The organism is Jutongia huaianensis (assembly GCF_014384985.1).
GTDB lineage: Bacteria > Bacillota > Clostridia > Lachnospirales > Lachnospiraceae > Jutongia > Jutongia huaianensis.
On sequence record NZ_JACRSX010000002.1, the window covers coordinates 57,672 to 173,014 of the forward strand.

Annotated in this window: 88 protein-coding genes, 2 tRNA genes and 6 pseudogenes (1 of these 96 only partly in view); 87 read left to right on the top strand and 9 right to left on the bottom strand. The window is 44.1% G+C overall.

Annotation, left to right across the window (positions count from 1 at the left end; translation table 11 throughout):
• The 21 genes from secA to H8704_RS02440 all read left to right on the top strand — a co-directional run.
• Nucleotides 1–208 carry the 3' portion of a preprotein translocase subunit SecA gene (gene secA / locus H8704_RS02340; RefSeq protein ID WP_118689627.1) on the top strand. 2,357 nt of this gene lie to the left of the window's left edge, so only the last 208 of its 2,565 coding nucleotides appear in the window; the start codon falls outside the window, past its left edge; the stop codon is at nucleotides 206–208.
• A gap of 36 nt (nucleotides 209–244) precedes the next feature.
• Nucleotides 245–1,358, top strand: a protein-coding gene (gene prfB, locus H8704_RS02345; RefSeq protein ID WP_178659351.1) for a peptide chain release factor 2 whose coding sequence is annotated in 2 segments (ribosomal slippage) — nucleotides 245–319 and nucleotides 321–1,358 — 1,113 coding nt in all. Because the reading frame shifts where the segments join, the coding sequence is not laid out codon by codon here.
• Between the two features lie 23 nt (nucleotides 1,359–1,381).
• Nucleotides 1,382–2,608, top strand: a complete 1,227-nt coding sequence (locus tag H8704_RS02350) for a homoserine dehydrogenase (RefSeq protein WP_022465237.1) — start codon at nucleotides 1,382–1,384, stop codon at nucleotides 2,606–2,608.
• 143 nt (nucleotides 2,609–2,751) lie between these two features.
• The gene (locus H8704_RS02355) at nucleotides 2,752–5,076 is read left to right on the top strand and encodes a Tex family protein (RefSeq protein WP_249297151.1); all 2,325 of its coding nucleotides are present in this window, start codon (nucleotides 2,752–2,754) and stop codon (nucleotides 5,074–5,076) included.
• Between the two features lie 132 nt (nucleotides 5,077–5,208).
• The gene (locus tag H8704_RS02360) at nucleotides 5,209–7,128 is read left to right on the top strand and encodes an aryl-sulfate sulfotransferase (protein WP_249297153.1); all 1,920 of its coding nucleotides are present in this window, start codon (nucleotides 5,209–5,211) and stop codon (nucleotides 7,126–7,128) included.
• A 13-nt stretch (nucleotides 7,129–7,141) separates the two neighbouring features.
• A complete protein-coding gene (gene cysD, locus H8704_RS02365) occupies nucleotides 7,142–8,041 on the top strand; it encodes a sulfate adenylyltransferase subunit CysD (protein ID WP_249297156.1) in 900 nt (299 codons plus the stop codon).
• A gap of 1 nt (nucleotide 8,042) precedes the next feature.
• Nucleotides 8,043–9,869, top strand: coding sequence for an adenylyl-sulfate kinase (gene cysC / locus H8704_RS02370; protein ID WP_249297158.1), 1,827 nt, complete (start codon nucleotides 8,043–8,045; stop codon nucleotides 9,867–9,869).
• Between the two features lie 219 nt (nucleotides 9,870–10,088).
• On the top strand, nucleotides 10,089–10,880 hold the full coding sequence (gene cysQ / locus H8704_RS02375) for a 3'(2'),5'-bisphosphate nucleotidase CysQ (protein WP_249297159.1): 792 nt from the start codon (nucleotides 10,089–10,091) through the stop codon (nucleotides 10,878–10,880).
• A gap of 25 nt (nucleotides 10,881–10,905) precedes the next feature.
• Nucleotides 10,906–12,384 (top strand): chromate transporter, encoded by a 1,479-nt coding sequence (locus H8704_RS02380; protein ID WP_249297160.1) that lies wholly within the window; start codon nucleotides 10,906–10,908, stop codon nucleotides 12,382–12,384.
• A 114-nt stretch (nucleotides 12,385–12,498) separates the two neighbouring features.
• Nucleotides 12,499–12,572 (top strand) — tRNA-Arg (locus tag H8704_RS02385).
• Between the two features lie 93 nt (nucleotides 12,573–12,665).
• Complete coding sequence (gene murB, locus H8704_RS02390) at nucleotides 12,666–13,583, top strand: UDP-N-acetylmuramate dehydrogenase (protein WP_249297162.1); 918 nt, start codon at nucleotides 12,666–12,668, stop codon at nucleotides 13,581–13,583.
• Nucleotides 13,584–13,650: 67 nt separating this feature from the next.
• Nucleotides 13,651–14,520 (top strand): RNase adapter RapZ, encoded by an 870-nt coding sequence (gene rapZ / locus H8704_RS02395; RefSeq protein WP_022465229.1) that lies wholly within the window; start codon nucleotides 13,651–13,653, stop codon nucleotides 14,518–14,520.
• Between the two features lie 27 nt (nucleotides 14,521–14,547).
• Nucleotides 14,548–15,528, top strand: a complete 981-nt coding sequence (gene whiA, locus H8704_RS02400) for a DNA-binding protein WhiA (protein ID WP_022465228.1) — start codon at nucleotides 14,548–14,550, stop codon at nucleotides 15,526–15,528.
• 2 nt (nucleotides 15,529–15,530) lie between these two features.
• Nucleotides 15,531–15,791 carry an HPr family phosphocarrier protein gene (locus tag H8704_RS02405; RefSeq protein ID WP_022465227.1) on the top strand — a complete coding sequence of 87 codons (261 nt, stop codon included), beginning with the start codon at nucleotides 15,531–15,533 and terminating at the stop codon, nucleotides 15,789–15,791.
• Between the two features lie 63 nt (nucleotides 15,792–15,854).
• Nucleotides 15,855–19,313 (top strand): DNA polymerase III subunit alpha, encoded by a 3,459-nt coding sequence (locus tag H8704_RS02410; RefSeq protein WP_249297164.1) that lies wholly within the window; start codon nucleotides 15,855–15,857, stop codon nucleotides 19,311–19,313.
• Between the two features lie 188 nt (nucleotides 19,314–19,501).
• Nucleotides 19,502–20,479 (top strand): 6-phosphofructokinase, encoded by a 978-nt coding sequence (gene pfkA, locus H8704_RS02415; protein WP_022465225.1) that lies wholly within the window; start codon nucleotides 19,502–19,504, stop codon nucleotides 20,477–20,479.
• Between the two features lie 24 nt (nucleotides 20,480–20,503).
• The gene (locus H8704_RS02420) at nucleotides 20,504–20,752 is read left to right on the top strand and encodes a hypothetical protein (RefSeq protein WP_022465224.1); all 249 of its coding nucleotides are present in this window, start codon (nucleotides 20,504–20,506) and stop codon (nucleotides 20,750–20,752) included.
• A 105-nt stretch (nucleotides 20,753–20,857) separates the two neighbouring features.
• Nucleotides 20,858–21,502, top strand: a complete 645-nt coding sequence (locus tag H8704_RS02425) for a nucleoside recognition domain-containing protein (protein ID WP_249297166.1) — start codon at nucleotides 20,858–20,860, stop codon at nucleotides 21,500–21,502.
• Nucleotides 21,499–22,464: a nucleoside recognition domain-containing protein gene (locus H8704_RS02430; RefSeq protein ID WP_118678932.1), complete on the top strand. Its 966-nt coding sequence runs from the start codon at nucleotides 21,499–21,501 to the stop codon at nucleotides 22,462–22,464. The genes H8704_RS02425 and H8704_RS02430 overlap by 4 nt, the downstream gene beginning before the upstream one ends.
• Before the next feature lie 61 nt (nucleotides 22,465–22,525).
• A complete protein-coding gene (locus H8704_RS02435; protein ID WP_249297167.1) occupies nucleotides 22,526–23,533 on the top strand; it encodes a zinc dependent phospholipase C family protein in 1,008 nt (335 codons plus the stop codon).
• 17 nt (nucleotides 23,534–23,550) lie between these two features.
• Nucleotides 23,551–24,930 carry an aminopeptidase gene (locus H8704_RS02440; protein ID WP_249297169.1) on the top strand — a complete coding sequence of 460 codons (1,380 nt, stop codon included), beginning with the start codon at nucleotides 23,551–23,553 and terminating at the stop codon, nucleotides 24,928–24,930.
• A gap of 78 nt (nucleotides 24,931–25,008) precedes the next feature.
• Here H8704_RS02440 and H8704_RS02445 read toward each other — a convergent pair whose 3' ends face one another.
• Complete coding sequence (locus H8704_RS02445; RefSeq protein WP_178659371.1) at nucleotides 25,009–25,149, bottom strand: hypothetical protein; 141 nt, start codon at nucleotides 25,147–25,149, stop codon at nucleotides 25,009–25,011.
• A gap of 166 nt (nucleotides 25,150–25,315) precedes the next feature.
• On the opposite strand from H8704_RS02445, the gene H8704_RS02450 reads away from it, so the two are divergent.
• From H8704_RS02450 to H8704_RS02500, 11 genes and pseudogenes are all read left to right on the top strand, one after another.
• Nucleotides 25,316–25,675, top strand: a complete 360-nt coding sequence (locus H8704_RS02450) for an Asp23/Gls24 family envelope stress response protein (protein ID WP_022465219.1) — start codon at nucleotides 25,316–25,318, stop codon at nucleotides 25,673–25,675.
• A 45-nt stretch (nucleotides 25,676–25,720) separates the two neighbouring features.
• Entirely contained in the window at nucleotides 25,721–27,403 is a 1,683-nt protein-coding gene (locus tag H8704_RS02455; RefSeq protein WP_249297171.1) for a DAK2 domain-containing protein, read from the top strand.
• Nucleotides 27,336–29,474, top strand: coding sequence for an ATP-dependent DNA helicase RecG (gene recG, locus H8704_RS02460; protein ID WP_249297173.1), 2,139 nt, complete (start codon nucleotides 27,336–27,338; stop codon nucleotides 29,472–29,474). Before H8704_RS02455 ends, recG begins: the two co-directional genes overlap by 68 nt.
• 130 nt (nucleotides 29,475–29,604) lie before the next feature.
• A complete protein-coding gene (gene pheA / locus H8704_RS02465) occupies nucleotides 29,605–30,741 on the top strand; it encodes a prephenate dehydratase (protein WP_249297174.1) in 1,137 nt (378 codons plus the stop codon).
• 19 nt (nucleotides 30,742–30,760) lie between these two features.
• Nucleotides 30,761–32,624 (top strand): annotated as a pseudogene (locus tag H8704_RS14185) (class I SAM-dependent RNA methyltransferase).
• Nucleotides 32,625–32,659: 35 nt separating this feature from the next.
• Nucleotides 32,660–33,553 (top strand): NUDIX domain-containing protein, encoded by an 894-nt coding sequence (locus H8704_RS02475; RefSeq protein WP_249297176.1) that lies wholly within the window; start codon nucleotides 32,660–32,662, stop codon nucleotides 33,551–33,553.
• A 21-nt stretch (nucleotides 33,554–33,574) separates the two neighbouring features.
• Complete coding sequence (locus H8704_RS02480; RefSeq protein ID WP_249297178.1) at nucleotides 33,575–34,270, top strand: class I SAM-dependent methyltransferase; 696 nt, start codon at nucleotides 33,575–33,577, stop codon at nucleotides 34,268–34,270.
• Nucleotides 34,271–34,812: 542 nt separating this feature from the next.
• A pseudogene (locus H8704_RS14500) lies at nucleotides 34,813–34,923 on the top strand (recombinase family protein); the annotation flags it as partial.
• Nucleotides 34,897–35,082 carry a hypothetical protein gene (locus H8704_RS02490; RefSeq protein ID WP_249297180.1) on the top strand — a complete coding sequence of 62 codons (186 nt, stop codon included), beginning with the start codon at nucleotides 34,897–34,899 and terminating at the stop codon, nucleotides 35,080–35,082. The pseudogene H8704_RS14500 and the gene H8704_RS02490, both read left to right, overlap by 27 nt.
• 449 nt (nucleotides 35,083–35,531) lie before the next feature.
• Nucleotides 35,532–36,116: pseudogene (gene rhuM, locus H8704_RS14350) on the top strand (RhuM family protein); the annotation flags it as partial.
• Between the two features lie 62 nt (nucleotides 36,117–36,178).
• On the top strand, nucleotides 36,179–37,045 hold the full coding sequence (locus tag H8704_RS02500; RefSeq protein ID WP_249297182.1) for an EamA family transporter: 867 nt from the start codon (nucleotides 36,179–36,181) through the stop codon (nucleotides 37,043–37,045).
• A 176-nt stretch (nucleotides 37,046–37,221) separates the two neighbouring features.
• Here H8704_RS02500 and H8704_RS02505 read toward each other — a convergent pair whose 3' ends face one another.
• Nucleotides 37,222–38,079 (bottom strand): helix-turn-helix transcriptional regulator, encoded by an 858-nt coding sequence (locus H8704_RS02505; protein ID WP_249297183.1) that lies wholly within the window; start codon nucleotides 38,077–38,079, stop codon nucleotides 37,222–37,224.
• Between the two features lie 363 nt (nucleotides 38,080–38,442).
• On the opposite strand from H8704_RS02505, the gene H8704_RS02510 reads away from it, so the two are divergent.
• The 8 genes and pseudogenes from H8704_RS02510 to tnpA form a co-directional block, all read left to right on the top strand.
• Nucleotides 38,443–41,481, top strand: coding sequence for a glycoside hydrolase family 2 TIM barrel-domain containing protein (locus tag H8704_RS02510; protein WP_249297185.1), 3,039 nt, complete (start codon nucleotides 38,443–38,445; stop codon nucleotides 41,479–41,481).
• Nucleotides 41,482–41,545: 64 nt separating this feature from the next.
• Nucleotides 41,546–42,928, top strand: a complete 1,383-nt coding sequence (locus H8704_RS02515) for an MFS transporter (RefSeq protein ID WP_249297187.1) — start codon at nucleotides 41,546–41,548, stop codon at nucleotides 42,926–42,928.
• A 223-nt stretch (nucleotides 42,929–43,151) separates the two neighbouring features.
• Nucleotides 43,152–44,042, top strand: a pseudogene (locus H8704_RS14355) (UDP-glucose--hexose-1-phosphate uridylyltransferase); the annotation flags it as partial.
• 357 nt (nucleotides 44,043–44,399) lie between these two features.
• A complete protein-coding gene (locus tag H8704_RS02525) occupies nucleotides 44,400–45,185 on the top strand; it encodes a helix-turn-helix domain-containing protein (protein WP_249297189.1) in 786 nt (261 codons plus the stop codon).
• Between the two features lie 242 nt (nucleotides 45,186–45,427).
• Nucleotides 45,428–45,673, top strand: a pseudogene (locus H8704_RS02530) (type I restriction enzyme endonuclease domain-containing protein); the annotation flags it as partial.
• A gap of 12 nt (nucleotides 45,674–45,685) precedes the next feature.
• The gene (locus H8704_RS02535; protein ID WP_249297193.1) at nucleotides 45,686–47,752 is read left to right on the top strand and encodes a DUF262 and DUF1524 domain-containing protein; all 2,067 of its coding nucleotides are present in this window, start codon (nucleotides 45,686–45,688) and stop codon (nucleotides 47,750–47,752) included.
• Nucleotides 47,753–47,785: 33 nt separating this feature from the next.
• Nucleotides 47,786–48,832: a virulence RhuM family protein gene (locus tag H8704_RS02540; protein WP_249297195.1), complete on the top strand. Its 1,047-nt coding sequence runs from the start codon at nucleotides 47,786–47,788 to the stop codon at nucleotides 48,830–48,832.
• A gap of 767 nt (nucleotides 48,833–49,599) precedes the next feature.
• Nucleotides 49,600–49,870, top strand: a pseudogene (gene tnpA, locus H8704_RS02545) (IS200/IS605 family transposase); the annotation flags it as partial.
• Between the two features lie 130 nt (nucleotides 49,871–50,000).
• On the opposite strand, the gene H8704_RS02550 reads toward tnpA, so the two are convergent.
• Nucleotides 50,001–51,731 carry a helix-turn-helix domain-containing protein gene (locus H8704_RS02550; RefSeq protein ID WP_249297196.1) on the bottom strand — a complete coding sequence of 577 codons (1,731 nt, stop codon included), beginning with the start codon at nucleotides 51,729–51,731 and terminating at the stop codon, nucleotides 50,001–50,003.
• 328 nt (nucleotides 51,732–52,059) lie between these two features.
• Here H8704_RS02550 and H8704_RS02555 point away from each other — a divergent pair, with 328 nt between their 5' ends.
• Nucleotides 52,060–53,976, top strand: a complete 1,917-nt coding sequence (locus H8704_RS02555) for a fibronectin type III domain-containing protein (RefSeq protein ID WP_249297198.1) — start codon at nucleotides 52,060–52,062, stop codon at nucleotides 53,974–53,976.
• A 149-nt stretch (nucleotides 53,977–54,125) separates the two neighbouring features.
• On the opposite strand, the gene bioB is transcribed toward H8704_RS02555, so the two are convergent.
• Nucleotides 54,126–55,097: a biotin synthase BioB gene (gene bioB, locus H8704_RS02560; protein ID WP_249297200.1), complete on the bottom strand. Its 972-nt coding sequence runs from the start codon at nucleotides 55,095–55,097 to the stop codon at nucleotides 54,126–54,128.
• A 236-nt stretch (nucleotides 55,098–55,333) separates the two neighbouring features.
• Between bioB and H8704_RS02565 the strand changes: the two genes are divergently transcribed.
• From H8704_RS02565 to H8704_RS02630, 14 genes are all read left to right on the top strand, one after another.
• Entirely contained in the window at nucleotides 55,334–55,534 is a 201-nt protein-coding gene (locus H8704_RS02565; RefSeq protein WP_118676650.1) for a helix-turn-helix domain-containing protein, read from the top strand.
• A gap of 1 nt (nucleotide 55,535) precedes the next feature.
• Complete coding sequence (locus H8704_RS02570; RefSeq protein ID WP_118676652.1) at nucleotides 55,536–55,886, top strand: arsenate reductase family protein; 351 nt, start codon at nucleotides 55,536–55,538, stop codon at nucleotides 55,884–55,886.
• 67 nt (nucleotides 55,887–55,953) lie between these two features.
• Nucleotides 55,954–57,165, top strand: coding sequence for a 6-phosphofructokinase (locus tag H8704_RS02575; RefSeq protein WP_249297202.1), 1,212 nt, complete (start codon nucleotides 55,954–55,956; stop codon nucleotides 57,163–57,165).
• A 121-nt stretch (nucleotides 57,166–57,286) separates the two neighbouring features.
• Nucleotides 57,287–57,973, top strand: a complete 687-nt coding sequence (locus H8704_RS02580; protein ID WP_022464619.1) for a class II aldolase/adducin family protein — start codon at nucleotides 57,287–57,289, stop codon at nucleotides 57,971–57,973.
• 88 nt (nucleotides 57,974–58,061) lie between these two features.
• The gene (locus H8704_RS02585; protein ID WP_249297204.1) at nucleotides 58,062–58,454 is read left to right on the top strand and encodes a bacteriohemerythrin; all 393 of its coding nucleotides are present in this window, start codon (nucleotides 58,062–58,064) and stop codon (nucleotides 58,452–58,454) included.
• Nucleotides 58,455–58,640: 186 nt separating this feature from the next.
• Nucleotides 58,641–59,108: an Hsp20/alpha crystallin family protein gene (locus H8704_RS02590; protein WP_022464617.1), complete on the top strand. Its 468-nt coding sequence runs from the start codon at nucleotides 58,641–58,643 to the stop codon at nucleotides 59,106–59,108.
• A 249-nt stretch (nucleotides 59,109–59,357) separates the two neighbouring features.
• Nucleotides 59,358–59,912: a hypothetical protein gene (locus H8704_RS02595; RefSeq protein WP_118676656.1), complete on the top strand. Its 555-nt coding sequence runs from the start codon at nucleotides 59,358–59,360 to the stop codon at nucleotides 59,910–59,912.
• A 163-nt stretch (nucleotides 59,913–60,075) separates the two neighbouring features.
• Nucleotides 60,076–62,448, top strand: coding sequence for a cell division FtsA domain-containing protein (locus tag H8704_RS02600; RefSeq protein ID WP_249297206.1), 2,373 nt, complete (start codon nucleotides 60,076–60,078; stop codon nucleotides 62,446–62,448).
• A gap of 22 nt (nucleotides 62,449–62,470) precedes the next feature.
• Complete coding sequence (locus tag H8704_RS02605) at nucleotides 62,471–63,328, top strand: MBL fold metallo-hydrolase (protein WP_022464614.1); 858 nt, start codon at nucleotides 62,471–62,473, stop codon at nucleotides 63,326–63,328.
• Between the two features lie 104 nt (nucleotides 63,329–63,432).
• Entirely contained in the window at nucleotides 63,433–63,705 is a 273-nt protein-coding gene (locus H8704_RS02610; RefSeq protein WP_022464613.1) for an ACT domain-containing protein, read from the top strand.
• Between the two features lie 107 nt (nucleotides 63,706–63,812).
• Nucleotides 63,813–65,177 carry a PFL family protein gene (locus H8704_RS02615; protein WP_022464612.1) on the top strand — a complete coding sequence of 455 codons (1,365 nt, stop codon included), beginning with the start codon at nucleotides 63,813–63,815 and terminating at the stop codon, nucleotides 65,175–65,177.
• Nucleotides 65,178–65,241: 64 nt separating this feature from the next.
• Entirely contained in the window at nucleotides 65,242–66,366 is a 1,125-nt protein-coding gene (locus H8704_RS02620; RefSeq protein WP_182439498.1) for an LCP family protein, read from the top strand.
• Between the two features lie 143 nt (nucleotides 66,367–66,509).
• Nucleotides 66,510–67,709, top strand: a complete 1,200-nt coding sequence (locus H8704_RS02625) for a pyridoxal phosphate-dependent aminotransferase (RefSeq protein ID WP_118676662.1) — start codon at nucleotides 66,510–66,512, stop codon at nucleotides 67,707–67,709.
• Nucleotides 67,710–67,712: 3 nt separating this feature from the next.
• Nucleotides 67,713–68,966, top strand: coding sequence for a CPBP family intramembrane glutamic endopeptidase (locus tag H8704_RS02630; protein ID WP_249297208.1), 1,254 nt, complete (start codon nucleotides 67,713–67,715; stop codon nucleotides 68,964–68,966).
• A 411-nt stretch (nucleotides 68,967–69,377) separates the two neighbouring features.
• On the opposite strand, the gene H8704_RS02635 is transcribed toward H8704_RS02630, so the two are convergent.
• The gene (locus H8704_RS02635; protein ID WP_249297210.1) at nucleotides 69,378–73,628 is read right to left on the bottom strand and encodes a 2-hydroxyacyl-CoA dehydratase; all 4,251 of its coding nucleotides are present in this window, start codon (nucleotides 73,626–73,628) and stop codon (nucleotides 69,378–69,380) included.
• Between the two features lie 175 nt (nucleotides 73,629–73,803).
• Between H8704_RS02635 and H8704_RS02640 the strand changes: the two genes are divergently transcribed.
• The 22 genes from H8704_RS02640 (at nucleotide 73,804) to coaE (ending at nucleotide 97,417) form a co-directional block, all read left to right on the top strand.
• Nucleotides 73,804–74,310 carry a LysM peptidoglycan-binding domain-containing protein gene (locus tag H8704_RS02640; protein ID WP_182439499.1) on the top strand — a complete coding sequence of 169 codons (507 nt, stop codon included), beginning with the start codon at nucleotides 73,804–73,806 and terminating at the stop codon, nucleotides 74,308–74,310.
• Nucleotides 74,311–74,456: 146 nt separating this feature from the next.
• A complete protein-coding gene (locus H8704_RS02645) occupies nucleotides 74,457–75,371 on the top strand; it encodes a derlin (protein WP_249297212.1) in 915 nt (304 codons plus the stop codon).
• 28 nt (nucleotides 75,372–75,399) lie between these two features.
• Nucleotides 75,400–78,651: a glycosyltransferase family 39 protein gene (locus H8704_RS02650; RefSeq protein WP_249297213.1), complete on the top strand. Its 3,252-nt coding sequence runs from the start codon at nucleotides 75,400–75,402 to the stop codon at nucleotides 78,649–78,651.
• Between the two features lie 69 nt (nucleotides 78,652–78,720).
• Nucleotides 78,721–80,160: a hypothetical protein gene (locus H8704_RS02655; protein ID WP_249297214.1), complete on the top strand. Its 1,440-nt coding sequence runs from the start codon at nucleotides 78,721–78,723 to the stop codon at nucleotides 80,158–80,160.
• Between the two features lie 23 nt (nucleotides 80,161–80,183).
• Complete coding sequence (locus tag H8704_RS02660; RefSeq protein WP_022464603.1) at nucleotides 80,184–80,513, top strand: hypothetical protein; 330 nt, start codon at nucleotides 80,184–80,186, stop codon at nucleotides 80,511–80,513.
• A 29-nt stretch (nucleotides 80,514–80,542) separates the two neighbouring features.
• Entirely contained in the window at nucleotides 80,543–81,382 is an 840-nt protein-coding gene (locus tag H8704_RS02665; protein WP_249297216.1) for a DUF2953 domain-containing protein, read from the top strand.
• 47 nt (nucleotides 81,383–81,429) lie between these two features.
• Nucleotides 81,430–81,798 (top strand): GerW family sporulation protein, encoded by a 369-nt coding sequence (locus H8704_RS02670; protein WP_022464601.1) that lies wholly within the window; start codon nucleotides 81,430–81,432, stop codon nucleotides 81,796–81,798.
• A 124-nt stretch (nucleotides 81,799–81,922) separates the two neighbouring features.
• Nucleotides 81,923–82,108, top strand: coding sequence for a 50S ribosomal protein L28 (gene rpmB, locus H8704_RS02675; RefSeq protein ID WP_022305764.1), 186 nt, complete (start codon nucleotides 81,923–81,925; stop codon nucleotides 82,106–82,108).
• Between the two features lie 171 nt (nucleotides 82,109–82,279).
• Complete coding sequence (locus H8704_RS02680; protein WP_022464600.1) at nucleotides 82,280–83,935, top strand: AAA family ATPase; 1,656 nt, start codon at nucleotides 82,280–82,282, stop codon at nucleotides 83,933–83,935.
• Between the two features lie 85 nt (nucleotides 83,936–84,020).
• A complete protein-coding gene (rsmD, locus tag H8704_RS02685) occupies nucleotides 84,021–84,599 on the top strand; it encodes a 16S rRNA (guanine(966)-N(2))-methyltransferase RsmD (protein ID WP_249297218.1) in 579 nt (192 codons plus the stop codon).
• 2 nt (nucleotides 84,600–84,601) lie between these two features.
• A complete protein-coding gene (gene coaD / locus H8704_RS02690) occupies nucleotides 84,602–85,087 on the top strand; it encodes a pantetheine-phosphate adenylyltransferase (protein WP_022464598.1) in 486 nt (161 codons plus the stop codon).
• A 41-nt stretch (nucleotides 85,088–85,128) separates the two neighbouring features.
• Entirely contained in the window at nucleotides 85,129–85,743 is a 615-nt protein-coding gene (locus tag H8704_RS02695) for a hypothetical protein (RefSeq protein ID WP_022464597.1), read from the top strand.
• A 39-nt stretch (nucleotides 85,744–85,782) separates the two neighbouring features.
• Nucleotides 85,783–86,763 carry a cell division protein ZapA gene (gene zapA / locus H8704_RS02700; protein WP_249297220.1) on the top strand — a complete coding sequence of 327 codons (981 nt, stop codon included), beginning with the start codon at nucleotides 85,783–85,785 and terminating at the stop codon, nucleotides 86,761–86,763.
• Nucleotides 86,764–86,836: 73 nt separating this feature from the next.
• Nucleotides 86,837–89,305 carry a U32 family peptidase gene (locus H8704_RS02705; RefSeq protein WP_249297222.1) on the top strand — a complete coding sequence of 823 codons (2,469 nt, stop codon included), beginning with the start codon at nucleotides 86,837–86,839 and terminating at the stop codon, nucleotides 89,303–89,305.
• A 29-nt stretch (nucleotides 89,306–89,334) separates the two neighbouring features.
• Nucleotides 89,335–90,834, top strand: coding sequence for an FtsW/RodA/SpoVE family cell cycle protein (locus tag H8704_RS02710; RefSeq protein WP_022464594.1), 1,500 nt, complete (start codon nucleotides 89,335–89,337; stop codon nucleotides 90,832–90,834).
• Nucleotides 90,835–90,919: 85 nt separating this feature from the next.
• Entirely contained in the window at nucleotides 90,920–92,239 is a 1,320-nt protein-coding gene (locus tag H8704_RS02715) for a peptidoglycan D,D-transpeptidase FtsI family protein (protein ID WP_243101740.1), read from the top strand.
• A gap of 88 nt (nucleotides 92,240–92,327) precedes the next feature.
• On the top strand, nucleotides 92,328–92,780 hold the full coding sequence (locus tag H8704_RS02720; RefSeq protein WP_022464592.1) for an NUDIX hydrolase: 453 nt from the start codon (nucleotides 92,328–92,330) through the stop codon (nucleotides 92,778–92,780).
• Between the two features lie 112 nt (nucleotides 92,781–92,892).
• Complete coding sequence (locus tag H8704_RS02725; protein WP_022464591.1) at nucleotides 92,893–93,255, top strand: response regulator; 363 nt, start codon at nucleotides 92,893–92,895, stop codon at nucleotides 93,253–93,255.
• A gap of 120 nt (nucleotides 93,256–93,375) precedes the next feature.
• Nucleotides 93,376–93,457 (top strand) — tRNA-Leu (locus tag H8704_RS02730).
• Between the two features lie 102 nt (nucleotides 93,458–93,559).
• A complete protein-coding gene (locus H8704_RS02735) occupies nucleotides 93,560–93,871 on the top strand; it encodes an anti-sigma factor family protein (protein WP_022464589.1) in 312 nt (103 codons plus the stop codon).
• A gap of 12 nt (nucleotides 93,872–93,883) precedes the next feature.
• Nucleotides 93,884–96,739 carry a DNA polymerase I gene (gene polA / locus H8704_RS02740; RefSeq protein ID WP_249297224.1) on the top strand — a complete coding sequence of 952 codons (2,856 nt, stop codon included), beginning with the start codon at nucleotides 93,884–93,886 and terminating at the stop codon, nucleotides 96,737–96,739.
• Nucleotides 96,740–96,829: 90 nt separating this feature from the next.
• Nucleotides 96,830–97,417, top strand: coding sequence for a dephospho-CoA kinase (coaE, locus tag H8704_RS02745; protein ID WP_182439502.1), 588 nt, complete (start codon nucleotides 96,830–96,832; stop codon nucleotides 97,415–97,417).
• Here coaE and H8704_RS02750 read toward each other — a convergent pair.
• A complete protein-coding gene (locus tag H8704_RS02750) occupies nucleotides 97,394–97,981 on the bottom strand; it encodes a hypothetical protein (RefSeq protein ID WP_249297225.1) in 588 nt (195 codons plus the stop codon). The two genes, coaE and H8704_RS02750, sit on opposite strands and share 24 nt — an antisense overlap.
• A 183-nt stretch (nucleotides 97,982–98,164) precedes the next feature.
• Between H8704_RS02750 and H8704_RS02755 the strand changes: the two genes are divergently transcribed.
• The 6 genes from H8704_RS02755 (at nucleotide 98,165) to H8704_RS02780 (ending at nucleotide 105,233) form a co-directional block, all read left to right on the top strand.
• The gene (locus H8704_RS02755; protein WP_249297226.1) at nucleotides 98,165–99,595 is read left to right on the top strand and encodes a periplasmic substrate-binding domain-containing protein; all 1,431 of its coding nucleotides are present in this window, start codon (nucleotides 98,165–98,167) and stop codon (nucleotides 99,593–99,595) included.
• 131 nt (nucleotides 99,596–99,726) lie between these two features.
• A complete protein-coding gene (locus H8704_RS02760) occupies nucleotides 99,727–100,245 on the top strand; it encodes a peptidylprolyl isomerase (protein WP_249297351.1) in 519 nt (172 codons plus the stop codon).
• A gap of 226 nt (nucleotides 100,246–100,471) precedes the next feature.
• Nucleotides 100,472–101,473, top strand: a complete 1,002-nt coding sequence (locus H8704_RS02765) for an ABC transporter ATP-binding protein (protein ID WP_118676702.1) — start codon at nucleotides 100,472–100,474, stop codon at nucleotides 101,471–101,473.
• Nucleotides 101,473–102,342 carry an ABC transporter permease subunit gene (locus H8704_RS02770; RefSeq protein WP_118676704.1) on the top strand — a complete coding sequence of 290 codons (870 nt, stop codon included), beginning with the start codon at nucleotides 101,473–101,475 and terminating at the stop codon, nucleotides 102,340–102,342. The genes H8704_RS02765 and H8704_RS02770 overlap by 1 nt, the downstream gene beginning before the upstream one ends.
• Before the next feature lie 41 nt (nucleotides 102,343–102,383).
• On the top strand, nucleotides 102,384–103,826 hold the full coding sequence (locus H8704_RS02775) for a GldG family protein (RefSeq protein WP_249297228.1): 1,443 nt from the start codon (nucleotides 102,384–102,386) through the stop codon (nucleotides 103,824–103,826).
• A gap of 3 nt (nucleotides 103,827–103,829) precedes the next feature.
• Nucleotides 103,830–105,233, top strand: coding sequence for a DUF4340 domain-containing protein (locus H8704_RS02780; RefSeq protein WP_249297230.1), 1,404 nt, complete (start codon nucleotides 103,830–103,832; stop codon nucleotides 105,231–105,233).
• Nucleotides 105,234–105,279: 46 nt separating this feature from the next.
• Here H8704_RS02780 and mutY read toward each other — a convergent pair whose 3' ends face one another.
• Together mutY and H8704_RS02790 are read right to left on the bottom strand one after the other, a co-directional pair.
• Entirely contained in the window at nucleotides 105,280–106,377 is a 1,098-nt protein-coding gene (gene mutY / locus H8704_RS02785) for an A/G-specific adenine glycosylase (protein WP_249297232.1), read from the bottom strand.
• A 14-nt stretch (nucleotides 106,378–106,391) separates the two neighbouring features.
• Nucleotides 106,392–107,285: an RNA polymerase sigma factor region1.1 domain-containing protein gene (locus H8704_RS02790; RefSeq protein WP_249297234.1), complete on the bottom strand. Its 894-nt coding sequence runs from the start codon at nucleotides 107,283–107,285 to the stop codon at nucleotides 106,392–106,394.
• Nucleotides 107,286–107,540: 255 nt separating this feature from the next.
• Here H8704_RS02790 and H8704_RS02795 point away from each other — a divergent pair, with 255 nt between their 5' ends.
• Nucleotides 107,541–110,123 carry a leucine-rich repeat domain-containing protein gene (locus tag H8704_RS02795; protein WP_249297236.1) on the top strand — a complete coding sequence of 861 codons (2,583 nt, stop codon included), beginning with the start codon at nucleotides 107,541–107,543 and terminating at the stop codon, nucleotides 110,121–110,123.
• 358 nt (nucleotides 110,124–110,481) lie between these two features.
• Complete coding sequence (gene nrdD, locus H8704_RS02800) at nucleotides 110,482–112,608, top strand: anaerobic ribonucleoside-triphosphate reductase (protein WP_022464576.1); 2,127 nt, start codon at nucleotides 110,482–110,484, stop codon at nucleotides 112,606–112,608.
• Here the strand turns inward: nrdD and H8704_RS02805 are convergent.
• The gene (locus tag H8704_RS02805; protein ID WP_118676718.1) at nucleotides 112,599–113,432 is read right to left on the bottom strand and encodes a hypothetical protein; all 834 of its coding nucleotides are present in this window, start codon (nucleotides 113,430–113,432) and stop codon (nucleotides 112,599–112,601) included. The two genes, nrdD and H8704_RS02805, sit on opposite strands and share 10 nt — an antisense overlap.
• 152 nt (nucleotides 113,433–113,584) lie before the next feature.
• On the opposite strand from H8704_RS02805, the gene nrdG reads away from it, so the two are divergent.
• Nucleotides 113,585–114,115, top strand: coding sequence for an anaerobic ribonucleoside-triphosphate reductase activating protein (nrdG, locus tag H8704_RS02810; RefSeq protein WP_249297237.1), 531 nt, complete (start codon nucleotides 113,585–113,587; stop codon nucleotides 114,113–114,115).
• A 188-nt stretch (nucleotides 114,116–114,303) separates the two neighbouring features.
• The gene (gap, locus tag H8704_RS02815) at nucleotides 114,304–115,320 is read left to right on the top strand and encodes a type I glyceraldehyde-3-phosphate dehydrogenase (RefSeq protein WP_118689262.1); all 1,017 of its coding nucleotides are present in this window, start codon (nucleotides 114,304–114,306) and stop codon (nucleotides 115,318–115,320) included.
• The last annotated feature ends 23 nt before the right edge of the window (nucleotides 115,321–115,343 follow it).

Here is a 115,343-nt window from a genome sequence, read left to right on the forward strand (position 1 = left end):
TGCGGAGGAGACCATTAAGGTTCTGACACATATTAAGATTGAGCAGAAGGTTGAGAGGGAGCAGGTGGCTCAGGCAACAGGTACCAATAAGGATGATTCTGCCGTTAAGGCTCCGAAGAAGAGAAAGACCAAAAAGATACAGCCAAATGATCCGTGCCCTTGTGGAAGCGGAAAGAAGTATAAACAGTGCTGTGGAAGGAAATATTAAGACACAGATTTAAGGGAAAAGAAAGAGGTGAAAAAGATGGTTGAGTTTGATGCGATCAAACAGTCCCTGGCAAATTATGCCCAGCCATTGTTGGAGATGGGGGATTCACTTTGACCTGGCTAACAAAAAAGACCGGGTTGAAGAGCTGGATAAGACAATGGAGGAACCGGGATTCTGGGATAATCCTGAAAAGTCTACAGCGATAGTACAGGAAAGTAAGCATTTGAAAGATGTGATCGAACGATACGAAAAGCTCTGTGCAGACAGAGAGGATATGTTGATGCTTATCGAGATCGCAGAGGAGGAAAACGATACGGATATGGTTCCGGAGGTGCAGGAAAGCTATGATGAATTCTGCAGCGAGTATGAGGCGATCCGGATCGAGACACTTCTTTGCGGAGAGTATGATAAGGATAATGCAATCCTTACGCTCCATGCAGGTGCCGGTGGTACCGAGAGCTGTGACTGGGCAAGCATGCTGTGCCGTATGTATCAGCGATGGGCTGAGAAAAGAGGATTTCAGGTAGAAATGCTTGATTTTCTGGATGGCGATGAAGCCGGCTATAAGTCTGTTACGCTGCAGATCAACGGAGAGAATGCTTATGGTTATTTGAAATCAGAGCATGGTGTTCACCGTCTGGTGCGTATTTCGCCGTTTAATGCAGCGGGAAAAAGACAGACTTCTTTTGTATCCTGCGATGTGATGCCGGATATTGAGGAGGATTTGGATATTGAGATTGCAGATGACGATATCCGTATTGATACCTACCGGTCCAGTGGCGCTGGCGGGCAGCATATCAACAAGACCTCATCGGCAATCCGCATTACCCATTATCCTACAGGAATTGTGGTACAGTGCCAGAATGAGCGGTCCCAGCATATGAATAAGGACAAGGCAATGCAGATGCTGAAGGCGAAGCTGTTTATCTTAAAGCAGCAGGAGCAGCAGGAAAAGGCGAATGGCATTCGCGGGGAGTCGAAGGAGATCGGATGGGGAAGTCAGATCCGTTCCTATGTTATGCAGCCATATACAATGGTGAAGGATCACAGAACGAACGAAGAAATTTCAAATGTGCAGGGAGTGATGGATGGAAATATTGATCCGTTTATCAACGCATATCTTGCATGGATTACGAAAACGAATCATTAAGACAAAATGGATGGAGGACAATCATGGTAAAAGTAGGTGTATTAGGTTATGGAACAGTAGGATCCGGAGTAGTAGAGATTCTTGAAAAGAATAAGGACATCATTGCAAAGAGGGTGGGACAGGAGATTTCTGTGAAAGCAGTATTGGATCTCCGGGATTTTCCGGGAGACCCGGTGGAAAAGGTACTGGTACACGATTTTGACATCGTTGCAAATGATCCGGAGATTTCTATTGTTGTAGAAACCATGGGAGGAGTTCATCCTGCCTATGAATTTGTAAAAACATGTCTGGAGAATGGGAAGAGCGTATGTACTTCCAATAAAGCACTTGTTGCAGCATATGGTCCGGAGCTTTTGGCACTGGCTGAGGAGAAGAACATTAACTTCCTGTTTGAGGCAAGTGTCGGCGGTGGCATTCCGATCATCCGTCCATTGAAGACATCTCTGGCACCGGATGAGATTCTGGAGATTTCCGGTATTTTAAATGGTACTACCAACTATATTCTTACAGAAATGACAGAGAAGGGATCAGACTTTGATTCCGTATTAAAGGATGCACAAGACAAGGGATATGCAGAGAAGGATCCGACTGCAGATGTAGAGGGTTATGATGCATGTCGTAAGATTGCGATCCTGACTTCCCTGGCTTATGGAAAACAGCTTGATTTTGAGGATATCTACACAGAGGGTATCACCAGGATTACAGACAGAGATATTGCATATGCAAAGAAGATGGGAGCAAAGGTAAAGATCTTTGGTTCCAGCAAAAAGGTTGGTGACAAGGTGAGCGCTATGGTAGCTCCGCAGCTGATCTATCCGGAACATCCTCTTTACAGTGTAGATGGTGTATTTAATGCGATCCTCGTAAAGGGTAATATGGTTGGAGACGTTATGTTCTATGGTCAGGGAGCCGGTAAGCTTGCTACTGCAAGTGCCGTTGTTTCTGATGTGATGGATGCGGCAAAACATGCGGGTGTCAACATTATCACACTTTGGGATGCGGAAAAGCTTGATCTGGTGGCCGCAGAGGATGCAAGAAATGTATTCTTTGTACGTGTCAGTGGTATTAAGGCTCAGAAGTCCGAAAAGGTGAAGGAATTGTTTGGCAATGTGAAGATGGTAGATGCCGGATATGATGATGAGTTTGCTTTTGTAACGGAAGAGATGAGTGAGGGAGATTATGAGAAGGCTGCCGCACAACTTGACGGTGTGATCAATAAGATCCGTGTAGACCAGACAGGCCTTGCGTAAGCATTACATAAGAGGTGTCTGTGGATTCCTGTGATATTTGGGAAGCAGATTCTCTCCGGAATATATTAAGTTGTCGCGTAAAAATTGATAAAGAATGAGAGAAGCGACTGGTTACAGTCGCTTTCTTTTTTTGGAGTAATGTTATGAATATTCAGAAAAAAATAGCAGAGGAATTAAATATCAAGGAGTGGCAGGTTGAGGCAGTCATTAAGCTGATCGATGAGGGAAATACCATTCCGTTTATTGCCCGTTATCGTAAAGAGGCTCATGGTTCTCTGGATGATGAGCAGCTTCGTAACCTGTCAGAGAGACTGGCTTATCTGCGCAATCTTGAGGAGAAAAAGCAGCAGGTACTGGCAAGCATTGAGGAGCAGGGAAAGCTTACAGAGGAGCTCAAAAAGCAGATCTTAGAGGCACAGACACAGGTAGTAGTCGATGATCTGTACCGTCCGTACCGCCCGAAGAGAAGAACGAGGGCTACCATTGCAAAAGAGAAGGGGCTGGATGGTCTGGCGCAGATCATTCTTGTGCAGGAAACCACAAAAAGTCTGGAGGAAGAAGCGCAGAGCTATCTTTCGGAGGAAAAGGGCGTGGAAACAGTAAAGGACGCCATTGATGGGGCCAGAGATATTATTGCAGAGCAGATTTCCGATGAGGCGGATTACAGAATGTATATCCGTAAGCTCACCATGGAGGAGGGAGTGATCACCTCTACTGCCAAGGATGAGAAGGAGCAGTCTGTTTATGAAATGTATTATGAATTTCAGGAGCAGGTCAACAAGATTGCCGGTCACCGTGTGCTGGCACTGAACCGTGGTGAAAAAGAAAAAATGCTGGTGATCAGGCTGATCGCGCCGGAGGAACGCATATTACAGTATCTTCGCACAAAAGTGATAACAGCAGAGAATGCCAATACAGAGCCGGTTCTGGCAGAAGCTGTGGAGGACAGCTATAAACGTCTGATCGCCCCGGCCATTGAGAGAGAGGTAAGAAATGAACTGACCGAGAAAGCAGAGGATGGAGCCATCCGTGTCTTTGGAAAGAATCTGGAACAGCTTTTGATGGCACCTCCGATCGCAGGCAAAACCGTATTGGGATGGGATCCGGCATTTCGTACCGGTTGTAAGCTGGCGGTGGTAGACCCTACGGGAAAGGTGTTGGACACAACAGTCATTTATCCGACGGCGCCACAAAATAAGGTGGACGAGGCAAAGAGAGTTGTCAAAAAGCTGATTGACCAGTATGACATTACCCTGATCTCCGTGGGAAATGGAACGGCATCCAGAGAATCTGAGCAGATCATTGCTGAAATGTTAAAGGAGATCAAAAAGCCGGTACAGTATGTGATCGTAAATGAAGCAGGAGCTTCCGTATATTCTGCCAGCAAGCTTGCCACCGAGGAGTTCCCGAACTTTGATGTGGGTCAGAGAAGTGCCACATCTATTGCAAGACGTATTCAGGATCCTCTGGCAGAGTTAGTTAAGATTGATCCACAGTCCATTGGCGTGGGACAGTATCAGCATGATATGAACCAGAAAAAGCTGTCGGAGACACTGACAGGCGTGGTAGAGGATTGTGTAAATAAAGTTGGTGTTGATCTCAATACCGCATCGGCCTCTCTTCTGGAATACATTTCAGGAATTTCTAAAACGATTGCGAAAAATATCGTTACTTATCGTGAAGAGAACGGCAGATTTACCAGCAGAAAACAGCTTTTAAAAGTTGCAAAGCTTGGTCCGAAAGCCTTTGAACAGTGTGCAGGTTTTATGAGAATTCAGGGGGGAGATAATCCGCTGGATGCCACAAGTGTTCATCCGGAGTCCTATGAGGCAGCAGGACAGCTTTTAGAGAAGCTGGATATGACTATGGAAGAGGTGAAAAAACTCCAGGGAGATCTTGCAAAGGCGAATACGGAAAAGCGCGGCGTTGCACCAAAGCCAAAGAAAGAGAAAGAATTTGTGGTTCGTAATACCAATTCTGCATTTGGCGCAGCTTTCGCCAAAGCATTTGGAGACAGTCAGGTGGAGCTTGCGGAGGATACGCCGGCATCAAAGGAAAAGAAAGCCGGTGTGAAAGGTATTGCCGGCCGGATCCGGGACAAAAAGAAAATGGCCCAGGAGCTTGGAATCGGTGAGATTACTCTGGAGGATATTGTGAAGGAGTTAGAGAAACCGGCGAGAGATCCGAGAGATGAAATGCCAAAACCGATCCTTCGTACCGATGTGCTGGATATGAAAGACCTCAAGGAGGGAATGATCCTGAAGGGAACGGTGCGTAATGTCATTGACTTCGGAGCGTTTGTGGATATCGGCGTGCATCAGGACGGTCTTGTGCATATCTCCCAGTTGTCCAATAAGGGGTTTGTTAAGCATCCGCTGGACGTAGTCAGTGTTGGAGATATTGTGGATGTAAAGGTTATGAGCGTAGATCTCAAAAAGCAGAGGATACAGCTTACAATGAAGCTGTAAATGATACAAAATAACTATTTTTTTGCTTTTTTGCAGGAATATGTTATAATCATCTGGAAGGAGGAGTGCGTTGTGCTTTGAAAAATCAGAGGAGGTTTTTCATAAAGCTGACACAATTGCACGATAATATTAGTGGGAATATTTGGAAGACGCATTGATATAAAAGATGCCACAAAGACGACCTACAGCGATGAAGACCTGAGAAAACTGGATCTGAATTACCGTAACGAGTTTCAGATTGACCGGGAGAAGCGGATATATACACCATTTCGAAAGGAAATGCCGAGAGCCTGGCAGAGCCAGATCCGGGATATGGCATTCGAAAAGATTCTGGATGACCATATTTTCAGCTTTCGTCATCTGCTGGTGATTCCCAACCCGTATGGTGCTTCGGTGCAGACAGCGATGTTGCTTTTTAATACTCCGAAGGAATACCGGGTCCGGTATCGTATTTTGGGAAAGTCGGAAGGAACAGATTTTGTGGGGGAGACCTGTATGACCACCAGACACCGTGTGCCGGTTCTGGGATTATATAAGGGATATACCAACAGGCTGATTCTGGAATTGATCGACGGTGATGGAGAGGTATACCAGAGAAGAGATTTAAGGATCTATACCAGGGATATTCCGCTGGGGCAGCAGAATATCGTAACAAAGGTAGAACATTCAGACGCCTCATGCTTTCCGTTTATTCTGGTCAACGGACTCCGGTTTAAGCCGGTGGTATTTGACCAAAACGGAGAAGTACGTTATTCTTTACAGATCAAGACAGATCAGACAGGTATGATTCCACTGGAAAATGGCAGATTTCTTTATGTGGATGCTACAGTAAACCGTGTTGGCTCCAATAGACAGAAACGGGCCTGCCAGTATCACGAAATGGACTATATGGGCAGGGTATACCAGACATATCTGCTGGATTATCCCATTGGACGTTATGCGGCGCAGAAGGAGGATTCCCTGTTTCTGCTGACGTCATCGGCGGAAGGATATGCGGATGATTGTATTATAGAACTGGATCGGAGCAGCGGAGAGATTCGAAAGAAATGTATGCTGGAGGCTTTGATCGGCGACAAATATAAGACAAACGGAAACTGGATCGTTGCAAGTGGAATGCGGTATGTACAGGGGCAGCTTATATTGACTATGAGGCGGTATCATACCGTAATCTCCATTGACTGGGAGAAGCAGTCGGTGAACTGGGTGCTGGCACCGGAGTCGATCTGGCGGGAAACCGTGCTTGAGGACAAGCTGCTGGTATCAGACAGCCAGGACTGTATGGACGGTTATATGCCGGAAAGTCCGGATATTTATGTACAGGAGGATGGCCATCTCCGGATCAGGTTGTACTGTATCCAAAATAAAGGAAATGTACCGGCGGAGGGAGCCGTATCCGATGATGATTCACGGATTGATTTTTATGAGATCGATCCGGAGAAGCATACATTTCATAAGCGGAGAAGTGTTGCAGTGGTGAAATCCCAGAGAGATGCCGGATGTGTTTACCGGGATCAGGAGGACAGAATTTTATCATTGTCCGGTATGCTTATGAGGCGCACGGAAAATCTCCGGGCGTGTATTGAGGAGCTGGACGGACAGACCGGCCGGATGATCAATCGTCTGCGTTTGTGTAAGAGATATCGAAGTGCATGGATATTTACGCCGGATATTGAGGCGTATTCTATTCCATTGAAGCATGATCTGAATGCCATAAAGGGCAGTCTGGAGCCGCCGGAGAGATATACCGGACAGCTGCCGGAGCCGGTACCGGAGAAGCTGAAAAAGAAAATTTTTGGCAATATCCGGGTGAGCGATACACTCTTTTTGTTTGCTTTCGCAGCAGGAAGTGTCAGCAGGGTATATCTTATCGGTGAAAAGCATTCTTATGTGCAGGAGTTTTCAAATCTTGCATCCAAAAGACGAAAAGAAAGCTTTTGTATGACACTGGATCAATTGGAACTTGATGAGTATCAGGTTTATGTAGAAGTTGATAATCAGATCTACCATCTGAAAAATGAGATCAGAGTGGAGAGATCCCAAAAAGAAAAATAAATGGAGGAAAACAATGAATCAATTATCACATTTGGAGGAGCTGGAGGCTGAGGCGATTTACATTATGCGTGAAGTTGTAGCTGAGTGTGAAAAGCCGGTTATGTTGTATTCAATCGGAAAGGATAGTTCTGTAATGCTTCATCTTGCATTGAAAGCATTTTATCCGGAGAAGCCGCCTTTCCCATTTCTTCATGTGGATACCACATGGAAATTTCACGAAATGATAGAATTCCGTGATAAAATGGCAAAGAAATACGACCTGGATATGCTTGTTTATACCAATCAGGAGGGTGTAAAGCAGGGAATCAATCCGTTTGATCATGGTTCTGCTTATACAGATATTATGAAAACCCAGGCGTTGAAACAGGCACTGGATAAATACGAGTTCACAGCGGCATTTGGTGGTGGACGTCGTGACGAGGAGAAATCCCGTGCAAAGGAGCGTATCTTCTCCTTCCGTAATTCAGCACATGCATGGGATCCAAAGAATCAGCGTCCGGAAATGTGGAAGTTATACAATACAAAGCTGTTTAAGGGTGAAGAGGTACGTGTATTCCCTCTTTCTAACTGGACAGAGAAGGATATCTGGCAGTATATCCGTCAGGAGAATATCGAGATTCCATCCCTTTATTTTGCAAAAGAGCGTCCGGTAGTTTACCGTGATGGCAACATTATTATGGTGGATGATGACAGAATGCGTCTGAAACCGGGCGAAAAAGTGGAAATGAAGAAGGTTCGTTTCCGTACATTAGGATGTTATCCACTGACCGGTGGTGTAGAGTCTGATGCAGAGACACTGGATGAGATCATTGAGGAGACATTGAGTGCAGTATCTTCCGAGAGAACCAGCCGTGTAATTGATAACGAGGCGGCAGGCAGCATGGAAAGAAGAAAGAGAGAGGGGTATTTCTAAGATGCAGAGTTTATTGAAATTTATTACTTGCGGTAGTGTAGATGATGGAAAGTCCACACTGATCGGACATATGCTTTATGATGCCAAGCTGATCTTTGCAGATCAGGAGAAGGCACTGGAGCTTGATAGTAAAGTGGGAAGTACCGGTGGTGCAATCGATTATTCTTTGCTGCTGGATGGTCTTATGGCAGAGCGTGAGCAGGGAATCACGATTGATGTGGCATATCGTTATTTCACCACAGAAAAGAGAAGCTTTATCGTGGCAGATACTCCGGGTCATGAGGAGTATACCCGTAATATGGCCGTTGGAGCTTCATTTGCAGATTTGGCTGTTATCCTTGTGGATGCATCCAAAGGTGTACTGGTACAGACAAGACGTCATACCCGTATCTGTGCATTAATGGGTATTAAGCATGTGGTATATGCTGTCAATAAAATGGATCTTATTGACTATGATGAAAATGAGTTTAAGAATATTGCCAAGCAGATCAAGATCATGACAGGAGAGTATGATTTTGAGACTATGCATATTATCCCGGTATCTGCAACAGTTGGTGACAATATTACCACAGAGTCTTCAAAGACACCTTGGTACAAGGGGGGTACTCTTCAGAATTATCTGGAGACCATCGATGTGACAGATCACTCCGATGAGAGCGGATTTGTTATGCCGGTACAGCGTGTCAGCCGTCCGGATCGTACCTTCCGTGGTTTCCAGGGAGAGGTTGAGGTTGGAGAGATCCATGTCGGAGATGAGATCACTTCCCTGCCAAGTGGCGAGACTGCTAAGGTCAAGAGCATTCTCAATACCAATAAGGAGGTTGACAATGCTTCCAAGGGACAGGCTGTGACCATTCAGCTTGACACAGAGATCGATGTATCCAGAGGATGTATGCTTTGCAAGGATGTAAACCTTCATACCAATAAAATGTTTACATCAACACTTCTCTGGATGGATGATAACAAGCTGGTAGCAGGAAAGAACTATTTCCTCAAGCTTGGCACCAAGATGGTTCCGGCTGTTGTTATGAACATCAAGTATAAGGTTGATGTCAATGAGGGTACTCATGTACAGACAGATAAGCTTTACAAGAATGAGATCGCATGCTGTGATATTGCATGCTCTGATACGATCGTTTTTGATGAGTTCAAGCATCATAAGGAGCTTGGTGGTTTCGTATTGATCGATCGTATTACCAATATGACTTCTGCCTGTGGTGTAGTAGAGCATCCGCTTCGCCGTGACGATAACCTGACATGGCACAATATGGATGTTACAAGAGAGCTTCGTGCACAGCAGAAGGGACAGGAGCCTAAGACAATCTGGATGACTGGTCTGTCAGGAGCCGGTAAGTCCACACTGATCAATGAAGTAGAAAAGAGACTTTTTGCAGAGGGCAAGCATACCATGCTTCTGGATGGAGATAATGTGCGTATGGGTCTGAATAAGAACCTTGGTTTCAAGGAGCAGGATCGTATCGAGAATATCCGTCGTGTGGCCGAGGTTGCAAAGCTTATGAATGATGCAGGTCTGATCACGCTGACCTCCTTCATTTCTCCATTTGCAAGTGACCGCCGTAGTGCAAGAGATATCATCGGGAATGACAATTTCATCGAGATCTATATCAGTACCCCTCTGGAGGAGTGTGAGAGAAGAGATGTCAAGGGTCTTTACAAGAGAGCCCGCAGTGGTGAGATTCCAAACTTCTCCGGCATTTCCAGCCCTTATGAGGCACCGGAGAATCCGGAAATTACCATTGATACCACAGGTATGACCGTAGAAGAGTCTGTGGATTATCTGATGGAAGAATTAAAGAAATATATTTAATTGAAAAAATAGGTTGCAATATTCATAGTAACGTAGTATGATTAGTATGAAATCAATAAACAGAGGGTTTGGCTATTCGTATAGCCAAACCCCTTTGTAGTTAAAAATGTATATGATAAATAATATAATTCATAATGAATCATATAAAAAAATGTATAAATACGAAATAAATGAGAATTTTCCTGCGACCGATTGGTTGCAGAAGAATGGAGGATTTTTATGAACCTGGAAAAAGAACTCGCAGTAGCAAAAGAGGCAGCAGTAAAGGCCGGATATGCGATCATGGATGTTTACGAAAATGCAGAGGATATGCAGATCAGCTATAAGGATGGAGATATGCCGCTGACGGTAGCAGATAAAGCCTCAAACCGTATTATTGTGGATGCACTTAAGGAGGCATTTCCTGAGTATGCGATCCTGTCAGAGGAGGAAAAGGATGATCTTTCCCGTCTGGACAATGATTATTGTTTTGTGGTGGATCCGTTGGATGGAACGAAGGAGTTTATTAAAAGAAACGGTCAGTTTACAGTAAATATTGCATTATCTTATCAGCATAAATCAGTAATGGGTGTGATCTATGTACCGGTGACCGGAGAGCTTTATTATGCAGCACAGGGACAAGGAGCTTATCTGGATACGAAGGATGAGACAGGAAAGAAGCTTCAGGTTTCCGGCTGTACAGATATTCACGAGCTTCGTATGGTGATGAGCAGTTCCCATGGCTGTGAGCAGATGGACAAGCTGTTAGAAAAGTACAAGATCAGCAATTTTGTCAAAATGGGAAGCTCCCTGAAGGGATGTGTTGTAGCGAAGGGCGAGGCTGAGGTATATTACCGGTTTAACCCTACAATGGAGTGGGATACTGCAGCGATGCAGTGTATCGTGGAGGAGGCCGGTGCGATCTTCCGGCAGATGGATGATACTCCGATGCTTTATAACCGGGAAGACAGCCTAAATGCAAAGGGATTTTATATTATTAATTCTCAGGACAATAAATTAGTACTGGATTAAGAAAAAGAAAGGGAGGCATACAACCATGAAAGAAAAAGAAAATAAAAAAAGTTTTAAGAGTGAGTTTGGTATGATGCTGGCCCTTTTAAAAATCGGTTTTATCGGTTTCGGCGGTGGAAGTGCCCTGATTCCGGTCATTGAGAAGGAAGTGGTCGAGGAACGTAGTCTTGTTACCGAGGAGGAGTTCGATAAGGATGTTCTGGTGGCAAGTATCACACCGGGGGCTCTTCCGATGGAGATATCTACAGGTCTCGGAAAACGGGCATATGGTGTGGGTGGCATGATCGCCTCCGCACTGATGCTGGCGTTCCCGGGAGCTTTGATCACGGTGGCAATGCTTGTGGCAATGTCGCGTCTTCATTCGGGGATTTTGACACAGATTGAGATTTTGTCCATTGGTATTTCTGCTTTTATCGCATGCCTTCTGACAGAATATTCCAGAAAGACATTGGCAGAGGCAAGAGCAGAGAGTAAGGGACGATGGAAAAGAGCAGTTGTGATCCTGGCAGGTGTTTTTCTGCTGACCTGCGGTAAAGCAATCTATGGTATATTAGGGCTTGAAGGGACGCCGTTAGTTCATTTGTCGACACTGCAGGTGCTGGGTGTGTCTATGTTTGGTATTTTATATACCCACTGTAAATTCAATCCGAAGAATTTAGCGATATCCGGTGGATTGATCCTGGGATATATTGCATGCCTGAGTTTTGATTTTCCTTACGAGCAGTACATCTGCAATGGGTTGAAGTTTGCCATGATTATTTTGGCAGTCTGGGGGCTTGTGCGCAGTATTCTGGAGGACGGGCAGAAGAAAAAGGTATCTCCGAAGAAAATGCTTCAGGAAGAGGCTGCGTGGATCCTGTTTTTTGTGGTACTTTCCGTTCCGGCAATCCTTTATGGCGGCAACGTTCCGGAATTTCTGGGACAGGGATTTCTTTCTTCGATCTTATCTTTTGGTGGAGGAGATGCGTATCTGTCTGTAGCAGACGGTATGTTTGTCAACTCCGGGATTATCGAGAAGGCAGATTTTTATGGCCATCTGGTTCCATTGGTCAATCTTCTTCCTGGCTCTATTCTCTGCAAAACTTTGTCCGGAATCGGTTATCTGCTGGGCTTTGAGATGAGCAGCGGCAATATTCTGACAGGCTGTCTGGTGGCTCTGGCAGGTTTTGCATGTAGTGTTATGGCATCCGGAGGTGTTTTCTGTCTGGTGGCATATATTTATGAATGCTTTGAGTCTCTTCGGGTATTTCGCCTGTTGAGTCGATGGATCCGTCCGATCATCGCAGGTACGCTTCTTACGGTTATGCTTTCATTGTTTGCACAGAATATCAGCACGGGGACAAAGCTTGGCCTCCAGGTTTTTGTTTCTCTGGGAATCACAGCCGTGATCTATGGAATGAATCTCGTGCTGCTTTATGTACTGAAAAAGAAAAATGGAATGCTGATCTTTTGTTCGATTGCTGTAACTTTGATTCTTGGAAATGTAGCATTAATGCTGGTTTGAGCATTTTTTTGTAAATTAAAATAAAAAAAATCAAAAAAAGGCTTGCATTTTTGGAAAAGCTAATATATAATATCTCAAGTACGGAACAGAGATGTGAAGTACGAGAGATAATTTGTGCGCGTAGCTCAGCTGGATAGAGCGTCTGACTACGGATCAGAAGGCCGGGAGTTCGAATCTTCTCGCGCACGCTATGAGTCCTTGCAGCGGGTATTCGCAGCAAGGATTTTTTGTTATATATCATAAAGATGCAACGCAGGTGAAAAGTATGGAAGGAAGGAAATATGGTTCAGTTAGCAGATTTACAGAGGATAGCGGGAGAGCAGGCAGTACGTCTGCAGGAGCCTATGTCGGCGCATACGACATTTCGCATTGGCGGACCGGCAGATTATTTTGTGGAGCCAGGCAGTGAGTCTGTGCTAAAGGAACTGCTTCTTCTTTGCCGGGAGACAGAAACACCATTTTTTATCCTTGGTAATGGAAGTAATCTTCTGGTATCTGATGAAGGATACCGGGGAGTGATGATCTCTCTGAGGGGATTTGATGAAATTTCCTTTCGGGAAGGAGAAAGTACAGAAGCCGGCAAAACGATCATGACAGCGGGATGCGGAGTTCTTTTATCCAAGGCAGCAATGCAGGCGGCCGAGCGGGGACTGACAGGCTTTGAATTTGCCGGAGGAATTCCCGGTACGCTGGGAGGAGCAGTTACTATGAATGCCGGGGCTTATGGCGGAGAGATCAGGGATGTGATCTTTTCTGCACGGGTGATGACAAAGGCGGGAGACGTCAGAGAGCTTTCGGCAGAGGAGCTGGACCTGTCATACCGGCACAGCATCATTCAGGAAAAGGATCTGATCGTTTTGTCGGCGGACTTTGCGTTTGCTCATGGGGACGAGGAGCAGATCAAGGAGCAGATGCGTCAGTTAAATACCCAGAGAAGAGAAAAACAGCCGTTGGAATATGGTAGTGCGGGAAGTACTTTTAAGAGACCGGAGGGATATTTCGCCGGAAAGCTGATTCAGGATGCAGGGCTGAAGGGATACCGGTCAGGTGATGTAATGGTATCCGAGAAGCACAGTGGTTTTGTGGTAAATGTAGGAAAAGGAACATGTGGGGATGCCATGCGTGTGATCGAGCATGTACAGAGAACCGTCTATGAACAGTTTGGCGTAGAGCTGGAGCTGGAGGTAAAAAGGGTCTGAGAGAATTTATGGGGGACGCCGTTTGTGGCATAAAAAACTATCTTAGATAACAGGAATGAGGATTCGTATGCGATTTGTAATTGTAACAGGAATGTCCGGGGCAGGCAGAAATTCTGTCATGAAAATGCTGGAGGATATGGGATATTTTTGCGTGGATAATCTGCCGGTACCTCTGATACCGAGAATGTCCAAGATGATGCTGGAGGAAAACAGTTTGGAAAAGGTTGCTGTTGGAATCGATATCCGTAACCAGCAGGGGCTTCTGGAGCTGGATGATATTCTGGATGAAATGCTGGCAGCCGGGGTGCGGTATGAGATTCTGTTTCTGGAGGCAGACAGCTCGGTACTTATCAAGAGATATAAGGAAACGAGACGAAATCATCCTCTTGCCCTGCAGGGAAGAGTAGATAAGGCTATTGAAGCGGAGCGGGAGGAGCTTGCCTTTATAAAAAAGCGGGCGGATTATATTCTCGATACCAGCCACATGCTTGTGCGGGACCTGAAGCAGGAAATTGATAAGATCTTTCTGGGAAAAGACGAATACGAGAACTTTTTCGTGACGATTCTTTCCTTTGGTTTTAAATATGGAATTCCGGAGGACTCGGATCTTGTCTTTGATGTGCGATTCCTGCCAAATCCATATTATATTCCGGATCTGAAGCCGCAGACCGGCAACGACAGGGCGGTTTATGATTATGTCATGTCCTCCCCGCAGGCGGTCACTTTTGAGAAGCAGTTGTTTGAGATGGTAGAGTTTCTGATCCCGAATTATATTCTGGAGGGAAAGAACCAGCTGGTGATCAGTATTGGCTGTACCGGAGGAAAACACCGGTCCGTTACCATTGTCAATGCACTGGCAAAGCATATGAAACAGCTTCCCTACAGTATTAAGGTGGAACACCGGGACATTGAGAAGGACCGGAAGCAGGGAAAATAGGAACAGCACACAGCAAGGAGGGAAAATATGTCATTTTCCGGTAGTGTGAAACAGGAGCTTGTGCGGCAGCTTCCATCGGCAAGACACTGTCAGATCGCAGAGCTGGCAGCGTTATTTGATCTGAATGGAAGGATACGCCGCAGCAGGGATGGTAACGAATATTTGGAAATACGCACAGAAAACTTGACAGTCGCCCGAAAATCTTATATGTTATTAAATAGTGTATTTCATAATCCGGTGGAGGTTCGTGTCCGTTGTCATAATATTCATAGAAATATCCGGGAGTATTATATTGAAGTAATCGGACGGCATGCGATTATATCTATACTAAAAGCATTAAAAATGATGGATGAACAAGGTGGGATTACAGGTGATTGTCTGGGGCATCAGCATCGTCTCATACAAAATACCTGTTGTAAGCGTGCCTTTTTGCGGGGTGCATTTTTGGCAGCAGGTTCCCTGTCGGATCCGGAGAAGGCCTACCATCTGGAGTTCGCTGTTCTTTCGGAGGGGTTTGCTTCTTTCATCAGAGAGATGTTGGCGTTTTTTGAATTGGAGGCAAAAATCGTCAGGAGAAAAAGGTATTTTGTGGTGTACATAAAAGAGGGATCACAGATCGTTGATTTTTTAAATGTAGTAGAGGCACATGTGGCCTTGATGGAATTTGAAAATATACGGATTGTGAAGGAGGTCCGCAATTCTGTTAATCGTCAGGTGAACTGCGAAACGGCAAATATTGGGAAAACCGTGGCGGCAGCGGCGAAGCAGATTGAGGATATCAAATATATAGAATGTAATATGGGGTTACGGGGGCTGGCGAAGGGATTGCGCGAGACAGCAGAGCTGCGGCTGGAATATCCGGATGCATCACTGCAGGAATTGGGGCAGATGCTCAATCCGCCCATTGGCAAATCAGGGGTTAATCACCGGCTGCGGAAATTGGGAAATATTGCAAATGAATTGAAAGAGAAGAGAGGAGTCTCTGATTCAAAAAGGAGGAAAATGTAACCATGATTACAAAGAAAATTAAAATTCAGATACAGAATGGTCTGGAGGCAAGACCGGTGGCTGTTCTTGTACAGGTGGCAAGCCAGTATTCCAGCAGCATTTATGTTGAGGTGGAGGACAAGAAGGTCAATGCCAAAAGTATCATGGGAATGATGACCCTTGGACTGGCGGCCGGAGAGGAAGTTGTTGTTTCTGCGAACGGAGATGACGAACAGAATGCTATGGATGATATTGTAAAATATCTGAGTACATCACAGGCATAATGGTAGAAAATGACGAGCCGTTTGATCTTGTATCAGACGGCTTTTTCGTTTAATGGAGGACATATGGGATTTACGCATTTGCATTTACATACAGAGTATTCTCTTCTGGATGGTTCTTGTAAGATCGGAGAGCTGATGACAAGAGCCAGGGAGCTTGGTATGGAGCATATTGCCATTACAGATCATGGAAATATGTACGGTGTGATTGATTTTTACCGGGCGGCATTAAAGGAGGGAATCAATCCTGTGATCGGCTGCGAGGTCTATGTGGCACCGGGTTCCCGGTTTGACAGGGAAAATGTCAGGGGAGATGACCGTTATAATCATCTGGTGCTTCTGGCAGAGAATAATACAGGCTATGCCAATCTGATGAAGATTGTTTCCATTGGATTTACGGAGGGCTTTTATTATAAGCCCCGCGTGGATATGGAGGTTCTGGAAAAGTACCATGAAGGGATTATTGCTCTGAGTGCATGCCTGGCAGGAATCGTGGCGACAAATCTCAGACAGGGATTTTATGAGGAGGCAAAAAAAGAAGCTCTTCGTCTGTCTGATATTTTTGGGCCGGATCATTTTTATCTGGAACTGCAGGATCATGGCATTGATGCCCAGAAAACGGTAAACCAGGGACTTCTCCGTATGAGCCAGGAGACAGGGCTGGAGCTGGTTGCCACTAATGATGTGCATTATATCCGGGCAGAGGATGCCGAGCCCCATGATATTTTATTGTGTATCCAGACGCAGCATAAGGTGCAGGACGAGGATCGTATGCGGTATGAGGGTGGTCAGTTTTATCTGAAATCCGAGGAGGAGATGCTGACACTTTTCCCTTATGCCAGAGAAGCGGTGGAAAATACTTCCAAAATAGCACAGAGATGTCATGTGGATATTGAGTTTGGAAAATATAAGCTGCCAAAGTTTGATGTGCCGGAGGGCTTTACTTCATGGGAGTATCTGAAGCATTTGTGTTATGAAGGAATTCACCGGCGTTATGCGGATGTGACGCCGGAGATTCAGGAGCGGCTGGATTATGAGTTAAATACCATCAAAAATATGGGATTTGTAGATTATTTCCTGATCGTGTGGGATTTCATTCATTATTCCAGAGAGCATGGGATCATCGTGGGACCGGGACGTGGTTCTGCGGCCGGAAGTATTGTCGCATACAGTCTGGAGATCACCAATATTGATCCTCTGGCGTTTGACCTGCTGTTTGAGCGTTTCCTGAATCCGGAGCGTGTGACCATGCCCGATATTGACGTGGACTTCTGCTATGAGAGACGGCAGGAGGTGATCGACTATGTCACCGGGAAATATGGACGGGATCATGTGGCGCAGATCGTTACCTTCGGTACCATGGCAGCCCGTGGTGTGATCCGTGATGTGGGGCGTGTGCTTGATATGCCGTATGCCTATGTGGATACCATTGCAAAGTCCGTGCCCATGGAGAAGGATATTACCATTGCCAAAGCAATCGAGCAGAATCCGGATCTGCGTCAGCTTTATGAGACGGATGAGCAGACAAAATATCTGTTAGATATGGCGCAGAAGCTGGAGGGACTGCCTCGTCATACTTCCATTCATGCGGCGGGTGTTGTGATCGCACCGGAGCCGGTGGATCATTTTGTACCTCTTTCGAAGGGATCTGAGGGAAATGTAACCACGCAGTATACTATGACCACATTGGAGGAGCTGGGGCTTCTGAAAATGGACTTTCTGGGGCTTCGTACATTGACGGTTGTACAAAATGCAGCCAAAATGTGTGGTATGAGTGATCAGGATATGCTCCGCCTGGATCTGGAGGATGAAAATGTATGGAAACTCATATCCAGTGGGCGGACCGAGGGAATATTCCAGTTGGAGAGTGCCGGGATGAAGCAGTTTATGAAAGAGCTGCAGCCGGAGAGCATGGCAGAGATTGTAGCCGGTATTTCTCTGTATCGTCCGGGCCCGATGGACTTTATTCCGCAATATATTGAGGGAAGAAGCAACAGAGATTCCATTACATATGACTGTCCACAGCTTGAACCGATTCTTGCAACTACCTATGGCTGTATTGTTTACCAGGAGCAGGTTATGGAGATCGTCCGGAGTCTGGCAGGCTACAGTTATGGACGAAGTGATCTGGTGCGCCGTGCCATGTCCAAAAAGAAGGCAAAGGTGATGGAAGCGGAGCGGAAGAACTTTGTCTACGGAAACGAGGAAGAAGGAGTAAAGGGCTGCATTGCCAATGGTATCTCCGAGGAGGTTGCCAATAAGATCTATGATGAGATGATCAGCTTCGCTGCCTATGCCTTTAATAAATCCCATGCAGCAGCGTATGGTATGGTGACATTCCAGACAGCCTGGTTAAAGTGCTATCATCCGGTGGAGTTTATGGCTTCTCTGCTGACGTCCGTCAAAGAAAATACAAATAAGATCGTCGAGTATGTTATGGAGTGCCGGCGAATGGATATTGAGATCCTGCCGCCGGATGTAAATGAAGGTTATAGTTATTTTTCCGTGTCTGACGGCAGGATACGTTATGCTCTTTCTGCGATTAAAGGCATTGGTTCCGGTGTGATCAATAATATTGTGGAGGAACGGGAACGAGGAGGCCGTTTCACATCCATGCAGGATTTTATGCGCCGTCTCACCAGCAAAGAGGTCAACAAAAGTTCCATTGAGAATTTCATTAAGGCAGGAGCCTTTGACGGACTGGAGGGAAACCGGCGGCAGAAGCTTCAGGTATATCAAAGCATGCTGGACAGTGTAAACCGGGAAAAAAAGGATTCCATGTCCGGTCAGATGTCTCTGTTTGATATGGGGGATGAGGAGCTGGAGCATGCAAATGATGTGTCTTATCCGGCATTGGAGGAGTTTGAAAAGGAAGAGCTTCTCGCTTATGAAAAGGAAGTCCTTGGCATCTACATCAGCGGTCATCCGCTGGAGGAATATCTGGAGCTGATCCGGAAAAATTCTACCTGCAGCTCTCAGGATTTTGTCAGGGAGCCGGAAGAAGAGGGCGGCACGGAAATGTTACAGGTGCATGACAAGGAAAATGTGATCATTGGCGGAATGATCACGGCAAAGACGGTTAAGACCACAAAGACAAATAAACTTATGGCATATCTTACGCTGGAGGATGTATATGGTGCTGTAGAGATCCTTGTCTTTCCGAATGTTTATGAAAAGAAAAAAGAACAGTGCAGAGAGGATGCCAAGGTATTTATCCGCGGCCGGGCTGATATGGGTGGTGATAGAGACGGAAAGGTGATCTGTCAGGATATTATTCCGTTTGATATGCTTCCATGTGAGCTGTGGCTCCGCTTTAAAAATTTAGCAGATTTTCAGGAAAGAGAACAGCAGATATATGAGAAATTATCTCCATATGACGGGACAGATCAGGTGATCGTTTATCTGGAGGAGGAAAGACAGATGAAAAAGCTTCCGCCGGGACGCAATGTAAACGCAAGACAGGTGATCCGGGAAAATATTCTGGAAGGGATCATAGAAGCGGCATTGAAGGAGAGAAAGCTATAGTGACGCTGATTTCAAATTTTAAATGGTAGTATCTGTTGTTTGGGTTGAAAAAAACAATGGAATGACGTACAATAGAGGGTACGATGAATAGTATGTAAATGATTCGTTAAAGATAAAATAAGAGGAAGTAAGACCGGACTCTGAATTTTGCAGCCCCTTATTTCCGATTAGTTGAAACGGAGGACAAAATGAACAGTGCAGTAAAAACAATTGGTGTATTGACAAGTGGTGGGGATGCGCCGGGAATGAATGCAGCCATTCGTGCTGTCGTTCGTACCGCAATCGCAAATGGTGTCAGAGTTATGGGTATCAAGAGAGGATATGCCGGACTTCTGGAGGAGGATATTGAGGAGATGGATACTTTATCGGTTTCCAATATCATCCAGCTTGGAGGAACGATTCTTTATACCGCACGCTGCAAAGAATTCCGCGAGAAGGAATATCAGGAGAAAGCAGCCGAGATCTGCCGGAAGCATGGAATTGACGGCATTGTTGTTATCGGCGGTGACGGTTCCTTCCAGGGAGCCAGCAAGCTTGCAGCACTTGGTATCAACACGGTAGGTGTACCGGGAACCATCGATCTGGATATTGCGTGTACTGAGTATACAATCGGTTTTGATACGGCCATCAATACGGCTATGGAGGCCATGGACAAGCTCCGTGATACTTCAGAGTCCCATGAGCGGTGCAGTATCGTAGAGGTTATGGGACGTACCGCAGGTCATATTGCATTATGGACAGGTATTGCCAGTGGCGCGGAGTATATTCTTACCACAGAGGAATATGATGGAAATATACAGAAGATCATCGAGAAGATACAGCAGCGTCATAAGATTGGCAAAAAGAACCATGTGATCGTCAATGCAGAGGGCGTTGGTAATTCCTTTGAAATGGCAAAAATGATTGAAGAGGCTACAGGCGTAGAAACCCGTGCAACTGTACTGGGTCATATCCAGCGTGGAGGAAATCCGACCTGTAAGGATCGTGTGTACGCTTCCGCTATGGGAGCAAAGGCAGTAGAACTCCTTTGTGATGGAAAGACAAACCGTGTCGTTGGTTATACGAACGGTGAGTTTGTAGATTATGATATTCAGGCAGCCTTAGATATGGAAAAGGGATTGGATCCTTATCTGTTCCATATCACCAAGAAGCTGACCACATATTAATGATAGGAAAGGAAGGTAGCAGACATGAAAAAATTACTCAAAGGTGTTATGGGAATTACGTCCATCGCCGTGATGACAGCAGGTGCTTATTATCTGACCAAAAAGCTTTTGGGAGAGCCGGATGAGGAATTAGATGATGAGTATGAGGATTTTGACTTTGATGACGAAGAGGAAGATGCTGAAGATAAGTCCAGAGAGTATGTGACATTGGATTTCGAAGAGGATGAGCAGGAAGCTTCCGATGAGGAAGAATCAGAGGATGATGAAGAATAATTCTTCTGTCCACGGCATTTCCTTTGATCATTTAGGAGATCATAAATACTAAAAGTGATATTGTAAGCATAGACTACCTACAGAGAGTTTGACAGGAGGCAGTCTATGCTTAATTATTTATGGGGATTTATGATCCTTCTGGGACTTGGAGCCGGTATTGTGACAGGGCAGGTGGAGGCAGTCAGTAATGCGTCGATAGACAGTGCCGGGGAAGCGGTCACTATGGCAATCACGATGCTTGGGATTATGTCTATGTGGACGGGGCTCATCGAGGTGGCGAGACAGGCAGGTCTCATGGATCGGATGACAAGAGGACTGCGGCCGGTGCTTGCGTTTCTGTTTCCAAGGATACCCAGGCATCATCCGGTGCAGGAATACCTGACGGCAAATATTCTTGCTAATATTCTGGGACTCGGCTGGGCGGCCACTCCTATGGGACTGAAGGCGATGATGGAGCTGGCACCGCTGGAACGGGAGAGACTTGCGTCAGAAATGTCCCGCAGGGAGGGGCGGCAGATGGATCCGGATGAGATAAGGCTCACAAAGGCAAGTGATGAGATGTGCACTTTTCTGGTCTTAAATATTTCTTCCCTGCAGGTAATCCCGGTCAGTGTGATCGCATACCGGGCACAGTATGGTGCAGTCAACCCTGCAGCCATCGTGGTGCCGGGACTGATCGCAACCACGGTCAGTACGGCAGTGGCAGTGATATTCTGCCGGATCTTGTGCCGGAGGGGGGAGCGGGAATGAAGCCTCCGGTGAAAAAGAAGCTTTTGTGGATCAATATCTGTCTGGTTCTGGCGGTACTGCTGCTTTGCCCCGCTGTGGTCAATAAGGGCTCCGGGGATGGTCTTTTGCTGTGGTTTACCGTGGTTTTGCCGGCACTTTTTCCGTTTATGGTATTTTCCGGTGTCATGATGAAGATTGGTGCCACGCAGACCATTGGACATTATCTTTATCCGGTTTTTCACCGCCTGCTGGGGCTGTCGGAAAACGGCTGTTATGCTATGGCGGTGGGTTTTCTGTCCGGGTATCCTCTGGGAGGAAAAACAGCAGCGGATCTTCTGCGGCAGAATGCGGTAACGCCTGCGGAGGCACAGTACATACTGTGCTTTTGCAACAATGCCAGTCCTATGTTTTTGCTGGAATATATCGGGGTATATTGTCTTGGAATGAGAAAGCCGTGGCTGGTCCTGATGGTAGTATATGGAACAGCCGTATGGAATGCGGTTCTTTTTTTGCAGAAAAATACAAAGGACAGTTATCAAATAAGGCAAAATGTGGTAGAATGCAGTTATGACAAGGGAAAACATCCGGCTGTCATGAATGCACTGGATGAAGCAATCATGGATTCTTTTGTGACGGTAACCAAGGTTGGTGGCTATATTATATTATTCTCCATTCTGGCAGAGTTTGTAGAGAAGATCGTGCCGTGTCATGCTTTTGCAAAAATGATCGGTCTGGGCATCATCGAAATTACTACCGGTGGAGAATATTTAAAGACATATCCCATGATGGCAGATTTCAAATGGATCTTTGCGTGTGGGTTTTCTGCCTTTGGCGGCTTTTCCAGTGTGGCACAGACCTACAGTGTGTTACAGGGCACAGAGCTTTCGGTTGCAGGATATCTGAAAGCGAAGCTGACGCATGTTTTTCTGGCGGTATTGACAGCTGTTTTTCTGATTTTGATCAGGAATTATTTTGGAATGTAGTGGGGAATACTAAAGGATGTCATGACGGCTTTGGGGCTGTCAGACAGGAATGGAGGAGCGTATGCCTGCATTTGCAACACATGAAATATTTGGCGAGGAAGCACTGGAGGAAACCGGAGGCAGATTATCTGAGCTTGTGCATAAGCATAAGGAGGTGTTCCGGCTGGGATGTCAGGGACCGGATCTGTTTTTCTTTAATCCCTTTATGAAACATGTCCATCACAAGGTAAATCTGGGAAGCCGTCTGCATACATCAGAGGTGAACCGGTTTTTTGAGGTTTATATGGAGGAGCTGTTAGCTCTTTCCAGCAAACAGGGACTGGAGATCGGTATTAGTTATTTTCTGGGATTTATATCTCATTATACATTGGACACTCAGATGCATCCCTATATTTTTGCAAAGTCGGGATATCGTCCGGAGGAGCCGGATGCGGCAAGAAAAGCCTTCCCGGCACATCAGCGGCTGGAGGCGGTGATCGACCGGAAGATGCTGATGGCCAAAAAGGGAATCATGCCTTCCAGTTATTATCCGGAGAAGAGGGTCAAGCTTTCGGAGGCAGAGCTTTGTGTGGTGGCACGCCTTATGAGCCGGACATTGCAGCGAATTTACCATATCATGATCTTTGATGAGAACATTAAAGCATCATACCGTTGTATGCGGGGTGTGATCCGGCAGGTGTATGACCATACCGGCAGGAAACGGCAGCAGATCCGGAAATTTGAATCCCAAGTGCTGGGACGGCCGGTGATCGCCAACATGGCAGTGGCCGATCAGATGCCGGATCCGAGAGATGCTATGAATGACAGGGGCAGACAATGGACAAGTCCCTGGAATCCGGAGGAGACATATCACAGCAGTGTCTGGGAAATGTATGATGTTGCACTGGAACGGTACCAGGAGTATTATGGACAGGTGGAGTCCCTGCTGTGTGGTCTGCTGCAGCGGATGAAATTTGTGGAACAGCACAAGAGCCGTGCCGGCAATGCAAAGCAGTTTCTGGAGGAGAGGATTTCAAAGGTAGTAACCGGTTTGGAAAACAGAAATTATCATACCGGAAAAAATAAATAGAAGGGCTGGTGAATTTCATGGAACGTGAAAACGCATGGAAAACCTACAAAGAAAAGGACAAAAAAGAACTGGAGCAGCTAAACGGAGATTATATTGAATTTCTTTCTGTGGGAAAGACCGAGAGAGAATGTGTCAGAGAGACGATCCGGCAGGCGGAGGAGAAAGGATATCAGTCTCTGGAGTTTGTCCTGAAAAAGGGACAGAAGCTTCAGAAGGGCGATAAAGTTTATGCCGCATATATGAATAAGACCATCGCATTATTCCAGATTGGCGAGAAGCCATTGGAGGAGGGCATGAATATTCTGGGAGCTCATATTGATTCTCCGCGAATGGATGTGAAGCAGAATCCATTATATGAGACAGAGGATATGGCATATCTGGATACACATTATTATGGCGGCATTAAGAAATATCAGTGGGTAACACTGCCATTGGCAATCCATGGCGTTGTCGTGAAAAAGGATGGTACTTCTGTGGATGTCTGCATCGGAGAGAAGCCGGAGGATCCGGTATTCTGTGTGACCGATCTGTTAATTCATCTGGCGGGAGCCCAGATGGAGAAAAAGGCAGCCAAGGTTATTGAAGGAGAGAAGCTGGATGTACTGGTAGGAAGCATGCCTTTGAAGGATGAGGAGAAGGATGCGGTTAAGAAGGGTGTTCTGGAAATCTTAAAGGAAACCTACGGCATGGAGGAAGAGGATTTCATGTCGGCAGAGCTGGAGGTTGTTCCGGCAGGCAGAGCCAGAGAGATGGGCTTTGACCGCAGTATGATCATGTCCTATGGACAGGATGACCGTGTCTGCGCATTTACTTCCCTGGCTGCTATGCTGGAGACGGAGTCTGTCGATAAAACGGCATGCTGTCTGCTGGTGGATAAGGAAGAGATCGGAAGTGTGGGTGCCACAGGAATGCAGTCTCATTTCTTTGAAAATGTAGTAGCGGAGCTGTTAAATCTTCAGGGAGATTATAACGAACTGAAGCTCAGACGTTGTATGGCACACAGCCGTATGCTTTCCTCTGATGTGAATGCGGCTTACGATCCTTTGTTTGCGGATGCATTTGAAAAGAGAAGTGCTTCCTTTATGGGCAGAGGTGTTGTTTTCAGTAAATTTACGGGATCCCGTGGAAAGTCCGGCTCCAATGATGCTAATGCAGAATATCTTGCAGCACTTCGTAAGATCATGGATGACAATCAGGTCAATTACCAGATGGCAGAACTTGGAAAGGTCGATATCGGCGGTGGCGGAACAATTGCGTATATTCTGTCCCTGTATGGTATGGAAGTGATCGACAGCGGTGTGGCTGTTTTGAACATGCACGCTCCTTGGGAGGTTACCAGCAAGGCGGATGTATATGAGGCATATAAATGTTATATGGCATTTTTAAAGGATGCCTGATAGAGAAAATTCCGGGAGTCAGAACAGGACTCACAAAATATACAGCAATGACAGGGCAAAACATCGGTTTTGCCTTTTTTAACACCCACAGAACAGATTATAGCCCAGGATCAGACAGAGCACGATAATGCAAAAAGCAAGAAAGTCATTACTTAAAAATGCCATGATCGTCATACCAATGGCGATCCAGAACAATATAAAACCGAGCATTCGTTTCACAGGCAGCCTCCTTTTGAAAGATTCCTCACAAGAAAAAGGTTTCTTTTTTGAATAGAATAGGGTATACTATAGAATATGTTATTATGCTATGATTTTGAACATTTTTCTGGAATCATTGAAAAGATGACCGGATGAGATAGACTTTATAAAGAATGGAGGATGGACTATGAAAGGTAAAATGAGTAATGAAATGGGAGATATCACCATTGACCGCGAGGTTCTTGCCAAATATGCAGGATCTGCCGCTACCGAGTGCTTTGGTATTGTCGGTATGGCATCCGTCAATGTGAAGGATGGTATGGCAAAGCTTTTAAAGAGAGAGAATGTCAGCCGTGGAGTAAATGTCACGGTGATCGACAATAAGATCCATATTGAGCTTCATGTGATCGTAGCGTATGGTGTGAGTATTCGTGCCGTGGCACAGAATATTCTGGAAAATGTTCGCTGCCGCGTAGAGACATACACGGGAATGGAAGTAGAAAGTATCAGTGTTGCAGTAGAAGGTGTAAGGATTGTGGATGACTGATAAGATTCCCTGTCTGATGGAAATAATCTCTAGGAGGAAGAAAAAGTGAGTGTTGAGAGAATAGATGCGTTAATGATGAAAAAATGCTTTTTGGCAGGAGCAAAGGCATTAGAGGCCAGAAAGGATTACATTAATGAATTAAATGTCTTTCCGGTACCGGATGGAGATACCGGCACCAATATGACTATGACCATTATGGCGGCTGTTCGTGAGATCAATAAGATCACAGACGTGACGGTTGACAATCTGTGTAAGGCAATGTCCAGTGGTTCCCTGCGTGGAGCCAGAGGTAACTCCGGTGTTATCTTATCCCAGATCTTCCGTGGTTTTACTAAGGAGTTAAAGGGATTGGAGTATCTGGAGGTCACCGATCTTGGTAACAGTATCCAGCATGCGGCAGATACGGCGTACAAGGCTGTTATGAAGCCGAAGGAGGGTACGATCCTGACAGTGATCAAGGCAGGAGCAGAGAAATCCGTAGAGCTTCTGATGGAGGGCGAATCCCAGGATATGGTTGCCTTCGCAGAGGAAGTGGTAGCCTATATGGAGGATACCCTCAAGCGTACACCGGATATGCTTCCTGTACTGAAGCAGGCGGGTGTAGTTGATTCCGGCGGAGAGGGACTGATGACCTTTGTATGCGGTGCACTTGCTGCGCTGCAGGGCAAGGAAGTGGATCTGGACATTTCCGGTGTAGATGCGAAGGCATCTCCGGCTATCACTACCGGCAGTTCTGAGGATGCGGCAGATATTAAGTTTGGTTATTGCACAGAATTTATCATTATGCTGGAGCGGGATCAGGATAAGGTAGAGAAAGAGCTGAAGGCATATCTTCAGGATATCGGTGACTGCGTTGTAGTTGTAGCCGATGATGAGATCGTGAAGGTTCATGTGCATACCAATCATCCGGGTCTGGCATTTGAAAAGGCACTCACATACGGTTCTCTGACCAGCATGAAGATTGATAACATGCGCGAGGAGCATCAGGAAAAGCTGATCCGTGATGCAGAGACTGTGGCAAAGCAGCAGGCAGAGGAGGATCAGAGAGAAGACGAGCCGAAGGAGCATAAAGCAGATGGATTTGTGGTAGTTTCTGCCGGAGACGGTCTCAGTGATATCTTTAAGGATCTCGGCGCTGATGAGGTGATTGAGGGTGGCCAGACTATGAACCCGAGTACGGAGGATATTCTGCAGGCAGTAGAGAAGGTGCCGGCCGATACGGTATATATCCTGCCAAATAATGGCAACATTATTCTGGCAGCAGAGCAGGCAAGAAATCTTACCGAGGACAAAAAGGTTGTTGTGATCCCTTCCACCAATATCCCACAGGGAATTGCTGCAATGATCAATTTTATGCCGGGACAGCCGGCAGAGGAAAATACACAGCAGATGACAGAGGAGATGGGCAACGTAAAGTCCGGCCAGGTCACATATGCGGTTCGTGATACCCGGATGGATGGTCAGGAGATCAAGCAGGGCGATTACATGGGTATTGCAGACAAAAAGATCGTTGCTGTGGAAAAGAGCCTGCCGGAAGTAACCGTAGAGCTTGTGGAAGGTATGATCGATGAGGAGAGCGAGCTGGTCAGCCTTTATTATGGTGCAGATGTGACAGAGAAGGATGCAGAGGCAGTCGCTGATCTGATCTTAAAGGATCATGATGATCTGGAGGTTGAAGTTCAGTATGGTGGACAGCCGGTATATTCTTACTTTGTATCCGTTGAATAATAAAGTGAAAGAAAAGGTATGTGTGAAGAATATGCAGTTATCTGACAGTATTCGTGAAATTAAAGGAATTGGGGAGAAGAGCGAGAAGCTTTTTGCCAAGCTGGGTATCAGTACGGTAGAAGAGCTTCTCTTCTTTTACCCAAGAGAATACGAAATCGTAGAAAATATACGTCCCATCAATGAGGTGAAGGAGGGACATATTGTGGTGGTCAGCGGGACTCTTGGAAGTAAGCCGAGACTGCAGTATGTCCGCAATTTAAAGATTGTCAGCACCTTTCTGCGGGATGCCAGCGGACAGCTTGAAGTGACGTGGTTTAATATGCCGTTTATCATGAAGACTCTTCGTATGGGAACCAGATATATTATGCGGGGGCGTGTGATCAACAAAAACGGCAGATACCGCCTGCAGCAGCCGAAGCTTCTTTCGGAGGAGGAGTATCATAAGCTTTTAAAAAAGCTTCAGCCGGTATATCCGCTGACGGCGGGGCTGACAAATCACGCCGTCAGCAAGGCTGTGGGCAGTGCATTGAAGGAGGTAGATCTGACCGGGGATTATCTGCCTCTGGAAATGCGTAAAAAATATAATCTGATCCTGCGCAAGCAGGCGGTTCATGCGATTCATTTTCCAAAGGACAAGGAAGAATATATGCAGGCGCGCCGGCGGCTGGTATTTGAAGAATTCTTCTTTTTTGCGCTGGCACTCCACCAGATGAAGCAGGGAAAGCATCAGAAGCCGTCGCCTTATGAGATGAATACGTTTGAGCTGCCGGAAAAGCTCATGGACAGGCTGCCGTTTGATCTGACCGATGGGCAGAAGAGAGCATGGGGGGATATCCGGCAGGATCTGACTTCCAGTGTGGTAATGAATCGTCTGATCCAGGGAGACGTGGGTTCCGGTAAGACCATCGTGGCAGTGCTGGCTCTTCTTGCTTGTGTGGAAAATGGCCATCAGGGTGCGATCATGGTGCCCACTGAGGTTTTGGCAGAGCAGCATTTAAAGACTTTTCAGGAATATCTGGGGCCTTTTGATATCCGGGTTGATCTGCTGGTGGGCTCCATGACCGCTTCTCAGAAGCGCCGTGTTTATGAAGCTCTGGAGATGGGGATGACAGATATTGTCATCGGAACCCACGCGCTGATCCAGGAGAAGGTTCACTATAAGGATCTGGCATTGGTGGTGACCGATGAGCAGCACCGGTTTGGTGTGCGGCAGAGAGAGGAGTTTTCCCAGAAGGGTCTGGAGCCTCATATGCTGGTTATGAGTGCGACGCCGATACCGAGGACATTAGCCATTATCCTGTATGGCGATCTGGATATTTCTGTGATCGACGTGATGCCGTCAGATCGTCTGCCCATCAAAAACTGTGTGGTGGGAACCTCTTACCGTCCGAAGGCATATGAGTTTATTGAGGCACAGGTGCGGCAGGGACACCAGGTGTATATTATCTGCCCGATGGTCGAAGAAAGCGAAAATATGGAGGCAGAAAATGTCACCGATTATACGGATACCATAAAAGGAATATTGTCTCCTTCTATTCGTGTAGAATGTCTCCACGGCAAAATGAAAGCAGGAGCAAAAAATGATATTATGGAGCGTTTTGCTGCCGGAGAGATTGATGTGCTGGTATCCACCACGGTCATTGAGGTGGGCATCAATGTCCCGAATGCTACGGTGATGATGGTGGAAAATGCCGAGCGGTTTGGTCTGGCACAGCTTCATCAGCTCCGGGGACGCGTGGGAAGAGGAAGTGCACAGTCCTATTGCATCTTTATGGCGGGGAACAGCTCCCGGGAAACCATGGAACGGTTAAATATTCTTGGGGGATCCAATGATGGTTTTTATGTGGCGGAGCAGGATCTCAAGCTCCGTGGTCCGGGTGATCTGTTTGGAATCCGCCAGAGCGGGGAACTTAATTTTGCGTTGGCAGATATTTATCAGGACGCAGGAATCCTGAAGGACGCCAATGAAGCGGCAGCGATGTATACGAAGGACGATATTTTGAATCTGTGCAAGAAATATGAAGGGCTTCGGAAACGGATCATGGCCTATACCGATGATATATTTCTGTAGGAAATTTACGTCAACTGAGAGCTTTCATTTTTGCAGAGGGTGCATTGCGGAAATGGTATTGATATGGTAACATTAAACAGAGTAAATCGTGTGTTTGGCAGAAATACAGATAGAAAATGAGGATAAAGAGATGGTAGTAGATTTAAAAGAGAGCAGAGAAAAAATTGACAAGATCGACAGAGAGATCACCAGACTGTTTGAGGAACGTATGGAGGTGGCAAATGATGTGGCTGCCTACAAGCGCAGTACCGGTAAAAAGGTCTATGATCCAGAGCGGGAGCAGCAGAAGCTGGACACGCTGCGCGGTTATGCCAGTACAGAATTTAATGAGACAGCTGTAGAAGATCTTTTTCGTCAGATCATGTCTATCAGCCGCAAATACCAGTATCAGAAACTGGGACCGGGAGCGGCAACCATTCCATTTCAGCAGGTGGATGCGCTAGATGTGGATGAAGATACCAGAGTGGTATATTTCGGAGAGCGTGGAGCCTTTTCTGAGCAGGCAATGTTAGAATATTTTGGGGACAGGATCACAGCCTTTAACAAGACAACGTTTCGTGATGTTATCGAGACTGTAGCAAACGGTGAGGCGAAATATGGTGTTGTACCCATTGAAAATACATCTACCGGAAGCATTACGGACATTTATGATCTGCTGGTAGAGCACGATATTACCATTGTGGCAGAGCATGTGGTTAAAGTGGAGCAGGCTCTTCTGGGAGTACCGGGAGCAAAGACGGAGGATATCAAAGAGGTATATTCTCATCCACAGGGACTGCTGCAGTGCGCACCGTTTCTGGAGGAACACGGGATCCAGGGGATTGAGTATGCCAGCACGGCGGGGGCAGCGAAAAAGGTTGCGGAGGAGAAGGAAAAGACGCATGGGGCGATCGCCAGTACCAGGGCAGCAGAGGTGTTTGGTCTGGATGTGCTGCAGGAGCGGATCAATTACCAGAGCACGAATTTTACCAGATTTATTATCATTTCCAATCAGAAGGTGTTCTTAAAGGATGCCAATAAGATCAGCGTGGCATTTGAGGTAAAGCATGTGCCGGGAGCACTCTATAATATGCTGGCAAACTTTTATTATAACGAAATGAATCTCACCAAGATCGAATCGAGACCACTTCACGGAAAGAAATGGGAGTATCGTTTCTTTGTGGATCTGGAGGGAAATCTGAATGAATCGGCGGTAGAAAATGCGCTGGCAACTATGCATGAATGTGCAAGTAATTTGAAAGTGCTGGGAAACTTTGAGACGAAATAAACAGGAAAATGGTGTAGAGATGAAAAAGGGACAGATTGTAGAAGGAATCGTAGAGCGTGTAGACTTTCCCAATAAAGGGACAGTGATCGTAGAGGAGAAAGCGGAGAACGGAGAAATCACAAAGCACCGTGTCGAGGTAAAGGGCGTGATTCCGGGCCAGAAGGTGCGTTTATCCATCAAAAAAGCAAGAAAAGGCAAAGCAAAGGGAATGCTGCGGGAGATTCTGGAAAAATCTTCTATAGAAACGGCACAGCCGGAGTGTCCGCATTTTGGGACATGTGGCGGCTGCAGCTATCAGACGATTCCCTATGAAAAGCAGTTAGAATTAAAGAAAAATCAGGTGCTGGATCTGCTGCATCCGGTATGTGATGGAATTTCTGATTTTGTCTTTGATGGGATTTTGCCAAGTCCGAAACAGTGGGAGTACCGCAACAAAATGGAGTTTTCTTTTGGGGATGAGATTAAAGATGGTCCGTTAACTTTGGGACTGCATAAAAAAGGAAGCTTTTATGACATTCTTCATGTGAGCGGTTGTCGGATTGTCCATCCGGATTTTACAAAAATTCTCGATGGAGTCCGCGATTATTGTGCGGAGAACAATCTGCCGTATTATCACAAAAACAGTCATGAAGGAATTCTTCGTCATCTGCTGGTGCGTCGTGCAGAGTCGACCGGAGAACTCCTGGCAGCGCTGGTCACCTCATCCCAGTATGATGACGCCGCAATGGAACAGCATCTGCGGAATCTGTCTGATATACTGTTAAAGCTACCGTTAGAGGGGACAATTGCGGGCTTTCTGCATATCGTCAATGACAGCCTGGGTGACGTGGTAAAAAGCGACGAGACCCATATCATTTATGGAAAAGACTGGTTTATGGAAAATGTGCTGGGACTGCAGTTCCGGATCACACCATTTTCCTTCTTTCAGACCAATACAAAAGGAGCAGAGGTGCTTTATCAGCGGGCGAGAGATTATGTGTTGAGCGGGGCAGCGGGCCAGTCGTCCGGTGATGTTGCACAAAGCATAGAGACAGGAGAGTTAGCTGATAATTCCGGACAGAGTGGGGAGACAGGAGAGTCATCGGAAGATTCTGTACTAAAAAGCGGTCTGTCCGGAAAAACGGTCTTTGATCTTTACAGCGGTACCGGAACCATTGCCCAGATCCTTGCCCCGGTGGCCGGTCATGTGATCGGTGTCGAGATCGTGGAAGAGGCAGTAGAAGCCGCCAAAGAAAATGCAGCACTCAATGGCCTGACAAACTGTGACTTTATTGCCGGGGATGTACTCAAGGTGATCGATGAAATCGAAGAAAAACCGGATTATATTGTATTAGATCCGCCCCGGGACGGAATCCATCCAAAGGCTTTGCAGAAGATCATAGATTACGGCGTACCGGAAATCGTGTATATATCGTGTAAGCCGACGAGTCTGGCGAGGGATCTGGTGGCGCTGCAGGAGAGTGGGTACCGGGTGAAGCGGGTGAGCTGCGTGGATATGTTTTGTTCGACGGTACATTGTGAGACGGTATGCCTTTTGTCCAAACTCCATGAAGCGAAACATCATGTGAATGTGACACTTGATATGGATGAGATGGATTTGACAGCTGCGGAGAGGCGCTAAAGGTCCGGGGGACCTTTGCCCAGCGCGGACCGAAGCGGAGCGTAGACAGGCGACTTATGAGGAGATAAAGAAATATGTTGCTGAACATAATGATGGAATGAAAGTAAGTAATTTATACATTGCGCAGGTGAAGAGAAAGTGTGGAATTGAAGTTGGAGAGACCTTTAATCTACCTAAGTCGGAGGATTCCAGACAACCACAGTGTCCAAAGGAAAAAGAGGATGCGATTGTAGAGGTGTTAAAAGCATTTAGGATGATTTAACTATTATAAATGATAGATGGGGAGCGGTGTGACGTATGAGAGAAGTATGGGATGTATACACAAAAGATAGAAGACGGACTGGGAAAACTTGCCTTCGAGGAGAACAGGGAACCCTGGAGGAAGATGAATTTCACATGTGGGTCATGGTCTGGATTAAGAATGCCAGGACTGGAAAATACTTGGTATCGCAGCGTTCGGCTGACAAAGACACGGATCCTTTAAAATGGGAAACTGTGGCAGGACATGCGATATCCGGTGACACAAGCTTAGATGCTGCACTTAGAGAAGTTTATGAAGAAGTAGGCATTTCCTTAAAAGCGCAGGATGCCTGTATATTAGCTACGAAGGTTGCGACTGCTTATGATGGTAAGCGTCATAATTGGATAAGAGATTCCTTTTACTTTGAAACAATTGAAGAACCAGATTTAATAAGAGCAACAACCAAGGAAGTTGTACAGACAAAGTGGCTTACTATTGATGAGATTAAGGAAATGTATGATAAAGGCGATTGTTGCCTAAATATGGGAGATTTGTTTGGATTTGAAGCAAATCCTATACCTGCTGATAGATATAGGAGTATTATTGGTCAGGTTGTAAAAGGAAAAATTGACCGCCCTATGGGTAGTTTCCATCCACGCCATAAGGATTTGTATTATCCGGTCAATTATGGGTATGTTTCCGGATTATTAGGAGGAGATGGGGCTGAACAGGACATTTATCTTTTGGGGGTAAAATCTGCTGAACAGGAATTTACGGGTAAAGTTATTGCTGTTTATCATCGATACGATGATAATGAAACAAAATGGATTGTAGTTCCATGTGATGATGAAGGCATAGTTCTTGAAGATGTAGAGATTCCTACGGATAATGAAATTTATGCGCAGATTGCATTTCAGGAGCAGTTCTTCAGTGGAGTTTTGGTAAAATGAAGAGAAAAAGGATAGAGAAAGATGCATGATATTACAGATCTTCCCGCATGGGAGAGACTATTTAAGAAAATTGTATGGAAGCAACTTGGAGACATGGAAGGAAAGAAGATTCTTGATTTTGGTAGTGGGGAAGGGATTACGGCGAATCATTTCGCTGAAAAAAATGATGTTACTGCTATAGAGCCATCCAAGGAAATGCTTTCTAATGCATGGAAAGATTATGAGTACACTCAGATTGTCGGTGATGTTAATGCTTTGTCTGCATTTAAGAATGAGACTTTTGACATGATTATTTGTCACAATGTGCTGGAATATATTGATGATAAAGCGGCTGTGGTAAAAGCTTTAGCAAGAGTTTTAAAGAAGGATGGCATTATATCCATTGTAAAGCATAACAGAGCCGGCCGAGTAATGCAGATGGCAGTTCTTCTTGATGATTTTGAAAAGGCAAATGAGATTCTTGATGGAAAAGACAGCACGGCTTCTAAGTTTGGAACTATCAGATATTATGAAGATAATGATATTACTAAATGGGAGCCACAAATAACCGTCTCAGATATTTTGGGAATAAGAACTTTTTGGGATTTGCAACAGAATCAGCAAAAGCATGGAGATGAAGCGTGGCAGGAGAAAATGTTGCAGCTTGAGTTGAGAGTATCACAGATGCAGGAATACAAAAATATTGCATTCTTTCATCATCTTCTGTTGAAAAAATGAGACTGTGTTAAATGAAATATAGGGTTGCTTAATGAGAAAATGTCACCTGATGTGCTGACAAATCTAATAGATAGGTGACTGCTTTGTTGCAAGTAAGACTTGACAAAGCGAACAAATATTCTATATTTGACAACAGAGATTCTATACCAAAAACAGAAAATGTGAATGCACAAATGAAGTTCAAACCCTTGTGGTTTGGGCTTTTTCTAATTTTAATAGAAACTTGAGAACAATAATTTTCAAAAAGTCAATTATCAATTTGTAATGTTTTTTGAAGGAAAAAGTTCACAAAAGCATTTAGGCAATATTTACAAATTTTTTGAAAAAGGAATAGTTTCGCAGGAGTAACTACGTGGCAATCGAGTAATATCGGTTGCTTTTTTATGTTTGCGCGCCATGGGCGCGCTCTAACGGGTGCAAGTCCCGAATACGCCCAGATAGCGGGAAGTGTATAGCCGAACAGCCAGGGTGTCTATTGTGAGGTAGAACCTGAAGGAAGCTGTAAGCAAATCTCTGGTCCGACGAACAGAAATCACATATCTTATGTTCTTGTATTTAAACTTTCCAGATTTGGAAGAAATGCGGCAGATGTACTTGCAACATTACAAGTAATGCAGGATTTTGGAGTGAATCTGATTTGTGTGGAGGACGGAAGTAACTATAAGGACTTTTATTATTATGGCTGCAAGCACAGAAACATGAGCAGAGGTCGTAAATGTGATTACAAAAAGCAGGTGCATGAAGAAATGCTGGATGTTTCTGTTACAGAGGTGATAGTAAACTGGTTAGTAATCCTAAATTTTCGGATTTAATCCGCAGCAAAATAAATATGGAAGTAGATACTGGTGCATTAGATTAGAAAATAGAAAATTATAAAATACAATAAAGAAAACTATATTATAATAAAGATACTATTTTAACAGATATTTATTCTCTTGATTATGAGGATAAGCATTATCAGCGAAGAAAAACAGATTTAGAGAACCATTTGCACAAGACTTATGATAAAATAGATGAAGCAGAGGAATTGCTGGTATCTGCAAAGGCTAAGAAACGCTCTCTGCTGGCAGATAAGATTACAGGGGATACATTACAAGGCACTCATTTTTTTTGATAAATTGTATGCTCAAATGAACGAAGCAGAGAAACGGGAGTTCCTGTCGCAGTTAGTGGATAATGTACAGATTTACGAATAACGCAAAGAGAATGGTCAGTGGCTGAAATTCATAGAATTTAAGTTGCCGATTATGGAAAAAGGAGAATCCTATTTGAAACAGAAAAAGATGAAGTGACAATCGGTTCCAGCGCAGCAGAATATCTGACTTAGGTTGCTTCTGTCGGTGACCAGCAGGACAGCTTTGAAATGCGCTATGAGGATGAGAATATATGGCTTACACAGAAGATGATGACCACATTATATGATGTGGATGTTCGTACGATCAATGAGCATATTAAGAAGATTTATTCCGACTCGGAACTTGAGGAAGATTGAACTATTCGGAATTTCCAAATAGTTCAAACCGAAGGTTCACGTCAGGTTACACGCGATACCAAGCATTATAACCTTCAAATGATTATCGCGGTCGAATTCAAGGTAAATAATGAGCGTGCAGCAAAAACAACCAAGCAGTTCTTTGCAAAGGTGCAGAACAAGATGCATTATGCAGTTCACGGACATACAGCAGCGGAGTTGATTTATGAGCGAGCCGATGCAGATAAGCCACATATGGGGTTAACTACATGGGCAGCAGCTCCTGAAGGCAAGATTGTAAAAAGTGATGTCAGCATTGCGAAGAATTATCTTTCAGAGAAGGAAATGCGTTCATTGGAACGTATTGTATCCGCTTAAGATTCTGGAATCGGTGTGGGGAGCGGGATACCGCCTGAATAAGTAGGGAGATGTACAGTATGTGGATATTTTATGCGATAGGTTCTTCTTTTTTTGCGGGAATCACAGCGATTCTGGCAAAATGCGGAATTAAGAAAACGGATTCGGATGTGGCAACAGCCATCCGAACCGTGGTGGTATTGTTGTTTTCCTGGCTCATGGTACTGATTACCGGAACATGGGGCGGGATGACTCAGATTCATGGTCGGACGCTTTTGTTTCTTGTTTTGTCAGGATTGGCGACAGGCGCATCGTGGCTGTGCTATTTCCATGCCCTTCAGAAAGGGGACATCAATAAGGTTGTACCCATTGATAAATCCAGTACCGTACTTTCTATTCTTTTGGCGCTCATTTTCCTTTGCGAAGGGATTACAGGAGCAAAAATAGTATCTGTATTGTTGATTGGAATCGGAACCATGATGATGATAACGAAAAAGGACATAGAAACAGATTCCGGGAAAAAGAGCGGCGGATGGCTGATCTATGCGGTGTTGTCAGCGGTATTTGCCAGTCTGACTTCTATTTTGGGGAAGCTTGGAATCGAAGAAATTGATTCCAACCTCGGTACGGCAATACGTACCACAGTAGTGTTACTTATGGCATGGTTCATGGTATTTGTTACCGGAAAACAGAAAGAGATAAAGGCGATAGAGAAGAAGGAATTATGTTTTATTTGCCTGTCGGGACTGGCAACGGGAACGTCATGGCTCTGTTATTATCGGGCATTACAAGAGGGACCGGCAAGCGTGGTAGTCCCGATTGATAAGCTCAGTATGCTGGTGACGATTGCCTTTTCATGGATTGTATTTCACGAGAGGCTGACAAAAAAAGCGGCAGTTGGCGTTTTGCTTATTACAGCTGGAACGGTTTTACTGGCGATTATTTAAAAAGCGTTTAGGAATTATTTAGAAATTTACCTCCTGTTTAGTAAGATAGTTCTTTGTTAGTTCTTCGTAAATTGAATCCTCTAATCTGATACTGATGGTTTTCATTTTAAGCATCTCCTTTCTTTGTTTGAAAAAATATACGCAAATTTGAATCACATAGCAAGCAATAGCTTTCTTTATTTTAAAAGTTTCCGATATCCGGATGGCGAACAGCCTTTTTGTTTATGAAACAGCCGACTGAAATACAGTGGGTTATCGTAACCGACAATGCGTGCAATTTCATTTACGGCGTAATTTGTGGTTTCTAATAACATCTGAGCATTAGTGATCCGGATGGAGGTGATGAACTGCATAGGTGTTGTACCGGTGAATTTTTTGAAATTCCGAATAAACCAACTGACACTCATTCCTCTGGAAGCAGCATATTCTTCAATGTTGATATCACGGTTATAGTTTTCGTTAAAATAGGACGCTGCAGTGTCCATTTCATGATCGAGGTATTCGTTTTTTATTACACGTTTGCGAGTAAGCTCCCGGTGAAAAATAATCAGTAAATGACGCAATAGTAGTGTCAGCATTTCTTCGTAGTCCTCCTGGCATCTTTGTAATTCTAAAATAATTCGTTTAAAAATACGTTCATATTCCAAAGAAGTTCCCACATGGAAGATACGCTGGTCATCGGAAAAACCGTAGTTTCTTAAAATGTTCTTTACATCGCTTCCGGTAAAATGTACCCAGTAAACTTCTGTTTTATCAATGCCATAGTATTCATATTTCTGAAATTCTTTTGGGCGGTAAAGTACTATGTTTCCTGCTGTAACGACAGTATCGTCATCTGTGTTGTCAAAATGAAAATGAGCCCGTCCGGCTGCTATATAGATGATTTGAAAGTCAAGTCTTCCTTTGGGACGATAAGTTGGAAGCTTTGGGTGTGAGGATAGGCGATAGGTGCCACAGCTTCCTACAATAAGTGGTCGGCTTTTGTCTTTGAAGTCGATAAGGGAGTGGTTGTGATAACCGGAATTTATATACATTTTGAATCCTCCTTTGGAAAGTGAAATATTTGACTGCACGCAGTTCATGATGAGCTGGAGATATAAAGTGAATGTCACCTCAAAACCTGCGGTTTTTCGGTGAGAGCTGCGCTCATATAGTTTTAGCTGTATATCAATATTTGACTGCAAGCAGTCAATATTGGTATACAGCTAAAACTGCATTCACTTTAGTGTATCATTTTGTGCATATTTTGTCCATTTCTGTTTATAGACATTTTTTTGGCAAAAATGTATGATGGTTTCAAGGTAATACAGGGACGGAAGAGGATGGGACACAGGCTGTATTTTATTGATTGCCTAATGCGGTGGACAAAAAAATATATATTAAAGGAGGATTACACAATGGTCGTACCACGCTTTTATGAAGATTTGAATGTTATGCACCACAAGACAATGCCGGCGAGGACATATTACATTCCGGCATCAGTTCGTATGAATGATCTGGTGGAGCATCGGGAAAGATCGGATCGTTTTCAGTTGTTAAACGGAGAGTGGAAGTTTCAGTATTATAACAGTATTTATGATGTTACGGAATCATTTTACGAGAAAGGCTATGATGTTTCCGGGTTTGATCAGGTAACTGTTCCGGGTGTATGGCAGATGGATGGTTATGACACGCATCAGTACACGAATATTCGTTATCCGTTTCCATTCGACCCGCCATATGTGCCACAGGATATTCCATGTGGAGCATATGTTCATAACTTTGAATATCACAGAGAAAAAAAGGCATCAAAAGCATTTCTGAATTTTGAAGGCGTCGATAGCTGTTTTTATGTATGGGTAAATGGTACTTATGCCGGATACAGTCAGGTACCTCACGCTACCAGTGAATTTGATGTAACAGATTTGTTGAATGAGGGGGAAAATACATTAGCAGTTCTGGTGCTCAAATGGTGTGATGGATCGTATTTGGAGGATCAGGATAAGTTTCGGATGAGTGGCATTTTCAGAGATGTTTATTTGCTGAAAAGACCGGAAAAGACAATCAGAGATTATCACATTACGACAGATGTAGAAAAAGACAGCGTTGTTGTGAAATTGGATATGCATTTTGCAGAACCAGTGGAAACGAAAGTTACTATAGAAGATAAATATGGAGCAGTCGTAGCAAGAGGGGAAACAGCAGAGAATGGTGTGTTAGAACTGACCGTGTTAAATCCGGTTTTATGGAATGCGGAGAATCCTTATTTGTATCAGGTTATTTTGACAATGCCGGATGAAGTGATCGTGGATCGGATTGGTTTCCGGACGATTGAAATTAAGGACAAGGTTGTTTATTTTAACGGAGAAAAGATTAAATTCCGTGGAGTCAACCGCCATGATTCTGATCCGGAGACAGGATTTGTGATCGATGTCCGGCAGATCAAAAAGGATTTAATGTTGATGAAGCAGCATAACTTTAACGCTATTCGTTCCAGTCATTATCCAAACGCACCACAGTTTTATCAGATGTGCGATGAATATGGATTTATGGTGATTGACGAGGCGGATATTGAGGCGCATGGACCATTTATGCTGTACTGGAAAGAGGACACAGACCAGAACCGTTTTCACCGTTGGAATGAAAAGATTGCAGATGATCCGGCATGGGAAAAGGCGATTGTGGACCGCGTCCAGCTTATGGTACAGAGAGATAAAAACCGTTCTTGCATTGTAATGTGGTCTATGGGAAATGAAAGTGCGTATGGATGCAATTTTGAAAAGGCGCTTGCATGGACAAAGAAGTTTGATCCGGACAGGATCACACAGTACGAAAGTGCAAGATACCGTAATTATGATATTACCTATAATTATGACGATCTGGATCTTTACAGCCGGATGTATCCGTCACTGCAGGAGATAGAGGATTATCTGAAAAATGACGGAAGCAAACCGTTTCTGCTGGTAGAATACTGCCACAGCATGGGAAACGGACCGGGAGATTTTGAAGATTATTTTCAGATGATTCATAAGGATGACCGGATGTGTGGCGGGTTTGTCTGGGAGTGGTGTGATCATGCGATCGCACATGGAACGGCAGAAAATGGAAAGACCAGATATTATTATGGAGGGGATCATGGAGAAACCATTCATGATGGCAATTTCTGTATGGACGGGCTGGTCTATCCGGATCGTACACCGCATACGGGACTGCTGGAATATAAAAATGTCTATCGTCCGGTGAGAGTCGTGTCTTATGTCCAGGAAAACGGACAGATGGTTCTTCACAATTATATGGATTTTGATGATTTGAAGGATTATGTGGATATTTTCTATGAAATGACACAGGATGGCTTGACGGTGGAAAAAGGAAAGCTGGCAAATGTTATTGCAGCACCTCATAGCGATGCGGAAGTGGAGTTGAAGCTGCAGGTTCCAAATACCGGTAAGGTTTATCTGAAGCTTATTTACCGGTTGAAAAAGGAAATGCCGTTGCTTGAACAGGGGTATGAATTAGGTTTTGATGAAATAAAGCTTGCAAATGAGGATGATAGAAACCGACAGGCTGTAAAGTGGATGGAGCAGGAAAAACCAGGCGAAACCATTGATGTCAAGGAAAACGATAAGCAGATCGTGTTACAGGCAAAGGATTTTACTTACGTTTTAGATAAGCGTACCGGATTGTTTGAGAACCTGCAGTTTGCCGGAAGAAGTTATATTAACCATCCAATGGAATTGAATATTTGGCGGGCTCCGACAGATAACGATATGTATATAAAGCAGGAATGGAAAAAGGCACATTATGATGCTGCTTATACCAGAGCATACCGCATAGAAGTGCTTCAGAACAAGCATGGGGTATTGATCATGGAGCATGTGGCAGTAGTAGCTGATACCGTACAAAAGATTTTGGATGTGGAAATGACATGGAAGATCAATGAGGACGGGAAAATAGAGGCGGTTATGGAGGCAGTAAAAGATAAAGAATTCCCAGATCTGCCAAGGTTTGGAATTCGGATGTTTTTGAATAAGAAAATGGATGAGATTACTTATTTTGGAATGGGACCACAGGAAAGCTACCGGGATAAACATCAGGCTTCCTGGCATGGATTATTCCGTTCGAAGGTGGCTCAGATGCATGAAGACTATATTCGTCCACAGGAGAATGGAAGTCATTATGACTGCGATTATGTAGAGCTTACAAACGGTCAATGTGGAATTGCAGCAGTTTCAAAGAATCCATTTTCGTTTAACGCTTCTGTTTATACACAGGAGGAGTTGGAACGGGCAACACACAATTACGAATTGAAAGAATCGGATAGCACCGTATTCTGTATGGATTATGCAATGAATGGAATTGGTTCAAATAGCTGCGGACCGGATGTTTTGAATAAATATCGGTTTGCTGAGGAAGCATTTCAGTTTCAGTTTGAATTCATTCCGTTTGTAAAAGGATAATACAAGACACTTGATAACCAAAGCAAATTGTTTCTAAATAACAAATAGTGAAGGAGCGATTCTTATGGAGGAAAAGAAATACTTAAAATGGTACAACAAGATAGGATACGGATCCGGTGATATTGCGGGAAATGTAGTGTATGCATTCCTGACATCATTTGTGATGGTATATCTGACAGATACGATTGGATTGGCATCCGGTATAGTGGGAACACTGATTGCCGTTTCCAAATTACTCGATGGATTTACAGACATCTTTTTTGGATCAATGATTGATAAGACGCATAGTAAGATGGGAAAGGCAAGACCATGGATGCTATATGGTTACATTGGTTGTGCAATTACATTGGTAGCCTGTTTTGCAGTGCCAACAAGTCTTGGCAGGACGGCACAGTATGCGTGGTTCTTTATTGCGTATACGCTGTTGAATGGAGTGTTTTATACGGCAAATAACATTGCTTATTCTGCTCTGACATCACTTGTTACCAAGAACAGTAAAGAGCGTGTGCAGATGGGTTCTTACCGTTTCATTTTTGCTTTTTCAACCAGTCTTCTGATTCAAGCAGTTACTGTTGGATTTGTTGCAAAATGTGGTGGAGATGCAGCCGCATGGCGTATGGTTGCAATTATTTATGCAGTGATCGGATTAGTTGTGAATACTATTTCCGCATTATCTGTTAAAGAACTTCCGGAAGAGGAATTAAATGAAGGAGCCACAACAGGCGAAGAGGAAAAATATGGGCTGGTTCAGGCATTCAAGCTGCTGGTAAAGAATAAATTTTATCTGATGATCTGTGGTACTTATATTTTGCAACAGTTATACAGTGCAATGATCGGTGCCGGTATTTATTATATGACCTGGGTTTTGAAAAACAAAAATCTGTTTGGACAATTTGCCTGGGCGGTAAACATTCCTCTTATCATTGCATTAATCTTTACACCAACACTGGTTGGAAAGTGGAATGGTATGTATAAGTTGAACTTGAGAGGTTACATCCTTGCTGTGATTGGCAGAGCTCTTGTTGTTGTTGCCGGATATATGGGAAGTATTCCTTTGATGATGGCATTTACAGCATTAGCAGCATTAGGACAGGGACCTTGGCAGGGAGACAGGAATGCAGTGATCGCATCTTGTTCCGAGTATACATACCTGACACAGGGAAAGCGTGTGGATGGTACGATGTATTCCTGTACTTCACTTGGCGTTAAGATTGGCGGAGGTATTGGAACGGCGGTCGTAGGATGGCTCTTAGAACTTAGTGGTTATGTGGGAACACATGCTGTTCAGCCACAGTCCGCGTTGAATATGATGCAGTTTATGTATCTTTGGCTGCCACTGATCTTTGATGTACTTATTATGTTTATCCTTTCCAGAATGAATGTGGAGGAGACAAATGTAAAGCTCAAAAAAGAAAAGGGAATTACAGTAGAAACCGCTCAGCAGTAATGAGCAGAAACTGGTAACAGGAAAGCATTGTCTTAATTGAATAAACAATTACAGGCAATGCTTTTTGTTCCGTAAAGAAAAGGAGATGGGTTTGTGGTGACACATGATTTGATAAAAAAAAAAAATGGAATGTATGATGAAACATTGAAAGATATTTATGTGGATGGAAATGGCATAAAAGTCATCCAAATGGATATCAGAATGTGTGAAGGGGGGAGGTGTCATGATTAATGAGTATATCAATGAACTTGTGGCGTATGGATTGAACCAGGGATTGGTTGATCCGGAAGATGAAGTATATGTGACGAATCGCCTTCTGGAATTATTTCAATTGACAGGGCATGAAGGAACAGCGAAAGAGGTTAGATCAGAAAGAGAATTGTCACAGATTTTTATTATCAGTTTAGCCAGGCAACAAATTATATTAGAAAAGATCGAATTGCAAAGGATGAGAAATGGACAGCAAATACAGAATTTGGTGCAATGGATATAACCATCAATTTATCAAAACCGGAAAAAGATCCTCGTGATATTGCAAAGGCAGGAAAAGCAAAAAAATCGGGGTATCCGAGTTGTTTGCTGTGCAAAGAAAATGAAGGTTACGCCGGACATATTTCTCATCCGGCAAGACAAAATCACAGAATTATTCCGATTACATTGTGTGGAGAACAGTACAATTTACAGTATTCGCCGTATGTGTACTATAACGAACAATGTATTGTCTTCAATGATCGACATATTCCAATGAAAATTAATAAGGCAGTTTTTGCCAAATTGTTGGATTTTGTAAAACAGTTTCCACATTATACAGTAGGATCAAATGCAGATTTGCCAATTGTAGGTGGATCCATATTAAGCCATGATCATTTTCAAGGGGGAGAATATGAGTTCGCAATGGCTAAAACACCTTATGAGACAGAAATTTCATTAAAATAATTTCCAGATATTCATGCAGGAACTGTGAAATGGCCTATGTCTGTTATTCGTCTACAAAGGGAATAACACAGAGTCGTTGGTAGGGGCTGCTGACCGTGTCCTGTCTTGTTGGCGTGGATATACAGATGAAAAAGCATTTATTTTCAGCGAAACGCAAGGAATATCTCATAACACGATGCGCAGGTGTTTACAAAAGAACACCGGAAGGACAAGCTGCCTTCAAAAAATTTTTGGAGTGCATATAAAAAAAGGACCATTTCACATTTGTGAAGTGGTCTGCTTTTTCAGTATTCAGTTTTCACAAATAGTCCTTTTAGCCAGATTATGCATGATATACATGCTCAAAGTATCCTTCATAGAAAGCTAAAAGGTTGTTCATATAATTTTTGAATTTGTTCATTTTGTATTCCTCCTTTCCTTATTTGCAAGTTCATTATAGGACAGGCTGGATAAGAATGCTTGCCAAATTAAAAGAAAATGTAGACAAATGTTGCAGAGAAAATCAAAAATTAAGTAATAAAGGGGAGACGTATCAATGCATTTTACATTTAAGGAAACAAAGGAAGAGGTATATGCGGCGCAAAGAGTGTCAAAACATGTATCTCCACATTTACATAATGCATTGGAAATTGTGTGCGTAACGGAAGGAACACTTGAGATGGGAGTGGGGCAGGAACTATATCATATGGAAAAGGGTGATGTCGGATTCGTCTTTTCCGATATTATTCATCATTATCAAGTGTTTTCAGAGAAAACGAGCCGGGCGGATTATATCTTGGTTCCGTCTTCTTTTGCAGGAGTATTTGAAGATAAAATACAAGGATATGCTCCTGAATATCCGGTTATTCGTGCGGGGCAGATCGAACCGGATGTTTATAATGCAATTCAGGCAATTATCCAAATGCAGAAAAAAGACCCCATGATTGTTCAAGCTTATGTTCAAATTGTGCTGGCAAGATGTATAGGAAAAATGGAATTGGTGGAAAAAAGTTGTGTGGGAAGCGATGATTTGATATACCGAACGGTATCATATATATCAGGAAATTTTAGAAAAAAATTTTCTCTAGAGGAGATGGCGCATGATCTTGGAGTAAGTAAGTATGTCTTGTCACGAGTATTTTCTAAAACATTTCATCGCAATTTCAATCAGTATCTTAATGATGCCAGATTGGGCTATGCATGTACAAGGTTAGTGAATTCCAGCGATACAATCCTTGACATCTGTTTGGATAGTGGTTTTGACAGCCAGAGAACATTTAATAGAGTGTTTAAGGAACGCTATAGAATTACTCCGAGCGAATATCGAAAATTAAAACGATAAATGCAGCAGAGGCAGGAAGGAACTTCTCGACATCCTTAAGCTAACTTTGTGTATTCTTGATTTCTGAATTACTATTCTGCTTTATAAACCTAATTTTGAATAATTCTGAGTGTGTACCAAGTCTGTAAAGCATGAGTATTAAAAAGTTGTTCCGAATGCAAAGGAATGGTTCAAAACTGAAAAAAGCACAACAAAGACAGCGTAGATTGTGGTATACTATTTAGGTAGAAAGGAAGAATCGTACCATTGATTGGCAGAAGAAAGAAACAGCAAGGGCTCAGATGCGAAAGATGGTTAAGCGTCTTCTTAAGAAATATAAGTATCCACCGGAAGATTATGATTTTGCAATAAACACAGTAATCAATCAGTGTGAGCTTTGGACGGATAATGTGGAACCGCGAGCAGAGGAAAAGCTTTATAAATATGTGTCGGAAACAGAACTGAGTATGGTAGCAGAGACACCGGCTCCTTATGGAGAAAAGAAGTAACGGGGGTATAATATGGATGCACGTAAAGGTAATATTTATGAGATACTGAATGGAAATAAACAGTTTTTAATTCCTGTTTACCAGAGATTCTATAGCTGGGATATAGAACAGTGCAAACGACTTTGGAATGATATTGTAGAAATGCAGAGAAAAGGAAAAGTGGGTCATTTTGTTGGATCTATTGTTAATATCGCTGAACAGGCAATGCCGACAGGTGTTCAGAAATATATGATTATTGATGGTCAACAGCGAATGACTACATTAACACTGCTTCTTTTGGCTCTGCGCGATTATGCAATCAAGAATCCAGGTGATACATCAATCAATGCTCGTCGTATAGATAATATGCTTTTAAAAAATGAGTATGAAAATGGTGATGAGCGATATAAATTACTGTTGACTGAAACAGATCGGGATATTCTCATAAATCTTGTTGAGGAAAAGCCAATAGCAGAGGGCACTCGATCAAGATTGATTGAAAATTACAAGTTTTTTGCTGATAAATTAGCAGATAAAGAAATTCTTCCTGCTGAGGTATATGAGTCAATTGGAAAATTGCAAATTGTTAATATTACATTGGATCGTGCTGTTGACGATGCACAGGCAATTTTTGAAAGCTTGAATTCTACCGGTAAGGAACTTTCCGAATCCGATTTGATTCGCAATTATGTTTTGATGGGACTGGAGCCATCAGAGCAAATATATGTATATGAGCATCTCTGGCGTCCTATGGAGCAATTGTTTGTTTATGAAACACAAGGAACAGTAATGGATGCTTTCTTTCGTCATTACCTGACAATGAAACTTGCCCGTATTCCAAAGCAAGGACGTGTATATGAGGAATTTAAGTTGTATCATTTAAATTGTGAATTTGGAACCATCAGAGAACTTTGCCAAGATTTACTGGATTATGCAAAATACTATACAAATATTGTATTCAAGCGGAATTCTGATTTGGATCTAAAGAAATTATATGAGGATATTATTGATTTAAGAATGGAAGTATCCTATCCATTCTTATTGAAGATTCATCATGATTGTACAGACGGAATAATAACGTCAGATGAGTTGAAGGAAATTTTGAAACTTTGTATTAGCTATGTATTGAGACGTGCAATTTGCGAGATCCCGACTAACTCGATGAACAAAACATTTGCAACGTTGAAGAATTATATCAGACCAGATGATTACCTGAATTCTGTTAAGGCATTTTTCGTGATGCAGGATACTTATAAAGAATTCCCGGATAACGATAAATTTGAAGGTGCATTTGTAAGCCGTGATATTTATAATATGCGTGCTAGAAATTATATTCTTAGCCGTTTGGAGAATTTTGAAAAGAAGGCTCCAATTATTATAGAAAATTATACCATAGAGCATATAATGCCACAAAATAAAAATCTTTCTTCGGAGTGGCAAGCTGATCTCGGTGCTGATTGGCACGAGGTCCAGAAAAAATATTTACATACAATTGGAAACCTTACTTTGACTGCATATAACTCTGAGATGAGTGATAGACCTTTTAGGGAAAAAATGAATATGCCAGGAGGTTTCAAAGAAAGTGCACTCAGGCTCAATAAATATATAGTGTTGTTAAATGAGTGGAATGAAAAGCATATTCAGGAGAGAGCAAACATGCTCGCAAAAAAAGCAGAATCTATTTGGCCATATCCTTCTCTAACAAATGTGGAACTTGCACCATATCAGGAAGAAAAGAAAACAGCACAGAAGTATTCTTTAGAGACATATGATATAAATGCATTTACAAAAATGTTGTTTACATCTTTGGATAAACGCATTATGAATTTATCTCCGGATGTAAAGAGGGAGTATAAAAAGTTGTATGTAGCATATAAGCTGGATACTAATTTTGTTGATATTGTTTTTCAGAAACAAAGATTGCGTATTTCAATTAACATGAAGTTTACTGAGGTTAACGATCCTAATGGAATCTGTAAGGATATTACCGATTTAGGTCGTTGGGGAAATGGAGATGTTGAGTTATTTATGGAGCACCAGGATGAACTAGAACAGATTATGGAGATAGTGAAGCAGTCTTTTGATGCACAGACAGAATAAAGATTTTGGGACGAAATAAGGAGGAAATCCAATTTGAAAAAGAAAAAAGATGAAGTAACAATCCGTTCCAGTGCAGCAGAATATTTGACCTATGTTGCCTCTGTCGGCGAACAGCAGGACAGTTTTGAAATGCGCTACGAGGATGAGAATATATGGCTCACACAGAAGATGATGGCCACGTTGTATGACGTAAGTGTGGCTGCGATTAATCAACATATAAAGAAGGTCTATGACGATTCAGAATTGGAGCGCAATTCAACTATTAAGAAATACTTAATAGTTCAAAAGGAAGGTTCACGCCAAGTGAGCCGAGAGGTGGCACATTACAATCTTCAAGTGATTATCGCAGTCGGCTTTAAAGTGAATAATGAGCGTGCGGTACAGTTTCGTAAATGGGCCAACAGCATTGTCAAGGACTATACCATCAAAGGCTGGGCCATGGATGATGAACGTCTGAAAAATGGTGGTTCAGTGCTTACAAAAGAATACTTCGACCGTTTGCTTGAGCAGATTAGAGAAATTCGTTTGTCTGAGCGTAGGTTTTATCAGAAGATAACCGACATATATGCTACAGCTCTTGATTATGACCGTACTGCAAAAACAACCAAGCAGTTCTTTGCAAAGGTACAGAACAAGATGCATTATGCAGTTCATGGTCATACGGCAGCAGAGTTGATTTATGAGCGCGTAGATGCAGATAAGCCGCATATGGGATTGACTACATGGGCAGCAGCACCGGATGGCAAAATAGTAAAAAGTGATGTGAGCGTTGCTAAGAACTATTTGAGTGAGCAGGAAATGCGTTCATTGGAGCGTATTGTATCTGCTTATTTGGATTTGGCAGAAGACCGTGCAGAACGTCATATTCCAATGACAATGGAGGACTGGTCAAAGCGTTTGGATTTATTTCTGATGGCTGATGACAGAGAGGTTCTTCAGGATGCAGGTAAAATTACAGCAGAAATTGCCAAGGCAAAAGCTGAAACTGAATTTGAAAAATATCGTGTTGTTCAGGATAGATTATTTATGTCTGACTTCGATAAGTATATGTTGGAATTAGAGGAAAACGAAAAGAAATAGTGTCCTGATTTCGGGGTAAGACGATGCCTTTTATGCGGAAACAGTTCTCCGATGACTAATTTACTAAAAGGCTAGTAGAAAAATTGTGCAAGAAATAGAATTAATAGTTGGGGAAGTAATGAAAGATCCTGAAAACATAATAGAAAACCTGAAAAAGAGAAAAAAATAAGCTGACCCCAGGGGCAAAGGAATTCTTGGTTTACACCTACTCCCATTCGGGAACCCAGCCGTATCCATCACGAGTTAGCGTATTCATAGTATAGCATATGCAGAAGATAAGTCAATATTCTAGGTAAATTATTTATGAGCATTGACTTTTGTTATTTTTTTGCGTAAAGAGTAACTCTGTTTTTGAAGAGGACTAGATGGTTCTATTTACTGAAACATCAATATATTGTTTTATGGTGAGTTTTTCTTTATCTGTTGGAAATATCATTCATAGCATGGGAGAAGCAGTCGTTCATTGCCATGGCGTTTTGCTGCAGCTTCTGTGGATAGTATCCAAATGTTCAAACTCTATCCGGAGGGCAACGTGGAGGCAAGAGTGAAACGAAATGGTGTCAAAAGAATATATTTTTACTGCAACCGCAGTGGACTGTTTTTATAGATCTGGTCAAGGGGATTGATGACAAAGAGAGCGGTTATGATGATTCCGGGGAAAGGAGAAAATTGGAAGAAGCCGCCAGGATGTTGTTTGGTTAGAAATAGAGCTAAAATAGGGGGCTTATACGTAATTGTGTATAAGCTCCCATGCATTGTTAGGGCATATGAACAACAGTAACAGTTTATTATATACTAAATGGAATTGTAAGTACCATATTGTTTTTGCACCGAAGTACAGAAGAAAAGTAGCGTATGGTAAGTTAAAGGAGGATATATGCGATATTATTAAAATGCTATGTCAACGTAAAGGTGTCAATATTATCAAGGGGGAAGTGTGCCAAGATCAATTATATTCATTTATTGGCAGAGATTCCACCTAATTTGAAATATAAGTATGGAAATCGACATTTTTGGTGTAGGGGATATTATGTTGATATGTTTACGGGTGAGCCAGTAGAGAAAAAACAATAAACAAAGCCCAGGGGGCTTTGCAGGTGATTGATATGGACAACAAAGAGTATATCTTGTCCGGTGACATAGTTGGTGTTCAATGCATTCCCACCACCTACTCAAAAAACGGAATCACCATATTTTCAAAGGCATCCCGCATTTTTGGATGGCGGATCAGGAAATGGATCGCAGGGGTCTTGTTCTTTGATACCATTACCCATTTCTTTTCGTGGATACAAATCTGGATATTGCGGAAAGCGGGGGCGGTATTTTCTACGAAATCATAGCCGGAATGCTGTTTTTTATATTCCTGTATCAGGCGCAAATGTTCCTGATAATCCTCCCAGGTATAAATGATGTCTTTTTTGTAGAACATGCCGGAAAGAGGCAGCACCATTGGAAACTGTTCCTGCTCTTCTTTTGAAAGAACTGGGATTTCTTCCGTAATGCGGCTGTGGAACAGGATTTTGTCTGCAATCTCACGCTGCCCGGAAATGTACTGCTGGATCTGCATTTGTTCCTCCTGGGGAATCTGATTATGATTTAAAATCCGGGTAATGAATTCTGTTGTCGTTGTATGTAATGATAAGGAGGACAAAATAGCATACCGGTTTCCTTCTGTTTCTGCATCCTCCTGTAAAAAAGAATTATAAGCCGGTGAATGATCCTCACGATATATTTCCATCAGAGGAGATGCTTTTGATAGAAGGCGGTTTGCACGTTTTTTATAATAATTTACTTCTTCCTTGTTTTTGGTCAGGTAATATTTTCCTTCACGATGGTAACCTTTGATGGCTTCTCCGGTCAATGCCACACTTCCTGACACCTTTAGAAAATGAGAAAAAACATTGTCCTGTGTCCCTTTGAGATAATAGGGAGAAATCTGTCCTGTCATATACATTGGTATCCAGCTTTCCAGTCCTAACATCATATCTTCAAAGGAACGGTCGATATTGTGGATCTGGTTTAAATGCAATCCTTTTTTCAACATCATAGCCATACCAAACATCCACTTTTTGGGAAAATCGGGGTCTTTTGCCATTTCGCCCATGGGCATATCGCTGTACATGATGACGGGTTCAAGGGATCTGGAAAGTACAGTTGCCTTCAAAAAAGCCAGTTCACTGTTCATCATTTCTTTTAATCCGAAATAATTTTTGGAGGTCGGAAGCTGAAAAGGAACCGAAGGCACTTTTAACTCATTAAAGTGGATTGCCCGTATGTATTCATCCAGATTAAATTCATCTAATTTCTCAAGAAAATTTTTCATATAATTTTTTGTATTGGCCGATCCGGTTGTAAGCCATTCGAAGAGTAATGCTTTGTAAATGTCAGGATCTTTCAGATCATCGGATTTGCAGCCGATCAAGTCTGCAACCAATGCTCTTTGCGGATTTTCGTGGCAGCGGCGGACGACGAAAGTTGTAACACCGGAAAGAAATTCTTCCGGGTTGGCGGGCTGCCGGTGTCCGTTTCTGATACGGGAAATATAGGAGGCATCATAATTTAAAAATCTGGAAAGCTCAGAAACACTGATGGGCAGAATATCCAGCAGTTTGTTCAGATTATTTGGAAGCTTTTTCATATCTACCGCACTGTTTTTGAGAAGGGGTAAAAAATCATTTGTCACGGATGATATTGTGATATCAGCAATTTTCTTCTTTTGGGCAATACAAACGATTCCTTCTACGAGATTCGGAAAGTTCTCTGATCCTGCTTCGGGGATGCGGTCACCGGAACGGTAACGGCTTATGGTTGCAGGAGAAAGTCCGGAGTATTCCGATAAATCTCTGGCAGTGCAATCCAGTAGTTCTATATATTCGGCAAGTTTATCTTTAAAAAGCATTTTGACTCCTCCTTGTCCTTGAAATATCTTTAATATTATTATACAGCGATTGAAGCGCAACACAATACGAAAATTTCCAAAATGGCATTGACTGTTTGGAAAGGAGAATAGATGCATAGGACATTCAAAGTTATAATTCAGATATTCAGACTTCCCGCAAGCTGTTAGTGACAGGGAAATCTCCGGACACAGATCTGGGTATTCAGGTCGTTAAAGGGCAAAAATCATATTCAATACCCCGGAACATCAGAAACAGTATGGGCGTATTATAGTTCTTGGTGTGGGAAGGTTGAAGCAGATATATTATGAAAAAGGAGGAGGTTTTCATATGAAAAAAAACAAAATAACTTATATTATACGGTGCGCAGCAAGCCTTTTGATCGCGTTGTGTACGGTATGCGGTTCTATGCCGGTACCGGCTTTTGCACAGGAAACGGATCATACTACACAGTATTCTTCTTCAGAGCATGTATTGCGGGAGGAAAATAACTGGGATATCAGTGATGAGCTGATCATGCCCGGTGAAGTGTTTTATACAGAGCCAAAGTATGAGTTTTCTTATGAAAAATTACAAAGTGGTACGACACGCCTTACAGCATGGCCGAGATATCTTCATGCAACACTTACCCTGAATAAGCCGGATGGTGAAGAGGGAGGAGAGGCAAGATGGTATACAGATGCATTGGTGCGGAGTACCCCGGACACCTCGAAGGTCGTTCCGGGTAAGACAAATTCATATAATGTAATTAAAATGGCATATGACAAGGGAGATTTATCGTCTCTTCAATCGGATGACACCTGCAGGGATGCCTTACAGGAAGCAATCAAAGGGGAGAAACAGGTGACGGCCGGCTACCGGAACGATACGGGTCTTCCGATGGTCCTGGAACAGGTTCGAGGCGGCTCGACGATAGATGAAGGACAGGTTTACGGCGGCGAGTTTGGAATGGATCTGCTGGTTGATGCATGGTCTACGCACAACTGGGGGTGTACGATTCGTTTTTACGAGCCTTATTATAATTTGTCGTATGAGCTTTATGGGATGGATGGAGAATTTACGGAGGAAGAGAAGAAAGCACTGCCGGACCGATATTATATCCAGAGGGAAAAACAGGAGCTTGTACTGCCAAATCCGATTCGACCCGGTTATCACTTTGAAGGATGGTTTGGGGGACTTGTTGGTGTTTCTGATGTAAGTCAAAAGGAGGGAAATACCATCTTATCCTTTGACTGGGAACACAATTTAAAGGATGCTGGTTTTGGAGGAACAAGTGATCAGACCCTGAGTGCACAATTTGAGCAGGGACTTACGGTTACCTTTAACCCAAACGGAGGTCAGTTGAAGGAGGGTGATCCTGCTATTCGTGAGATTGATACGACGGATTATGAGGTAAACCAGTTTTTTGATATTAACGAATGCGTTCCCGTACGCGAGGGATATCGATTCGTGGGATGGTGTACCTCTCCGTCCGCAAGTGATGCCAGCCTGATCAAAAATACCGGGAATTCGGACTGGATTGTTGATTGGGCGAAGGACACATATAATCGTTTACAGATAGATTCATATGATATTCAGCTTTATGCAAAATGGGCAAAAGAAGATCCATGTGCAAAAGGTCATACGCCACAGGAAACCCTGACACAGGCGACTGCGGAAAGTGATGGAAGGATTGTGACAAAGTGCTCTGTCTGTGGCAAAACACTTTCAGAAACGGTCATAAAAAAGGCATCGGATATCTGTCTGTCTGACACCTCTTACACATATAACGGGAAAGAAAAGACGCCGCAGCTTGTGGTAAAAGACAGTGAAGGAAAGCAATTAAATCTCAATACTGATTATACGGTTACTTATGCAAAGGATCGAAAGAATGTTGGCTGCTATGATGTTACCATCACATTTGCGGGCAATTACAATGGAACAGTAAATAGAACATTCACCATTGAGCCAAAGCAGGTAAATCTCTCGAAGGTCAAAGCAGGCAGAAAAAAAATCACCGTCAAATGGAAAAAACAGGCGGTGCAGACAACGGGATATGAGATACAGTATGGTACATCGTCCGGATTTGAAGGCGCAAAGACGGTTACCGTATCAAAAAATAAAACAAAAGGAAAAACAATTTCTAAACTCAAGGCGAAGAAAAAGTATTATGTAAGGATTCGTGCATATAAAACGGTTAAGGTGAAGGAACGATCCGTAAAAATATATTCTTCGTGGAGCAAAGTACGGAAGATAAAAGTAAAATGATTCTCTACTCTCCGTAGATAGTGGAATTCCTCCGGATGCTTTACAACAGGATCAATGATAGAAGGAAGATGAATACAGAGAAAATATATAAGGAGCTTATATGCGATTGTATATAAGCTCCTTTGTGTTGAAAAATTATGGATTTGTAACTATGCAGATTCGATTTCATAGGTAAATCCGGCATCGGTGATTGTTTTGAGAGTGCCGTCAATGCTCTGGCCGCCCTCTGTCAGATAACCGGAAGCAAAAATGGAATCGACTACGCTTAAAAGCTTCTTTTCCTGTCCCTTAAAATAGACTTCTCTTCCGGCAGCGCAGCGGATATCTGTCTTTGGAACCAGAAGTCTGGCAAGGCAGAGTACCTTCAGACAATATTCTGTGGTCAGTCCGGAGGTGTCGGCATCTCCCAGTGGAGTGCCCTTGATCGGCAGCAGGAAATTGATCGGAAGTGCCTCCGGCTGGATCTCCCGCAGCGCCAGAAGCATATCCACGATATCTTCCTTACTTTCGCCCATACCCACAATACCACCGCTGCAGATCTCAAAGCCGAGTCTCTGAAGCATATGGATATTTTCCACACGCTGCTCGAAGGTATGAGTCGTACAGATATTATGGTAGAAGGAACGGCTGCTGTTCAGATTATGGTTAATACGGTCAAGACCGGCATCTTTAAGCATCTTTGCCTGCTTTTCTGTCAGAAATCCGATGGAGCAGCAAAGGTGTGTTCCGTTTTCTTTCATTTTGCGGATGCGGCGGGCCAATTCTTCAATTTCCTGATCGGTAAATTTCATACCGCTTAAGCCGATGCAATGTCTGGACAAATGATGCTCATTGACAAAGTCATTATTGTGATATAACTTATCCTCATCGACCCATTTATATTTATCAATATCTGCTTTGGAACGGCAGGACTGGGCGCAGTAAGCGCAATCCTGTGAACAGTTTCCGCTTCGTGCATTAGTCAGAATATGGATGCTGACACGGTTTCCTTTGTATTTGTGACGTAAAGCGGAAGCCCGGTCGAGCAATTCCTGAAGCTGATCATCCGGTGTGTTTAAAATGGCAATAGCATCCTCTCTGGAAAGAACAGGATCTGCCTCTTTATCATATGTTGTGTTCATAAGTATCCTCCATTCGCATAAAAACATAATAATTTGCACGCTTTTTACTGTAACACACAAAAAAGAAAATTGTCAACCGAAATAACAAAATGGTTGACGAAAGAAAAAATATTAAATATCCGTTATGTGATCTATTAGCATTTTTTAGGTAATTTTATTATTATTTCATTTTCACACATTGCACAACCCTTCTCGTTGTGTTACAATAAAGAAAACGCAGTGCGAGGAGGATGATTATGGACACAGCGAAAGTGATCAGAGAGTTGAGAGAAGGGACCGGGATGTCGCGGAGGAAGTTTTCTGAGCATACCGGTATTCCTGTGCGTACACTGGAGGACTGGGAGGCAGCCAGACGTACTCCGCCGGAGTATATTCCGAGACTGATCGGTTATCAGTTAAAATACGAGGCATTGATCGCGGAAAGGGAGGACAGGTGATATGCTGTTTATTTGTTACCCGAAATGTTCAACATGTCAGAAGGCTAAAAAGTGGCTTGACGAGCATAATATAAAGTATACAGAACGCCATATAGCAGAGGAGAATCCCTCCTATGATGAATTGAAAAAGTGGCATGAGACAAGTGGGCTTCCTCTGAAAAGATTTTTTAATACCAGTGGATCAGTTTACAGAGAGCTGCAGCTCAAGGACAGGCTGGCTGCGATGAGTGAAGAGGAGCAGCTTCAGCTTCTGTCAGAAAATGGCATGCTTGTAAAGCGTCCCATGATAGTGAAGGATGATACAGTACTTGTGGGATTTAAGGAAGCAGAATGGACAGAGAAGCTGATATAGAGGGGAAAATATCTGCAGTATCACAGAATATTTTGCTGAGAGAAAATAAACGAAGGGAGATTCGATCATGTTTAACATTGCAATCGCACAATCCGGAGGACCGACAGCGGCGATCAATGCCACATTAGCGGGGGTATTTGCAAGGGCAGAGAAGACGGAGGAGGTGGATGAGATTTATGGTGCACTCAATGGTATTGAGGGGATCATAAATGATCATTTGATCAATCTGCGGCATATTATTATGAATGAGGAGGACAAGGATCTTCTAATGAAGACTCCATCCACGATTCTTGGTTCATGCCGGTACAAGCTTCCGTCTCTGGAGGAAGATGATTTACAGTATAAAACGATTGTTGAGAATCTTCAGAAGCATCACATCAAGGTGTTTTTCTATATCGGAGGCAATGATTCCATGGATACTGTGATGAAACTGGATGCCTATCTTAAGAGGGAGCAGATTGATATCTGTGTTGTAGGAGTTCCAAAGACTATTGATAACGATCTGATGGAGACAGATCATACGCCCGGTTTTGGCTCTGCAGCAAAGTATGTGGCGATTTCTTTACAGGAGATTATCAGGGATTCACGGGTTTACTCGATTCCATCCGTCACTATTGTAGAGATCATGGGAAGGGATGCCGGATGGCTTGCCGCTTCCTCCTGTGTTCTTCGGGCAAACGGAGAGCCGGCGCCCCACCTGATCTATCTGCCGGAGAGTACATTTACTTTAGAGCAGTATATTCAGGATGTCAAAAATGCCATGACAAGATATAAGGCAGTTATCATCGCTGTTTCAGAGGGCGTGACGTTCCCGGATGGAGGGTCAGAGGAACAGGCGAAGGATGCCTTTGGCCATACACAAAATGCCGGCATTGGAAAGAAACTGGAGGAGTACACGGCAAAGCATTTTCAGTGTAAGGTGCGTTCCATTGAGTTAAATGTGATGCAGCGTTGCAGCAGTCATGCCGCTTCTTTGACAGATCTGGAGGAGTCTGAGCGTATTGGAGGAGCCGCCGCAGAATTTGGCATTGAGTATCATCAGAGTGGTATTATGGCAGCGTTTAAACGGATCAGCAATAATCCGTATCGGGTAGAGATCATTCCATGTCCTGTTCAGGATGTAGCAAATAAGGAGAAGAAATTTCCGGTGGAATGGATCTCTCCGGAGGGCAATAATGTCACGGTAGATGCGTTGAATTACTTTCTGCCGCTGATCAAGGGAGAGCCGGTGCTCAAGTACAAGAACGGGATTCCGATGCATTTCCGGATTGACCAGTAAGATAAAGGCTCAGCAACATAGGCGCAGATCACAAAATTTATGTAGAGAAATCAAGACTGGTATGTTAAAATAAAAAGAGCAGCTACAGGCTGATAAAATTTGAGAAAAGGACAGGGATATTATGTTATTAGAAGAAATCAGAAAGAAAATCGTAGATTATGGTAATCAGCTTATTTCGTCAGGTCTGACTATTGGAACTGCCGGAAATATCAGTATTTATGATCCGGAGACAGGATATATGGCAATCAGCCCATCAGGGATTCCTTATGCACAGACAACGCCGGAGGATGTCGTTGTTATGGATCTTCAGGGCAATGTTGTGGATGGAAAGCGCAAGCCTTCCAGCGAAAATGGGCTTCATGCTGCATTTTATCTGGAGAAACCGGATGCCCGTGCAGTCGTTCACGCACATTCTATGTATTGTACAACACTTGCCTGTGCCGGTGTTGACTTAAAGGCGACTCATTATGCAATCGCAGATACCGGTGTTGCAACGGTGCCAACAGTACCTTATTTTACATATGGAACACCGGAGCTGGCAGCTGCGGTTCGTGAGTGTCTCCGTGGTACTGACAGTAAGGCGCTTCTCATGGCAAATCATGGCATGGTTGCATATGGTGACTCTTTGGAGAAGGCATTTGCAGTCGCTATGACATGTGAGTGGTGTGCTCAGGTTGAGTGGCGTGCAATGGCAATCTCGACTCCGAATGTGCTGTCTGATGAGCAGATGGCTGAGGTGATTGAGCATTACAAAACCTATGGTCAGGCAAAAGAAGACGGAAAGAAATCACAGGGCTATTTTGGATAGGAGACAGCGTAAAAACTTTATTTTTATACCGCTGGGTTCTGGAACGCAGTCACAGAGCCGGCGGCTGAGAAAGGAATGAATGATTCTTATGTACGAGTTTAAAGAGGAATTTAAGACGGGAATTGATCAGATCGATCAGGAGCATAAACGTCTTTTTGAGATAGCAGATCAGATTTACGAGCTGAAAAACAAAGAATTTGTGCATGACAAATATGACGAGATCCGTTCCATTCTGGAGGAGCTTCGGGATTATACAGACACGCATTTTGCTCACGAAGAAGCTTATATGGAGTCTATTGGTTACAAAAACATGTTTATGCAGAAGGTACAGCATGATGTCCTGCGCAGACAGATGGCGGAGTGGAATCTGGATTCGATTGATGAGCATCAGGAGGAAACGATTGATGAGATCTTGTCGATCGTGACGGATTGGCTTGTGGATCATATTCTCACTTATGATAAGCAGATTGGAACAAAATAGCGGATATGTGTATCGTTCACAAAAGTTTCACACAAAATTAGCACTCAACCATTGACGCGGCTAACAAAAAGTGCTATAACATATTTCGAAGATAAGAAAAGGTTTTAAAGTCTAAGTGCCTATGAAGCTTCATTGGGAAACTCATATTTCCGACACTTGTCACAAGAAGGAAAGGAGTAATGACTTATGTTAAGACCTAGTATTTTTGGAGAAAATTTATTTGATGACTGGATGGAGGATTTTCCGTTTGAGAAGGATTTTGAAAAGGCAATGTATCCGGCAAAGAAAGCATTGTACGGAAAACATGCAAAGAATCTGATGAAGACGGATGTCCGGGAGACAGACGATGCATATGAGATAGATATTGATCTGCCTGGTTTTAAGAAAGATGAGATTACAGCACAGCTAAAGGATGGATGTATTGTAATTTCAGCAGCCAAGGGACTGGATAAAGATACCAAGGAAAAGAAAAACGGAAAGTATATCCGTAAGGAGCGTTATGCCGGCAGTATGAGCAGAAGTTTTTATGTTGGTGAAGATATTACAGAGGATGAGATTTCTGCGAAATTTGAAAATGGTATTTTGCAGTTGAAGGTTCCGAAGAAAGATGGGCAATCGGCGGAAAATAAGAAATGTATTACTATTGAAGGATAACATTATTAATAAATAAAGGACAAATATCAGTTCCCCGGCAGGGCAAAGTACTCTGCCGGGGAATTTTCTATGAAATAAAGTGATCAATCAGTCAAAATATACAAAAATATAAAAAATAGCAATAAAAAGTTGACAAAATGTCACATTGGCGATACAATAATTATGTCAATGAGGTGTGCAACTTTGATATATTTTTTGAAAATCAAAGGGTATTCCGCAAAAATATAATAATCACAGGAGGACGATACAATGAGAAAGACAATTAAGAGAGTATTTTCGGTAGCATTAGCAGCTACAGTAGCAGTTTCCGGTGTTGCTTACACTGGTACAAAGGCAAGCGCAGCCAGCAGCTACAAAGCTGTTATGGGTTATGCTGACACAAAATGGAACTGGGCTGGCGGTAATGATTCTTCTAAGGATACCAACAAGACTGCTGTTACAGTAAAGAACAAGAAAGGTACTGCTACATATACAGTTACTCTTAAAAACAAGAAATCTAAGAATGTAGACGCCCAGGTATTCTATGTTGATATCAAGGATATTCTTAAGGATCACAGTGCAAAGAAGATTAAGGTTTCCGGTGTTTCTGTTAAGTGCGATGGAAAGAAAGTTTCCGGTATGAAGGCTGTTGCAGCCGGTCAGCTTGAGAAGAAAGAGGATCCAAACAAGTATCGTATTTCTATCTACAATAGAGTAGGAAACAAGCAGAATGGTGATAAGACTGCAAGCTACCCTGCAAGCTATGGTAAGAAGTTCAAATTCAAGAAGAGCATTTCTGTTACATTCAAGCTTACAATTAAATAATGACAGACAGAAAATGATCGTAAGGTGATTTTGCTTACTCTTTTCTCTATTATAAATGAGGGGTCGTTGCGTAAAGGCAGCGGCCCTTCAATTTTATTGACCACATTCTTTGTTTCATGCTATAATTAAATAATATGGGAAATATGTTGGAAAGGAGAAGTCCATGGCAGAGAAAAAGATGGTACAGACCAGAAAAACAACTGGTTCAAAATCGGGAAAAAGAAAAACAACGGCTGCAAAAGCATCACAAAGCAATGTGAATATTGCGGCGATGGTAAAGAAGCTGACAGAACCATTGGTGTTTGGTCTGGATATAGGTACCCGCAGTATTGTTGGCACAGTAGGATATCGCACCTCCACAAATGGATTTGTTGTGGTGGCACAGGAGTCGGTGGAACACGAGACAAGAGCGATGCTGGATGGACAGATCCATGATATACAGGCTGTTGCGGACACGATCATTCAGGTGAAGCAGAAGCTGGAGCAGTTGATCGGGAGAAAATTGACGGATGTTTGTATTGCAGCAGCCGGACGTGTTTTAAAGACGGTTGTAGCATGTGCAGAGATGCATTTTAATTATGAGACGGTAGTGACCAATGAGCATGTTTATTCCTTGGATATGCTTGGTGTGGAAAAGGCATATGATCTGCTGAGACAGGAGCAGCAGAATGATGATATTCATTTTTATTGTGTGGGGTATTCTGTGATCCGCTATTATCAGAATGATTATCCGATTACAAATCTGGAAGGACACAAAGCCAATACGATCCGTACAGAACTGATCGCTACATTTCTGCCCGATGAGGTGGTGGATGGTCTTTATGCTGCGGTAGAAAAGGCCGGTCTTTATGTGGCGAATCTTACTCTGGAGCCGATTGCGGCTATGAATGTAGCGATACCGGAGAAGTTCCGTTTACTGAATATTGCTTTGGTGGATGTGGGAGCCGGTACATCTGATATTTCGATCACGAATGATGGCAGTATTATTGCCTATGGAATGATTCCGTCTGCCGGAGATGAGATTACGGAAGCGTTGGCGAGACATTATCTGCTGGATTTTGGTGAGGCAGAGAAAATGAAATGTCAGAGTACCATGCGAAAGCAGGTGACCGTTCATGATATTATGGGACTGTCACATAAAATATCTTCTGAAGAAATTGCAGAGGTGGCAGAACCGGTGGTGCGGGAAATTACCACCAGAGTTGCAGACCGGATCAAGGAGCTGAATGGAGGCAAGCCGGTCAGCGCTGTGTTTGTAGTAGGCGGCGGAGGAAAAATGATGGGCTTCGAGGAGACCCTTGCGGATAATCTTGGAATTCCGAAGGAACGAGTGGCTTTGAGGGGATCCGAGGTGATGGGGCAGATAGAGTTCTTACAAAAAAATATCAAAGTAGATTCTCTTCTGGTGACACCGGTAGGCATTTGCCTGAACTATTATGAACAGAAAAATAATTTTATATTTGTGACATTAAACGGAGAACGAATCAAGCTGTATGACAATAGTAAACTGACAGTAGTAGATGCGGCTATGCAGATGGGATATCCGAATGAAGACCTTTTTCCGAAGAGAGGAAAAGCACTCAACTATTCTGTAAATGGAGAGAAACGGATGAAACGCGGGGAGCCGGGGGATTCTGCAGTGGTAAATCTCAATGGGAAAGAAAGCGCATTAAGTGGAGCTCTTTCACAAAATGATAAGATTGAGATCAAGGCATCTACAGCAGGAAAGGATGCTGTGATGACAATCGGAGAGATCCAAGAGTATCATTCCGCGATCCATTTTATATTTAACAGAAAACCCATTACATGTCCAAGGTTCGTACAGGTAAATGGAGAACTGGTCTCCCAGTATTATGAGATACAGGAAAATGACGAGATAGAAATTCTGGAATATTATACTCTGGAGCAGGTGCTGGAGTTTATGGACATTGTCTGCCGGGGCAGAGCATATGTAAATAATGCGTCAGCAGACATGGAGACGAAGGTGTATGATAATTTTACTATTGCCTGTGAGATTAAAAAGGAAGAGCCGAATTATCAGGAGCTTATAAAAGAGTATGGCGAAGGACAGGTTCCGGAAGCTGTTTTAAATGGAGAAATGCAGGAGGCTGAGCAGGTAGCGGAAGGTCATATCACAGAGAAGGATATGGAATCCGGAGAGATATCCTCCCAGCGACAGGATGCAGAGGATGCCAAAACGGACGATAGCATTCCGGGTAACGTGACAGAAGATATTCCTAAGGTGAAAGGAGCGTCAGATCACCAGACGGCAGAAGGGGCTTTAGAGTCACAGCAGCCGGTTTCCGGCTTGCAAAAGACATCACCGGAAGGTGTTGAACTGCCCATAACAGTCAATGGAGATCCGGTGATACTGAAAAACAAAAAGGAATATATTCTCGTAGATGTTCTTGATTTTTATCCATTTGATCTGTCCGTGGCAAAAGGAAATCGTCTGGAAACTCTGATCAATGGTGTATCCTCTGATTTTACGTCGCCGGTACATGAAAATGATGAGGTAAAAATATACTGGGTATAACAAGGAAAGGAAGAGAAAGATCATGCAGATATGTAGTATTGCCAGCGGAAGCAGTGGCAATTGCATTTATATAGGAGACGGAGATTCCAGAATTCTGATCGATGCGGGAGTCAGCCGCAAAAGGATTGTGGACGGTCTGAAGTCGATTCATGTGTCACCGGAAAGTCTTGATGCGATTTTTGTGACCCACGAGCATACAGACCATATTCAGGGGATTCCAATGATGACAAAGTATTTCCATGTGCCGATTTACGGCACTGCCGGAACTTTGGATGGAATCCGTCAGAAGGACAGCAAGGGGCTTGTGACTATGGAGCATTTATATCAGGTTTATGCAGATCGTCCGGTGACGATTGGAAGTCTGGAAGTGACACCGTTTCATATGTCTCACGATGCGGCAGACCCGGTGTGCTATACAGTAGAGGCTTCCGGCCACAAGGTTGGTATGGCGACAGACTTAGGTGTTTATGATGACTACACGATCTCTCATCTGGAGGGGAGTGAGGTCATTCTTTTGGAGGCAAATCACGACATCAGTATGCTGGAAACAGGACCCTACCCGTATTCATTAAAATGTCGTATTTTAAGTGAACGGGGACATTTGTCCAATGAGGATGCGGGAGAGCTTTTATGCCGGCTTCTTCATGATGATCTGAAATATATCTTCCTGGCACATCTTTCCAAGGAAAATAATTATCCGGAGCTTGCTTATGAAGCGGTCAAATGTAAGCTGTGGGAAGAATTGGGGATGAATGTACTGCCCTTTGATCTGTCGGTGGCAAAAAGGGATAAACCTTCTAAACTTGTGCTGACAGGTGGAAATGAGCAGAATACGGAGACAGGGCAGTTATCCATGGATTTTCTGGAATCAGCTCTCTAATGGAAAGCACCAATAAATGAATTATCATTTTAAGTTATTAAATTTAAAATATAAGAAAATAAAAGCCGAAGCGGCGATAGCAGCAAGGCGGAAATGAGGGAATCATGAGAAAGATTGTAATTACAGTAGTTGGAAAAGACAGCGTTGGAATTATTGCGGGAGTATGTACTTATCTTGCAGATCATCAGGTAAATATTCTGGATATTTCCCAGACGATCGTAGACGGTTTCTTTAATATGATGATGATCGTTGACACAGCAAAATGCGATAGCGATTTTGATACCTTTGCGGCAGATCTGGAAGAGATTGGCAAAGAGCTGGGTTGTATTATCCATGCACAGCGTGAGGATATTTTTGACCAGATGCACAGAATATAATGAACTCTGACGAGTTCATATTAGAAGTTGCTTCGCAACTTCGCTGTACTAGTGATGTTACACTGATGGCTCCGAAATCTGGGGCTGGAGAGACGTGGAGGATGACAATGATAAACATAAATGAAGTGTTAGAGACCAATAATATGATCGAGAAAGAAAATCTCGATGTGCGTACCATTACGATCGGTATCAGTCTTCTGGAGTGTATTGATAGCGATCTGGATGCGTTAAATGAAAAGATCTATAATCGTATTACGACTGTGGCAAAGAATCTGGTACCAACCGGACAGGCGATTGAGCGTGAGTATGGAATTCCCATTGTAAATAAGAGAATTTCAGTGACTCCGATCGCATTGGTGGGTGGCGCCGCATGCAAGAAGCCGGAGGATTTTGTGACGATCGCAAAGACTCTGGATCGTGCAGCCAAGACCCTTGGAATCAATTTTATCGGTGGATACAGTGCCCTTGTGTCAAAGGGAATGACCGAGGCGGACGAACTGTTGATCCGTTCTATTCCGCAGGCTCTGGCAGAGACGGATTTTGTCTGCAGCTCTGTTAACCTGGGCTCTACCAAGACCGGACTGAATATGGATGCAGTCAAGATGATGGGTGAGATTATCCTGCAGGCAGCAGAATATACAAAAGAAAACGACAGCATTGGCTGTGCAAAGCTGGTAGTATTTTGTAATGCGCCGGATGACAATCCGTTTATGGCAGGTGCCTTTCATGGTGTTACGGAGGCGGATGCTATTATCAATGTCGGTGTCAGCGGACCAGGTGTTATGAGAAAGGCATTAGAGGCAGAGCATGGTACGGACTTTGGTTCTCTTTGTGAAACGGTGAAAAAGACAGCGTTTAAGATTACCCGTGTAGGTCAGCTTGTTGCAAGAGAGGCATCCAGAAGATTAAATATTCCATTTGGTATTATTGATCTTTCTCTGGCTCCGACTCCGGCGATCGGTGACAGTATTGCTGATATCTTTGAGGAGATGGGACTGGAACGAGCCGGTGCTCCGGGTACTACAGCAGCCCTTGCTCTTTTGAATGATCAGGTGAAAAAAGGCGGCGTTATGGCATCTTCTTATGTGGGCGGCTTAAGTGGCGCATTTATTCCGGTCAGTGAAGATCAGGGCATGATCAATGCCGTTGTGGATGGAGCGTTGACTTTAGAGAAGCTTGAGGCTATGACCTGCGTATGTTCGGTAGGTCTTGATATGATTGCCATTCCGGGAGATACTAAGGCAACTACAATTTCCGGTATTATTGCGGATGAGATGGCGATCGGTATGGTGAATCAGAAGACAACGGCTGTGCGTCTGATTCCGGTAATTGGCAAGAAAGTTGGGGATACCGTCGAGTTTGGTGGCTTATTGGGATATGCACCGGTAATGCCGGTCAATTCCTTTGACTGCAGTGCGTTCATTAACAGAGGCGGACGTATTCCTGCGCCAATTCACAGCTTTAAGAATTAAATTCAAATGGGACAGGGTACGGCTCTGTCCTGTTGTGATTTAACAAAACAAAATGGAGATTCATATGAAGGACAAAGACAAAAAAGAGATTCCGGAAATTTCGGACGATATGCCGAAGCAGAGAAAACTGCCTGTTTGGGCAAAGATTGTGATCGGTGTGGTGGCAGCACTTGCTGTTATTATCGGGATTGCTTATGGTGTGTTCAGCTATAATTATGGCAAGATTTATGTTAAAAATAACGATAATGAAAAAGCACAGGAAGAGTATTTCGACCAGGATACCGGCATTGAAGATCTGAAAGAGATTGATCCGGATAAGATTCATCTGGACAGTGCAGACAGCGTGAGCCAGTCAAAGGACGTGATCAATATTCTTGTCTGTGGCGAGGAAGCCATCGGAGGAGGCCGGGGCAGAACGGACAGCATTATGATCGCTACGGTGAACCGAAAGGATGGTGCGCTGCGTCTGACTTCGATCATGCGTGATACTTATGTGCAGATACCGGGTTTTTCGGACAATAAGATCAATGCGGCATATCACAATGGCGGCATGAAGACGCTTCTAAAAACAATCCATAAAAACTTCGGTATTGACGTGGATGGATATGTACTTGTGAATTTTGATTCCTTCCAGCAGGTGATCGAGGCCCTGGGCGGTGTAGATATCAAGCTGGCAGAGGATGAGGTGGCATATCTGAATAAGACCAACTATATTTCAGAAAGATCAAACCGTACGCTTCATGTGGGTGTGAATCATATGAATGGCAATCAGGCACTGGGCTATGCGCGGATCCGTTATGTACAGAAGGATGGACAGTACGGAGATTTTGCAAGAACACTTCGCCATCGTACCGTAATGTCGGCAATTTACAAAAAGCTGATGGACAAATCGGCACTGGAGCTGATCGCTATGGTGCCAAAGCTGATGCCGCTGGTGAAAACCAATATTGACAAGGCAGATCTGGTTAATTATCTGTATCAGGGAGTGGAGGTTCGAAGCCACAATTCCAAGTTAGAGACCCTGAATGTGCCGGTGGAGGGAGCATATAAGATTACCAGAGTCCGCAGTATGTCTGTTATCCTTCCGGATTCCCTGGACAAGAATGTCAGGGCAATGCAGAAATTTATCTATGGAAGTGCATTGGGACAGGAAAACAGTAAGGGGGCGGAAATTACCGTAGGACAGTAAATTATTAGAAAAATACAGGGATTGAGTTAAAAAGATTAAAATTGTATACAATTATACATTGACGCAATCCTCGCTTTGTGGTATAAATTTGAAAGGAGATTTTCATATTTTACTAAGTATTACCAAGGAAAGGGGCAATTATTATGTCATTAGAATTATCCAGAAAAGCAGCAGCGGTAAAGCCATCTTCTACATTGGCGATTACTGCAAAGGCAAAGGAACTGCGTGCGCAGGGGAAGGATGTTGTAGGCTTCGGCGCAGGAGAGCCGGATTTTAATACACCGGAGAATATCTGTGATGCTGCAATTCAGGCAATTCATGATGGATTTACAAAATATACACCGGCTTCCGGAACGAATGAGCTCAAGGAAGCTGTTTCCAGGAAATTTAAGTCATTTAATGGACTTGATTATGCACCGGATCAGATTGTGATCAGCAATGGAGGAAAACATTCTCTGACCAATATTTTTACAGCACTGATCAATCCGGGAGATGAGGTGATCATTCCGGCACCATTCTGGCTCAGTTATCCTGAGATCGTTAAACTGGCCGGCGGTGTACCGGTGATCGTAAAGACCACCAAGGAGCAGAGCTACAAGCTGCAGGCAGAGGATCTGAAAAAAGCCATTACCGATAAGACAAAGGCTGTTGTACTGAATACACCAAACAATCCTACCGGAATGCTTTATACGGAGCAGGAGCTTCGTGCTATCGCTGATGTGGTAGTAGAGAGTGATATTTATGTGGTTGCCGATGAGATGTATGAAAATCTTGTTTATGGCGATCAGAAGCATATCAGCATTGCCTCCTTTGGTAAGGAAATTTATGACAGAACCATTACATGTAGTGGTCTTGCAAAGAGCTATGCGATGACAGGATGGAGAATTGGTTATACAGGATCTTCTAAGGAGATCGCAAAGATGATGAGCAGTGTACAGAGTCATCAGACCTCCAATCCGAACTCTATTGCACAGAGGGCTGCTGTAGAGGCTCTGAACGGTCCACAGGATTCCGTGGCAAAGATGCATGCAGAGTTTGATAAGCGTCGTCAGTATATGTATCAGAGAATCTGTGCAATGCCTTATGTAAGCACGATTGAGCCGATGGGTGCATTTTATGTATTCGTGGATGTCAGCGATGTTCTCGGTAAGGATTATAAGGGAACAAAGATCGAGGATACCTCCAAGATGGCAGAGATTTTGATTGAAGAGTACAATGTAGCAGTAGTTCCGTGTGCTGATTTTGGATTTGCGGATCATATCCGTCTGTCTTATGCAATCTCGCTGGAGCAGATTGAGAAGGGACTTGATCGTATCGAGACCTTCCTGAAGGAATTGAAATAATATATGAAAGAGATAAAAATGCCGGCATTTATGAAGGATGCCGGGAATACAAAAGCGCATAGTATGTGGAGAGAGATGGCAATCTTTATCCTGCTGTATGTGATATCTATTTTTGTAGAAGCCATGGCCATGGTGCCAGGGCTTCTCGTATATATAGCCAGCAGACCGGAGGCGGCATCCTGGTTTGAAAGAGCCGGCAGTTCTGATGTGACAGGAGGCTTATGGAACGGCAGTGTGGATATGGATAAATACAGTGCGTTGCTGCAGGCACAGCCGGAATGGCTGTTGATCTATACGTTGTTTGCAGAGATTTTATTGATCGCACTGTACGTCGGATACTGCCGTTTGATTGAGAAACGCTCTTTTTCCTCTATGGGATTTACCAGAGGGCATATTCTAGTTCAATATATCAAGGGACTTTTGTGGGCAGTTGTTCTTTTTGGAGGAGCCTATCTGTTCTGCATAGGAACCGGGGCCGTGCATTTCGGGGGAGTGTCAGCGGACATGATACCGGGTTATATCGTGCTTTACTTTGTAGGATATATGATACAGGGGATGGCAGAGGAAGTGATTTGCAGAGGATATCTTCTGGTTTCTCTTTCACGGAATCATTCGGTCTGGTACTCTGTGGTCATCAGTAGTGGCGTATTTATGGCAATGCATATGAGCAATGATCATATGACATTTCTGGCATTTATCAATATATTCCTGTGTGGATTGCTGTTTGGTCTGATCTTTGTGGAACGAGGAAATATCTGGATGGTGGCAGCACTTCATTCCGGATGGAATTTTCTGCAGAACAATATTTTTGGAATACCGGTCAGTGGCATGGCACAGGGAAATTCTGTCTTTCTTACCTCCTTTACTGAGGGAAGAAGTCTGATCAGTGGCGGAGCCTTTGGAGTCGAAGGCGGTATTGCGGTAACAGCAGTACTTGCTGTGGGAATTTATATCACATATCGCCGTATGGAGAAAAAGGGGATGCTGGTGGAGCCGGAGCAGTTGGAAAATCCGGGTCAGATGTTTACCGGAGAAGCTCCCCGGCAGGAAAGAACGGAAAAAGCACCTGAATCTGCCGATGAGCAGAAGGAAGAGGTGGAATACACGTCTATGCCTTTAAATCTGGACACCTTGAATCGTATTGAAACACAAAAGCGGGAGGCGGGAATTCTGACAAAGTCATCAGGAAAACAGATCACATATCCGAGAAGTACTGTGTTTAATGCGGATTATTTCAGGGAAAAGGATGAGGAGTAAAACATCGCAAATAAATAATTAGAAATAAATAAGGGATACAGATGATATCATCTGTATCCCTTATTGCCGCATCGCCATCTGCCGGAAGCAGGCTCCCGCATCTGTCTATGCGTCATGCTCACTTTTGCCTTCGCGCGTATTTGATGCTGTAGTTGACAGGGCTCAGGCCAAAAGTTTGAAAAAGCAAGGCTTTTTCAAACTCGCGGGCGCGTTCTCATGCCGCATTGCCATCTGCCGGAAGCAGGCTCCCACATCTGTCTATGCGTCATGCTCACTTTTGCCTTCGCGCGTATTTTATGCTGTAGTTGACAGGGCTCAGGCCAAAAGTTTGAAAAAGCAAGGCTTTTTCAAACTCGCGGGCGCGTTCTCATGCCGCATCGCCATCTGCCGGAAGCAGGCTCCCACATCTGTCTATGCGTCATGCTCACTTTTGCCTTCGCGCAGGTTTTTGACAGCAGTGGAAAGCATCAGCTTGATACGATTCAACTGGTTTACCTCGCTGGCACCCGGATCGTAGTCAACGGCTACGATATTGGATTCCGGATACTGGCGGCGCAGCTCTTTAATAACACCCTTACCTACCACATGGTTTGGCAGACAGCCAAATGGCTGGGTACATACGATATTTGGCACGCCGGAATGGATCAGCTCCAGCATTTCGCCGGTCAGGAACCATCCTTCCCCGGTCTGGTTACCGCCACTGACGATCGGCTCTGCATATTCTGCCAGCTTATTGATTCTTGTGGTTGGCTCGAAACGATTGCTGGCAGCCAGAGCGTCATTGGCAACCTTACGGTAATGTTCCAGATAGGAGATCAGGAAGTTGTTAATATGTGCAGAAGATTTCTTTTTGCCAAGGTATTCTGCCTTGAAGTTGGCATTATACAGGCTGTACATAAAGAAGTCCAAAAGATCAGGACAAACTGCCTCTGCACCTTCTGCTTCCAGAAGCTCTACCAGATAATTGTTTGCCAGTGGAAGGAATTTGACAAGGATTTCTCCTACAATACCAACACGAGGCTTTTCGATATCTTTTAGTGGAAGCTCATCAAATTCTTTAATGATCTGACGGATATTCTTCTTAAATTCTGATTTATTTCCATTGCGGACGGCTCTCTGGGCTATGGCTCTCCATTTTTCGTGAAGGGCATTGGCTGAGCCGGGAACCGCTTCATAAGGTCTTGTCTTATAGAGAACACGCATAAATACATCACCGTAGATCAATGCCTGGATTGCACGGTGTGCCATCTTCAGATTAATCTTTAAACCGGGGTTTTTCTCGATGCCGGCGCTCATAGAAACAACCGGAATCTGTCCCATACCGGCTTTTTCCAACGCACGTCTTATGAAACCGATATAATTGGTAGCACGGCATCCGCCGCCGGTCTGGGTAATGATCAGTGCCACCTTATCCAGATCGTACTCTCCGGATAACAGTGCTTCCATAAACTGACCAATGACGATCAGCGACGGATAGCAGGCGTCATTATTGACATATTTCAGGCCATAATCAACAGCGGCCGGTGTGCTAGGCAGGATTTTCAGTTTATAACCGCAGGATGCCAATGCCGGCTCCAGAATATCAAAATGAATTGGAGACATCTGCGGCACCAGGATCGTGTATTCCTTGCGCATTTCTTCTGTAAAGATAACTCTGTGATGTGCTGTATCCACATCTGGCTGTGGCTGTATATCCTTGGCGGCACGTTCCTTGACAGCCGCCAGCAGGGAACGGATACGGATTCTTGCCGCTCCCAGATTATTCACTTCATCAATCTTTAATACGGTATAGATCTTGTTACGTTTCGTCAGAATATCGCTGACCTGATCTGTTGTTACGGCATCCAGACCACAGCCAAAGGAATTCAATTGAATTAAATCAAGATTTGACTGCGTGCTTACGAATGATGCTGCCTGATACAGACGGGAATGATACATCCACTGATCCATAACGATGGTTGGCCGGTCTACTTTGCCGAGATGTGAGATACTGTCTTCGGTCAGTACGGCAACACCATAGGATGTGATCAGATCAGGAATACCGTGATTGATTTCCGGATCTGTATGATATGGACGTCCGGCCAGAACGATTCCACGGCGGCCGGTTTCTTTCAGATACTGTAATACTTCCTCGCCCTTTTGTTCCATTTCCGTGCGGACTGCCTGCATTTCCTTCCAGGCAGCAGCGGCGGCATGGCGGATCTCATCGGCCGAGATACCGTTTTCCTCGGTGAAATACTCTACCAGACGTTTTGTGGCGATCGCTTCACTTTCCAGGGAAAGAAATGGATTCTGGTATGTAATCTTGTCGTCACGGAGTTCTTCGATATTATTTTTGATATTTTCACCGTAGGAGGTGACGATCGGGCAGTTGTAATGGTTATTGGCGTCCTCTACCTCAGTACGCTCATAAGGAATACAAGGATAGAAGATATAGTCAATGCCCTGACGGATCAGCCAGGTCACATGACCGTGGGCAAGTTTAGCCGGATAACATTCGGATTCACTTGGAATGGATTCAATACCAAGCTCGTAGATCTTACGATTGGATTCCGGCGATACAACGACCCGGTATCCAAGCTCCGTAAAGAAGGTGAACCAGAATGGATAGTTTTCGTACATATTTAATACCCGTGGAATTCCAACGGTGCCCCGGACAGCATGCTCCTCATCAAGAGAAGTATAATGCTGGAAGAGACGTTTGTTTTTGTATTCAAAAAGGTTCGGAATATGATCCTTATTTTTCTCTTTGCCAAGTCCCCGTTCGCATCGGTTTCCGGAAATAAACTGACGACCGCCGGTGAAACGGTTGATGGTGAGGAGACAGTGATTTGTACATCCCTTACATCTTGCCATGGAGGTCTCAAACTTCAGATCATTGATCTGGTCAATGGTAAGCATGGTTGTCTCCTGGCCTTCATAATGGTTTCTGGCGATCAGCGCAGCGCCAAAAGCACCCATGATACCGGCAATGTCCGGGCGGACTGCTTTACAGCCGGAGATGCGCTCAAAGCTTCGAAGTACCGCATCATTATAGAAGGTACCACCCTGAACCACGACCTTTTCGCCCAGATCCTTTGGATCTGTCAGTTTAATAACCTTTAAAAGAGCATTTTTAATAACGGAATAAGCAAGGCCGGCGGAGATATCGGCAACAGATGCCCCTTCCTTCTGCGCCTGCTTTACCTTGGAATTCATGAAAACGGTACAGCGGGAACCTAGATCGATCGGGTTTTGCGCAAACAAAGCAATCTTCGCAAAATCTGCCACATCATAATTCAGAGATTTTGCAAAGGTTTCGATAAAGGAACCGCATCCTGAGGAGCAGGCCTCATTTAACTGAACCTTATCTACGGATTGATTCTTGATCTTAATGCACTTCATATCCTGTCCGCCGATATCAAGAATACAGTCAACATCCGGCTCGAAGAATGCAGCCGCATTGTAGTGGGCAACGGTCTCTACCTCGCCCTCATCCAGGAGCAGGGCAGATTTTAGCAGAGCCTCACCGTAACCGGTAGAGCAGGAACGCACGATCCTGGCACCTTCCGGCATCAATTCATAGATTTCTTTGATAGATTTAATGGCCGTTTTTAACGGGCTGCCGTTGTTATTGCTATAGAAAGAATACAAAAGGCTTCCGTCTTCACCGATCACTGCCACCTTTGTGGTGGTGGAACCGGCGTCAATACCAAGAAAGAGATCTCCTTTATAAGAAGCAAAGTCCCCCTTCTTGACATCATTCTCCGAATGCTTCTTTAAGAAGTCATTGTATTCTGCCTCGTCCTTAAATAAAGGCTCCAGACGGGCAACCTCAAATTCCATATCGATCTTTTTGGCTAAAACATCATTTAACTGGCTGAGAGATGACATACATTCGTCTGTTTTTGCATTCATTGCAGCACCGGATGCCGCAAACAGATGTGAATGCTCCGGTGCAATGATCGCATCTCCGGAAAGGTTTAATGTACGAATAAAAGCCTGTTTTAACTCCGTAAGAAAATGTAAAGGTCCGCCCAGAAATGCGACATTTCCCCGAATCGGCTTACCGCAGGCAAGACCACTGATGGTCTGATTGACTACCGCCTGAAAAATAGAGGCTGACAGGTCTTCTTTGGTAGCTCCCTCGTTGATCAGAGGCTGAATATCTGTTTTGGCAAATACACCGCATCTGGCAGCGATCGGGTAAATAGATTTATAATTTTTGGCGTATTCATTCAGACCGGCGGCATCTGTCTTAAGCAGGGTAGCCATCTGGTCAATAAAGGAACCGGTGCCGCCGGCACAGATTCCGTTCATTCGCTGGTCAATACCACCGGTAAAATATATGATCTTTGCATCCTCACCGCCAAGCTCAATGGCAACGTCGGTATGGGGTGCATAGTCTTTCAGGGATGTTGCTACAGCGACAACCTCCTGAACAAAGGGAACATTCATATGCTTTGAAAGTGTCAGACCACCGGAACCGGTAATAACCGGAGAAACCGGAAGATCTCCCAGCTCCTTTAACGCCTGTTTGATAATGGAAGCAAGTGTCTCCTGAATATTGGCATAGTGACGCTGATAATCAGAAAATATGATCTCACCCTCAGGGTTTAAAATAGCAATCTTTACTGTTGTGGAACCGATATCGATTCCCAGTGTATGACATGGTAATTTCATAAGATATTTCCTTTCTTCCTTCGCTGTCCTTTTTAATAGGAAAATGCGATATCAAAAATATCGCCATATTTTCCTATTATATGACAAAAAAAAATTGATTGCAAGCAGTCTGTCACCAATAACATAAATTGGGAATATAATGAAAAAGGAAAGCATAGAAAGGTGCATGAAAGATATGGAACATTGTAATGGTATTATGCATACAGTCAAATCGGGAGATACTCTGTATTCCATCAGCCTGGAACACAAAGTGCCGCTGGCACTTCTGCTTCGTGCCAATCCTTATGTGGATGTGTATAATCTTCAGATCGGGGAAACAATATGTGTGCCGGTGAAGGGGAATACGCAGGGGGGGATGCCTCCTTATGGCAGTACATGTGCCAAATGGGAGGTAAGAAATGCGGTTCATGTGACAAAGGACAAAATGCAGAGGGAGATGACCGGGGAAACCAGAAAAGAGAAAGAAACGGATGAAATGCAGCCGGCAGAAGAAATGACGGAGACGTCAGGAACATCATCAGAACGGCAACAGGACAATACGGCTGTGGAAGGAACTACATTACAGGATGAGAAAACAGCAGAGACAGTATATGTGACAAAGGAAGGGGACAGTCTGGAAAAAATTCTTGGGGTAGATAAGATCTTACTGCCACCGGGAATGACCCTTTATCGACAAAAGTAGAATAATCTGTGTCTTGACAAAGAAAACGCGTATCAATAGAATAGATGGTATTGGAATATTCATTTCCAATACCATAATTAATGATATGGAATAACAGATGGGAACAGTACCTGCAGATGACCGGAAGCTGCAGGGATAGGAGGGTTATGAATCAATTATTAAATAAACTGGAGCGGAAATATGGAAAATATGCAGTGCCGGATCTGATCAAGTATGTGATCGTGCTGTATTGTGCAGGTGCCGCATTGGGATTGATTGACAATAGAATTTACTATAACTATCTTTCATTGAACGTAGAGGCTGTTCTTCATGGACAAGTATGGAGACTGGTGACATATTTGATCGAGCCATATGGATTTAACACCGGAATGGGATTTATTGTGAGTATTTTGTTCTTTGCGATTCAGGTTAATTTGTTCTTTCTGTTTGGACGGTCACTGGAACGGGCGTGGGGAACATTTCGGTTTAATATGTATTTTATCAGCGGGTGGCTGTTAAATATTGTTGCGGCCTTTATTTTATATGGAGCGATCCATTCCACATATTATATGTCAGGTTTTCAGTATATTTACTGGTCTATGTTTTTTGCTTTTGCGGCAGAAAATTCAAATATGGAATTCTTATTCTGGTTTGTACTTCCGATCAAGGTGAAATGGCTTGCGGTTCTGGATGCGGTATACCTGATCTACTGTGTAGTTGAAAATATTGTATCCGGCTTCTCTTATCTGAGTCAGGGAGGAACTCTTGCTGCTGCGGGAGTATATTTTAGTACCGCACTGGCGATTGTTGTGGCACTGGGGAATTTCCTGATATACTTTTTATCAAGCCGTGATTACCGCAGGATATCGCCGGGAGATATTAAACGCCGGAAACGTTTTAAGAAACAGGTACAGCAGGCGGGCAGACAGAATGGCGGTGCCAGACATCGGTGTGCCGTGTGCGGAAGAACAGAGCTGGACGATGAGACATTGGAATTTCGGTATTGTTCGAAATGTGAAGGAAATTATGAATATTGTTCGGAGCATTTGTTTACCCATCAACATGTCAAAAAGCATGTTTGATATAAATTGATAAAAAAGGAGAAAAACTATGGGGATGATTAATACTGTAGCAATCCTGGGCTTTCTGGCTATGCTTGCTATGTACTTCCCGATCAGCAGTTTTCTGAGGAACAGAAAAGTGGTCGTGGAACAGAGCGGGGCGTCGATTCGTTCCAAAAACAGAAAAAATGCAGGGAAAAGCAGGACAAAAAACAAGACAGAGGTTGTAAAACTTGCCAATCCACAGGATCGTTCCATTGGTCTGACGATATTTGTGGCAGTAATGGTAGTTGCATTTTTGCTTCGTGTCATCATTGGCGGAGTGTATCATGGCCATGAACAGGATATGAGCTGCTTTATTGCATGGGCAGACATGGTTTACAATGATGGTTTTCATAAATTTTATGAGACAATGACCGAGGGATATCCACCTGGATATATTTATATTTTATATGTGATTGGATGGCTCCGTCACTTGTTCAGTATTCCGTGGGATTCCGCTATAAGCGATATTCTTACAAAGATGCCGTCCATTCTGACAGATATGGGAATGGGATACCTTATTTATAAGGTTGCATCTGAAAAGTTCCGTGAAACGGGAGCAGCACTTCTGGCAGCAGTATACCTGTTCTGCCCGGCAATCTTGTTAGATAGTGTGGTCTGGGGGCAGACGGATAGTATTTACGTTGTATTTATCGCATGGATGTTTTATCTGATCGCAAAGAAAAAGCTGATTCCATCTTACTTTTTATTTGCATTGGCCATTTTGTTGAAACCCCAGGCAATGATGTTTGCACCGGTGCTGATTTATGGAATTATTGATCATGTCTTTTTGCAGGATTTTAACTGGAAGAAGTTTGGAATCAATCTGGGAATGGGCTTAACAGCAATTCTCTGTATGGTGATCTCTGTGCTGCCTTATGGTCTGCAGAAGGTAATCTCATTATATACCAATACAGTGGGATCTTTTGAGTATGCATCGGTTAATGCCTACAATTTCTGGACTCTTTGTGGCAAAAACTGGATCAGCCAGGGGGAAGCAAAGCTTGGGCTTACCTATCAGACATGGGGTACGATTTTCATTCTGCTGATCATCATTGCGACGGTGTTTATCAGCTTCCGTTGTAAAAAGACAGAAGCAAAGTACAGCTATATCGGCGCTGTTCTGATCATTGGAATTTTTATGTTTTCTGTACGTATGCACGAGAGATATATGTATCCGGCAATGGCGTTTTTACTTCTGGCATATGTAATGAAGCCGAGAAGAGATGTATTTATCTTATATTGTCTGTCGGCAATGCATTTCTTTTACAATGTGGCGCATGTGCTGTTTAAGTATGATGCGGCAAATTATGACTGGCATAGTCCGATCCTGTTCTCCATTTCTCTGTTGGGAATGGTTGTATTTGGCTTTATGGTATATACTACTGTTCGCCATTATTGGAAATATGAAACAGAGGAGCAGGAAAAGGAGATCATCACCAGAGAAACTACGTTCAAGAAAGTCTCCGTTGAAAAGGCTGAGAAGAAGCCGGTGATCCGCCCTTCTTCCAAGCTGGCAAAGATGACCAAAAAAGACTATATCGCGATGGGGATCATTACGCTGGTTTATGCGGTGATCGCATTTGTGCATCTGGGCAGTCTCAAGGCTCCGGAAACAGAATATTCTGTAGTGACAAATGGAGCCGTTGTAGCGGATCTGGGTCAGGATATCAGTCTTGGAAAGATGGCAGAGTACCTCGGTTATCAGAATAATCCCAAATATCTCGTGGATTATTCGTCAGATGGCACAAACTGGAATACTTTGTACGGGGCAGATAATCCATGGGATGCCGGCTCTGTATTTTGCTGGAATTACACGGATTTAAATGTTACGGCCCGCTATATCAGAATATCACCGGCAGCGGATACAGTGAACGACAGTATGATGGAGCTTGTATTTACAGATACGGAAGGAAATGTAGTAACACCGGTAAATGCAGCAGATTATCATAATCTGTTTGATGAGCAGGATATGTATGCTTCGCGGGCAACAAATCTGAACGGTACATATTTTGACGAGATCTATCACGGCAGGACAGCTTATGAGATGATCCATAAATTATACTGCTATGAAAATACACATCCGCCATTAGGTAAAGAGCTGATCGCAGTAGGTGTATTGATCTTTGGTATGTGTCCGTTTGGCTGGAGATTTATGGGTACCCTTTTTGGTGTGCTGATGGTACCGATCATTTACAATTTCTCCAAGAAGTTTTTCAAGGAAACCTGGATCAGTATTGTGACGACGATTCTGTTTGCGTTTGACTTTATGCACTTTGTTCAGACGAGAATCTCCACGATTGACGTGTATGTTACCCTGTTTATTATGCTTTCCTATTTCTTTATGTATTGTTATACAAGGATAAGCTTTTTTGATACAAAACTGTCGAAGACATTGATTCCACTGGGACTGTGTGGATTTTCCATGGGACTCAGCTGGGCATCAAAATGGACAGGTATTTATTCGGCGATCGGTCTTGCCATCATTTTCTTCGCACAGATGATCCGGCGTTTTCGGGAATATATTTATGCGGCAAAGAATCCGGGGGGGAAGACCGGGGAGATTTCACATCAGTACATTGTGAAGAATTTCCACAAAAAGTTAATCATTACGTTACTGTGGTGCTGTGTGTTCTTTATTGTGGTTCCGGCAGTCATTTATGTTCTGTCATATATTCCGTTTAACGATGGTACGGACAGGGGCCTGATCCAGAAAGTGATCGAAGCACAGAAGACCATGTACAATTATCACAGCAATTTGGATGCCACACATCCATATGGTTCCAAATGGTATCAGTGGCCGATCATGTACCGCCCGATCTGGTATTATTCCGGAGTGGTATCGGATACGGTTCGAGAGGGAATCAGCGCATTTGGAAATCCGCTGGTATGGTGGGCCGGTATTCCTGCTTTTGCCTTTATGCTTTACAGAATGTTTGTGAAAAAGGATCGTAAAGCGGCATTCTTAAGTGTGGGATATCTTTCTCAGTATGCACCTTGGTTTAAGGTTACACGAGTGGTATTTATCTATCACTATTTCCCAAGTGTGCCATTTGTTACGGTAATGGTTGGTTATAGCATGTATCTGATCGTAAAGAAGTATCCGAAAGTACGGAAGCTGGCATATGTCTATACCGCTCTTGCAGTTGGACTGTTTATTATGTTCTATCCGGTGTTAAGTGGTACGCCGACGACGATACATTATGTGACCACATATTTGAAGTGGTTTGAAAACTGGGTATTATTACAGACCTGGTAAAATAAATAAGAGATCCGCAGAAATCTGCGGATCTTGCCATCGTTTCCGGTGGTAGAATGGAGTTTAAGTATGAGTACAAGGATACGTGAAAGCGTAAAAAAAATATCGCACGGTACAGATCTGGAGAAGGCATTGCCGGAATATCTGGAGCAGGCGATGGATATTCATGACAGCCACGCAAGACTGAAATTTATGATGGAATATTATGTATTTTATGAAATGATTTCAGAGGGGATCAATCCATATATTGACTCTGCAAAGGATATTGCAGATGCGCTGCATCAGGCGGTACGTGTGCTGATGGATCCGGACGGTTTTGATGAGACGGAGCGCAAAAAGCAGGGAGAAGTGCTGGTAGATCTCCGTGGACAGGTTACTGACCGGATGCAGGTGTTGACGGCATATGTGGATCGGTTTGTTATTTACGAATACATTTTAAACCGTCTGCAGTATCGTTTTGAGGATCAGGAGGTTATTGCAGAGGACAGCGTCTTTGCCCGGGAGGTATTGAATTTTATTTTCTCGACAAAGGACAATATGGCGATTAACGATAATATTCGTATGGTCATTGGCCAGCTTCCGGTGCGTATGACGAGAAGTCATTATTTTGATCTGATCCGGGACAGTATCTCTGTTTATAAGGGATCGGACCGTAGTGCGTTAGATGGACATCTTTATATGTTCCGAACCAATGCTATGTTGTATCATACAGAGGATATGGAGAAATATTTTACAGAGTTTGTCCCTGTTATGAAGGAGTTTGATGAGCTGGATTACGAAAAGATGACAGGGGAGATGTATCAGATATATGCGGAAAAGCTTAGAGTTAATGCTTCAAAGCTGAATGATATATCCGATCTTTATATGCTGATCCAGAAATTAATTAACGGAGCCTATTCCATGTATTTAACCAATGGTGGTGCAGAGGCAGCAGATAAGATTCCGGCGGCGCAGTTTGTGATCCGTGGAGTTAATGATCTGTTTTTGCATCAGGAAAGTGATATCTGGGGTGAGGAACCGGTTCCGGAGACAGAGGAAGAAAAGCTGTATCAGCTGGGAGAGCATTTTCCGGAGATCGAAGGAATGCAGGAGCGTATTTATGAATCCATGAATACAGCAGATGCGGTTCTTGAAGAAACTATGAAAACCCGGAGGGAAATCATCGCGCAGCTTGGACTGGAGGATTCTTTCCAGGCGTTACAGCAGTTAGTTCAGCTTTCCTCCGGAAGCGACTTTGTGGAGCTGGAATGGAAGGATGAGGAAGAAAAGGTGACGCCGGAGGATGCGGAGAAAGCAGCAGAGGAACTGGTTTCGGAACTTAAACAGGCATTTAAGGGACAGTCTCGTCTGGTACGCCGGGCAATTATGGCAAACACTCTGGAAAAGATCCCGGTTTTTTTCTCTACGCCTCAGGAGGTGGCAGATTATATCAGTCAGTCGTTAAGCCTTTGTGATGATGAAGCAGAAAAATATGCATCAAAGCAGTTGATTCAGGAAATGATGGGATAGATTCTGCAGAAAGGGAGAGAAGTATGCTGCATTGGAGTTCAAAAATGTATCTGGACGCAGACCTGGTGCCTCAAAAGAAACGATATCAGAAACTTCTCGAAAAAAAGAAACGAACCAGGTCATTATATTGTATTACATTGCCGGTGAATGGGAAAAATATGATGGAGATATATTCCTCCGGGGAGCTGTGGTTTCGCTGGTATCAGGAACGGGAGCTTACGGTGATCGGACTGGCGGGAAGCCGGGAAAAGGCACAGCGTCTGGCGGCTCAGATCTGCCTTGACACGGTCTGCAGAGAAGGTGATATCTCGCCCGGAATCGTTCGTGAATATTTTCAGGATGCCATAAAATAAATGGTCTGATGCCGGGAGGAGGTGCGGAAATGATCCTATTGACAATACTGAAGTGGCTGGGAATTGCACTGTTATGCGTTCTTGCCCTGCTGTTGGTGTTGTGTATGTGTATATTATTCGTACCGGTACGGTATCACATATCTGTAACCTGTATGGACCGGTGGAGTGCTCATGGTGTGGTGAGCTGGATGTTTCATATCCTGCATCTGTCCTTTGATACAGATGGAAAGAAGGGAACAAGGCTCAGGATCTTTGGATTTCCGGTGTCTGCCAGAGAAAATGCAGGGAGCAGAAAAAGAAAACGCAAGAAAAAGGCATCCGGGGTGCCGGCAGGATCCCGTGAACCATCTCAAAAGGAGCCGGAAAAGGACTTTGGAAAACCGGAAGTGTCATTGACGGAAGTTAAGCAGATGCACAAGGAGCCGGAGTCTATGGAAAATGAAACCATGGAACCATCCGGAAAGAAAAAAAGGTCCCGTTTTATTGCGTTGAGAAACAGAGTGAAAAAATTCTTCTTGTCAATCAAAGGGATATTCGATAAAATAAAGGCAGTTGACAGAGAAGGTCTGCAGCTGATCCGGCTTTTATTGGTAAATGGGGGAAAGCTGTTAAAGCATATCTTTCCCAAAAAGGTTCGTGGCTGGATTCATTTTGGAACTTCAGATCCGGCACAGACCGGAGAAATTCTGGGTGCTGTAAGTATATTATTTGCAATGTATGGACAGGGAGTCCGGGTGATACCTGATTTTGACCAGGCTGTTTTTGAAGGAAAGGTTGAGCTGCGTGGTTCCCTCATGGGGATTATTTTATTGATCCTTGTGATACGGGTACATCCAATCCGGCTCGTGAGTTATCTGGACGGAAAGTAGGCAGGATGCGCAGAGCATTGTAATACAAGGAAAGGTGTGGTGATAGCATGGGTGACAATAATTTCAATACGGCAGTAGGTTCCCTTTTAAAAGGGATGGAAGGATTTCTTACGACGAAAACAGTGGTAGGAGATGCCGTTCGTTTTGATGATGGAACGATCATTTTGCCGCTGGTAGATGTGAGCTTTGGTGTAGGAGCAGGCTCTTTTTCTGAAAATGGCAAGAAGAACAATGCCGGTGGAGGAATGGGTGGAAAGATCCAGCCAAGTTCCATTCTGATCATTAAGGATGGTCAGACAAAGCTGGTGAATGTAAAGAATCAGGATGCCATCACAAAAGTGCTGGATATGGTGCCTGATTTTGTGGATAAATTCCGATCCGATCAGGGTTCTTCAAAAGAAAAAGAAAAAAATTAAATTTGTTCTTGCATTTTAGATTGTGATTTGGTAGAATAAATTTGTTGTGGCAAAATTAGATAGTCATAATAGTTATTGATAAATGATGACCAGTAGGGTTAAATATGCTAAGGAGGTGCTTACGATGGCAAAATGTGCAGTTTGTGGAAAGAGCGTTCACTTTGGTAACGCAGTAAGTCATTCCCACAGAAGAAGCAACAAGATGTGGAAGCCAAACATCAAGTCTGTTAAGGTCAAGGTGAATGGTGGCACAAAGAAGATGCCGGTATGTACAGGATGTTTACGTTCTGGAGCAGTAGAGCGTGCGTAGGCGCTTTTCGGTATTATAGGTATACAAAAGAAACCGTATCAACGGTTTCTTTTTTTTATATAAATAAAAAATAAAAAAAGTTCTTTCGGAAAGTTGTTTCGTAATGCGAGTTGTAGTACAATTATGGCAAAATGCCGCAGTATGTTATCCGGAGTGAAAGGAGGTTTCGTAATGGGTAATGCAATATATTCTCAGGCAGAGATCATTGCTATGGGCAGACAGTATTATCAGAAGCTTGTCAAGATATGTGGAGATATTGAACAGGAAGGCTACTGGAGACAGGCCGAGTCTGTGATGAAACAGTCGGTATATCAGATCCTGGATCTGTATGTGCAGTCTCTTATGGTAGGACTGGCTGTTCATATGGAGTCCGTCTCCGAGGCCCAGTGGGAATACATGCATAGTATTACGGATTCGGATCCTCTGGAACTGGTTTCCCAGCAAAATAAACTGACCGGTGAAACTATGAAATATGCGGAGAAATATGCGGAGATGCCGCCGGTGCTGATACAGATCTGTGGGGTATTTGATACAAAGGGAGATACAAAATATGCGGCTGTTTTTATGGACACACTGATCAATGTACTGCTTTGTATGATGGAGATGACTGACCGGGCAGACCGGGGAGGACAGGCATATATCCGGGGATTTTTTCAGCAGACAGTCATGTTTGTATGTGCAGAATGCCCGGACAGCACATATGAGGAAAGCTATATATTACATAAATTAAATTCCAGGAAGATTTCTTCCGGAGTTTCATGGCTTATGGGAGAAAGATCACAGAAAGAACAGCCCGGAAAACATAAGAAGGCAAAGAGCAGGATTCAGGAACAGCAGAAAACAGCCCGGCAGGAGTTTGAAAAGGAAAAGCAGCGGATTGAAGAGGAGCAAAGGACAGCAGAAAAGGAATTCCAAAAGGAGAAGCAGAGACTGGAGGAAGAACAGCGGGCTGCCCAGCAGGAGTTCCAAAAGGTAAAAAAGCGTCTGCAGGAGAGAGAAAAAGCGGAGAAGGAAGCAAGGGAAAAAAAGATAGCGGCATTGCTGGAGGAGTTGAACCGCCTTGTGGGACTGGAGGCAGTCAAGGAGGAAATACATTCTCTGGTGAATCTGATCAAGGTCCGGGAAATGCGGGAGAAGATGGATCTTCCGATGATGGACATGTCCTACCATATGGTATTTACAGGGAATCCGGGTACCGGTAAGACTACGGTTGCCAGACTGGTAGCAAGGATTTACCGGGAGCTGGGGATCGTGTCGGGAGGACAGCTTGTGGAAACGGACCGGTCTAGACTGGTGGCGGGCTATGTGGGTCAGACGGCGATCAATGTCCGGGAGGTCGTGGAACAGGCATTGGGAGGTGTACTCTTTATTGATGAGGCATATGCGCTGATCAGCCCGGATGCGTCGAATGATTACGGCTCTGAGGCGGTCGATACCCTTGTAAAGATGATGGAGGATCACAGAGATGATCTGGTGGTGATCGTTGCCGGCTATACAGAAGAAATGAAAAGCTTTTTGCGGAGCAATACCGGTCTGATCTCGCGATTCAATAAATTTATTTCTTTTGAGGATTATACACAGGCACAGCTGTTGGAGATTCTGAAGGTTATGGCCGGACAGGCCGGCATGACAGTGGAGGAGAATGCGTTGAAACGTATCGGACTTCGTCTGGCAGCGATGAATGAGCAGGAGCGGCAGGATTTTGGAAATGCCAGAGGAGTCCGGAATCTTTTTGAAAAAATGATCGTGAATCAGGCAAACCGGCTTGTCACTCTGGAGGAGCCAACAAGGGAGCAGTTAATGACTCTGACAGAGGCAGATGTATGATTGACCACCCTAATGGAATGTGGTACAATAGATAGTATCTTGTGTTGTGTGAATGCACGAAATTCAAAGGAAATGAGGGAATGCAATGAGAGTGATTGCAGGAACGGCGAGACGTTTGAAATTGGAAACTCCGGCAGGACGTCATACCAGACCGACCTCGGATAAGATTAAAGAGACATTATTTAATATTATACAGCAGGATCTGTATGATGCCCGTTTTTTAGATCTGTTCAGCGGCAGTGGCGGTATTGCGATTGAGGCATTGAGCAGGGGAGCGGCAGAGGCAGTATTGGTGGATAATGACAGAGAGGCACTTCGTTGTATCCGGACCAATCTGGCGCATACACATTTTGAGGAGCAGGCCAGAGTTATGGGGATGGACGTGCTTCAGGCGCTGCGGAGACTGGACCAGCAGAGGAAAGCCTTTGACATTATATTTATGGATCCTCCTTACAGTATGGGACTGGAGAGAAGGATTCTTCCATATCTGACAGAGTCGTCTCTGGTTCATGATGATACCAGGATCATTGTGGAGGCATCCATGGAGGATGATCCGATCGTTATGCCACCGGCCTGTGGATGGTATGTGGAGAGGATCAAAGAATATAAAAATAATTGTCATATATTTATTTGTAAGGAACCGGCAGCAGGAGAGGTAGAATAGATATGAGTACAGCAGTATTTCCGGGGAGCTTTGATCCGGTGACTACCGGTCATGTAGATCTGATCTGCCGTGCGTCCCGGATGTTTGACCGGCTTGTGGTAGGGGTTCTGGTCAATAGTGCCAAAGACCCGTTGTTTTCCCAAGAGGAACGGGTGGCAATGCTTCAGGAGATCGTCAAAGATCAGGACAATATCACAGTATGCTCCTTTGAGGGGCTTCTGGTAGATTTTGTGCGGCAGCAGAAGGCAGATGCGATCATCAGGGGACTCCGGTCTTCGGGGGATTTTGAATATGAACTTCCGTTGGCACAGGCCAATTACAAAATGAATCAAAATGCCGACACGGTCTTTTTGGCAACAGCGCCGGAATATTCCTATATTAGTTCCAGTGCGGTGAGAGAGCTGTTGAGATATCAGGCAGATATTTCAGAATATGTACCGGAGACGGTTCTTCATTACATGAAAGAGCAGGGAATGGTATCCAGATAGTTTATCATAATCAATAGATTTGCAGATAGGAGAGAAACGATATGCAGTCAAGCAGAATTGAGCAGGAGATTGATGATATTTTTGAATTTGTAGAGAGTTGTCGTATGCAGAGACTTTCTTCAACGAAGGTAGTTGTTCCTAAGGACGAGCTGTATGATCTGTTGGATGATCTGCGCCGGGATGTGCCGGAGGAGATCAAACGCTATCAGAAGATTCTTCGTCAGAGAGAAGAGATCCTGGATGATGCGGAACAGAAGGCTGCAGCGATTCTTTCTGATGCACAGGAGCAGTATAAAGCACTGGTGGAGGAGCATGCGATTATGCAGGAGGCATATCAGCAGGCGGAGATTACGGTCCGGGAAGCCAATGAGCAGGCGGACCAGATCATTGCCAATGCCAGAGCACAGGCTGCAGAGATTGGCAACGGAGCAATCTATTATACAAAGGATCTTCTGGAAATGTCCGAAAAGACATTGGCGGCAGCGCTGGAGTCTACCAGCAGCAACGCAAGGGCATTAGAGGCAGCCATGCAGGGATATCTGGATGTGATCCGGCAAAATAAGGCAGAGCTTGTGACTGAGGACCCGGATGACAGAGATGCAGGGCAGGAAGCCGCAGCACAGCAGGAGATTATTGAAGAACCGGCAGAGGAATAAACCAAAGACAAGGCTGACGAGAGGAAGGCAAGGGTGAGCATGAACGAGAAAACAGATGTACAGGTGATCATTAATGATAAGCGGTACACCATATCCGGTTATGAAAGCAGTGATTATCTGCAGCATATTGCCAATTATATCAATGAGAAGCTTCAATCGTTTAAAAAGCAGGATGTATATAACCATCTTGATATGGATATGAAAAATATTCTTCTGGCGATTAACTTATCGGATGATTATTTTAAAGCACAGAAGCTGGCAGAGGAAAACAAACAGCAGCAGGGCGAAGTAGAGCAGGAAATGTTCCGGATGAAGCACGAGATCGTATCCCGTGATGAGGAGATGAAAGCCTTAAAGGAGCAGTTAAAAAAGGCTGAGGATCAGGCTGCTGAGCTGGAAAAGAAAACCATCCGTCTCGAGACAGAGATGGAACAGAAAAATCAGGAGCTTGAGCAGAAAGCAAAGGAACTGGACAAAAAGACAAAGGAAATCGATGAAAAAAATAAAGAGCTGCAGCGGCGTGCGGTTATGCCGGCCCAGCAGCCGGTACGGCAGGTGTATAATGCACCGGTCCAGCCGGTCAGAACACAGTCGGTTACAGCACCGGTATCCACGGGAGCTGTAACTCAAAGTAAACCACAGACAGTACCGGTGACGTCACAGAGTAAACCGGAGGCATCTGTTTCTGCGGCGCAGACATCAGTACCCGTGAAACCACAGCAGGCACCGGTTTCCCAGGTGGTATCCAATTCTGCCGGAGCACCATCGGGGCAGACAGCCGGCACAGAGCGTAAGCAGGCTTCGGCAATCAATGCGGCAGCTACGGCAGAAAAGCCGGTAGAGGATGTTATGTCGGGAATACAGCCGGCAAAAGAGGACAAAAAGGATGATAAACAGCCCTCCATCGCCGCGTTTGAATTTGAAGCAGATCCCAAAGAGGAAAATGAACAGACTGGTCAGAACGGTGGAAAGGGTCGGAAAAATTTCAGCTCCAGACGTTCTCAAAATAAGAGAAAATAATTCGAAATTGACCATATAGAAAGGGTGAAACGCAGGTTTTGCCCTTTTTCCAATCAGAGAAGGAGTTTATTATATGAGTTCGGAAAAAGTGCAGTTAAAAAAGCCGGAGATCTTATCGCCGGCAGGATCTATAGAGAGTGTGAGGGCGGCAGTCAATGCCGGGTGTGATGCGATATATATTGGTGGCAGCAGGTTTGGGGCCAGAGCATATGCTGACAATCCTCAGGGGGATCAGATGGCAGAGGTGATCCGTTATTGTCACAGATATGGTGTGAAAGTATATATGACAGTCAATACCCTGTTAAAGGAGCATGAACTGCAGCAGGATCTGTATGACTATATCAGACCGTATTATCTGGAGGGGCTGGACGCTGTGATCGTGCAGGATGTGGGTGTGATGAATTATCTTCATCGGTATTTCCCGGATCTGGAGATTCACGCAAGTACCCAGATGACACTTACTATGGGAGAAAGCACAGAGCTTCTGGAACCGTATGGTGTGACGAGAATTGTTCCGGCAAGAGAGCTTACATTACAGGAGCTGGCACAAATGCGTCAGAGCACCGGTTTAGAGATCGAAGTATTTGTTCATGGAGCTTTGTGTTACTGTTATTCCGGACAGTGTCTTTTCAGCAGTATGCTGGGGGGACGCAGCGGTAACCGTGGACGTTGTGCACAGCCGTGCCGTCAGAGATATTATCTGGAGGGAGAGAAAACGGCGGGATATTACCTGAGTCCCAGGGAGCATTGCAGTCTGGAGCATATCGGTGAGCTGATGAGCATTGGCGTGGATTCCCTGAAGCTGGAGGGGCGTATGAAACGGCCGGAATACGTTGCTCTGACCACAGAGGTATATCGTAAGTATGTAGATCTTTGTGCCTCTCTTGGCACCGGGGAGTTTTCGGAATATCTGAAGGCTCATCAGGATATGTGGCAGGAGGATATGAGACGGCTGGCAGAACTATATAACCGGCAGGGCTTTACTTCGGGATATATGGAAGGCAAAAGCGGCGTCCCATATGAGAATAAGCAGGGAAAGGGAGATATGATCGCACAGAAGCGTCCCAATCATGGTGGTGTTTTGGTTGGGAAAGTCACAGCGGTAGACAAACATATGGTGACCTATCGTCTGGAACGGGAGCTGCATGCACAGGATGTAGTGGAGTTCCGGGATGCCGGACTTTGTCCTTCCTATGAGTATACTCTGGGTGAGGCGAAGAGAGCCGGTGAGCTGGTGAAGGCACGTTATTTGAAGGGAAGCCGGATACGGACAGGAGATCTGGTATATCGCACAAAAGATGCCATGCTTTTGGAGGAGCTCCGTAATAAATATCTGCAAGAGGATCCCAAGCTTTCGGTGAAGATGTATTTTACGGCACAAATGGATCAGCCTATGGAACTGCAGGTGACGGTGATGCAGAATGGCGAAAAGATATCCGGCAGAGTACAGGGAATCCTGTGTCAGAAAGCAGAAAAGAATCCTGCCGGTCCGGAGGATGTCAAAAGGGTGCTGTGCCAGACAGGTGGCACGGTATTTGAGTGCCGGTCCTGTGAAGTAAATCTGCAGGGAGAACTTTTTCTTCCGGTAGGAGCATTAAAGAAGCTGAGAAGAGAAGCTTTGGAAAAGCTGCAGCAAAAGCTGGATCAAAGGGGCGGCAGGGAAATCCTTCCGGAGTGTTATCTGTCAGATAAACCGGACGGGGCATCGGAGAAGGAAGCTGTACACAAGAGCAGAGAAGAAAAAAAGATTGTTTCTGTATTATATGAGTGGCAGGCGGCAATGGCATTGGAAGCACAGGATATTTCCACAATCTATCTGCGAATGGAGCAGATGTCTGATCAGGTGCTTCGGGAACTGATCCGCAGGGGAGCAGAGAAAGGCGTAGAGATGTACCTGATGATGCCTTTGATCTTTCGAAGTGCCGTTTATGAAGCAGAGAAGAAAAAACTTGAAGGTGGAAAAAGTCTTTATGAGATGACAGAGTTGACAGGTTTTGTGGTCCACAATATGGAATCCTTTGTGTTTCTGACGAGAGAAGCAGGGATACAGCCGGACAGGATCATTACAGATGCCAATCTTTATACGGCAAATCGTGAGGCAGTCCGCTGGTGGAAGGAGCAGGGGGTGGCCGGAAGTACATTGCCGCTGGAGCTGACCGGAAAGGAATGTGGAGAGCTGACGGGACAGGACAGACTGGAGGCGGTGATTTACAGCTATATTCCGCTGATGGTTTCCGCACAGTGTATTCACCGTCTGACCAGAGGCTGTGCGATGGAGTCAGGGGACAGGGATCAGCTTTTGCGGATCACAGATGAAAAGAAACGGGGATTTGTTGTATTCAATGGGTGCAAATATTGTTATAATATCATATACCATGAAGCACCGTTGTCTCTTGGTGAGGAGAAGATGGAATTGTGGAAACAGGGAATCCGCAGATTTCGATATGATTTTACCATCGAGGAGCCGGCGCAGATGAGAGAGATTCTTCGGAGCAGACTGCCAAAGGGACAGAAGGGTCATTATTATCTTCCGGTGGAATAGGATCATTGTACTAGAAAGGTTTTTGGAATATGGATAAACAGGATGCAGCGGAAAAACTGCAGCAGCTGCTGGGTAATGTCAATGCAGTGGGTGTTGCTCATTCCGTGGTGGTGGAGCTTTCCAAATATATAATCATTTTTCTTTTTGCAGTCTATACATGGCATTGTTTTACTGTGTTTATCGGACGGGATAAGGAACGTAAGGAAAGAGTATATCGGCATCAGATCAAGCTGATGTTTACGATTCATTTTATCTGTTCCCTTGTGCTGTTTCTCAATAGTCTGAATGTACAGATCGTTTTGTTGTATGTGCTGCAGGTGGTATTGTTTTTATTTGTCAGTAAGTCTTATCCCTTTGTTTATGAGGGGATGTCGAGAATTGTACTGAATAATATGCTTATTCTTTTGATGACAGGTCTGATCATGATTGAACGGCTTGACATTGCAAGTGCAGTGCGGCAGATGATCTTTGCCGCAGCAATCTGTGTGCTGGGACTTTTTATTCCGTATATCATAGAAAAGTTTTCATATTTTGATATTTTTGGATGGTTTTATGCGATAGCAGGCTTATTACTGCTGGCACTTGTCTTTGTGATCGGGGAGGAGCACTATGGAGCAAAAAACTGGATCTCCATAGGAGGATTTGCCCTGCAGCCTTCGGAATTTGTAAAGATAATATATGTATTTTTTTCGGCGGCGTTTTTAACCAAAGCGAAAAACTTTAAAGATATTGTGGTGGTGACTGTGGTAGCGGCGGCCCATGTGCTGATCCTGGTGCTGGAGAGAGATCTGGGAGCGGCTTTGATCTATTTTATCACATATCTGGTGATCCTGTATGTTTCTACAGAACGGCTGATCTATCTGTTGTCCGGACTTTTGTGTGGGTCGGGAGCAGCCGTGGCTGCATACCATCTCTTCACACATGTGCAGAATCGCGTTATTGCATGGAGAGATCCATGGAGTACCATTGATGCGCAGGGATATCAGGTAGCACGTTCTTTGTTTGCTTTAGGAACCGGTGGCTGGTTTGGAATGGGGCTGGGGGAAGGAATGCCCGGCACCATACCGGTGGCATCCAGTGATTTTATTTTTTCTGCCATTGGGGAAGAATTGGGCGTATTTTTTGCAATCTGTGTGATCCTGGTGGAGATCAGCTGCTTTGTGATGTTTGTGAATATCGCCTTGAAAATGACAAGACGTTTTTATAAGCTGACAGCACTGGGACTGGCAGTGGAGTTTATTTTTCAGGTATTTCTTACGGTGGGAGGTGCTATTAAGTTTATCCCGTCCACAGGAGTTACACTGCCGCTGGTGAGTTATGGAGGAAGCTCTGTGATCAGTACGGTGGTTTTATTTAGCATTATTCAGGGGATGTATGTATTAAACAGAGAGGAGGCAGGAGACAGTGAGGGCAAGAGACGCAGAGGAAAGCGGCCGGAAGAAGAGGAAGACGCAGAGGAATTCCCGCAGCCGAAAAATGTCCGACAGGGAGCGCAGAGACGGAGGAAACGTCCGGCCGGAGCAAGATAGAAAACGGGGAAACCGTCAGGTGATCGCCGTGGCGTACTGTGTAGTGCTTGTGTTTCTGGCGATGATCGGCTATCTGGTCCGTTTTATGGTACAGGACAGCAGTGAAGTCATTAACAATCCTGCCAATAAACGACAGGAGCTTCTGGCCAAACGGGTGGTCCGGGGAGATATTGTCTCCTCGGACGGAAAGGTTCTTGCAACGACAGAAACTGATAAGAATGGGAAAGAGACAAGGGTATATCCTTATAAAAATGAATTTTGCCATGTGGTGGGCCGTGTCTGGAATAGCAAAACAGGCATTGAGAGGGAGCAGAGCTTTCCGCTTCTGACCTCCCACGTCAATCCGTTTAAGCAGTTGTCCAACCAGCTTCAGGGACAGAAAAATCAGGGCGATAAGGTGATCACTACCCTGGATGCCAGATTACAGCAGATCGCCTATGAAGCACTGGGAAATCAAAAAGGAGCAGTGGTTGCCATAGAACCTTCTACCGGAAAGATTCTGGCAATGGTTTCCAAACCGGATTATGATCCCAATACGGTGCAGCAGCAGTGGGATACTCTGGTAGAGGATCCGGAGGGTAACTCGGCACTTTTGAACCGCGCGACACAGGGGCTGTATCCTCCGGGGTCTACTTTTAAGATATTGACAGCACTTGAATATATGAGGGAAAATCCTTCCTATTCCAAGTATCAGTATAATTGTCAGGGAAGTGATAATTTTGGAGGCAATGTAATCCGCTGTTATAACGGAGAACGTCATGGAATCGTGGATCTGAAAAGTTCGCTGGCGCATTCCTGCAATGGCTCCTTTGCTCATATTGGAGTGGGCCTGAACCGCACCTCCTATCGAAAGCTGTGTGAGAGCTTTGGGTTTAATCAGTCTGCGGGAGGCTCCTTTGCCAGCAGCAAAAGTCAGTTTGTGTTAAATAAAAAATCGGATGTTGCGGAGGCGGCGCAGACGGCGATCGGTCAGGGAAAGACAACGATCACGCCATTACAGAATGCACTGATCAGTGCGACGATCGCCAATGACGGAAATTTAATGACTCCGTATCTGGTAGACCGGATTGAAAGTGTGGATGGAAATATTGTGAAAAAGTATAAGCCGGAGGTCAGAAGGAAAGTCATTTCCAAAAAACGGTCCAATCAGATTACCGGTATGATGCGGTCTGTGGTTTCTGACGGAACGGCAGGTTCGCTGAAAAATCTTTCCTATCCGGTGGCCGGAAAAACAGGAACGGCGGAGTTTGATGCCCGGGGGACTTCCCATGCGTGGTTTGTGGGATTTGCTCCTGCTGCCGCACCCGGGATCGCGGTCAGTGTGATCGTGGAGGGGGCAGGAACCGGAAGTCAGTATGCCGTTCCGATCGCTTCAAAATTATTTGAAGAATATCTTGGAAATTGATTGTGAAATTTCATTGCATTCAATAACAAAAAAGGGTATACTTAAATTTAGTAGAATAAATGCACGTATGCCACCAGGAGGGATTGCAATGATTGAGGCAACAAGTTGTGGCGGTGTGGTGATCTTTCGGGGAAAGATCTTGCTATTGTACAAGAATTACAAAAACAGATATGAAGGATGGGTGCTTCCCAAGGGCACTGTAGAGGAGGGCGAGGAGTATAAACAGACCGCTTTGCGGGAAGTCAAAGAGGAAACGGACGCAGATGCCAGTATTATCAAGTATGTGGGTAAGAGTCAGTATACTTTTAATACACAGGAGGATACGGTCGTAAAGGATGTACACTGGTATTTGATGATGGGTGAAAGCTATCACAGCAAACCACAGCGCGAGGAATTTTTCGTGGATTCCGGATTTTATAAATATCACGAAGCTGTTCATTTGCTTAAATTTTCAAATGAAAAACAGATATTGGAGAAAGCGTACAGCGAGTATCTTGACCTGAAAAAGAGTAACTTGTGGGGAAATCGGAAATATTTCTAATAGGTTTCTTTATGTGAATGCCTTTATTGACATTTGAGAAGAAAAAAGATATAATTGTAGAAGGTTGATCATATTAGAGATATCCAGAGAAATTAGATAAGGGAGAAAAAGTATGGGCAATAATATTTTAATCGTAGATGATGCCGCATTCATGAGAATGATGGTAAAAGATATTTTAACAAAAGGTGGTTACAATGTAGTTGGCGAAGCGGAGAACGGTGTTGTAGCTGTTCAGAAGTACGCAGAGTTAAAGCCGGATCTTGTAACGCTTGATATTACAATGCCAGAGATGGATGGTATTCAGGCATTAAAGAAGATCAAAGAGGTTGATGCCGGAGCAAATGTAATTATGTGTTCTGCAATGGGACAGCAGGCTATGGTTATCGAGGCGATTCAGAATGGAGCCAAGGACTTTATTGTGAAACCGTTTCAGGCAGACCGTGTATTAGAAGCTGTGAAAAAAGTTATTGGATAGTACATAATGAAATTTAAAGGAGATGTTGCATGTGAGACGTCTCCTTTTTTTATAAAATACAGAAATACATTGACAAAACAGACAAAAAATGATAATATTTCATTTGTTGCGACATGCAGCGCCGGTGTGGCGGAATTGGCAGACGCACATGACTCAAAATCATGCGGGTAACACCGTGCCGGTTCGAGTCCGGCCACCGGCATTTAAAGAGAAGCCATATTGGTTTCTCTTTTTTTCTTATAGAAAATCCAGTGTTTTTGATAAAGAAAAGTGATATATATATATTTCGGCGAAGGGAGTGTAGATGATGGAATGCAAGGAGATACAGAAATTATTTATTCCTTTTATTGATGATAAGCTTAGCGTATCGGATTTAGCTGCATTTTTGGATCATATGGACACATGTAAAGAATGCCGGGAAGAATATGATATATACTATACAGTAATTATGGGAATGCGTTATCTGGATGAAAGACAGAATATTTCAGAGTTTAAACTGGATTCGGAGCAGAAGCTTCACTCTGCAGCCGATTATTTACTAAAATACCGCATTCTGTTATTAGAAAAATATATACTTTTGGCAGTGTTGTGCATTGGCGTGATATTGTTGCTATAGGAGGTCTGACAGATGGATGGAAAGATTGTATTGATTGATGGACATAGTATATTGAACCGGGCATTTTACGGGGTGCCGGACCTGACAAATTCAGAGGGGCTTCATACCAATGCGGTATATGGATTTCTGAATATTATGCTGAAAATATTGGATGAAGAAAAACCGGAGTATCTGACGGTAGCCTTTGATGTAAAGCATCCTACCTTTCGTCATGAAATGTATGCGGATTATAAAGGAACCAGAAAGGGAATGCCGGAGGAGCTGAAAGAGCAGGTTCCGTTGATTCAGGAAATGCTGCGTGCCATGGGAGTCCGTCTTGTGATGAAAGAGGGATACGAGGCAGATGACATTCTGGGGACCATTGCACGTCAGGCAGAGAAAGAAGGACTGGAGGTCTCGCTGGTATCCGGGGACAGGGATCTTTTACAGCTTGCAACCGACCGGATCATGATACGGATTCCAAAGACAAAGCGTGGCGGCACAGAGATTGAGAATTACCATACGCAGGATGTTATTGATAAATATGGCATCACTCCGCCGCAGATCATAGACCTTAAAGGACTTATGGGGGATGCTTCCGACAATATTCCGGGAGTAGCCGGGGTCGGGGAGAAAACAGCCGTAAAGGTATTGACAGCGTTTCCTACTGTGGAGGAGGCATATGCACATCTGGATGAGGTGACACCGAAGAGAACCCATGATCTTTTGGAAAAGGGACGGGAGCAGGCAATCCTCAGTAAGGCACTTGCAACCATAAAGACAGACTGTGAGCTGGATTATTCTCTGGAAGAAGCACATATTCCGGAGCTGTTTAATGAAAAGTCCTTTGCCATGGTAAAGCGGCTGGAGTTTAAATCTCTTTTGAAGCGATTTGATAAAAAGCAGCAGGAGCAGGCAACGAAGCATCTGCAGATACAGAACTTAAAAACAAAAGAGCAGTGGCAGGAGTTTTTCAGGCATTTATATCAAAGCAATCCATCAATCGTCGGTGTGGGTTTTCTGGCAGATCACTGGGCCAGTGAGGGAGCCAGAAAGAAAAAGGCGAAAAAGTCCGGAGGGCAGCTCGCTTTTGTTTTTGACGATGGGGATGCCGGTATTATGGAGGAACATACCGGGGATCAGGAAAAGGAATATCCTTTTTACGGTATTTCCGTTTCATATTCTGCAGAGGATGAGGTTCATACCGCCTGTATTATGGCAGGGGAAGCGTTGACCTCGGCAGAGATCGTGGCGGAGCTACGGAAGCTGGTGGAGACCATAGATCATATTGCTGTGCTGGGCTGGAAGGATATGCTTCATCATATGACTCCTATAGAAGAATTGTCCAGGGAGCATGAAGCGGCAGGACAGGATGGATTTCCGGCGGCAACGGTAGAGGAACAGAAAACTCTGTTTACAAAGATCGCAGATCTGGAAATTGCGGCGTATCTGTTAAATCCTTTGAAGGATACTTATCAGGTGGACGATATTGCCAGAGATTATCTGGATATGACCATATCCTCTTATGCGGAGCTTTTTGGGAAGAAAAGAATTGCAGAGCTTTACGAGGAGGAAACACAGAAGGATGCCATGATGCAGTATCTGGGTCAGCTTTCCTTTGTGCCTTGTCTGGCATATGGAGCTGTCAGAGAGGAACTGGAGGAGCAGGATATGTGGCAGCTCTATGAGGAAATTGAGATTCCTACTGCATATTATCTGTATCAGATGGAGAGGCTGGGAGTATGTGCGGACGGCCGGGTTCTGACAGATATGTCAGCGTCTCTTCAGGGGACCATCGAGGGGCTGGAAAAGGATATTTATGCGCTGGCGGGAGAGGAGTTTAACATTAATTCGCCAAAGCAGCTTGGTGTGATTTTATTTGAAAAAATGAAGCTGCCATTTGCCAAAAAAACAAAGACAGGATATTCCACCTCTGCGGATATTCTGGATAAGCTTCGTTCGGAGGATCCTATTATTCCAAAGATTCTGGAATATCGTCAGGTGACAAAATTAAAATCGACTTATGCGGACGGGCTTCCGGTTTATATTGAGGAGGATGGAAGGATTCACGGAAAGTTTAATCAGACCATTACCGCAACCGGCAGAATCAGCAGTACTGACCCGAACCTGCAGAATATACCGATCCGGATGGAGCTTGGAAGGCAGCTTCGGAAGGTGTTTACTCCGCGAAGGAACTGGGTATTTCTGGATGCGGATTATTCTCAGATCGAGCTGAGGGTATTGGCACATTTGTCCGGTGATCCGGAGCTCATCGAGGCATACCGGGAAAATAAAGATATTCACCGAAGTACCGCTTCCAAGGTATTTCATGTATCGTTTGACGAGGTGACTGATCTCCAGAGAAGAAATGCCAAGGCAGTTAATTTTGGAATTGTTTACGGAATCAGCTCCTTCGGCCTGGGACAGGATCTCAATGTGTCACGGAAGGAAGCGGAGAAGTTTATAGAGCAGTATTTTGAAACTTATCCGGCTATTAAGACATATCTGGACGGACTGGTGGAGGATGCCAGGAACAAGGGATATGCCAAAACCATGTTTGGCAGGAGAAGGCCGGTTCCGGAGCTTTCCTCCAGCAATTTTATGCAGCGTTCCTTTGGTGAGAGAGTGGCAATGAATTCTCCGATTCAGGGAACTGCGGCAGACATTATTAAGATTGCTATGATCCGTGTTTCCCAGAAGCTTTTAGAGGAAGGACTTCAGGCAAAGGTGGTGCTGCAGGTTCATGATGAGCTTCTGGTGGAGACCCCGGTGGAAGAGACAGAGAAGGTCCGGGAGATTCTGGAACAGGAGATGGCTCACGCGGCAGAGCTTGCGGTACCTCTGGAGGTTGAGGTGGAAGAGGGCAGCAACTGGTATGAAGCCCATTAGATTATTCCATGCGCAGTCTCCCTATGAAAAGAAAAGCTGCATATGGAAAGAAAACTGCGTTAAAATATGTGGCAGGGAAAGGAAAATGACATGTATGTGATTGGTTTGACAGGCGGCGTGGGAAGCGGAAAAAGTCTGGCAGCCCAGATGCTGGCAGAGAAAAGAAATGCTGAGCTTTTGATCACTGATGAGCTTGGCCATACCGTGATGGAAAAGGGCGGCCGTTGTTATGATGAGATTCTGGAGCATTTCGGGACAGAGCTTACTGATACACAGGGGGAGATTGACAGGGCGAAGCTGGCACAGAAGGTCTTTGCTGATGACACAGAGAGAAACTGGCTGAACCGGTTGATCCATCCGGCGGTGATCGATTATGTAGAAAAATACATTGCCGGAAGAAGGAAGCAGGAGGGCGTGATCGTTCTGGAGTCCGCACTTTTGTTTGAAAGCGGCTGTGACCGGTTTTGTGATGAAATCTGGTATATTTTTGTTTCTGAGGAGATCCGAAGAAAACGTCTGGCAGATAGCCGGGGTTACAGTCAGGAGAAGATTACAGCCATTTTGAAAAGACAGATGACGGAAACAGAGTTTCAAAAGCGCAGTGATGTTGTGATCCGCAATGACGGTACACCGGAGGAGTTGGAGAGCCGGATATTATCGAAAATAAAGGCGCAGTAACGCCGGGTTTGCACAGGCCTCCAGCAAACAGCCAAGGATCAGGAAAAGTGTGGAGACGAAGAAAAATGGAAATTCACAAAGGATCAGAGAGTGTTTTGATATCGTAATACTGTGAAGCTGGCTGTGGATATGATCACAGTGATTGATACAGATCAAAAATGCGGGAATCACAAGGAATGCCTGTGGCAATAGAAAACAAAAGTATCCTGCCAGTCCCCAGAGTCCATCTAATTGGACACAGAATGCCAGCAAAAGACCATGCTGAAAACCAATGTATATGGAAAAAAGACGATAATAATATTTCCAGACATTGGTAAAAGAAAAGAACCAGAGGAGCAGAAAATATTTTAAGGTTCTGCGAATGGCAAGCAAGAAGAAATCCTGACGGTCTATTTCCAGTGTCTGAAGCTGGGAAAGCAGCGTCTGGTACAGGTGAAAAATATAAGCATATATGCCGCTGCGCAGGAGAAAGGCAGTGATACATCCAAGGGACAATCCTGCGGCAACGAAAAGAAAAACGCTGATAGAGGTATTTGACAGCGTTTTTTTTGATTGGTCTTTCATAGAGAAAACTCCTTCTGAAGCTGATTTCGGAAACAGAAAAATGATTATAATGCAGTATCTTTTTTATTATATGGAGTGGAAAAATCAAATAGAACAGAGAAATCTGTCGAAGTAATTCTGTTGTATTCCGGATGGATATTCGTTAAGGTGGAAAAGGAATTCATTGGGAGGAGTTGTGAAAAAATGAGGATACAATATAAAAACTGGTTCATGCTATTTGTACTTTTGTGCGTAGTGGTTGCAGGCTTATATGGAATCAGCGGAAGGCTTGCCGGAAACCGGGAGGGCGCGGAAAACCGGAAGGAGGTCTGGGCAGTCAGCAAAGGGAAAAGTGCAGCGGCCGGTGGCACGAGAGGAACATTGAAGCTGTATGCAGGAGAACTGAGCGGGAGAGCTACAGCATATCATTGGGAGACGGCAGGGGATCAGAGAGTGCTTTCCCTGCTATATCAGAAAGTCGGTGATCTGGCAGAGGTGACATGGCAGAAAAAAGGCAAAGGGGCGGTTTACCGGATCCGTTTAAAAAAAGATGTGATGGATTCTGATGGAAAGCTGGTGACAGCGGATACCCTTCTTTACAATTATTATATGCGTTGTCAGGCAAGCTATCAGGGGGATGATGAGATTGATGGTATGAGTATCCGGGGGCTTCGTGCCTATCGTTATGGCATAACCGGGAAAAAGCTCAGACAGAGGGTGAAAAAGGTGAAGCAGGAAATCAGAAAACCGGACAAAAAATTGCGGCAGCAGGCGGTGAAGGAGCTTGCGATTCCTGTATTGTACAGGGAATATTACTGGGTGAAAACATTATATTATAACAAGTCGGCGCAAAAAATCTGCGACCGTTATCCGGAACCGGTACAGCTGTTTGCTTATTATTATGCTCCTGATACCTCTTATACCGGTAAAGGGAAGACCGTGAAGCAGGCAGTTCAGGATATCGCAAAACAGTATGGGACGAATCTGGAGCATCTGGCAGAGATGACAGGCAGAGATTATGAGACAAAGCTGCAAGGAATGGCGATACAATACTTCTGGCCGGACCGGGCAGCAGGAGCCGGAAAGATACAGGGGATTCAAAAGCTGGATGATCGGACCGTCCGGATAGAGACAACCGGGTACCGGGAAAGTGACCTCCCAAAATTGCAGAATATCTATGTGGTTACACGGCAGTGTTCCGGAAATGCTTCCGGAGAAAAAGAATCCGGAGCCGGAAAATCAGGTAGAAGTCTGCCGGTTGGAACAGGGGCGTATATTTTGCAGGAGGAAGGAAAAAATATGCTCCGGCTGCAGGTGAATTCCTATTATGACAGAGAAGCGGTGAATCCCACGCAGATTGTTATTCAAAACGGAGATCTTACTGCCAGCCGGTGCATTCGCAGTGTATGTGATGGGACATTTGACATGGCCTGCATCTGGGAGATGGCAGAGTATGAAAAAAAGGAGATCAGCAGCACCATGAAAAAGGGGGATGCTTTGTGGGAGTCAGCTCTTTTGGGAGGTCTGGTCTATCATCCGGGAAGGGTAAATGCGACAACGATATCCAAAGAGGCTGCGGATACAGGAGATCTGGGGAACGTCATCAGAGGCTTGGAAATGAATCAGGTGGAATGATAAAAGTGTCTCAGGGACAAGGAGAGTTCTTTACATTTCCGGTGATATCCATTATGATGGAAAAGAACAGACCGGTGTGCCTGCTTTTCGGAGATGGCACGGTCAATAAAGAGTCAGAAAGGAACAGTACAATGGCACAGAATCCAATTGTAACATTTGAAACAACACAGGGCACGATCGAGGCAGAGCTTTATCCGGAGATCGCACCAAATACAGTCAACAACTTTTTGTCACTGGTAGGACAGGGGTTTTATGATGGTCTGATCTTCCACCGCGTGATCAAAGGTTTTATGATCCAGGGAGGAGACCCGGACGGAGTTGGTACCGGTGGACCGGGATATTCTATTAAGGGTGAGTTTGCACAGAATGGCTTTGCAAATGATCTGAAGCATTCCGCAGGTGTACTTTCCATGGCACGTTCCATGATGCCGGATTCCGCAGGATCACAGTTCTTTATTATGCACAAGGATGCGCCTCATCTGGATGGCGCTTATGCCGCTTTTGGCAAGGTGACAAAGGGACAGGATGTAGTGGACAAGATCGCCGAGGTAGAGACAGATTACAGTGATGCTCCAATGGAGCCTCAGATGATGATCAAGGTAACAGCAGATACCTTTGGTGTGGATTATCCGGAGCCGGAGAAGTGCTAATGGATAGACTTGTTTTGTAGTTTGTCTGAGCGGTAACTTATAATGAAATGATAAAAAGGAGATTTTCCCATAGGGAGGTCTCCTTTTTCAGTGGAAATTGTGATGCAGTGTTCAGGAGAAAATGTTGACTTCGTTTTTTGTGTTGATTGTTCACAAAGTTTTGACATTATTATGATAGAGTAGATTTTGACGTTGCGGAGAGCCGCAAAGATTGGAGGACGAAACATTGATTGAAGTAAAAAATCTGGTGAAGCAGTATGGAAATCATGCAGCCGTGGACGATCTTTCCTTTACTGTAGAGACAGGAAAGGTAGTGGGATTTCTGGGACCAAACGGTGCCGGTAAGTCTACAACGATGAATATGATCACGGGGTATATCGCACCCACATCCGGTATCGTTTTGATCGACGGGGTAGATATGGAGGAGGAGCCGGAGCAGGTTCGTAAAAACATCGGTTATCTTCCGGAAAATCCTCCGTTATACCCGGATATGCGTGTTCGTGAGTACTTGTATTTTGTGGCGGAGTTAAAAAAGGTACCCCGCAAGGACAGAGATGTTATGGTCAATGAGATCATGAACCGGACGAAGATCGTGGATGTCTCTGAGAGGCTGATCCGTCACCTGTCCAAAGGATATAAACAGAGAGTCGGTGTGGCAGGAGCCATGATGGGGTATCCGGAGATTCTGATCCTGGATGAGCCGACCGTAGGTCTTGATCCAAACCAGATCATTCAGATGCGTGAGCTGATCCGTGATCTCAGTGAATCTCATACGATCCTGCTGAGTTCTCATATTATGCAGGAGATCAGTGCAGTTTGTGATGAGATCATTATCATTAATGAAGGAAAGATGATCGCCTGTGATACTCCGGATAATCTTACGATGCATATGGCATCTAATGGACTCCATCTGGTGATCAAAGGAGATGTGCCGGTGATCAAGGGTGCCCTTCGCACGGTTTCCGGTATCAAGAATGTCGTATATGACGAGCAGATGGAGGAGGAAACTCTTGGACTGACTCTTTATTCTATTGATAAAAAGGATCTTCGTGAGGATGTGTTCTTTGCATTAGCGGAGGCAGGCTGTCCGATCCTTGAGATGCATCGTCAGGAAACGACTCTGGAGGAGGCATTTATTGCATTGACAAAGGGTGGTTCCCGTCAGTTTGGTGGCAAAAAGACAGCGGAAAAACAGACGAAGCCGGAAGATGAAAAGGAGGAAGAATAATGTTTGCGATTTATAAAAAGGAATTAAAGCAGTATTTTCATTCCATGATCGGATTTGTATTTCTTGCTTTTTTCATAGCGATCATTGGTATTTATACATGGGCAAATAATTTTTATGGAAAAGTGGGAAATTTTGAGACAACCTTAAGTTCTTCTACCTTTCTTTTTGTACTGTTGATCCCGATTCTTACTATGAGGGTTCTGGCAGAGGAAAAGCATCAGAAGACAGATCAGTTATTATATACGGCACCGATTTCTATCGGCCGTGTGATCATTGGAAAATATCTTGCGCTGATCACATTATTTGGAAGTGGTGTTCTGTTTGTGGGACTTTACCCATTGCTGTTGAGACATTATGGTCCGGACAGTGTGCAGCTTGCACCGGCATATAGTGCTCTGATCGGATTTTTCCTTCTGGGTGCGGCATACATTGCCATTGGTACATTTATTTCTTCGCTGACAGAGAGCCAGCCGATTGCGGCGGTTGTTTCTTTTCTGGTGCTTTTAATGAGCGTTCTGGTATCCAGCATCGCCGGGGCACTTCCATCAGATAAGCTTTCCCAGGCAGCAATTTTGTCAGTGGTATGGATCATTGTGGCAGCAGTGGCTTATTATATGATGCATAATATAACAGTCGCAGTTATTCTGGCAGTGCTGGGAGAAGCGGCCATCTGGATCATCTATGCAGTAAAATCTTCCCTGTATGAAGGGATTGTGGCTGATATTCTGAACTGTGCCGCATTGTCCTCCAAATTTGATGATTTTACACTGGGTGTTCTGAAATATGACGTGATCGTATATTATGTGAGCGTTGCGTTTTTGTTTGTATTTCTGACGATCCAGAGTATCAGAAAAAAGAGATATAACTAAAATATATCAGGCACAAAAGCAGTGCGGAAATGAGGTAAATGATGAGCGAAAAGAAAGAAAATGTGACCCAGAATAAAGAGCCGGGAAGAATTAAAAGATCTTTTACCAGCCGGCAGTTTAAGTCAGGGGCGTACAGCTCCGTGATCACTGTGATCGTCATTGCGCTGGTGGTTGTTGTAAATATGGTATTTAATAAACTGGATCTGTCCACAGACCTGACATCAGATAGTTTGTTTACCCTGACCAAGGATTCCCAGAAGGTATTAAAGGATGTTAAGGATGATATTACCATCTATTATATGGTGGCGAAGGGAGAGGAGCAGGATTATATCCAGCGTGTGATCAAACAGTACAATAAGATCTCAGACCATATCAAGGTGGTGACGAAGGATCCGGTGGTTTATCCGAACTTTTCTAAGAAGTATGTGGATGATGCCGTATCAGATAATGATGTGATCGTAGTAGATGAGACAACAGGTGCGGCAAAATATGTTTCCTGTGATGATATGTTGTATCAGGATCAGTATTCTTATTATACAAGTGGAAGTTCTGAGCAGTATCTGGATGTTGAGGGGCAGGTTACTTCAGCGATTCAGAATGTTCTTTCCACAGACAAGAAAAAAATCTATGTTGTAACCGGTCATGATGAGCAGAGCATCAGCGATTCTCTTTCCAAGACATTGGAGAAGATGAATGTGGATGTGCAGGACATTTCTCTTGTGACGCAGAAGAAAGTACCGGACGACTGTTCTCTGCTGATCGAGTACGGACCGCAGAGTGATCTGAGAGACAGCGAGAAAACAGTGATCATGGATTATCTGAAAAAGGGCGGTACAGCAATCCTGATGCCGGGGTATGTGGAGAAGGAAACACCAAATATTGATGAGATCCTTGACTATTATGGCATGAGTATCCAGAAGGGTATTATTTATGAAGGAGTGGGACATTATGAGAATTATCTCAACTGGATCGTTCCAACCATCAATACAGATGCGGATGTAATGTCCAAGTTTGGGGATAAGGATTATGTAGTGATTGGATCTTCCCAGGGCATTAAAGAGCAGAAGTCATCTTCTCTGAGAAACGGCTTGAAATTGACAGATATTCTGACCACTTCAAAGCAGTCATTGTTGAAAAAGGATCCAAGCTCCCAGAACACGGATAAAGAAAAGGGAGATCTGGATGGTCCTTTTGCAACCGGTGTATATGCAGAGGAGACTTTAGATGAAGGTACGACCAAGCTGACAGTGATCGCTACCAATGAGGTGCAGGATAACCTGATGGAGAATGTGATCAGCGGTATGCTGGGCGACTCTAAGGACGGCACTGCTGCAACCTCTATTGAGGCAAAGAGCTTATCTTATTCTACGATTACCATGAGTGCCGGCAGTGCAATTCTCTGGTCAATTGTTCTCGTTATTCTTGTACCGGTTGGATTATTGCTGGCAGGATTTGCAATCTGGTTTACAAGGAGGAGAAAATAAAATATGAGCAGAAAAAAGAGACAAACGGTGACACTTCTGGTGCTTTGTCTGGTGCTCATTGCTGCAGGTGTTGGATATTATGTCTTAATACGTCATCAGGCAGCACAGGAAAAGGCAGAAAAAGCGAAGGAAAGTGCAAAAGAATTGTTTCAGCTTTCTTCTGATGATATTAACAAGGTGGAGTATCAGGGAGAAAAATCATCGTTAACCTTTGACAAGGATGGAACAACCTGGAAACTATCATCAGATAAAAACTATCCTGTCAATCAGGACAGAATCACTGATATGATAGATGAGACAACAGGAGTGGCAGCAACCAAAACAGTCACAACAAGCTGTGATGATCTGACACAATATAATCTGGATAAGCCGGATCTGACCGTGACAGTGACAGATACTTCCGGTCAGAAAACAACGATATATGTGGGGATGGAATCTGTGTCCGGTGGTGGTCGGTATGCTTATTGCGGTGGGGACGAAAAGAAGGTTTACCTGATCTCTACTTCTCTTTACAGCAGCTTTGATTACAGTCTGGGAGATCTTATGACAGTACCGGATATTCCATCGGTACAGGCAGATGAAATCCGGTATCTGAAGGTGGAGAAGCAGAAAGGCAAGAATTTTGAAGCAGAGTATGATGAAAAGGACTCTCCATACAAGGATATATACGGATGGTCCATTAAGCAGCCGTATACACAGCCGGTAGCAGGGGATAAGGATGGGCTGCAGAACTTGTTTGGCAGCTATACGAATATAGGCTTTAATGCAGGTGTGTCCTATAAAAAAGATACTGCCTTAGAAAAGAAATATGGTCTGGATCAGCCGCAGTATACGGTAACCTTCCGGACTGCCAAAAAGAATGTGACTCTGTATATTGGAAAAGAAAACAATGATAAGAGCAGCTACTATGTTAAGATGAAAGGAAAAGACGGGATTTATCTGATGGAAGCATCCAGTGTCAGTAAGATGATCACCATCAATCCTCTTGATTGTGTATACCAGAGACTTTATGCAGGAGAACAGGAAAAGCTCAATCAGGTAGAGTTTTCTTATCAGGGCAAAAAATATACCTTTGATGTTTCCAAAACAAAGAAAAAGTCGGAGACAGAGTATACTTATACGGTAACGAGTGATGGAAAGAAAGTGGATGCAGATAAATTTACCACAGCCTATGGTGTCATCAGTTATCTGGCACCGGGTGGAAATATTGATCCGAAGGCTTCCGTGAAGGGAAATGAGCCGGTGGCACAGTTTACCTTCCATGAGGACAAAAAAGATACAAAGATGATCGTATATCCTTATGATGGACAGAACTTCTATCGTGTCAGTGTCAACGGCGTTATGCAGTTCACCGTAGACAAGAATGCCGTAGATAAGGTTTTGAAGCAGTTTGTATCGTTGAAATAACGTGAGCGAAAGCAAAAGTGAGATGCCTTCGCTTCACGTCAAAGATTTATGAAATAATTTTAGAATAGTAAAGACGGAGTGCAGAGGGAATGCTATATTCTCTCTGCATTTTTTCTGCAGTAACCCAGATGCTGTCCTCGGAAAGAGGAATGGACGGTGCCTGCTTTAGATGGATCAGGTAACCGATCATATGCCACTCAATATGGGAAAAGATATGCTTTCCTTTTCCGAGAAGTTCAATGTCGCTGGCACTGGTATCCCATTGTTCCAGAAGCTTCTGCAGTTCTTCCGTGGAGACAAAACCCTCCTGGGAAGGAAATTCCCATAAGCCTGCAAGAAGTCCTTTTGGAGGGCGTTTCTGTACCAGATAGGTTCCCTGGTATTCCAGAAGGATCACGGTCTTTTCTTCGATGCGGCGTTTCTTTTTGGGAGGCTTCACCGGGAAGGCAGACCAGGAATCGTGAATATGTGCCTGACACCGGGAGACAAATGGACATTTGTCACAGAGGGGAGCACCGTTTGGCTGACAGATTGTGGCACCAAGATCCATCCATGCCTGATTATAGATTCCGGGGGTTCCGGGGGGAATCGTCTGGAGAAGCTCAGAACGGAGCTGCTTTTTAAAGGCGGCTTTTGTAATGTCGGAATCGTCTTCAAAAAGACGGGTATAGATCCGGTAAACATTGCCGTCAATGGCAGGAACAGCTTCTCCGAGAGCAATGGAGGCAATGGCACCGGCGGTATATTCCCCGATGCCGGGAAGAGACAGGATCTCCTGATAGGTCCGGGGAAATTCTCCATGAAACCGCTCTTCAATCTCTATGGCAGCGCGTTTCAGATTGTTTGCACGGCTGTAGTAACCAAGCCCCTGCCAAAGCTTCATAAGTTCATCCTGTGGGGCATTTGCCAGACTTTTGATATTGGGAAATGCTGTCAGAAAGCGTGCATAGTAAGCTTTGACAGCTTCAACGCGGGTCTGCTGCAGCATAATCTCGGAAACCCAGACATGGTAAGGGTCCGGCCGGTGGGTTTCGCTGGCGGGAGTCCGCCAGGGCAGATCTCTGGCAGCAGAAGAATACCACTCCAGAAGGGGAGTGGTAAGCTGGTTTAATTTGTCTATGCGGTTGGGAGTAGGTGTATTCATAATGAAGCCTCTTTTCATGGTTTTGCTTTTCGTTCTGAAGTGGAACGCAGGTCCAGCAGATCGTGAATCTCAGCCAGAGGGATTTTGGTATATTCAGCCAGATCCCATGGTGTTGCTTCGCGGCCGTTTTCCTCAGCCAGATATTTTGCCGCCTCATGGAGCAGATTTGTTTTGGCAAGAACAGTGCTTTCCCAATCCTTGGCCGCAGTAACGGAATCGATCATATTCTCGATGGCAAGACGGATCTCCTCCTCAATTACAGAATGGATCTGTTCCAGATCCGGTGCTGTCCCTTTACGGAAATCAGCAGGAGCACCTCCGATCCGCTCCAGAGCCATCAGAATACCGATATTACCTTCGGCAATCATTTCGTCCAGGGCAATTCCACGTTTTTCATAGGATTTGGCAATCTGAAATACTTTATCGAGCTGTTCGTGTACCAGAGCCTCTTTGGTGGAAGCATCACCGGCAAGGAAACAATCCCAGAGGGCGGCAAGCTCGGCACCGCTGTGAGAGGTGAGAGCAGAAACTTCACGGCGGTAAAGCTCCAGATTACGTTCTGCTTTGGAAATGCGGCGTCTGGCTCCCTGATCCTGCGCTGTATTGTCATTGTCATCCGGTGATCCGGATAAAGAGGTATACTCCTCCGGAGCGTTGCCGGTGGCATTTTTTGTTTCATTGATACTGTCATCTGCAGAAGATATCTCCTGAAAGGAGACAGATGGATGATATCCCGAAATGGTGATACCGTTCATCGCCAGATACTGATAGACCGCATCAAACTGATCCTCGTGAAGCTCCATATCAGAAAGATACTGATGTATTTCTTCTTTTGTCATCTGGTTCTGCTGTGACTGTGCAATGCTCTTGATTTCTTCCATGCACTCTAATAATTTATTTTGATCCATATTCGTATAATCTCCATTTCCGTAACATTTTATGTTGATTCTTAATATCAGATTTTAGAGAAAAAGAGGTGGAGTGTCAATAGTTGATACATCTAATCTTTCCTGTAAATTATGTGGAAAAATTATTATAAAAAAAGAGAGGTTTGTTATAGGCAAGTCTTTTATTTTTTGATATAATAGAGTTCATAATAAGCTACGTGTGGACACGCTTTTTCTCATGGCGGTTCAAAATAGTAGCAAAAGGAGGTATATATAATGAGAAAAGGTTTCAAAAAGGCCTTGTCATTTGTTCTTTCCACAGCAATGCTGGTTTCGCTCGGTTCCGGGCTTGATATCAGTACTGCCGGTGCAGAGGACACGACGGCCGGAACAACGACAGAGGGTGAAGCTGCTCAGGGATTTTACAAAGCTATGGTAGGTTTCCAGACTTCTGGATACGATTGCCGCGATGGTTACAAACCTGATCAGATTCGTGCAGATGCAGCGTACAATACATGGCTCACAGAAAATGGTAAAACGGTTCCTGCATATAACGGAATCAATATTTATCAGAACGGTAACGTTGCTTCTTTAAAGAAGGATGGTACTATCAGTAAGCCAGATAAGGTTGAGCTTTATCCGGATGCTGCGGTTACTGATGTGAAGATGACAAAGGACGGTGAGTATACTGTTTCCGTTTCAAATCTGAAATTGGATGAGACTGTAGCCGCAGGCGGAATCTTCAATATGCTTTATGTAGCTACAAATATTCCTGTTGCAGAGGGGGACAACATCTCTGTTAAGGCATCCTCTATCAAGGTTGCAGGTCAGGATATCGCTACAGATGCAGCTCTTCCTAGTAAGGGAGATCTTAAGGTGGGCGGTCAGTATATCTTTATGGCAGCTGATGCATATGCCTCAGAGACGGATAAGAAGGGGTATACAAACCTGCCACTTTATTATGACACAGCAGACAAGTCAAAAGATTTAAAGGTACCAGAGGGTACATTTGATGTGGAGATCACATTCTCTGTAGAGGGTGTTGACTGGTCAAAGGCTCCTACAACGGATGATGTTCCTACACCGGCTCCAACACAGGTACCAACCACAGCACCTGTTGTTACACCACCACCGGTTGTTAATCTGAAGACCTCATTTGATATGTATCTCAGTGCCAACGTAAATGATGGTTTAACTCCGGAAACAGCAACAGAGCTGATTTCTCCGACTACAGGAAAGAAGATTCAGTCAGCTTCCTGGGGATCTGAGGAGATGAAGGCAAAGGTATTTGCTGCCAAGTCAACCAATAAGACTAATGGTAAAGTAACAGATGCGTTTGATCAGAAGGAATCTTACTATGTAGTAAATCCTGAGTCATCTGCAACAATTTCTAAAACAGGTGAGTATTCTCTCTCTGTTGTTGCAGCAGGAAACAGTGAGGACATTACCGGAAACGGTGCAATCTGGTTCCCGATTATGATCAATGGAAGCGTCAGCAATATGCCGACTGACTTTAATATCGTTGGTAAGTCTGTAACAGTAGGTGATAAGTCATATGCATGGAATGCACATCTTCTTCAGGATAGCCAGGGAAGCGTAAGACTTGTTGTATGTAATCAGTGGGCTACAGAGGATGAGAAGGCTGATAACAATACAATTACTGAGGCAATACCTGTAAAACAGGGTGACAAGATCACATTTAATTTCTATGTAACTGCAGAGGCTCCGGCTCCTGCAAAGACAGCTACTCCTGTAGCGATTGCACCATCTACATCTTACAATGCATATCTTGGTTTCCAGACAGATGACTGGCTTTTCCGTGATCCTTGGAACAACTCTGACACAGGTCTCAAGAGTAAGGATTATGATTATCTGAAGCAGGTTGCATGGAACCATGACGGTAAGACAAATCCGATCAATGTAACCTCTATTACAGATGCAAAGATGGAAAAGAACGGTGTGAAGTATAACCTGTCTATCAAGGGACTGGATGTTAAGAAGGTTTCCAGTGCTTCCACGAAGTTCAATATGTTATTCATCACAACAGATATCCCTCTCAGCATGAAGGGCGTCGAGGTGAAGAATGCTGTATTAAAGATTGATGGCAAGAAGATCAAAGAGTACAAGGTAGTGCCAAATAAGGCAGATGCTTCCAAGTACTATCAGTTCATGCTCGCAGATGCATATGCTCCAGATGATGGAACAAAGGATGCACCTTATCCAAAGGGAGCAGAGCTGAAGACATTCCCAACGGATTCTATCGAGGTTGAGTACACTGTATCCGGTGTTGATTTCAACAGCAAGGTAATTGGTGTGAAGAAGGGTAAGACCTTTACACAGGGTAACTTCAAGTATAAGGTTACAAAGGCAGTTGTCCTTTCCGGTGACAACAAAGTGACTAAGGGTGCTGTACAGGTAGTAGGTCTTTCTAAGAAGGGTAAGAAGAAAGCAAATCTTTCTCTCGGTGCTACTGCTAAGGTTACAAGTAAGGCTGCAATTTCTACTGCAGCAGCTGTAATGACTTACAAGGTAACTACTCTTAAGTCTGGTGCATTTAAGAACTCTGCTAAGCTGAAATCCTTCAGCTTCAAGAAAGCTGCAAATGTTAAGAAGCTTCCTTCCAAGGTATTTATGAACTGCAAGAAGCTGAAAAAGGTTGAGCTGAACAAGAAGATGAAGAAGATCCCTGCAGCAGCGTTTAAGGGATGTAAGAATCTTGCAACGATTAAGTGCAATGCAAAGCTGTCATCTGTAAGCAAATCTGCATTCAAGGGATGCAAAAAGAAAATTAAGATTACAGGTAAGAGCAAAAAAGCAAATAAAAAGAAAATTAAGAAAGCATACAAGAAGGTAAAATAATTACTGACAGGTAATCTTTCTTAGACAATGGGATGCCATATCCGGATATTGGATGTGGCATCCTTTTTCTTTTTGTTATTTATTATTTGTTGCGAAAAAATCAAATTTTTCAAGATATTAAGTCTACACGAGTAGGACTTAGTGAAATCAGTGTTTCTACTATATATTGTAAAAAACTTGAAAAACACATACAATATATAGTGGACTTTTGCAGTGAGGTTTGTTATAATCATTCGTGGACGTATTCGTAAACCCGGAGCCTTGCAGAGGATTCGGGTCTTTTCACGGGATTTGGGGGAGACACCGGAAGAGGGAATGCTGAGTACAAAGAAAATGAAAGAAGAGGTATTTTGGGACAATGAAAGTAACAAAAAGGGATGGCAGAATTGTAGATTATGACAGAAACAAGATCATACTGGCGATTCAGAAGGCAAATGTAGAGGTAGACCGATACGAGCAGGTATCAGAGGAAACCATTGATTCCATCGTTGCCAGTATCGAAAATAAGAAAACGGATAACCTTATGGTAGAGGACATCCAGGATATGATCGAGCAGAAGCTTATGGCAGAGCGAAAGTATGAGCTGGCCAAGAAGTATATCATTTATCGTTACACCAGAGAAATGGTCCGCCGTGCCAATACCACAGATGACTCGATCATGAGTCTGATCAAAAACAGCAATAAGGATGTAATGGAGGAAAACTCCAACAAAAATGCGTATATCGCTTCTACGCAGAGAGACCTGATCGCAGGTGAGGTATCCAAGGATCTGACAAAGCGCGTTCTGCTTCCGGAAAAGATCATTAAGGCACATGAAGAGGGCGTGATCCATTTTCATGATATGGATTATTATCTCCAGAGTATTTTTAACTGTTGTCTGATCAATATCGGAGATATGCTGGAAAATGGAACCGTTATGAATGGTAAGCTGATCGAGAGTCCCAAAAGCTTCCAGGTTGCCTGTACTGTTATGACACAGATTATTTCAGCAGTTGCCAGCAGTCAGTATGGCGGACAGTCTGTGGATATCCGTCATCTGGGCAAATATCTTCGTAAGACCCGTGACAAATACGAGCGTCATTACAAAGAGAAATATGGTGATATTATTTCGGATGAGATCAGAGAGCGTTTTATTGATGACCGTCTTCGTGATGAACTTCGCTCCGGTGTCCAGACGATTCAGTATCAGATCAATACACTGATGACCACCAATGGGCAGTCTCCGTTTGTGACTTTATTCCTGAATCTTGACAAGGATGATCCTTATATTGAGGAAAATGCCATGATCATCGAGGAGATATTAAAGCAGCGCATTGAGGGAATTAAAAACGAAAAGGGTGTCTATGTGACGCCGGCTTTTCCAAAGCTGATCTATGTATTGGACGAGCATAACTGCCTGAAGGGCGGCAAGTACGATTATCTCACGAAGCTGGCGGTGAAGTGCAGTGCCAAGAGAATGTATCCGGATTATATTTCCGCAAAGATGATGCGGGAGAATTATGAGGGGAATGTATTTTCATGTATGGGCTGCCGCAGCTTCCTGACACCGTGGAAGGATGAAAATGGAGAGTTTAAATTTGAGGGAAGATTTAATCAGGGTGTTGTCAGCCTGAATCTGCCGCAGATCGGTATTCTGGCAGAGGGAGATGAGGAAAAGTTCTGGGCTCTTCTGGAGGAGCGTCTGGCACTTTGCTTTGAAGCTCTGATGTGTCGTCATCATGCGCTGGAGGGAACTCTTTCCAATGTCAGCCCGATCCATTGGCAGTATGGTGCGATTGCCCGGTTAAAATCAGGAGAGACCATTGACAAGCTTCTTCATGATGGATATTCGACGATATCTTTAGGATATATTGGATTATATGAGGTGACGAAACTGATGACAGGTGTGAGTCATACCGATCCGAAGGGAACGAATTTTGCTCTGCGCCTTATGAAACGTCTGCGTCTGGCATGCGATACATGGAAGCTGGAGACAGGGCTTGGCTTTGGCTTATATGGTACCCCGGCAGAAAGTCTTTGTTACCGTTTTGCTGAGATTGATAAGAAGCGTTTTGGGGAGATCAAGGATGTGACGGATAAGGGATACTATACCAACTCTTATCATGTGGATGTCCGGGAAAAGATTGATGCATTTGAGAAGTTCCGCTTTGAGAGCCAGTTCCAGAAGATTTCCTCCGGTGGAGCGATCTCCTATGTGGAGATTCCGAATATGCGCCACAATCTGGAAGCCCTGGAGGATGTGGTTCGATTTATTTATGATAATATCCAGTATGCGGAGTTTAATACAAAGTCCGATTACTGTCATGTATGTGGTTATGATGGAGAGATCATTATCAATGATGATCTGGAGTGGGAATGTCCACAGTGCCACAATAAGGATAAAAATAAAATGAATGTGACGAGACGTACCTGCGGTTATCTGGGAGAGAATTTCTGGAATGTAGGAAAAACAAAAGAGATCAACGCAAGGACGCTTCATTTGTAAAGTGAAAAAGAAGTGGTTTCTGTCAGTGTGACAGGTATGGTAAAAATAGATTTTGAAACCTTACCGGATACGCTGGCAGATTGTTCTTTCAGAACCCCTTTTTTATTGATGCGACAGGTCATTTTCAGGGAATCTACGGTGCCGGTGACATTTTTCAATTCCTCGGTGCTCATGGATGCCTGTTCGATGATCTGGCAGAAGTAATAGGATGCCGTTTCGCCGGACAGGGTAAATTCATATAAGGTATCACTGCCCTTAGGAGTCACCTTCATATCCTCAAGCTGGGAAGAGGCATCCTGCATAATATCCGAAACGAAGGTGACCATGGAAAGAACTTCTTCCGGAGAACGCTCCGTCCGTGTCTTTTCTTTTCCGTTATTTGTGATATACCAGCCGTCCTTATAGGTGGAATGACTTTTTTCTGTCTTTCCCCTGGTGGTAGTTTTGGTGGTCATGTCGAGGTTTAAATGATCGCGGTCGTTGACGCCGGTTATAAGAGCATTGGCACTCATATGGCGTTTTCCTTTGATCAGCTTTCCTCTGAGATTGATGGAGGCATCGGTTTTTGCACGAAAAGAGGACTGGGACAACAGCTTTTCGAAGGAAAAATATACTTTCCCCTCAGGCGAACCGGGATCCGGTGTTTCAGAAACTTCCTGTGGATCGCTAGTGGCGGATGCCGGCTGTGATGAGACATTTTGACGGCCGGTGTCTTTGGGCGTGGCAGCACGGTGGTGCTGGTACAGACATACGCCCTCTATCAATAGAAGTAACGCAATAACGGCGAACGCAAAGTATTTTAAAGGTGTTGATTTTTTGTTCATAGAGATCACTCCTTGTATGCTATATATTATGATGCTGCGGATTGCTTCGTTGCTATCTGCTTTTGACCCTTGCATCATATTATAATGTTATTTGACAGACAGGTCAAAAAAATCAGAAAAATAATCGAAACCGGAAAAAGGAGACGACATATATGAATTACGCAGAGATAAAGAAATGTGATGTAGCGAACGGACCGGGAGTCAGGGTGTCTTTGTTTGTCAGTGGCTGTACTCATCACTGCAAAGAATGCTTTAATAAAGAGACTTGGGATTTTCAGTTTGGAAAGCCATTCACACAGGATACGATCAATGAGATTCTGGAACTATTAAGTCCTGATTATATTAAAGGAATCACTCTGCTTGGAGGGGAGCCTATGGAGCAGGTGAACCAGCAGGGTCTTCTGCCGTTGCTGCGACAGATCCGGGAAAAGCTGCCGGACAAGACTGTGTGGTGTTTTACCGGATATGATTATGAAAAGGATGTTCTGGCCAGAATGGTACCGGAATGGGAGGAAACAAAAGAATTTCTTTCTTATCTGGATGTGCTGGTGGACGGAGAGTTTAAGATCGAACAGAAGGATTTGGGACTAATCTTTAAGGGGTCTGCCAACCAGAGAACGATCCTGGTGCAGGAGTCTCTCAGGGAAGGTCATATTGTATACTGGGATCCCCAAAATCCATAAGAATTTGATAAAATTCTATGAAATCCCAAAGAAATGCCAAAAACGGCTTGAAATTTTAGGACAAGTCCGCTACAATAATGAGTGGGTTGTGACTGCGAGGTAATCGGGCAGTTATGAGAAATGCTTAATTACTGCACAGCGCCAGCAGTGACAGTATATTATAAATTATATTTTAGGAGGAATTAAAAATGGCAGTAAAAGTTGCAATTAACGGTTTTGGTCGTATCGGACGTCTTGCTTTCAGACAGATGTTTGGTGCAGAGGGTTATGAAGTAGTAGCTATCAACGATCTGACAAGCCCAAAGATGCTTGCTCATCTGTTAAAGTATGATTCATCACAGGGTAAGTATGAGAAGGCTGATACAGTTTCAGCTGGAGAGGATTCCATCACAGTTGATGGTAAGGAGATTAAGATCTATGCATTCCCTGATGCAAACAACTGCCCATGGGGCGAGCTTGGTGTAGACGTTGTTCTTGAGTGTTCAGGATTCTACACATCTAAGGAGAAAGCACAGGCTCATATCAACGCTGGTGCTCGTAAGGTTGTTATTTCTGCTCCTGCAGGAAATGATCTTCCTACTATCGTTTACAACACAAACCATGAGACACTTAAGGCTGAGGATAACATCATTTCTGCAGCTTCTTGTACAACAAACTGTCTTGCACCTATGGCTGACGCTCTTAACAAGTTTGCAGCTATCCAGTCTGGTATCATGGTAACAATCCATGCTTACACAGGTGATCAGATGACTCTTGATGGTCCTCAGAGAAAGGGTGACCTCAGAAGATCTCGTGCAGCAGCAGTTAACATCGTTCCTAACAGCACAGGTGCTGCAAAGGCTATCGGTCTTGTAATCCCAGAGCTGAACGGAAAGCTCATCGGATCTGCACAGCGTGTTCCTACCCCTACAGGTTCTACAACAATCCTGACAGCTGTATGTAAGGGCTCTGATATCACAGTTGAGGGTATCAACGCAGCTATGAAGGCAGCAGCAAACGAGTCATTCGGTTACAATGATGAGGAGATCGTATCTTCTGATATCGTTGGTATGAGATATGGTTCTCTGTTCGATGCTACTCAGACAATGGTAAACAAGGTTGCTGATGACCTCTATGAGGTACAGGTAGTATCTTGGTATGATAATGAGAATTCTTACACATCTCAGATGGTAAGAACAATCAAGTACTTCTCAGAGCTTGCATAATCTGATCTGAGGTGCTTAAGCCG

Excerpts from the sequence above, each read along its gene's own strand:
- H8704_RS02725 (WP_022464591.1), top strand. The coding sequence starts at position 92,893 with ATGGGCAATAATATTTTAATCGTAGATGATGCCGCATTCATGAGAATG.
- H8704_RS02780 (WP_249297230.1), top strand. The coding sequence starts at position 103,830 with ATGAGCAGAAAAAAGAGACAAACGGTGACACTTCTGGTGCTTTGTCTG.
- H8704_RS02440 (WP_249297169.1), top strand. The coding sequence starts at position 23,551 with ATGGAACGTGAAAACGCATGGAAAACCTACAAAGAAAAGGACAAAAAA.
- H8704_RS02590 (WP_022464617.1), top strand. The coding sequence starts at position 58,641 with ATGTTAAGACCTAGTATTTTTGGAGAAAATTTATTTGATGACTGGATG.
- mutY (WP_249297232.1), bottom strand. The coding sequence starts at position 106,377 with ATGAATACACCTACTCCCAACCGCATAGACAAATTAAACCAGCTTACC.
- H8704_RS02665 (WP_249297216.1), top strand. The coding sequence starts at position 80,543 with ATGATCCTATTGACAATACTGAAGTGGCTGGGAATTGCACTGTTATGC.
- H8704_RS02660 (WP_022464603.1), top strand. The coding sequence starts at position 80,184 with ATGCTGCATTGGAGTTCAAAAATGTATCTGGACGCAGACCTGGTGCCT.
- H8704_RS02535 (WP_249297193.1), top strand. The coding sequence starts at position 45,686 with ATGGATGCACGTAAAGGTAATATTTATGAGATACTGAATGGAAATAAA.
- H8704_RS02625 (WP_118676662.1), top strand. The coding sequence starts at position 66,510 with ATGTCATTAGAATTATCCAGAAAAGCAGCAGCGGTAAAGCCATCTTCT.
- H8704_RS02350 (WP_022465237.1), top strand. The coding sequence starts at position 1,382 with ATGGTAAAAGTAGGTGTATTAGGTTATGGAACAGTAGGATCCGGAGTA.
- nrdG (WP_249297237.1), top strand. The coding sequence starts at position 113,585 with ATGAATTACGCAGAGATAAAGAAATGTGATGTAGCGAACGGACCGGGA.
- H8704_RS02705 (WP_249297222.1), top strand. The coding sequence starts at position 86,837 with ATGAGTTCGGAAAAAGTGCAGTTAAAAAAGCCGGAGATCTTATCGCCG.
- H8704_RS02505 (WP_249297183.1), bottom strand. The coding sequence starts at position 38,079 with ATGTATATAAATTCCGGTTATCACAACCACTCCCTTATCGACTTCAAA.
- H8704_RS02430 (WP_118678932.1), top strand. The coding sequence starts at position 21,499 with ATGAAGCCTCCGGTGAAAAAGAAGCTTTTGTGGATCAATATCTGTCTG.
- H8704_RS02755 (WP_249297226.1), top strand. The coding sequence starts at position 98,165 with ATGAGGATACAATATAAAAACTGGTTCATGCTATTTGTACTTTTGTGC.
- H8704_RS02480 (WP_249297178.1), top strand. The coding sequence starts at position 33,575 with ATGCATGATATTACAGATCTTCCCGCATGGGAGAGACTATTTAAGAAA.
- pheA (WP_249297174.1), top strand. The coding sequence starts at position 29,605 with ATGGTAGTAGATTTAAAAGAGAGCAGAGAAAAAATTGACAAGATCGAC.
- H8704_RS02570 (WP_118676652.1), top strand. The coding sequence starts at position 55,536 with ATGCTGTTTATTTGTTACCCGAAATGTTCAACATGTCAGAAGGCTAAA.
- H8704_RS02425 (WP_249297166.1), top strand. The coding sequence starts at position 20,858 with ATGCTTAATTATTTATGGGGATTTATGATCCTTCTGGGACTTGGAGCC.
- rsmD (WP_249297218.1), top strand. The coding sequence starts at position 84,021 with ATGAGAGTGATTGCAGGAACGGCGAGACGTTTGAAATTGGAAACTCCG.
- H8704_RS02695 (WP_022464597.1), top strand. The coding sequence starts at position 85,129 with ATGCAGTCAAGCAGAATTGAGCAGGAGATTGATGATATTTTTGAATTT.
- H8704_RS02410 (WP_249297164.1), top strand. The coding sequence starts at position 15,855 with ATGGGATTTACGCATTTGCATTTACATACAGAGTATTCTCTTCTGGAT.
- H8704_RS02380 (WP_249297160.1), top strand. The coding sequence starts at position 10,906 with ATGAAAGAAAAAGAAAATAAAAAAAGTTTTAAGAGTGAGTTTGGTATG.
- H8704_RS02715 (WP_243101740.1), top strand. The coding sequence starts at position 90,920 with ATGGTACAGGACAGCAGTGAAGTCATTAACAATCCTGCCAATAAACGA.
- H8704_RS02585 (WP_249297204.1), top strand. The coding sequence starts at position 58,062 with ATGTACGAGTTTAAAGAGGAATTTAAGACGGGAATTGATCAGATCGAT.
- H8704_RS02450 (WP_022465219.1), top strand. The coding sequence starts at position 25,316 with ATGAAAGGTAAAATGAGTAATGAAATGGGAGATATCACCATTGACCGC.
- H8704_RS02615 (WP_022464612.1), top strand. The coding sequence starts at position 63,813 with ATGATAAACATAAATGAAGTGTTAGAGACCAATAATATGATCGAGAAA.
- coaD (WP_022464598.1), top strand. The coding sequence starts at position 84,602 with ATGAGTACAGCAGTATTTCCGGGGAGCTTTGATCCGGTGACTACCGGT.
- H8704_RS02575 (WP_249297202.1), top strand. The coding sequence starts at position 55,954 with ATGTTTAACATTGCAATCGCACAATCCGGAGGACCGACAGCGGCGATC.
- H8704_RS02580 (WP_022464619.1), top strand. The coding sequence starts at position 57,287 with ATGTTATTAGAAGAAATCAGAAAGAAAATCGTAGATTATGGTAATCAG.
- gap (WP_118689262.1), top strand. The coding sequence starts at position 114,304 with ATGGCAGTAAAAGTTGCAATTAACGGTTTTGGTCGTATCGGACGTCTT.
- coaE (WP_182439502.1), top strand. The coding sequence starts at position 96,830 with ATGTATGTGATTGGTTTGACAGGCGGCGTGGGAAGCGGAAAAAGTCTG.
- H8704_RS02645 (WP_249297212.1), top strand. The coding sequence starts at position 74,457 with ATGAATCAATTATTAAATAAACTGGAGCGGAAATATGGAAAATATGCA.
- cysQ (WP_249297159.1), top strand. The coding sequence starts at position 10,089 with ATGAACCTGGAAAAAGAACTCGCAGTAGCAAAAGAGGCAGCAGTAAAG.
- H8704_RS02710 (WP_022464594.1), top strand. The coding sequence starts at position 89,335 with ATGGATAAACAGGATGCAGCGGAAAAACTGCAGCAGCTGCTGGGTAAT.
- H8704_RS02475 (WP_249297176.1), top strand. The coding sequence starts at position 32,660 with ATGAGAGAAGTATGGGATGTATACACAAAAGATAGAAGACGGACTGGG.
- H8704_RS02515 (WP_249297187.1), top strand. The coding sequence starts at position 41,546 with ATGGAGGAAAAGAAATACTTAAAATGGTACAACAAGATAGGATACGGA.
- bioB (WP_249297200.1), bottom strand. The coding sequence starts at position 55,097 with ATGAACACAACATATGATAAAGAGGCAGATCCTGTTCTTTCCAGAGAG.
- H8704_RS02790 (WP_249297234.1), bottom strand. The coding sequence starts at position 107,285 with ATGGATCAAAATAAATTATTAGAGTGCATGGAAGAAATCAAGAGCATT.
- H8704_RS02655 (WP_249297214.1), top strand. The coding sequence starts at position 78,721 with ATGAGTACAAGGATACGTGAAAGCGTAAAAAAAATATCGCACGGTACA.
- nrdD (WP_022464576.1), top strand. The coding sequence starts at position 110,482 with ATGAAAGTAACAAAAAGGGATGGCAGAATTGTAGATTATGACAGAAAC.
- H8704_RS02720 (WP_022464592.1), top strand. The coding sequence starts at position 92,328 with ATGATTGAGGCAACAAGTTGTGGCGGTGTGGTGATCTTTCGGGGAAAG.
- polA (WP_249297224.1), top strand. The coding sequence starts at position 93,884 with ATGGATGGAAAGATTGTATTGATTGATGGACATAGTATATTGAACCGG.
- H8704_RS02620 (WP_182439498.1), top strand. The coding sequence starts at position 65,242 with ATGAAGGACAAAGACAAAAAAGAGATTCCGGAAATTTCGGACGATATG.
- H8704_RS02555 (WP_249297198.1), top strand. The coding sequence starts at position 52,060 with ATGAAAAAAAACAAAATAACTTATATTATACGGTGCGCAGCAAGCCTT.
- cysD (WP_249297156.1), top strand. The coding sequence starts at position 7,142 with ATGAATCAATTATCACATTTGGAGGAGCTGGAGGCTGAGGCGATTTAC.
- H8704_RS02565 (WP_118676650.1), top strand. The coding sequence starts at position 55,334 with ATGGACACAGCGAAAGTGATCAGAGAGTTGAGAGAAGGGACCGGGATG.
- H8704_RS02680 (WP_022464600.1), top strand. The coding sequence starts at position 82,280 with ATGGGTAATGCAATATATTCTCAGGCAGAGATCATTGCTATGGGCAGA.
- pfkA (WP_022465225.1), top strand. The coding sequence starts at position 19,502 with ATGAACAGTGCAGTAAAAACAATTGGTGTATTGACAAGTGGTGGGGAT.
- H8704_RS02795 (WP_249297236.1), top strand. The coding sequence starts at position 107,541 with ATGAGAAAAGGTTTCAAAAAGGCCTTGTCATTTGTTCTTTCCACAGCA.
- H8704_RS02500 (WP_249297182.1), top strand. The coding sequence starts at position 36,179 with ATGTGGATATTTTATGCGATAGGTTCTTCTTTTTTTGCGGGAATCACA.
- H8704_RS02525 (WP_249297189.1), top strand. The coding sequence starts at position 44,400 with ATGCATTTTACATTTAAGGAAACAAAGGAAGAGGTATATGCGGCGCAA.
- H8704_RS02420 (WP_022465224.1), top strand. The coding sequence starts at position 20,504 with ATGAAAAAATTACTCAAAGGTGTTATGGGAATTACGTCCATCGCCGTG.
- H8704_RS02805 (WP_118676718.1), bottom strand. The coding sequence starts at position 113,432 with ATGAACAAAAAATCAACACCTTTAAAATACTTTGCGTTCGCCGTTATT.
- H8704_RS02600 (WP_249297206.1), top strand. The coding sequence starts at position 60,076 with ATGGCAGAGAAAAAGATGGTACAGACCAGAAAAACAACTGGTTCAAAA.
- H8704_RS02635 (WP_249297210.1), bottom strand. The coding sequence starts at position 73,628 with ATGAAATTACCATGTCATACACTGGGAATCGATATCGGTTCCACAACA.
- H8704_RS02595 (WP_118676656.1), top strand. The coding sequence starts at position 59,358 with ATGAGAAAGACAATTAAGAGAGTATTTTCGGTAGCATTAGCAGCTACA.
- H8704_RS02650 (WP_249297213.1), top strand. The coding sequence starts at position 75,400 with ATGGGGATGATTAATACTGTAGCAATCCTGGGCTTTCTGGCTATGCTT.
- H8704_RS02670 (WP_022464601.1), top strand. The coding sequence starts at position 81,430 with ATGGGTGACAATAATTTCAATACGGCAGTAGGTTCCCTTTTAAAAGGG.
- cysC (WP_249297158.1), top strand. The coding sequence starts at position 8,043 with ATGCAGAGTTTATTGAAATTTATTACTTGCGGTAGTGTAGATGATGGA.
- H8704_RS02550 (WP_249297196.1), bottom strand. The coding sequence starts at position 51,731 with ATGCTTTTTAAAGATAAACTTGCCGAATATATAGAACTACTGGATTGC.
- rpmB (WP_022305764.1), top strand. The coding sequence starts at position 81,923 with ATGGCAAAATGTGCAGTTTGTGGAAAGAGCGTTCACTTTGGTAACGCA.
- H8704_RS02605 (WP_022464614.1), top strand. The coding sequence starts at position 62,471 with ATGCAGATATGTAGTATTGCCAGCGGAAGCAGTGGCAATTGCATTTAT.
- H8704_RS02640 (WP_182439499.1), top strand. The coding sequence starts at position 73,804 with ATGGAACATTGTAATGGTATTATGCATACAGTCAAATCGGGAGATACT.
- rapZ (WP_022465229.1), top strand. The coding sequence starts at position 13,651 with ATGCGATTTGTAATTGTAACAGGAATGTCCGGGGCAGGCAGAAATTCT.
- recG (WP_249297173.1), top strand. The coding sequence starts at position 27,336 with ATGATCTGGAGGTTGAAGTTCAGTATGGTGGACAGCCGGTATATTCTT.
- H8704_RS02510 (WP_249297185.1), top strand. The coding sequence starts at position 38,443 with ATGGTCGTACCACGCTTTTATGAAGATTTGAATGTTATGCACCACAAG.
- H8704_RS02770 (WP_118676704.1), top strand. The coding sequence starts at position 101,473 with ATGTTTGCGATTTATAAAAAGGAATTAAAGCAGTATTTTCATTCCATG.
- H8704_RS02355 (WP_249297151.1), top strand. The coding sequence starts at position 2,752 with ATGAATATTCAGAAAAAAATAGCAGAGGAATTAAATATCAAGGAGTGG.
- H8704_RS02750 (WP_249297225.1), bottom strand. The coding sequence starts at position 97,981 with ATGAAAGACCAATCAAAAAAAACGCTGTCAAATACCTCTATCAGCGTT.
- H8704_RS02630 (WP_249297208.1), top strand. The coding sequence starts at position 67,713 with ATGAAAGAGATAAAAATGCCGGCATTTATGAAGGATGCCGGGAATACA.
- H8704_RS02760 (WP_249297351.1), top strand. The coding sequence starts at position 99,727 with ATGGCACAGAATCCAATTGTAACATTTGAAACAACACAGGGCACGATC.
- H8704_RS02405 (WP_022465227.1), top strand. The coding sequence starts at position 15,531 with ATGATTACAAAGAAAATTAAAATTCAGATACAGAATGGTCTGGAGGCA.
- murB (WP_249297162.1), top strand. The coding sequence starts at position 12,666 with ATGGTTCAGTTAGCAGATTTACAGAGGATAGCGGGAGAGCAGGCAGTA.
- zapA (WP_249297220.1), top strand. The coding sequence starts at position 85,783 with ATGAACGAGAAAACAGATGTACAGGTGATCATTAATGATAAGCGGTAC.
- H8704_RS02435 (WP_249297167.1), top strand. The coding sequence starts at position 22,526 with ATGCCTGCATTTGCAACACATGAAATATTTGGCGAGGAAGCACTGGAG.
- H8704_RS02775 (WP_249297228.1), top strand. The coding sequence starts at position 102,384 with ATGAGCGAAAAGAAAGAAAATGTGACCCAGAATAAAGAGCCGGGAAGA.
- H8704_RS02610 (WP_022464613.1), top strand. The coding sequence starts at position 63,433 with ATGAGAAAGATTGTAATTACAGTAGTTGGAAAAGACAGCGTTGGAATT.
- H8704_RS02735 (WP_022464589.1), top strand. The coding sequence starts at position 93,560 with ATGATGGAATGCAAGGAGATACAGAAATTATTTATTCCTTTTATTGAT.
- whiA (WP_022465228.1), top strand. The coding sequence starts at position 14,548 with ATGTCATTTTCCGGTAGTGTGAAACAGGAGCTTGTGCGGCAGCTTCCA.